At 67.3% G+C, this 92,811-nt stretch carries 83 protein-coding genes, 1 pseudogene and 1 riboswitch (1 of these 85 cut by a window edge); of the genes and pseudogenes, 39 read left to right on the top strand and 45 right to left on the bottom strand.

The annotated features are described in order from the left end of the window. Positions 1–65: 65 nt before the first annotated feature. Both TV39_RS19185 and TV39_RS19180 read right to left on the bottom strand, forming a co-directional pair. Positions 66–518 carry a hypothetical protein gene (locus TV39_RS19185; protein ID WP_043484698.1) on the bottom strand — a complete coding sequence of 151 codons (453 nt, stop codon included), beginning with the start codon at positions 516–518 and terminating at the stop codon, positions 66–68. A 2-nt stretch (positions 519–520) separates the two neighbouring features. Further along, positions 521–1,831 (bottom strand): MFS transporter, encoded by a 1,311-nt coding sequence (locus TV39_RS19180; RefSeq protein WP_082049884.1) that lies wholly within the window; start codon positions 1,829–1,831, stop codon positions 521–523. Between the two features lie 193 nt (positions 1,832–2,024). Here TV39_RS19180 and TV39_RS19175 point away from each other — a divergent pair, with 193 nt between their 5' ends. Together TV39_RS19175 and TV39_RS19170 are read left to right on the top strand one after the other, a co-directional pair. Next, positions 2,025–2,492: a MarR family winged helix-turn-helix transcriptional regulator gene (locus TV39_RS19175; protein ID WP_043484695.1), complete on the top strand. Its 468-nt coding sequence runs from the start codon at positions 2,025–2,027 to the stop codon at positions 2,490–2,492. Positions 2,493–2,577: 85 nt separating this feature from the next. Continuing rightward, entirely contained in the window at positions 2,578–4,041 is a 1,464-nt protein-coding gene (locus TV39_RS19170; RefSeq protein WP_043484692.1) for an MFS transporter, read from the top strand. Positions 4,042–4,108: 67 nt separating this feature from the next. On the opposite strand, the gene TV39_RS19165 is transcribed toward TV39_RS19170, so the two are convergent. From TV39_RS19165 to TV39_RS19155, 3 genes are all read right to left on the bottom strand, one after another. Beyond that, complete coding sequence (locus TV39_RS19165) at positions 4,109–4,450, bottom strand: hypothetical protein (RefSeq protein WP_043484689.1); 342 nt, start codon at positions 4,448–4,450, stop codon at positions 4,109–4,111. Between the two features lie 91 nt (positions 4,451–4,541). Then, positions 4,542–5,834: an MFS transporter gene (locus TV39_RS19160; protein WP_043484686.1), complete on the bottom strand. Its 1,293-nt coding sequence runs from the start codon at positions 5,832–5,834 to the stop codon at positions 4,542–4,544. Positions 5,835–5,861: 27 nt separating this feature from the next. Further along, positions 5,862–7,085 (bottom strand): M20 metallopeptidase family protein, encoded by a 1,224-nt coding sequence (locus TV39_RS19155; protein WP_043484684.1) that lies wholly within the window; start codon positions 7,083–7,085, stop codon positions 5,862–5,864. 156 nt (positions 7,086–7,241) lie between these two features. On the opposite strand from TV39_RS19155, the gene TV39_RS19150 reads away from it, so the two are divergent. Next, a complete protein-coding gene (locus TV39_RS19150; protein WP_200891059.1) occupies positions 7,242–8,273 on the top strand; it encodes an Lrp/AsnC family transcriptional regulator in 1,032 nt (343 codons plus the stop codon). Between the two features lie 33 nt (positions 8,274–8,306). On the opposite strand, the gene TV39_RS19145 is transcribed toward TV39_RS19150, so the two are convergent. Genes TV39_RS19145 through TV39_RS19125 form a run of 5 tightly spaced genes read right to left on the bottom strand, consistent with a single transcriptional unit; the run spans position 8,307 to position 13,327 of the window. Further along, entirely contained in the window at positions 8,307–8,921 is a 615-nt protein-coding gene (locus TV39_RS19145; protein ID WP_043484680.1) for a TetR/AcrR family transcriptional regulator, read from the bottom strand. A gap of 28 nt (positions 8,922–8,949) precedes the next feature. Then, positions 8,950–10,194 carry an NAD(P)/FAD-dependent oxidoreductase gene (locus tag TV39_RS19140; RefSeq protein WP_043484677.1) on the bottom strand — a complete coding sequence of 415 codons (1,245 nt, stop codon included), beginning with the start codon at positions 10,192–10,194 and terminating at the stop codon, positions 8,950–8,952. Beyond that, the gene (locus TV39_RS19135) at positions 10,191–10,385 is read right to left on the bottom strand and encodes a ferredoxin (protein ID WP_043484674.1); all 195 of its coding nucleotides are present in this window, start codon (positions 10,383–10,385) and stop codon (positions 10,191–10,193) included. The genes TV39_RS19140 and TV39_RS19135 overlap by 4 nt, the downstream gene beginning before the upstream one ends. Then, positions 10,382–11,554 (bottom strand): cytochrome P450, encoded by a 1,173-nt coding sequence (locus TV39_RS19130; protein ID WP_043484672.1) that lies wholly within the window; start codon positions 11,552–11,554, stop codon positions 10,382–10,384. Before TV39_RS19130 ends, TV39_RS19135 begins: the two co-directional genes overlap by 4 nt. A 51-nt stretch (positions 11,555–11,605) precedes the next feature. Next, on the bottom strand, positions 11,606–13,327 hold the full coding sequence (locus tag TV39_RS19125; RefSeq protein WP_043484670.1) for an MFS transporter: 1,722 nt from the start codon (positions 13,325–13,327) through the stop codon (positions 11,606–11,608). 255 nt (positions 13,328–13,582) lie between these two features. Here TV39_RS19125 and TV39_RS19120 point away from each other — a divergent pair, with 255 nt between their 5' ends. The 8 genes from TV39_RS19120 (at position 13,583) to TV39_RS19085 (ending at position 23,398) form a co-directional block, all read left to right on the top strand. Then, a complete protein-coding gene (locus tag TV39_RS19120; protein WP_043484668.1) occupies positions 13,583–14,593 on the top strand; it encodes a phosphotriesterase in 1,011 nt (336 codons plus the stop codon). A 50-nt stretch (positions 14,594–14,643) separates the two neighbouring features. Further along, positions 14,644–15,597: a phosphotriesterase family protein gene (locus tag TV39_RS19115; protein ID WP_043484666.1), complete on the top strand. Its 954-nt coding sequence runs from the start codon at positions 14,644–14,646 to the stop codon at positions 15,595–15,597. Positions 15,598–15,644: 47 nt separating this feature from the next. Beyond that, positions 15,645–16,787 carry an FAD-dependent oxidoreductase gene (locus TV39_RS19110; protein ID WP_043484665.1) on the top strand — a complete coding sequence of 381 codons (1,143 nt, stop codon included), beginning with the start codon at positions 15,645–15,647 and terminating at the stop codon, positions 16,785–16,787. Positions 16,788–16,791: 4 nt separating this feature from the next. Beyond that, positions 16,792–17,724: an alpha/beta hydrolase gene (locus TV39_RS19105; protein WP_043484664.1), complete on the top strand. Its 933-nt coding sequence runs from the start codon at positions 16,792–16,794 to the stop codon at positions 17,722–17,724. Beyond that, positions 17,721–18,689, top strand: coding sequence for an MBL fold metallo-hydrolase (locus tag TV39_RS19100; RefSeq protein ID WP_043484663.1), 969 nt, complete (start codon positions 17,721–17,723; stop codon positions 18,687–18,689). The genes TV39_RS19105 and TV39_RS19100 overlap by 4 nt, the downstream gene beginning before the upstream one ends. Beyond that, the gene (locus tag TV39_RS19095) at positions 18,682–20,424 is read left to right on the top strand and encodes a CocE/NonD family hydrolase (protein WP_043484661.1); all 1,743 of its coding nucleotides are present in this window, start codon (positions 18,682–18,684) and stop codon (positions 20,422–20,424) included. The genes TV39_RS19100 and TV39_RS19095 overlap by 8 nt, the downstream gene beginning before the upstream one ends. Next, positions 20,421–21,803 (top strand): MFS transporter, encoded by a 1,383-nt coding sequence (locus TV39_RS19090; protein ID WP_043484659.1) that lies wholly within the window; start codon positions 20,421–20,423, stop codon positions 21,801–21,803. Before TV39_RS19095 ends, TV39_RS19090 begins: the two co-directional genes overlap by 4 nt. Positions 21,804–21,928: 125 nt before the next feature. Further along, a complete protein-coding gene (locus tag TV39_RS19085; RefSeq protein ID WP_043484657.1) occupies positions 21,929–23,398 on the top strand; it encodes an MFS transporter in 1,470 nt (489 codons plus the stop codon). Here the strand turns inward: TV39_RS19085 and TV39_RS19080 are convergent. From TV39_RS19080 to TV39_RS19025, 12 genes are all read right to left on the bottom strand, one after another. Next, on the bottom strand, positions 23,395–24,885 hold the full coding sequence (locus TV39_RS19080) for an amino acid permease (protein WP_043484654.1): 1,491 nt from the start codon (positions 24,883–24,885) through the stop codon (positions 23,395–23,397). The genes TV39_RS19085 and TV39_RS19080 overlap by 4 nt on opposite strands. A 431-nt stretch (positions 24,886–25,316) precedes the next feature. After that, complete coding sequence (locus TV39_RS19075) at positions 25,317–25,661, bottom strand: hypothetical protein (protein WP_043484644.1); 345 nt, start codon at positions 25,659–25,661, stop codon at positions 25,317–25,319. After that, positions 25,658–26,263: a hypothetical protein gene (locus TV39_RS19070; RefSeq protein WP_043484642.1), complete on the bottom strand. Its 606-nt coding sequence runs from the start codon at positions 26,261–26,263 to the stop codon at positions 25,658–25,660. Before TV39_RS19070 ends, TV39_RS19075 begins: the two co-directional genes overlap by 4 nt. Continuing rightward, the gene (locus tag TV39_RS19065; RefSeq protein ID WP_043484640.1) at positions 26,260–26,841 is read right to left on the bottom strand and encodes an RNA polymerase sigma factor; all 582 of its coding nucleotides are present in this window, start codon (positions 26,839–26,841) and stop codon (positions 26,260–26,262) included. Before TV39_RS19065 ends, TV39_RS19070 begins: the two co-directional genes overlap by 4 nt. A gap of 73 nt (positions 26,842–26,914) precedes the next feature. Beyond that, positions 26,915–27,145, bottom strand: a complete 231-nt coding sequence (locus tag TV39_RS19060) for a CsbD family protein (protein ID WP_043484639.1) — start codon at positions 27,143–27,145, stop codon at positions 26,915–26,917. Between the two features lie 80 nt (positions 27,146–27,225). Next, positions 27,226–27,843 carry a hypothetical protein gene (locus TV39_RS19055; protein ID WP_043484637.1) on the bottom strand — a complete coding sequence of 206 codons (618 nt, stop codon included), beginning with the start codon at positions 27,841–27,843 and terminating at the stop codon, positions 27,226–27,228. Further along, entirely contained in the window at positions 27,840–28,421 is a 582-nt protein-coding gene (locus tag TV39_RS19050) for a DUF6286 domain-containing protein (protein WP_043484635.1), read from the bottom strand. The genes TV39_RS19055 and TV39_RS19050 overlap by 4 nt, the downstream gene beginning before the upstream one ends. Further along, the gene (locus TV39_RS19045; RefSeq protein ID WP_052500629.1) at positions 28,418–28,837 is read right to left on the bottom strand and encodes a hypothetical protein; all 420 of its coding nucleotides are present in this window, start codon (positions 28,835–28,837) and stop codon (positions 28,418–28,420) included. Before TV39_RS19045 ends, TV39_RS19050 begins: the two co-directional genes overlap by 4 nt. Then, positions 28,834–29,025 (bottom strand): DUF2273 domain-containing protein, encoded by a 192-nt coding sequence (locus TV39_RS19040; RefSeq protein ID WP_043484633.1) that lies wholly within the window; start codon positions 29,023–29,025, stop codon positions 28,834–28,836. The genes TV39_RS19045 and TV39_RS19040 overlap by 4 nt, the downstream gene beginning before the upstream one ends. Next, positions 29,022–29,486, bottom strand: coding sequence for an Asp23/Gls24 family envelope stress response protein (locus tag TV39_RS19035; RefSeq protein WP_442853511.1), 465 nt, complete (start codon positions 29,484–29,486; stop codon positions 29,022–29,024). Before TV39_RS19035 ends, TV39_RS19040 begins: the two co-directional genes overlap by 4 nt. 158 nt (positions 29,487–29,644) lie before the next feature. Continuing rightward, complete coding sequence (locus TV39_RS19030; protein ID WP_043484628.1) at positions 29,645–30,445, bottom strand: ABC transporter permease subunit; 801 nt, start codon at positions 30,443–30,445, stop codon at positions 29,645–29,647. After that, positions 30,435–31,376: an ABC transporter ATP-binding protein gene (locus TV39_RS19025; RefSeq protein WP_043484801.1), complete on the bottom strand. Its 942-nt coding sequence runs from the start codon at positions 31,374–31,376 to the stop codon at positions 30,435–30,437. The genes TV39_RS19030 and TV39_RS19025 overlap by 11 nt, the downstream gene beginning before the upstream one ends. Before the next feature lie 381 nt (positions 31,377–31,757). Between TV39_RS19025 and TV39_RS19020 the strand changes: the two genes are divergently transcribed. Beyond that, positions 31,758–33,653, top strand: a complete 1,896-nt coding sequence (locus TV39_RS19020; RefSeq protein WP_043484627.1) for a DEAD/DEAH box helicase — start codon at positions 31,758–31,760, stop codon at positions 33,651–33,653. A gap of 149 nt (positions 33,654–33,802) precedes the next feature. Here the strand turns inward: TV39_RS19020 and TV39_RS19015 are convergent, their stop codons facing one another. The 4 genes from TV39_RS19015 to pulA all read right to left on the bottom strand — a co-directional run bounded on the left by TV39_RS19015 (position 33,803) and on the right by pulA (position 39,403). Further along, the gene (locus TV39_RS19015) at positions 33,803–34,453 is read right to left on the bottom strand and encodes an MBL fold metallo-hydrolase (protein ID WP_043484625.1); all 651 of its coding nucleotides are present in this window, start codon (positions 34,451–34,453) and stop codon (positions 33,803–33,805) included. A 21-nt stretch (positions 34,454–34,474) separates the two neighbouring features. Further along, positions 34,475–35,494 (bottom strand): aldo/keto reductase, encoded by a 1,020-nt coding sequence (locus TV39_RS19010; RefSeq protein ID WP_043484623.1) that lies wholly within the window; start codon positions 35,492–35,494, stop codon positions 34,475–34,477. A 92-nt stretch (positions 35,495–35,586) separates the two neighbouring features. After that, positions 35,587–36,267, bottom strand: a complete 681-nt coding sequence (locus TV39_RS19005) for a nucleoside/nucleotide kinase family protein (protein ID WP_144406471.1) — start codon at positions 36,265–36,267, stop codon at positions 35,587–35,589. Positions 36,268–36,325: 58 nt separating this feature from the next. Next, a complete protein-coding gene (gene pulA / locus TV39_RS19000) occupies positions 36,326–39,403 on the bottom strand; it encodes a pullulanase-type alpha-1,6-glucosidase (RefSeq protein ID WP_043484620.1) in 3,078 nt (1,025 codons plus the stop codon). A gap of 195 nt (positions 39,404–39,598) precedes the next feature. On the opposite strand from pulA, the gene TV39_RS18995 reads away from it, so the two are divergent. After that, positions 39,599–40,714 carry a LacI family DNA-binding transcriptional regulator gene (locus TV39_RS18995; protein WP_043484618.1) on the top strand — a complete coding sequence of 372 codons (1,116 nt, stop codon included), beginning with the start codon at positions 39,599–39,601 and terminating at the stop codon, positions 40,712–40,714. Here the strand turns inward: TV39_RS18995 and TV39_RS18990 are convergent. The 3 genes from TV39_RS18990 to TV39_RS18980 all read right to left on the bottom strand — a co-directional run bounded on the left by TV39_RS18990 (position 40,656) and on the right by TV39_RS18980 (position 42,618). Then, on the bottom strand, positions 40,656–40,997 hold the full coding sequence (locus TV39_RS18990) for a DMT family transporter (protein WP_043484615.1): 342 nt from the start codon (positions 40,995–40,997) through the stop codon (positions 40,656–40,658). The two genes, TV39_RS18995 and TV39_RS18990, sit on opposite strands and share 59 nt — an antisense overlap. Beyond that, on the bottom strand, positions 40,997–41,320 hold the full coding sequence (locus TV39_RS18985) for a DMT family transporter (protein ID WP_043484614.1): 324 nt from the start codon (positions 41,318–41,320) through the stop codon (positions 40,997–40,999). The genes TV39_RS18990 and TV39_RS18985 overlap by 1 nt, the downstream gene beginning before the upstream one ends. Positions 41,321–41,329: 9 nt before the next feature. Next, a riboswitch (guanidine-III (ykkC-III) riboswitch) is annotated at positions 41,330–41,395 on the bottom strand. A 50-nt stretch (positions 41,396–41,445) separates the two neighbouring features. Then, positions 41,446–42,618 (bottom strand): LacI family DNA-binding transcriptional regulator, encoded by a 1,173-nt coding sequence (locus TV39_RS18980; protein ID WP_052500628.1) that lies wholly within the window; start codon positions 42,616–42,618, stop codon positions 41,446–41,448. Positions 42,619–42,845: 227 nt separating this feature from the next. On the opposite strand from TV39_RS18980, the gene TV39_RS18975 reads away from it, so the two are divergent. Then, a complete protein-coding gene (locus TV39_RS18975) occupies positions 42,846–44,810 on the top strand; it encodes a glycogen debranching N-terminal domain-containing protein (protein ID WP_043484613.1) in 1,965 nt (654 codons plus the stop codon). A gap of 6 nt (positions 44,811–44,816) precedes the next feature. Here the strand turns inward: TV39_RS18975 and TV39_RS18970 are convergent. Beyond that, positions 44,817–45,448 (bottom strand): annotated as a pseudogene (locus tag TV39_RS18970) (HutD/Ves family protein). A 122-nt stretch (positions 45,449–45,570) separates the two neighbouring features. On the opposite strand from TV39_RS18970, the gene TV39_RS18965 reads away from it, so the two are divergent. From TV39_RS18965 to TV39_RS18955, 3 genes are all read left to right on the top strand, one after another. After that, entirely contained in the window at positions 45,571–46,167 is a 597-nt protein-coding gene (locus tag TV39_RS18965) for a phosphoribosylanthranilate isomerase (protein ID WP_043484612.1), read from the top strand. Between the two features lie 66 nt (positions 46,168–46,233). Then, complete coding sequence (locus TV39_RS18960) at positions 46,234–47,319, top strand: LLM class flavin-dependent oxidoreductase (protein WP_043484610.1); 1,086 nt, start codon at positions 46,234–46,236, stop codon at positions 47,317–47,319. Positions 47,320–47,401: 82 nt separating this feature from the next. Next, complete coding sequence (locus tag TV39_RS18955; protein WP_043484609.1) at positions 47,402–47,947, top strand: YceI family protein; 546 nt, start codon at positions 47,402–47,404, stop codon at positions 47,945–47,947. A 49-nt stretch (positions 47,948–47,996) separates the two neighbouring features. Here TV39_RS18955 and TV39_RS18950 read toward each other — a convergent pair whose 3' ends face one another. Both TV39_RS18950 and TV39_RS18945 read right to left on the bottom strand, forming a co-directional pair. Then, positions 47,997–49,118, bottom strand: coding sequence for a serine hydrolase domain-containing protein (locus TV39_RS18950; protein WP_043484607.1), 1,122 nt, complete (start codon positions 49,116–49,118; stop codon positions 47,997–47,999). Beyond that, entirely contained in the window at positions 49,109–50,125 is a 1,017-nt protein-coding gene (locus tag TV39_RS18945) for a magnesium and cobalt transport protein CorA (protein ID WP_011693580.1), read from the bottom strand. The genes TV39_RS18950 and TV39_RS18945 overlap by 10 nt, the downstream gene beginning before the upstream one ends. 259 nt (positions 50,126–50,384) lie before the next feature. On the opposite strand from TV39_RS18945, the gene TV39_RS18940 reads away from it, so the two are divergent. Together TV39_RS18940 and TV39_RS18935 are read left to right on the top strand one after the other, a co-directional pair. After that, on the top strand, positions 50,385–51,779 hold the full coding sequence (locus tag TV39_RS18940; protein ID WP_043484599.1) for a TrkH family potassium uptake protein: 1,395 nt from the start codon (positions 50,385–50,387) through the stop codon (positions 51,777–51,779). Positions 51,780–51,858: 79 nt separating this feature from the next. Next, positions 51,859–52,260 (top strand): YccF domain-containing protein, encoded by a 402-nt coding sequence (locus tag TV39_RS18935; RefSeq protein WP_043484597.1) that lies wholly within the window; start codon positions 51,859–51,861, stop codon positions 52,258–52,260. Here the strand turns inward: TV39_RS18935 and TV39_RS18930 are convergent. Both TV39_RS18930 and TV39_RS18925 read right to left on the bottom strand, forming a co-directional pair. Then, positions 52,257–53,009 carry a 2-phosphosulfolactate phosphatase gene (locus TV39_RS18930; RefSeq protein ID WP_043484594.1) on the bottom strand — a complete coding sequence of 251 codons (753 nt, stop codon included), beginning with the start codon at positions 53,007–53,009 and terminating at the stop codon, positions 52,257–52,259. The two genes, TV39_RS18935 and TV39_RS18930, sit on opposite strands and share 4 nt — an antisense overlap. Beyond that, complete coding sequence (locus TV39_RS18925) at positions 53,006–53,875, bottom strand: DUF4031 domain-containing protein (RefSeq protein ID WP_043484593.1); 870 nt, start codon at positions 53,873–53,875, stop codon at positions 53,006–53,008. Before TV39_RS18925 ends, TV39_RS18930 begins: the two co-directional genes overlap by 4 nt. 105 nt (positions 53,876–53,980) lie before the next feature. Between TV39_RS18925 and TV39_RS18920 the strand changes: the two genes are divergently transcribed. Next, positions 53,981–55,756 carry an HNH endonuclease signature motif containing protein gene (locus TV39_RS18920; RefSeq protein WP_043484591.1) on the top strand — a complete coding sequence of 592 codons (1,776 nt, stop codon included), beginning with the start codon at positions 53,981–53,983 and terminating at the stop codon, positions 55,754–55,756. Between the two features lie 41 nt (positions 55,757–55,797). Here TV39_RS18920 and TV39_RS18915 read toward each other — a convergent pair whose 3' ends face one another. Next, on the bottom strand, positions 55,798–57,132 hold the full coding sequence (locus TV39_RS18915) for an FAD-binding oxidoreductase (RefSeq protein ID WP_043484588.1): 1,335 nt from the start codon (positions 57,130–57,132) through the stop codon (positions 55,798–55,800). Positions 57,133–57,301: 169 nt separating this feature from the next. On the opposite strand from TV39_RS18915, the gene TV39_RS18910 reads away from it, so the two are divergent. The 7 genes from TV39_RS18910 (at position 57,302) to TV39_RS18880 (ending at position 65,916) form a co-directional block, all read left to right on the top strand. Further along, entirely contained in the window at positions 57,302–57,712 is a 411-nt protein-coding gene (locus TV39_RS18910) for a TOBE domain-containing protein (protein ID WP_043484584.1), read from the top strand. Beyond that, entirely contained in the window at positions 57,709–58,530 is an 822-nt protein-coding gene (gene modA / locus TV39_RS18905; protein ID WP_043484582.1) for a molybdate ABC transporter substrate-binding protein, read from the top strand. Before TV39_RS18910 ends, modA begins: the two co-directional genes overlap by 4 nt. A gap of 2 nt (positions 58,531–58,532) precedes the next feature. Further along, positions 58,533–59,387, top strand: coding sequence for an ABC transporter permease (locus TV39_RS18900; RefSeq protein ID WP_043484580.1), 855 nt, complete (start codon positions 58,533–58,535; stop codon positions 59,385–59,387). Next, on the top strand, positions 59,384–60,460 hold the full coding sequence (locus TV39_RS18895; RefSeq protein WP_043484577.1) for a sulfate/molybdate ABC transporter ATP-binding protein: 1,077 nt from the start codon (positions 59,384–59,386) through the stop codon (positions 60,458–60,460). The genes TV39_RS18900 and TV39_RS18895 overlap by 4 nt, the downstream gene beginning before the upstream one ends. Positions 60,461–60,657: 197 nt before the next feature. Then, entirely contained in the window at positions 60,658–62,841 is a 2,184-nt protein-coding gene (gene betT / locus TV39_RS18890; RefSeq protein WP_043484574.1) for a choline BCCT transporter BetT, read from the top strand. Further along, entirely contained in the window at positions 62,838–64,328 is a 1,491-nt protein-coding gene (locus tag TV39_RS18885) for an aldehyde dehydrogenase family protein (RefSeq protein WP_043484572.1), read from the top strand. Before betT ends, TV39_RS18885 begins: the two co-directional genes overlap by 4 nt. Before the next feature lie 4 nt (positions 64,329–64,332). Then, positions 64,333–65,916 carry a GMC family oxidoreductase gene (locus tag TV39_RS18880; protein WP_043484569.1) on the top strand — a complete coding sequence of 528 codons (1,584 nt, stop codon included), beginning with the start codon at positions 64,333–64,335 and terminating at the stop codon, positions 65,914–65,916. On the opposite strand, the gene TV39_RS18875 is transcribed toward TV39_RS18880, so the two are convergent. Continuing rightward, positions 65,913–66,422, bottom strand: coding sequence for a carboxymuconolactone decarboxylase family protein (locus TV39_RS18875; RefSeq protein WP_043484796.1), 510 nt, complete (start codon positions 66,420–66,422; stop codon positions 65,913–65,915). The two genes, TV39_RS18880 and TV39_RS18875, sit on opposite strands and share 4 nt — an antisense overlap. A gap of 261 nt (positions 66,423–66,683) precedes the next feature. Between TV39_RS18875 and TV39_RS18870 the strand changes: the two genes are divergently transcribed. Continuing rightward, positions 66,684–67,499 (top strand): S1 family peptidase, encoded by an 816-nt coding sequence (locus TV39_RS18870; protein WP_235347447.1) that lies wholly within the window; start codon positions 66,684–66,686, stop codon positions 67,497–67,499. Positions 67,500–67,665: 166 nt separating this feature from the next. Continuing rightward, positions 67,666–70,323, top strand: a complete 2,658-nt coding sequence (gene clpB / locus TV39_RS18865) for an ATP-dependent chaperone ClpB (protein ID WP_043484566.1) — start codon at positions 67,666–67,668, stop codon at positions 70,321–70,323. Between the two features lie 28 nt (positions 70,324–70,351). Here the strand turns inward: clpB and TV39_RS18860 are convergent, their stop codons facing one another. Then, positions 70,352–71,056: a septum formation family protein gene (locus TV39_RS18860; RefSeq protein WP_144406470.1), complete on the bottom strand. Its 705-nt coding sequence runs from the start codon at positions 71,054–71,056 to the stop codon at positions 70,352–70,354. A gap of 269 nt (positions 71,057–71,325) precedes the next feature. Here TV39_RS18860 and TV39_RS18855 point away from each other — a divergent pair, with 269 nt between their 5' ends. Next, positions 71,326–71,559, top strand: a complete 234-nt coding sequence (locus TV39_RS18855) for a DUF3073 domain-containing protein (RefSeq protein ID WP_043484564.1) — start codon at positions 71,326–71,328, stop codon at positions 71,557–71,559. A gap of 215 nt (positions 71,560–71,774) precedes the next feature. Continuing rightward, entirely contained in the window at positions 71,775–72,593 is an 819-nt protein-coding gene (locus tag TV39_RS18850; protein ID WP_043484562.1) for a VOC family protein, read from the top strand. 70 nt (positions 72,594–72,663) lie between these two features. Here the strand turns inward: TV39_RS18850 and purM are convergent, their stop codons facing one another. Genes purM through uraD form a run of 5 tightly spaced genes read right to left on the bottom strand, consistent with a single transcriptional unit; the run spans position 72,664 to position 76,761 of the window. Then, positions 72,664–73,821, bottom strand: coding sequence for a phosphoribosylformylglycinamidine cyclo-ligase (gene purM / locus TV39_RS18845; protein WP_043484560.1), 1,158 nt, complete (start codon positions 73,819–73,821; stop codon positions 72,664–72,666). After that, positions 73,818–75,476, bottom strand: coding sequence for an amidophosphoribosyltransferase (purF, locus tag TV39_RS18840; protein ID WP_043484558.1), 1,659 nt, complete (start codon positions 75,474–75,476; stop codon positions 73,818–73,820). Before purF ends, purM begins: the two co-directional genes overlap by 4 nt. A 47-nt stretch (positions 75,477–75,523) precedes the next feature. Continuing rightward, positions 75,524–75,874, bottom strand: a complete 351-nt coding sequence (locus TV39_RS18835; protein ID WP_043484555.1) for a hypothetical protein — start codon at positions 75,872–75,874, stop codon at positions 75,524–75,526. Positions 75,875–75,925: 51 nt separating this feature from the next. Next, a complete protein-coding gene (gene uraH / locus TV39_RS18830; RefSeq protein ID WP_043484552.1) occupies positions 75,926–76,267 on the bottom strand; it encodes a hydroxyisourate hydrolase in 342 nt (113 codons plus the stop codon). Next, a complete protein-coding gene (gene uraD, locus TV39_RS18825) occupies positions 76,264–76,761 on the bottom strand; it encodes a 2-oxo-4-hydroxy-4-carboxy-5-ureidoimidazoline decarboxylase (protein ID WP_043484549.1) in 498 nt (165 codons plus the stop codon). The genes uraH and uraD overlap by 4 nt, the downstream gene beginning before the upstream one ends. A 282-nt stretch (positions 76,762–77,043) precedes the next feature. On the opposite strand from uraD, the gene TV39_RS18820 reads away from it, so the two are divergent. After that, the gene (locus TV39_RS18820) at positions 77,044–78,279 is read left to right on the top strand and encodes a GAF domain-containing sensor histidine kinase (protein ID WP_043484546.1); all 1,236 of its coding nucleotides are present in this window, start codon (positions 77,044–77,046) and stop codon (positions 78,277–78,279) included. Further along, on the top strand, positions 78,266–80,791 hold the full coding sequence (opgC, locus tag TV39_RS18815; RefSeq protein WP_326942853.1) for an OpgC domain-containing protein: 2,526 nt from the start codon (positions 78,266–78,268) through the stop codon (positions 80,789–80,791). Before TV39_RS18820 ends, opgC begins: the two co-directional genes overlap by 14 nt. A gap of 21 nt (positions 80,792–80,812) precedes the next feature. Here the strand turns inward: opgC and TV39_RS18810 are convergent, their stop codons facing one another. The 3 genes from TV39_RS18810 to TV39_RS18800 all read right to left on the bottom strand — a co-directional run bounded on the left by TV39_RS18810 (position 80,813) and on the right by TV39_RS18800 (position 84,422). Then, the gene (locus TV39_RS18810) at positions 80,813–81,619 is read right to left on the bottom strand and encodes an IclR family transcriptional regulator (protein ID WP_043484791.1); all 807 of its coding nucleotides are present in this window, start codon (positions 81,617–81,619) and stop codon (positions 80,813–80,815) included. Positions 81,620–81,707: 88 nt separating this feature from the next. Continuing rightward, the gene (locus TV39_RS18805; protein WP_043484544.1) at positions 81,708–82,964 is read right to left on the bottom strand and encodes an aminopeptidase P family protein; all 1,257 of its coding nucleotides are present in this window, start codon (positions 82,962–82,964) and stop codon (positions 81,708–81,710) included. Positions 82,965–83,018: 54 nt separating this feature from the next. Next, a complete protein-coding gene (locus tag TV39_RS18800) occupies positions 83,019–84,422 on the bottom strand; it encodes an MFS transporter (protein WP_043484543.1) in 1,404 nt (467 codons plus the stop codon). Positions 84,423–84,830: 408 nt separating this feature from the next. Between TV39_RS18800 and betA the strand changes: the two genes are divergently transcribed. The 6 genes from betA to TV39_RS18770 all read left to right on the top strand — a co-directional run. Then, positions 84,831–86,534: a choline dehydrogenase gene (gene betA / locus TV39_RS18795; protein ID WP_043484542.1), complete on the top strand. Its 1,704-nt coding sequence runs from the start codon at positions 84,831–84,833 to the stop codon at positions 86,532–86,534. A gap of 9 nt (positions 86,535–86,543) precedes the next feature. Beyond that, complete coding sequence (locus tag TV39_RS18790) at positions 86,544–88,043, top strand: aldehyde dehydrogenase family protein (RefSeq protein ID WP_200891053.1); 1,500 nt, start codon at positions 86,544–86,546, stop codon at positions 88,041–88,043. A 118-nt stretch (positions 88,044–88,161) separates the two neighbouring features. Beyond that, the gene (locus TV39_RS18785; protein ID WP_043484540.1) at positions 88,162–89,853 is read left to right on the top strand and encodes an APC family permease; all 1,692 of its coding nucleotides are present in this window, start codon (positions 88,162–88,164) and stop codon (positions 89,851–89,853) included. A 59-nt stretch (positions 89,854–89,912) separates the two neighbouring features. Next, positions 89,913–91,049: an S-(hydroxymethyl)mycothiol dehydrogenase gene (locus tag TV39_RS18780; RefSeq protein ID WP_043484539.1), complete on the top strand. Its 1,137-nt coding sequence runs from the start codon at positions 89,913–89,915 to the stop codon at positions 91,047–91,049. Continuing rightward, on the top strand, positions 91,046–91,666 hold the full coding sequence (locus TV39_RS18775; RefSeq protein WP_043484538.1) for an MBL fold metallo-hydrolase: 621 nt from the start codon (positions 91,046–91,048) through the stop codon (positions 91,664–91,666). The genes TV39_RS18780 and TV39_RS18775 overlap by 4 nt, the downstream gene beginning before the upstream one ends. After that, positions 91,663–92,811, top strand: the 5' portion of a protein-coding gene (locus TV39_RS18770; RefSeq protein WP_043484536.1) for an FdhF/YdeP family oxidoreductase. 1,251 nt of this gene lie beyond the right edge of the window; 1,149 of the gene's 2,400 nt are visible here — the first part of the coding sequence; the start codon lies at positions 91,663–91,665; its stop codon lies off the right edge, out of view. The genes TV39_RS18775 and TV39_RS18770 overlap by 4 nt, the downstream gene beginning before the upstream one ends.

Raw genomic sequence — 92,811 nt, 5'->3', positions numbered from 1 at the left:
GGAACAGCGGCGGCAGTCGGTGCAGGCGTCGACGTCGGGATCTTCCGATCCGCTGCGGCCGCGCGTCACCTTGCGTTCCAGTCCAGCCGGCCGTGCAGGGCCCACGCCATGACCCCCACGGTCAGCAGGCCGACGGCGATCTGGACTGACGGCAGGGCCTCCCTCGCCGAGCTCGCCCACACCGCGCCGAAGAGGCCCAGGACGGGCCAGCGCAGATCGCACAGGGTGGCCGCCGCACCAATCGGTGCGTTCACGTAGCTGCCAACCAGGAAGCCGGCCAGGATCGAACCAGCAGCTACCAGGGCGTAGCCCGCCCAGTCGGTGCCGCCACCGGCAATCATGCCGTTGGCGGACACGAGGAAGACGGCGGCGAGGCCGGCCGCGGCGATGGCCGTGGCGGCGCGCGCTTTGGACCAGCTGCGGAGCACGTGAGCCAGTTGGCGCACGCGGCCGTGGCCGGCGGGCGTCCCTGCGGCGACAGGGAGGATGCCGTGTGTGGGTTTGCTGTTGGTTGTCATGGCTAGTCCAGGTCCTGGAGGGGACGTCGCGGCTGCAGGGCGGTCCAGATGATCACGGTAACGACCAGGGCTATCGAGAGGAAGCCGAGCCCGGAATAGCCGACGGCGGCCAGCACCGGACCGGCCAGCGCACCGCCGGTGGCCCCGGCTGCGTTCATGCTCAGGTCCGAAACGCCCTGGATGGCCGGCCGGTCCTGCACATGCGCCGATTCGGCCACCAGGGCGGACCCGGCCACCACCGACGCGGACCAGCCCAGCCCCAGCAGGATCAGGCTCGCGGTCACGGCTGTGCCTGATTCCGCCGCCAGTCCTGCCAGCACCAGCGACGACAGCAGCATGGCCTGGCCGAGCAGGATGGTGCGCAGCCGGCCGGCCTTGTCCGCCATCCAGCCGAAAACGGGGGACAGCGCGTACATGCCGGCGATGTGCAGGCTGATCGTCAGTCCAACCACAGTGAGGCTGGCCCCGTGGTCGCGCAGGTGGACGGGGGTCATGGACATGAGCGCCACCATGGTGGCGTGGCTAAGGGCGACTGCGGCCACCGCATACCTCGCCCTGGGGTTGCTGCGCAGGATCCGCAGGCCGCTCTTGGGCTGGGGCGCTTCGAGGTCGGGCACGCGCGCGGCCATCGCGGTGAGCAGGGGGTCCGGCCGCAGGGCCGTGCCATAAACTACGGCGGCCGCGAGTTGGGCGGCCACGGAAAAGGCGAAAGCGCCGGTCAGCGGGGGCAGGCCGAGCACGGCACCCACCGCCTCGCCGGGGCCGAACAGATTCGGGCCCAGGACGGCTCCGATTGTCGTGGACCAGACCACAATCGAGAGGTCCCGCCCCCGCGAACCGGGGAGCGCAAGATCGGTGGCCGCGAAGCGTGCCTGCAGATTAACTGCGGAGCCGGAACCGAGCAGCATGAGCCCCAGCAGGAGCAGGGGAAAGATCCCAAGTGCCGTGGAGGCGATGGCAACAACGGCGCCCGTCCCGGCAATGAGGGCGCCGGTGGACAACGAGACCCGGCGCCCGCGGGCCTGGGCCAGCCGGGCCAGGGGCACAGCGGCGAGGGCGGCGCCGAGGGTGCTCATCGTGGCGGCCATTCCGGACCATGCGTTGGATCCGGAGAGCTGGGCTGCCAGCAGGGAGCCCAGGGACAGGGTTGCGCCCATGCCGATGCCGCCGAGGATCTGGCCGCCGACCAGGACTGACACCACGCGGCGTTGAAGCCTGTGGTCTTCCGGACCCGGCTGGACCGGGGTGGCGGCTTTCCCTGGCGCGGCGGCTCCGTCCAGCCTCGTGCCTTCCGGCCGATCCTCTGTGTTCATGATGATCCTTCTGGGCTCCGGCGCGTGGCTCCCCTCTTGCCGGGGATCACTCCAATATACCCCAAGGGGTATTGCTGGTCATGTCGGGTGCGGGTGTCGCGCCTGTCATGTTCCCCTGAGGATACGGCCTGCCCCGGCCCCGGTGTGTTTCTACCGCGGGCTGGAGCACGGCTCCCGCGCCTATGCTGGTGGGATGGAGAATGTTGGTGCAGGGGAAGCGCAGGTCGTTGACCATCTCGCCCTCGCCGTGGCCCTCCTCGACATCTCCGCCGACGTCCGGCGGAAGTCCCATGAGAACACCGGGGTCCGCCCCTTGCCCAACGGTCTCCTCGAGATCCTCCGGGTGATCGAAAGCCATCCCGGTATTACCGTCGCTGAAGTGGCTAACCGCCTGGGCCGGCAATTCAGCAACGTCAGCGTCCAAGTGCGCGAACTCGTCACCGGAAACCTGGTGACCCGCACGCGCGACGCTGCCGATAAGCGGTACGTCACCCTTCACCCCACCGCAGAGTCCCAGCGGATCAAGAACCTCCTGGAAGCCGCCTGGGCGGAGTCGCTGGCGGCGGCCAGCTCCAAGCTCCTCCCTGCGGAACGGGAGCAAATCGCCGCGAGCCTTCCGGTGCTCCAGCGCCTCGCTTCGATCCTCGACGAACCCGCGTAGCCATCATCACACCGCACTGGGAGCCGGCTCATGCAGTTAATTAGTTATACTTGTATAAGTATTACTATTTGGAAGGTGTGAAGGAATGGCATTGGATACGGCGATTGCGCATGTGCGGCAGGAGAAAAAGCCGCAGAAGGCGTGGTGGGCACTGATCTTCCTCGCCCTGGCGCAACTCATGGTGGTCCTGGACGGAACGATTGTGAATCTCGCCCTCCCCCGGCTGCAGGCCGAAATGGGGATCAGCGACTCGACCCGGTCATGGGTGGTGACGGCTTACGCGCTGGCGTTTGGTGCCTTCCTGCTCCTGGGCGGCCGGATTGCTGACTTCTGGGGACGGAAGCGGACGTTCATCGTTGCCGCCGCAGGGTTCGCCGTGGCTTCGTTCATCGGCGGCATCGCGCAGGAACCGTGGGAGCTGATCGGCGCGCGCGCCCTGCAGGGTGTGTTCGCAGCACTTCTGGCACCTGCGGCGCTGGCGCTGCTGACCGTTGCGTTCCCCGGCGGCAAGGACCGCGGAACGGCCTTCGCGATCTTTGGTTCCATCAGCGGAGTCGGTGCAGCCATCGGCGTCCTTTTGGGCGGCTACCTGACGGACTACGCGTCCTGGCGGTGGTGCTTCTTTGTCAACATCCCCATCGCGATCATTGCCTTCACCGGCGTCTGGCTCACGGTGCGCGAAAGCAAGGCCGAAGGGTCCACCAAATACGACTGGCCCGGCGTCGTCCTCGCTGCGCTCGGCCTGGGCTCACTTGTCTATGGCTTCACCAACGCCGAACACGGCTGGGGTGCCCCGGAAGCCTGGGGCTTCATCCTCGCCGGTGCGGTGCTGCTGGTGCTGTTCGTGCTGGTGGAGAAGAAGGTCAGACACCCGTTGCTGCCCCTCCGCGTCGCAACAGAGCGCAACCGCGCGGCAGCGTTCCTCGCCTCGTTCCTCTCCGGCGCCGTCCTCATTGGCGGCATCCTGTTCATCAACTTCTACATCCAGATCGTGCTCGGCTTCGCGCCGTTCCCGGCAGGCATTGCCTCCCTGCCCATGACGGTGGTGCTGATCGTCACTGCAGCTGTGGTGGCGAAGAACCTGCCGAAACTGGGCGCCAAGATTCCCACCGCCGTCGGGCCGGTGTTTATGGCGGCAGCCATGCTGTGGCTGACCCAGGTCACCGCCGAGGGCAGTTACGCCGTGAACATGCTGCCCGCGCTGATCCTGATGGGCCTGGGCCTGGGCGTGGTATTCGTTCCCATGCAGAACCTTGCCCTCTTCGGCGTGGACAAGGACGATGCCGGCGTTGCCAGTGCTCTGGTGAACGCCTCCCAGCAGATCGGCGGCTCGCTGGGCATCGCCCTTTTCAGCACCATCGCTGCAGCGGCCACGGCCGCCGTCGGAAGTGCATCCATGGCGGCGCTGACCGCCGGCTATGCGGCGGTCTTCCTGTGGGCGGCGGCCGTGTCAATCCTGATCATCCCGATTGCGCTCCTGCTGATCACCATCGACCGGAAAACGTTTAGCGGCGCCGACCCCGACGGCGCACCCGTCCATTTGGGTTAAGGCGCCGGGTTATTCTCTGCAGGGGTGAGGGGCGGCCGGAGCATGTCCGGCCGCCCCTGGGCGTTCCTTAGTTGTTGCAGAGCTGCCCGAAAGTGGCGCCGGCCTTCTGGTACCCGGCCTGCAGCTGGGCCACCTTTTCAGAGTCGGGGTTCTCCTTGGCGTTCTCGTCCGCGTAGTCCAGAATTGCCTGCACGGCGGGCTTCATCTCGTCCGAGGCGCCTCCCACCAGGGGGCGGAGCTTGTTGCCCAGGATGACCATGCCGGTCTTGCCGGCGTTGGCGCTGGGATCCGTCACAACGATCTTGAGCCGGTCGCAGGTTTCAGCGGTGGTCAGTTTTGCCGGCGCGGAGCAAGCGGAAGCGGAGATGATGAGCCCGGCGGCGAGCAGGGCCGTGGTGAGTTTCTTCATGGTTCCCTTGATAGATGACTGTCGGTCGATTGTACGCAGATCCCGCTGGGCTTCCGGTGTGCGTACCCGGCCTGTGACGCCGCCGGGACTGCTAGTGCGTCAGGTCCTTGCCCTTGGTCTCCGGGATGGTGAAGACAAACGCGATGCCGACCAGCAGGAGGATCACGGCGTAGACATTGAACAGGCTGGCTTGCCCGACAGTGCCCAGCCAGGTCTGCAGGTAAGGGGCGGTGCCGCCAAAGACGGCGACGCAGATGGAGTAGGGGACGCCGACACCCACCGTGCGGATCTTGGTGGGGAAGAGCTCGGCGTAGACAGCCGGAACGATGGCGGCGCTGGCTGCGATGAAGAACAGCATCACGGACATCGTGACGGCCAGCTGCCAGGGGGAGTCCTTCAGCAGCCAGGTCATGGGGAAGTGCAGCAGCGCTGCTCCGGCAGAGCCCATGATCAGGACCGGCTTGCGGCCGATGCGGTCGGACAGTTTGCCCCAGAACGGCAAGGCGGCGATGAAGACGATGTTGGCGATGACGCCGGCCCAGAGGGCTTCGCCGCGGTCCATCTTCAGCGTCGTTGCAGCGTAGCTCGGCGCCACGATGCCCCAGATGTAGTAGCTCACGGTGAGGCCCACCGTCAGGCCGATCACCTGCAGGGCCTGCTTGCGGTGCCGCCAGATCTGCGGCCACATCGGGTCGTGCTTCTCTGTGGGAGTTTCGGCTTCGAAGGCGGCGGTCTCCTTCATTCGTGCCCGCATCACGAGGGCGTAGACCCCGAGGGCGCCGCCGATCAGGAACGGGATGCGCCAGCCCCAGGAGTTCATGTCGCCCTGGCTGAGGACGTTGGACAGGATGGCTCCGAGCAAGGTCCCGGCCAGGATTCCGGCGGTGCCCGAGGTGTAGATGAGCGTTGCCCAGAAACCGCGCTTTTCCTTCGGGGCCATTTCGGACAGGTACGTCTGCGACGACGGCAGCTCCCCGCCGTGGGCCAGGCCCTGGATCAGGCGGGCCACCAGCAGCATCACGGAGGCGAAGGCTCCCACGGCTTCGAACGTCGGGGCAACGCCGATCAGCAGGCTGCCGAGGGCGGCAAGGCCGACGGCGAACGTCATGGACGTCTTACGGCCGATCCGGTCACCGATCCAGCCGAAGACGAAACCGCCGAACGGGCGGGCCACGAAGCCGACGGCGAAGATCGCCAGGGTGGCGAGGAAGGCCGACGTCGGGTCCGCTTTGCTGAACAGTGCGCTGGCGATGAACGGTGAGAAGGTGGCGTAAATGGCCCAGTCGTACCATTCAACGGCGTTGCCGATGCCCGTCCCGATGAGGGTCCGCAGGTGCGATTTGTGAACCTGGACCTCGGCTGGCATGCCTACGGTGGAAGTCATGTGATGCTCCAAAAAGTGGTGGGAAGGTCAGTTGCCGGCAGCCGCAAGGGCCGCGATGCGGGAAGCAGCGAGCTCCGCGTAGAGCGCTGCGCCGTCGGAGAGGACGCCGTCGTCGAAAGTGGCGTAGGGGGAATGGTTGAAAGGGGTGGACGTATGGTCCGCCCCCGGGGCAACGGCGCTGAGCCCGATGAAGGTTCCGGGCACCTCCGCCATCACCCGGGAGAAGTCCTCCGAGCCGCTGAGCGGGGTGGCCCAGCGGGTGAGGCGCGAATCTCCAAAAAGCTCCTGGATGGTCTTTTCGGCGGTGTTCGTCTCGTCCTCGTCCGTAACACTGAGCGGATACTCGGAGCGGTAGTCCACATCCACCTCCAGGCCGTGGGCGGCGGCGATGCCTTTGAGCAGCACCGGAATGGCCGTCATCATCCGCTCCCGGGAAGCATCCGAGAAGGTGCGGACGGTGGCTTCGAAGCGCGCGGATTCGGGAATGACGTTGCGCTTGGTGCCGGCCTGCAGGAGGCCCACGGTAAGGACCACCGGATCAAACATGTTGAACTGGCGGGTGATCATCACCTGCAGTGCGGTCACCATCTCAGCCACGGCCGTGACGGGGTCCTTCGCGGAGTGGGGTGCGGAGCCGTGGCCGCCGGCACCCAGGACGGTGACGAAAAGTCCGTCCGAGGCACTCAGGATCACGCCGGGCTTGGTGCAGAACTGGGCGTGCGGTTCCAAGGCGGAGAACACGTGCATGGCGTAGGCGGCGTCCACGCGGCGGCCCGCAGCGTCCAGGACGCCTTCGCGGATCATGTGGGAGGCGCCGTCGAAGCCTTCTTCGCCGGGCTGGAACATCAGGACAACGTCGCCGGCCAGCTGATCCCGGCGGTCGGCCAGGAGGCGGGCGGCACCGGCCAGCATGGACGTGTGGAGGTCATGGCCGCAGGCATGCATGGCGCCGTCGATGCGTGACGTGAAGTCCACGCCGGTACGTTCCTGGACGGGCAGGCCGTCCATGTCAGCACGGAGCAGGACCGCGGGCTTCTCGGCCGACGCGTGCGGCGCGCCGCCGCGCAGGACTGCAGTGACCGACGTCGTGCTCTCACCGAGGGTGATTTCGAACGGCAGGCCCTCCAAGGCCTTGAGGACTTTTTCCTGGGTCCGGGGGAGGTCCAGCCCGATCTCCGGTTCCCGATGCAGCTCGTGGCGGAACCGGGCGATATCGCCCTGCAGTTCCCTGGCATCGGAGGTGATCGACATGTGCTTTCCTCTTTCCCGAACGATTGGTAAGTGCCCTGCTCCATTCTGGAGTGAGCTGGTTCACATCGCCGGAAATAGCTCGAAAAAATCAAAAGTACAATTGATTCGACAGGATTCGTGCAACAGAGAGCACACCGGAGAGAGGGTGGCGTTGAGGTGGAGGTCAGTGAGGACGATCTTGAACTGATCAACGCCCTGCAGATCGCGCCACGCGTCAGCTGGTCCGATGCTGCCGGCATCCTGGGGGTGCACGCCACCACGCTGGCGGCGCGCTGGGACCGGCTGCGGGCTGCCGGTGCAGCCTGGACAACGGCCCACCTGATCGGCGATCCCAAGCAGATGTGCCTGGCGCTGGTGGACGTGGACTGCGAAATGCGTCAGCGCGCTGACGTCACCGCGGCGCTCGCAGCCATCCCGGAGGTGGTCACGGTGGAGGAAGCTGCCAGCAACCGCGACCTGATGCTGACCGTCATCACACCCACGCTGGGCCGCTTCAGCGACTCCGTGGTGCCGCAGTTCAAGGAGATCCCGGGCCTGCTCAAATACCGGACCTCCCTGTGCACGCGGCTCCACGTGGGAGGTTACGCCTGGCGGCTCAACGTCCTGAGCAAGGCACAGCAGAACGCGCTCGGCGCGCTCGCGGGACCTGAGGCGGCCGGCTCCGTGCCCGCCGCCGGCCCTGGCGGCCCGCTGCCACAGAGCCACCTTGACCTGATTCCGTTCCTCGCGCAGGACGGAAGGGCCACGGCGGCGGAGATCGCCCGCAGCCTGGGTCGCAGTCCCGCCACGGTCCAGCGGCAGCTGAACCGCGTGCTGTCCAGCCAGTTGCTGTCCTTCCGCTGCGAGATAGCGCAGCAGTACTCCGGCTACCCGGTGACCTGCCAGTGGTTCGCCAACGTGCCGCCCGGCCGGCACGAGGCCGCCGCGGCGGAGCTGCGCGGCCTACGCAACGTCCGGCTCGCTGCTTCCACCACCGGGCGGACCAACTTTGTGATCATCATGTGGCTGCACTCCCTGGCCGAGGTGATGAATGCAGAGCTGGCCCTCCAGCAGCGGATCCCCGGGATCGAACTGGCGGAAAGCGTTGTGGTCCTGAGCGCCGCCAAGCGGGTGGGCTGGATGCTCAACCCCGATTCAACCGCCACCGGAGCGGTTGTGCCGTCCGCCGGCCTGGGGCCGGAGGCCTAGCGGCACGGTGAGCAGTCCGCGGGAGGGCCCGGTTCAGCCTTCGTCGCAGAGCAGGTGGTACCAGTTGTCGGCCAGTACCTCCAGCGCGTGTTCGCGGTTTGGTTCAAACTTGCGCCGTGTCCAGAGCGTGGCCACGTAGTCGAGGGATGTGAAGGCGAGGGTTCCGCGGATGTGGTGTGTTTCCTCCGAGAAGCGGCCGGCCAGCTGCATTCCGCGGACCAGGTCGGAAATGACCTCCTCATGCCATCCCTCGACCATGGCCCGCACCTCGCGGTCGACGGCGGCGGCCTCGTCGAGCACGTCGAGGTAGGGGCGGAAGACCGGCCAGAGCGCCGCCCGCGACTCCAGCCAGGCCAGGATGCCCGCTAGCTTGCCGGCGCGCACCACGTCAACGAGGTCCGGAGCAGTGGAGCCGCTCTCCGGGCCGTCCGCACGGTCCAGTACCTCGTTGACCCGCGCCATGAAGTCCCTCATCAGATCGCTGCGTGAGGGGTAGTAGGCGTAGAAGGTCACGCGGGTGGTGCCGGCCGCTGCGGCGATCTCGTCGATGGTGGTCGCGGCGTAACCCTTCTCGGTGAAGAGCTCAAGCGCGCGTTCCACAATCATGTCGCGGGTGAGTTTCTTGTGGGCTTCTCGCAACGACGACATGGATCAATCCTAACGGTGGTGTGCGGGGTCAGGCCCGGGCCGGCTCCGCCCGGGCGGGCGCCGCCGGCCGCAGCGCGGCCGGGCCCTCGTCGGCCAGCCGGCGCAGTTTGGGGACCGGGATCCGGTAGTTGACCGCTGCGGCGGTTCCGGAACCGACCACGTTGTCCCAGCGCAGGAGCAGCGAATCGTTTCCGGTGCCCGGTTCGCAGAAGTCGGGTTCGCCTGCCACGGGCATAAAACCGACCGCTTTGAGTGACACCCCGAAGCCCTCCGTCCAGAAATAGGGCTGGAAGTTGAATTCGGGTGCGGCGTCGCCCTGCAGCAGGCCGACGGCCGCCACCTTGGCCTGGTCGATGGCGCTCGTCCACAAGGGAACCCGCTGCACGCCGCGGAGGGTGGGGAAGAACGCGACGTCGCCGGCGGCCACGATCTCCGGCCGGACCCGGCCGCGCGAATCGACGCGCAGGGCTCCGTCGGTGAGGAGGTCTGAGCCGGCAAGCCACTCAATGTTCGGCTCGTCCCCGACGGCGGTGACCACCAGATCCGCGTGAAGTTCCGTGCCTTCTGCGAGGACAACCCGTGTCCCCGTACCGTGATCCACAAGGCGGGCCTGCCCGCCGCCAACCACCCGCAGTCCGCGCCGGACGGCGGCGGAGGTGAAGATGTCCGCGAGGTGGCCGCCGAGCTGGCGTGACAGTGGCTTGACGTCGGAGACGAGGGTGACTTCGCAGCCCATGTGCAGGCAGCCGGACGCAACTTCCATGCCCAGCGGGCCGCCGCCGATCACGATGACCGAGGGCCGTGCTGCGACGCGTTCCTTGAGCAGGACCGCATCCTCGATGGTGCGCAGGGTCAGCTCCCGGGGGAAGCCGTCCCGTTGCGGTCCTCCTGCACCTGGTCCGCCTGCTCCCTGGCCGACTCCTCCCTGCCCGGAGGAGAGGCGCCTCGCCCGGGAGCCGGAGGCGATGACGAGGCCGTCATACGGCAGCTCCCCGCCCTCGTCCAGGCGGACCAGCCGGGCGTCGGGGTCCAGGCCCGTGGCACTGACGCCGAGCAGCTCCGTGGCGTCATGGGTCGGCTCGGGCAGCTGGTGCGCCTGGAGGGCATCGTCGCCATGCAGCAGGGCCTTGGACAGGGCGGGGCGGCTGTAGGGATGGTGGGGCTCGGCGCCGACGACCGTGAGTTCGCCGTCGAAGCCCGCCGAGCGCAACGAGTCGCAGGCCGTGAGTCCGGCGATGCCGTTGCCAACCACCACGATCCTGCGCATCGTCATGCCGCGGCCAATCGCAGCGCGGCGACCGGGCAGACCCTGACCGCCGCCTTCGCGGCGTCCAGGTCAGCCCCGTCCACCTCCGGCACATCGATGACCAGTTCGCCGTCGTCATCCAGATGCATCAGCGTGGGTGCGGCTTCTTCGCACAGGCCGTGTCCTTCGCAGCGGGGACGGTCCAGTTCGATCCTCATGCTGCCACCACCTTTTCGACCTGGAGCAACTCGAAGCTCCGCGTAATGTTGCTGGGCTCCCGGACCTCATCCGAGATCGTGAGTGATTTCACCCTGCGGGCAAGCGCCTCGATGATGGCATGCGCTTCCAGCTTCGCCAGGCCCTGGCCGGCGCAGCCGTGCGGTCCGTAGCCGAAGGACAGGTGGTCCACCGGGTTGCGCTTCACGTCGAAGGCGTCCGGATTCCCGTAGTGCCGCGGGTCCCGGTTGCCGGCACCGAAGAGGATGCCCACCTGGGCGCCTGCAGGAATGGTGGCTCCGTCGATTTCCACGTCGCGGGTCGCCTTGCGGCCCCAGATGTGGACCGGCGCCCAGTAGCGCAGCACTTCGGCGAAAGCTGCGGGGACGAGGTCCGGGTTCTCCCGGACCAGCTCGAACTGCTCGGGGTGGTGGCCGAACAGCGCAATGATGTTCCCGATCGAGGCGATGGTCGTGTCGACGCCCGCGCCAAGGTACTGGTGGATGATGTGTCCCGCAGAGCCCTGGGGGATGTCGCCGCGTGTCTCGGCGTCGAAGATTCCGCGGCCGATTGAGCCGGGTGCCAGGTCTTCGGCTGTGACCGATGAGCACCAGCCGTAGAGCTCGCCGGCGATCGGGAAGCTCTCCTGCGCGCGCTGGTTCAGCGGCCCGATGACCTGCATCGCGGCCTGGCCCCAGCGGAGCATGTTGTCCTTGACGTGCCCCTGGAAGCCAATGAGGTCTGCAACGATTTCGATCGGGAAGGCCCGGGCCAGGGAATCGATGGCCTCGAAGCTGCCGCTGGCGGCGAGCTCGGCAACGAGCTTGTCCGCCTTTTGGTCGATGATCACCTTCAGGCCGCGGAGTGCGCGCGGGGTGAGGTTCTGTGACAGCGTGGCGCGTAGCTGCGTGTGGATGGGCGGGTCGGAGGCGAGCGAGGTGCCCTGCAGTGCCTCGTTCACCATGGGGTTGAAGCCGATGCTGGTGGACGAGAAGGTCTCCGGATCACCGAGGGCGTCGCGGATGACGTCGTAGCGGGTCAGGACGTACAGGTCGTTCTTGGGCAGGTGCACCACGGCGGCCTGCTCGCGGAGTGCGGCATAAGTGGGGTACGGGTCGACAAGAATATCGTCATCCCAGATGTCGATGTCTGATTCGAGGGGTGCAGTCACGATGTTCTCCTTGCGGATGGTAGGTGATTGGTCGAGGCGAGGCCGTCAGACTTAGACGACTGCCTCGGCGTTGGCTTCGGTGCTCTCCGCGATGGCATCCGGGGTGGGCGCCGAGGAACGTGCGGAGATGAAGAGGGTGAGGGCAGCCGAGAGGATCGCCGCGATGCCGGCAGCGAGGTAGACAGTCTGGAAGCCCTGTCCGAGGGAGGTCCCTGCCACACCCTGGATCTGGGGCTGCGCGGAGGTGAGGGCATTGACCATCCCGTCCACGGCCTGGGCGGGTGCGCCGCCGGCCGTTGCCTGGCCGGTGAACTGCGCGATCACGCCGTCCCAGCCTGAGAGGTAGCCCAGCGGCGGCACGTTGGACAGTCCGGCCACGGCGTCGGCGGGCAGCCCTGCCCCGCCGAGGATCGAGGCGAGGGGTCCGGCGAAGGCCGTGGCGCCGACGCCGAATGCGATGGCTGAGCCGATCACGGGCCCCAGGGCGAAGCCCAGGTCGCGCAGGAGGTTGGTCGTTGCCGAAGCCATGCCGATCTGCTGCGGCGGGACGGTGTTGATGGCGACGGCGGTGATGGAGCCGACGGTGAGCGCGAACCCGATGCCCAGCAGCAGCAGCGGCGGAATGAAAGCGGTCCAGGGAGTTCCGCCGAAGGTCTCCGGCGTGCCCAGGGCGAAGGTCGAGAGCCAGAATCCGGAGGCGGCCATGAAGGCAAAGCCGGCGGTCAGCACCCAGCGCGGGGCCACGTGGTGGATCAGCCAGCCAACCACCGGGATGAAGACGAAGGCCGGGCCCTGGATGAAGATGAACAGCACACCGACCTTCCACGCTTCGGCGAGGGCGAGCCCGCCGACGGCGACACTTGTGCTGAAGGCGATTGCGAGGAAGGCGAACATGCCGGTGACGGCAACAACGCCTGTGATCGAGTAGGCGCTGTTCTTGAACAGCGCCAGGTGGATCAGCGGCTGCTGGGTGCGTGTTTCGATGATCACGAAGGCGATCAGGAGGACGCCGCCCACGATGTAGCTTGCGATGACCTCGGCACTGCCGAAGCCGGCGTCGACCGCCGTCACTGTGGCAAAGAGAACGGCGATCAGGCCAAGCGCGAGAGTGAACTGGCCGGGCAGGTCCAGCTTGCGGCCCTCGGCGGCAGCGGAGTCCTTCGCGCGGACCGCGACGATAATGACGCCGACGGCGATCGCGGCAGCGATGTAGTAAGCCACCCGCCAGCCACTAAAGGTGTTGGGCGCACCCGCCGCGGGCCCGGCCACGGTGAAAGCCTGGGAGGTCAGGCCTGCCAGCACGGGGGAGATCACCGCACCAAGCGACAGGAACCCGGCCCAGGTGGCGATCACCTTTGCCCGGGCGCGGTGATCGGGGGTGATCGCCGCGATCATGGACAGCGAAATGGGGAAGAGGATGCCCGCCCCGATGCCGCCGACCGCCTGCGCCGCGATCATCATTTCGGTGGTTGTCGCCAGCGCCGCCAGGACGGAGCCGCCGACGCTGACCAGAGCGCCTGCGTACAGCAGCTTCTTGCGGCCGAACAGGTCGCCTAGAAGCCCCCAGCTGAGCTCAAAAACCACGATGCCCATCATGAACATGCCTGCGATCCAGGTCAGGCCTGCGCCCGATGTGTGGAATTCCACTGCAAAGGTGCCGTTGAGCGCGCCGGGCAGTGCATTGGTGATTTGGGCCAGCGTCACCGCGCTGTAGGCGGCGACGAAGGTGGCCCGTACCGAGCCGCGGCTCGCTACCGAGATGGTCTGACTCATCGATGAAACTCCCTTGTTTCGGATTAGATGTGGCGCTCCCCACAGTCTGGGCTAAAGCTTTACATAGTGTCAAGAGCATTTACGCACCGTCGTCTTCATGAACGCATCGAAGCTAAAAACCCGTACGCTCCGATAATTTTCTTGACATGATGTAAAGAAACATGTGATGCTGGCTACACCGCAACGGAGCGACGGCACGTTCGAACTCCCGCGGAGCCCCTGCATTCAGCACCCGATCTCCAAGGGAGAAGCCAAGTGAGTCACACCACACCCGTCGATACCGGTGACGCGTTCCATGCCACGGCCGGGAAAACCGTCAATACGGTCCTGGGTCCCGTACCTGCTTCTGAACTGGGCGTAGTCGCGGTCCATGAGGCCCTGTTGTCGGTGCTCCCGGGAGCCCAGTACGCACCCGATATCTCCATGGACCGGGCGGAGATCTTTGAAGCCCTGGCCGCGAAGCTCAAAGAGTTCCGCGAGCACGGCGGGCAGACGATCGTGGACAGCACCGGCATGTTCCACGGCCGCGACCTCAAGCTCTACGAGGCCCTGTCCCGCTCCACCGGAGTCCACATCGTCGCCTCCACGGGCCTTGGCCCGGAGGAAGAGCTCGGCGGGTACTTCCTGACGCCGCAGACCAACCCGCCCACCCCCTGGCCGGCAGAGAAGTTCAGCGATCTCTTCGGCAAGGAGGTCACGGAGGGGATGGTGGTTCCCCGGGTGGAGCGCCGTGCCGCCGCCGGCATCGTTGCCACCATCGCCGACCGCGCCGGAATGACCCCTACCGAGGAAAGCCTCTTCCGCGGCTCCGCCCGCGCGGCCAAGGACACCGGCGTCCCGGTCTCCGTCCGCTTCGGCGCCGACGCCCTGCACGATCTGGACATCGTCCTGGACGAGCAGATCGGCGCCGACCGGGTGCTCGTCGGCGACCTGGACCGCAGGGACGCTGCCGGCGCCGCCCTCCAGGTGGCTGGCCGCGGAGCCTTCGTGGGCATCGACCATGTTGGCCTGAACGACGACGCGGACTACCTCGCCGACCACGAACGCGCCGAACTGGTGTTCGAGCTCGTCGAGGCCGGCCATGCCGACAAGATCATCCTTTCGGGCAACTCGATCGGCGTGGCAAAGGGCCTGCCGGAGTACAACCTGCCCTACAGCCACGTCCTGACCACGTTCGTGCCCTTCCTGAAGGCCCGCGGCCTGAGCGAAGAAGACGCCCGGCGGATCCTCGTGGACAACCCGCGCAATCTGCTGACCGTGCGCTAAGCACACGTCGGCCCACCCACAAATAAGCTTTCGAACCCTGAGGTGAACGAATGACCAAGGTCAACACCGTGCTGGGAACCATCCCGGCCGAAGAACTGGAAATCGTGGCGGTCCACGAACACATCGGCTACGGCATGCCCGGGTCCGAACTTGACACCAAATGGTGGAAGTCGCCGGAGCAGGCCTACGAGGAAACCGTGCCGAAACTGCGGAAATTCCGCGAGTACGGCGGCGGTACCTTCGTGGACGCCACGGGCATCTGCAACGGGCGCGACGTCGACTACTACAAGTCCCTGTCCCGGAAGACGGGCGTGCACATTGTGGCCTGCACCGGCTTCGTCGGCGGCGACACCGCCCTGCCCCACTTCTCCCGCGCCACCGTGGACTACCTCACGAAGGTGTTCATCCACGAGATCACCGTCGGCATCGGCAACACGGGTGCCAAGGCCGGCGTCATCAAGGTCGGCGTCAGCCGCGGCGGACGCATGACCGACCTGGACAAGCGCATCTACCGGGCCGCTGCCCGCGCCGCCGTCGTCACGGGCGCACCAATCCTGACCCATCTGGCCATCGACCCCGAACCGGCCGTGACCATTTTCAACGAAGAAGGCCTCTCGCTGGACCGTGTGCTCTTCGGCCACGCCGACGACGGCCTCAACGCTCCGATCACCCCGCACGATTGGATCTACGAGCAGGGCGGCCGGATCGGCTTCGACACTTTCGGCTACGACCTCGAACTGCCGGATCCGCCGTTCTGGGGCCGCAAGCGCGCCGAACGCATGGAGCACTTCGTCAAGCTCGTGAACAAGGGCTATGCGGACAAGCTCCTGGTCTCGGCCGATGCAAATTGCAGCCCGCTGGGCTGGCCGGGCGTGAAGGGCCACACCATCAACTACATCTTCGAGGACATGATCCCCGACATGCGGGCGGCCGGCATCGACGATGCCACCCTCAAACTCCTCCTCGAGGACAACCCGGCCGACTTCCTGTCGCTTAGCGCCTGACCTCGGACAACCCCCAAAACTTACACAGTCAAGAAAGAGATGAAACCATGAAGGCTTCGGACATCAAGAACCTCAAGATCGCCATCGTCGGCGCAGGCTACGGCGGCGCTGCCGCGGCCAAGGCCCTGAGCCTGCTGGGTGCAGACGTCACGGTCTACGAACAGGCTCCCCAGATGGGCGAGGTCGGCGCCGGCATCGGCCTGCGTCCCGCCACCATGGCCCGCTTCCGCCAGTGGGGGATCTTCGACGCGGTGGCCAAGGTGAGCTCGGCGAGCGACTACTTCGAAATCCTCACGGCCACCGGCGAGACGATCATGAAGGACACCTGGCCGGAGTTCGGCGACGAGAAGCAGACGTACCTCATCCACCGCCGCGACTTCATCGAGGCCCTCCTGGGCGTGCTCCCCGGGGGCATGGTCCAGCTAGGCCACAAGCTCGACAGGATTGAGGACAAGGGCGGACGCTCCGTCCTGACCTTCGCCAACGGGGAGACGGTTGAGGCCGACCTGGTGGTCGGTGCCGACGGCATCAAGTCCGCGGTGCGTGAGCAGCTGTTCAGCGCCAAGGGCCCCGTGTTCTCCGGCGAGCACGCCTACCGCGTGGTGATCTCCGCCGACGACGCCCACGGGATGGTGAGCGACGACAACCTGCGGATGTACATGGGCCGGGGCACGAAGGTCTACCTGCTGCCGCTGCGCCACCGCAACCAGATGTCCTTCGACATCACCGCCCTGAACCCGGATGGGACCTGGGCCCCCACGATCACGAAGGAAGAACTCCTGAAGACTGTGGAAGGCTTCGACGAGCGGATCGTGGCGATTGCCCGCGGCCTGGACATGGACACGGTGAACATCCGCGCGGTCTACGACATCGACCCCGTGGACACCTGGCACACCGACTCCGTTGTCCTGATGGGCGATGCGGCCCACTCCATGCTGCACCACCAGGGCCAGGGCGCGAACTCCGCCATCGAGGACGCCGGAGCCCTGGCCGACGCGCTGGCCCAGGCCGATTCGGTCAAGGAGGCGCTGGCCCTGTTCCAGGCAACCCGCAAGCCGGTGACGGATGAGCTGCAGCGCATTTCCCGCCAGGGCTGGTCCGAGGAAGAAGTCAACGACGTCTTCCCGGGCCAGAAGCCCGCATCCCAGAAGCCTGCCAGCGTAAGCGCACCGGCGCCGGCGAAGGCCTGACACCATGACCATCCATCCCGAAATCGCCAAAATCCTGGCCACCCTGCCGGCACCCGACGGTTCCCCCCTGAATCCCGAAGCCATGCGCGCCGGCGAGGCAGCCCAGGTGCCCCCTCTCGACCAGCGGCTGCCGCTGCACGCCGTCGAGGATGCCACTGCTGTGACGCCGTCGGGCGAGGTGCCGGTGCGCATCTACACGCCCGCCGAGGCGGACTCCTACGATCTGCTGGTCTACTTCCACGGCGGTGCGTTCTTCCTGGGCAGCCTGGACACCCACGACCACGTGGCACGGTCGCTGGCCAAGGAAACCGGCCACAAGGTCATCTCGGTGGGCTACCGCCTGGCCCCCGAGGCCGTCTTCCCGGCCGGCCTCGACGACTGCTACGGCGTGGTCCGTTGGGTCGCCGAACAGGGGAGCAGCCTAAGTTGGAACGGGAAGAACCTCGCTATCGCGGGTGACAGCTCGGGCGGCAACTTTGTCGCCGCCGTCGCCGCGAAAGCCCACGATGACGGGTTTGACCGCATTACGCACCAGGTCCTCTTCTACCCGTCCCTGGACCTGGACTTCGACGTCGACCGTTACCCGTCGCTGCGGGAGAACGCTGAGGGGTACGGACTGGAGACGGCCGGCCTCAAACCGTTCAACTCCTTCTACCTCGGGAGCGGGGCGGACCCGGCGGACCCCCTCGTCTCGCCCATCAAGCGCGGGGACCTCGCCGGACTGCCTGCAGCCCTGGTGATCACGGCCGAGCACGACCCCCTGCGGGATGAAGGCGAACTCTACGGCCGGCGCCTGAACGAGGCCGGCGTGGACGCAACGGTCAGCCGCTACCAGGGGGCCAACCACGGATTTGTCCAGAATTTCGCCTGGATCCCGGAGTTCTACCGGGCGTTCGAGGAGACGGGTGAATTCCTGAACGCGAGGGCCGGGCAATGACGGAACAAGTCGCCGTCCATCCCATCGTCTCCCCGTGGGGGCGGTTCGGTCTCTACAGCTTCTTCATCGACGCCCCGGAGCCCGCCATCGTGGACACCGGGATCGCATCCTCGCCCGCAGAGGGCATGGTGCCGGCCTTGGAGGCGATCGGCCGCCGGATCGAGGACGTCCGCTGGATCTTCCTGACCCACGGCCACATCGACCACATCGGTGGCGCGTACGCCCTGTGGGAGCTCACAGGACGGCGTGCGCAGGTGGTGATCCACGAGGCCGACGCGCCGATGCTCCGCTCGCGCCGGGCCCACGTGGACGAATACCTTTCCGGACGGGCGCAGTACCTGCACGACCCCGAGGGTGAGGCGAAGCTGACGGCGGCCACGAACGCCGTCATCTCGGGCGAAATGGAGCCGACCATGTTGGTCAGGGGCGGTGAGACCATCTCCCTCGGGGGTGACGTCACCGTCTCTGTCCACTCGATTCCGGGGCACACCCGCGGGTCCGTCGCCTATGTCATTGACGGCCAAAACGACGTGTTCGTGGGCGACGCCGTCCAGGTCCACGGTGCGGCCAACGGCTTCCCGGGATTTGTGGACCCGGCCGGCTACCGCTCCAGCCTGCAGTACCTCAATGATGAGATCCGTCCGCGGCACCTTTACCTGGGGCACCCGTACCGCCGCGCGGACGGCACGCCCTACGGCGTGGAGCTCGACGCCGGGCAGGCCCGGGAAGCGCTCCAAGGGAGCCTGGAGGTCGAGGCCCGCGTTAAGGATGCGGCCTGCGGCTGCCTGGCTGCCGGACTGCAGGACACGGACTCGCCGTACTCGCCGTTCGCCCGCGTTGCCGAGGCGCTTAATTACGACGCCGACCCCACCCTGGAGCCGTCCCCGTTCTTCACGACGCTCCACGGCTACCGCACGACGTTGGACCACTTGACCGAAGATGAGGAGATCAGCACTCATGGATGACTTCCAGTTACTGAATGCCGGCGGGGAAAAGATCGCTGTCCGCAAGGACCTGCGGGTCCCGATGCGCGACGGCGTCGAGCTCGCCGCCGACGCCTACCAGGGCGCCGAAGACAAGCCGCGCCCGGCGCTGGTTGCCCTGAGCCCTTACGGCAAGGAACTGCAAGCCCTGGCCCTGACCACCCCGCCGCAGCGGCGGCCCAGCCCCATGTGGGACGGCTGCATCGAGGCCGGCGATATTGCCCGGATCGTCAAGGAGGACTACGTCCACGTCATTGGCGACCTGCGCGGCTCCGGCCACTCCGGCGGTGAGCACATCGGCAACTACAACGCCGGCGGCGTCTCGCTGGGCCAGGACGCGTACGACTTCATCGAGTGGGTCGCCGAGCAGCCGTGGTGCGACGGCAACGTCGGCATGGTGGGCATCTCCTACTTCGGCTCCATGCAGGTGCTGGCCGCAGCCGAGCGCCCGCCGCACCTGAAGGCGATCTTCGTCTCGGGCGGCCACTACGACTTCTACGAGACCACCTACCACGGCGGCGTCATGTGGTTCATGCCCCGTGCCGCCCGCGAAGGCCGCGGCGGCGACTCCGGCTGGGCGTTCACGGATAACGTGAAGTCCCGCATGATCGAGAAGTACCCGCCCGGCGAGCTGAAGAAGCTCGTTGAGAAGCGGCTGCAGGACCCTGACGTGGCCGCCTGGCCGAACCTGGTCCACGTCCTGAACTACCCGAAGAACCATGAAGCCTGGTTCGACATCGTCATGAACGAGCTGGACGGGGAGTGGTACGAGGAGCGCAACCCGATCACGCTGGCACCGAACATCGACATCCCGGTGTGGCTGCAGCTCGACCAGGGCCGCGGCTGGACCCTGGACGGCACCATCGAGCTGTTCAACGCGCTCAAGGGCCCCAAGAAACTGGACATCGGCCCTTACCCGCCGATGCAGTCGCGCCCCTTCATCGAGGAGCACGACAAGATGTTCCGGTGGTACGACTACTGGATCAAGGGCATCGACAACGGCGTCATGGACGAACCCGCTGTGAGCGTTTTCGTGGAAGGCTCCCGCGAGGTGGTCACGGCGGACCAGTGGCCGCCGAAGGACGTGGAGTACATGTCCCTCTACCTGCGCCCGCGCCACGCGCTGTCCACCGAGCCCGAGCCGATGGGTGTGGAATATGCCGCCCCGGACGGCTTCTACCAGGCGCCGCTGACCGTGACCGACAAAGTGGAGATCGTCAGCTGGTCAACTCCGCCCTTCGAGGAGGCAACGGAGATGATCGGCGCCGGTGCCGCCCACATCTTCGCGGAGATTGACCAGCCGGACACCAACTTCATCCTGCGGCTCTGGGACTACGCGCCCAACGGCAAGCGCCAGCTCATCACCAGCGGCTACCTCAAGGCCTCGCACCGCGAGCTTGACGACCGCACCACCGAGGGCAACCCGTACCACCCGCACACCCGTTCCGTGCCGGTGGAGCCGGGGACGGTAGAGGAATACGTACTGCGCCTCTATCCGTTCGCGAACACGTTCATGCCGGGCCACAAGCTGACGGTGGAGCTGTCCAACGCCGAGCCGCTGGCCGATGAGCACAATGCGCTGCTGCCGCCGGACGCCTTCCACCTGCCGGTGGGCCGGCCCGTCACGCACAAGATCTATCGCGACGCCGCCCACCACTCCCGGCTGGTCCTGCCGTTCACCGCAAAGAGCACAACACCGGAAAGCGACTTGCCATGACAACGGTCAACATCAGGGAATTCATCGGCGGAGCGCGGTTCAACCGCTTCCACGCCGGAATGTTGTTCTGGGCCTGCTTCATCATCACCTTCGACATGTACGACCTGGTGGTCTACGGATCGGTGCTGCCGGTCCTGATGAAACAGTGGTCCCTGGGGCCCGTCGAGGCGGGAGCCATTGGCAGCTACGGCCCCGTCGGAATGATGGTCGGCGCCATCCTGTTCGGGATCCTGGCGGACCGGTTCGGCCGGAAGAAGGTCCTCACGGCCAGCATCATTCTCTTCAGCGCCGCAACAGCGCTGAGCGGATTCGCCCCGGGACCGGTCGAATTCTCGGTCCTGCGCATCCTGGGCGGCCTCGGAATTGGCGGCATCCTGCCCTGTGTCATCGCGATGCTCACCGACTACGCGCCGAAGAACCGCGCCAACACCCTGGTGGCGATCGTGATGTGCTTCTTCTCGGTCGGCGGCATCCTGGCGGCCTTCGTTGCGATGCTCCTGCTTCCGGCGTTCGGCTGGCAGAGCGTGTACTGGGTTGCCGTACTTCCCCTGCTCTGCCTGCCGTTCATGATGAAGTATTTCCTCGACTCCCCCGCGGTACTGCTGGAAAAGAAGCAGTTCGCGGCCCTGAGCTCCGCTCTGTCCAAGGTCAACCCCGCGGCGGCGCCGGGACCGTCGGCGGAGTTCACCGGAGTCCAGGAGAAGGAACCGGGCAGCCCGGTGGGTGCACTGTTCAAGAACCGCCGCGCGCTCGGGACGCTCATGATCTGGGTTGCCTTCTTCATGTGCCTTCTCATGGTGAACGGCCTGACCATCTGGCTCCCCAAGCTGATGGTGGAGGCAGGGTATGCCCTGGGTTCCAGCCTGACGTTCATGATCGTCCTTAACGTGGGGGCCATCGTCGGCACCCTGCTGCTCGGAAAGCTCGCGGACACCTGGGGTGTGAAGCGGGTGCTCGTCCCCATGTTCGTGATCTCCGCCGTCTCGCTGACCCTCCTCGGGTTCGCCGACAACATGGTGGTCCTGCTGCTGCTCGTGGCCCTCACCGGCGCCTGCACGATGGGAGCACAGAACATCTCGTATTCCTTCGTGTCCCAGTACTATCCGTCCTTCATGCGCTCGACGGCGATCGGGCTGGCATCTGGCGTCGGCCGGATGGGGGCCATCGTCGGGCCGACGTTTGGAGGCATTCTCCTGACCCTCAAACTTCCGGTGGAGATGAACTTCCTGTTCTTCGCGATCCCGGGCATCATCGCCGCCCTGGCCTTCCTGTTCGTTCCACTTGCCGCGAGGTCAAGTGGCCGGCCGTCTGTGCAAAAGGATCAGGACTACGGAAACGCGGAACCTGTCTCCGGGGACACTGTGGCAGCAGCCCCCTAAAGACGGGGCGACAAAAGGTAACGCACAAGATCGTCGGGCCGGATTGCCGGCACGCACCCCCGGGCGTGTTGTTCAGGATGACCCCGAACAACGCGGCCCGGGGTGTTTAATGGCAGGCACCATCCATGACGACTGATCAGGCTCCCGCCGTGCAACGAAGCGCCCCTGCCGCCGCCCCCGAGACGGCCGGCATCCTCCACCGCCACTACCTGCTGGTAACGGCCGGCGCGTGCGCCCTGGTGTTCCTGGCTGCCTTCGAGTCCCTGGCCGTGACCACCATCATGCCGCTGGTCAGCCGCGAGCTGGACGGCGCCGCCTTGTACGCCCTGGCCTTCGCCGGGCCCCTCGCCGCCGGTGTGATCGGCATGGTGGCGGCCGGTAACTGGTCCGACCGCCGTGGACCGGTGGGTCCGCTGTACGCCTCGGTGGCCCTGTTCGTGCTGGGGCTGCTGATCGCCGGAACGGCAGGAAGGATGCCTGCCCTGGTGGGCGGACGGCTGGTGCAGGGCCTGGGCGGCGGAGCCATGACCGTGGCCCTGTACGTTGTGGTGGCGCGGGTATACCCGCCGGCGCTGCACCCGAAGATTTTCGCCGCCTTCTCCGCGGCCTGGGTGGTTCCGTCCCTGGTGGGCCCCTTCGCGGCCGGAATCGTGGCCCAGGCGGCAAGCTGGCACTGGGTGTTCCTTGGCGTGGTGGGACTGGTGGTGCCGGCGCTCCTGATGATTGTTCCCGCGCTGCGCAGGCTGCACCATGACCCTGCGCATGCCACCCCTGCCGAAGCCGGCACACCGGAGGGAGCCAGAGGCCCGCAGCGGTGGCCCTACAGCCGGCTCGCGTGGGCCGCCCTGGCGGCGTTGGCCGTTTTGGGCCTGAACCTGTCGGCGCAGGTCCCGGGGGCCGGAGCTTTCCTGGCGGCGGCGGCCGCCGTCGTGATTGCACTGGTGGCGGTACGCCCGCTGGTGCCCCGCGGCACCCTGCTTGCCCGGCGGGGGCTGCCGAGCGTCATCCTGGCCCGCGGCCTCGTCTCGGCCGCGTTCTTCGGAGCGGAGGTCTACCTTCCGTACCTGCTGGTGGAACAGTATTCCTTTTCCCCGACGTTCGCCGGCCTGACCCTCACCGGCGGCGCACTGGCGTGGGCCGGCGCCTCTGCCGTCCAAGGCCGGATGGGCGGCAGGCTCAGCAACGTCCGCGCTATGAAGATCGGGTCAGCGATGGTGCTCGGCGCCGTCGTCCTTGCCCTGGTGACCACGCTCCTGGGCTGGCCGGCCGCCGTCGCGATTGCCGGCTGGATTTCCGCCGGCGGCGGCATGGGACTGATGTATCCGCGCCTGAGCGTCATGACCCTGGCCATGTCCACGCCGGACACTGAGGGGTTCAACAGCTCGGCCATGTCCATTGCTGACTCCCTCGGCGGAGCTTTGGCCCTGGCCGCCACCGGGATCGTGTTCGGTGCGTTGTCGGCAGCGAACACGGCAACGACGACGGCGGGCGGGGTGTCGGGCGCCTCCTTCGCAGGAGTCTTCGCCCTCACGGCCGCCATCGCCGTCGTCGCTGTGGTTGTTTCGCCGCGGGTTGCGGCGCGTAAGGCGTCTTAGCTCAGGGCGTTGACTTTTGCCTTGTCCGAATCCGACTCGGCCTGCCACTCCACGATCCGGGCCTGCTGGAGCGGCGTCTTGCGGTTGAAGTACCAGGCGGCGCCCAGGATCAGGAACCACAGGGGAGCCACCACCAGGGCAAGCCGGGTGTCCTCAGCCTGGGCAAGGGCCACGAGCATGAACACAAAGAACGCCAGCACCACGTACGGCATGAAGGCGCCGCCGGGCATCTTGAAGGCGGAGGCGGCGTGGAGTTCGGGCCGGCGGCGGCGGAACATGATGTAGCTGACCAGGATCATGGACCAGACGAACATGGTCAGCACGGAGGCAACCGAGGTGACCACCGTGAACGCACCGATGACGGAGTCACCCGAGTAGAGCAGCACCAGGCCGGCGAGCAGGAAGATGCAGGAGAACAGCAGGGCGTTCTGCGGAACCTTGCGGATGCTCAGCTTGCCGAAGGCCTTCGGGGCGTTGCCGTCCTGGGCCAGGCCGTAGACCATGCGCGAGGTGGAGTAGATGCCGGAGTTGGCACTGGAAGCCGCCGAGGTGAGGACCACCAGGTTGATGACCACGGCCGCGATGCCCAGGCCGGCCAGGGTGAACATGCCGATGAACGGGCTGCTGGCGGCGTCGATGGTCCGCCACGGGTTGACCGCCATGATGACCACCAGGGCGCCCACGTAGAAGAGCAGGACACGGATGGGGATGGAGTTGATGGCCCGCGGAAGGTTCTTCTCCGGGTCCTTGGTTTCAGCTGCCGCCGTGCCCACCAGTTCAATGCCGGCGAAGGCGAAGATGGCGATCTGGAAGCCGAGGATGAAACCGAACATGCCGTGCGGGAACATGCCGCCGTCGTTCCAGATGTTGGCGAGGCTTGCCACAGCGCCGTTGGGGGAGGTGAAGTTCGTGGCGATCATCACGATGCCCGTGCCGATCAGCGCCAGGATGGCAACCACCTTGATGATCGCGAACCAGAATTCGGCTTCACCGAAGGCCTTGACCGTGGGAAGGTTCAGCAGGATCAGCACCACCGGGGTGATGAGCGCGGGGATCCACAACGGCGTGCCGGGTGCCAGCTTGTCCACATAGCCGGCAATTGCCACGATGTCCGCCACTCCGGTGACAACCCAGAAGAACCAGTAGGACCAGCCGGTGAAGAACCCGGCCCACGGGCCCAGCAGGTCTCCGGCGAAGTCGCTGAAGGACTTGTAATTCAGGTTGGAGAGCAGGATTTCGCCCATGGCGCGCATCACGAAGAACAGCATGGAGCCGATGATCATGTAGACGAAGATGACGGACGGGCCGGCCAGGGAGATGGTTTTGCCGGAGCCCATGAACAGTCCGGTGCCGATGGCGCCGCCAATGGCCAGGAGCTGGATGTGGCGGTTGCCCAATGCCCGGGCGAGGTGCGGTTCCTTGCTGTGGCCTCCGCTGGCGGGTTCTGTTGCAGTGTTCCTGGCAACCGTGGTGGTGCGTTCAGACATCAGTGCTTCTTTCCTTGTCTCAGATGGACTGCGTCGCAGGCGGACTGCCCTGGGGCAGGGTGCTGTGCCGCCGTCCGCACGGAGCCGCCACAGGTGTGACGTAGGTAACAGTTGGGGTGCGAATTAAGACTAGGGCCGGCTGGAAGGCCCTCCGGCGCATGGGTGCGGCCGGCGCTGCGGGGCGGGAGCCCGGGCTTTCGGGGCGGGAAGCTCCGGCCGGCCGACGGCCCACGCGGTGGGAAAGGGCGTGCCCCGGCGCGGTGGCGGGCTGTCCGGCAACGGCGGGGCCTCCCTGTCGTCGTCTCCCGGGGACGCGGAAAGGCCGCAGTCCGTGGCGCTTGAGGCTCGACAAACGTCGAGTCTCAAGGCATCAACTGTAGTCCGTTGTTGGGCGTAACACTGATGGGGAGGCGTCGGCTGCGGGGGAACGGCTACCGGGGCAGCGGCAGGGGACCGGAGATTGCGGCGACCTGCACGTTCACGGTGACGGTCAGCGGATCGAGGTGCCGGCGGACGGCTGCCGCCACGTCCCGGCAGACGTCCGGAGCCCGGTGCGCGGAGCTGACGCCGATCCGGGTCCTGACCTCCGCCGTCGTGCCGGGCGCCTCCGCGCCTGGCAGGACCAGGACGGGCGGGAGCTGGACGCCGGTAACTGCGCTCAGCGCTGCACCGGCGATGTTCTGCCACGCCGGGCGGGCAGGATACACGGCGGTGACGCCGTCCACGGAACGGATGACCTCATAGAGTTCGTCGGCCGCGGGCAGGGGCTGGTTCATGGCTGGGGCTCCTCCGGGGTGGGCGGCGTGGCCGGACGCGGCTGCAGGACGTCAGAAACCGCCAGGTCGATCGCCGCGACGTTCAGTTCCGTGTGGCGGGCGAGTGCGGCGGCGAGGTGTTCACGCAGTTCGTCGGCCCGTCCGAGCATGGGGTGGCCGTAGAGCACAGCCAGCTGGACCTCCACTGTCACCGGAGCGCCGGGAACTGTGACATCCCCGCGGAGCCGGCACTTGCCCACGGCAATCCCTGGGATCGAGTCTCCCACTGCGCGGACCAGCGCCGTAATGGCGCCCTCTGTTTCGGACAGGGTGTCCCCGGGGTGCTCCGGCCGCAGCGGAATGGTGCGGCCGGGACGCACCTCAAGGCGCAGGTTGTCCAGGATCGCCTGCATCCAGTCGTCCGTCCCCTTGCCCGCAGCCGCGATTTCCTCGCCGAGGAATTCGGTGCCCAGGACTTTGAGGTTGCGAAGGGAGGCGAGTGCCGCCTGGCAGTCCGGGCATTCCGCCAGGTGGTGGGGATCGGGGATGTCACCGGTGTCCAGGTAGGTGCTGAGCTCTTCGAGGCTGTGCCCGCATTCGAGGTTCCTGTCCGGGATGCTCATCGCCACTCCTCCATTTCGCGGGCCAGCGTGACCCGCGCCCGCGCCAGCCGGCCACGGACGCTGTCTGAACTGATGTTCAAGGCCGACGCAATCTCCTCATAGCTCTGGTCGCCGAACTCCTTCAGGACCCAGCAGCGGCGCTGCTCTTCCGGGAGCCGGGCCAGTGCTGCCTTCAGGGCGGCCACCCGTGATCCGTTGACTGCCGCCGATTCGGGATTGTTGTGGTTGCGTGCGCCATCGGCCGCGGCTTCATGTTCCGCGTCCAGCTCCGGGTGGACCTTCCGCCTCCGCAGATGGTCGATGCTGCGGCTGCCCGTGATCCGCAGCAGCCAGCCTTTCACCGCTCCGTTGTCCCGCAGCGTGTCCAGCTGCTTCCACGCCTGCATCAGCGACTCCTGGACCACGTCATCGGCGTCCGCGTATGACCCGGTGATCCGGCGGGCGCATGCCCGCATCTGGGGCCCGTACCGGCGGGCCAGGGCTTCAAAAGCGGCGGTGTCCCCGTCAGATGCGCGTCCGGCAAGGATGGCGTCCGGAACGAGTTCCAGGCCATGCGGCACGGATGTTGGACCGTCCAATTGATTCTGCTTTCCTCTCCGGCGCGGCGGGTTTTGGGCGGGGTGGCTCTCACCAGGGGTTTGGCCGTTTCGCTCAGCCTTTGCCGAGGCCGTCCTTGAGCTGCTGTGCCGCTGCCTTGATGCTCCCGCCGATGTCGGCTGCTGCGTCCTTGGCGGCTTCGGCGGCCTCGCCGAGCTTCGCCCGGGCCTGGTCCGCCTGGCCTTCGCGCCGCAGCTCCTCGTTGCCGGTCAGCCGGCCGGCCTGCTCCTTGGCACCGCCGAGGTGGTTGATGACGGTGTTGCGGCCTTTGTCTTCGAATCCCATGGGATGTCCTTTCGTGATGGTTCCGGTGTGTTCCCGGTTCCGGGTGATCTTCGGTTCAAGTGGTGGTACGGGTGTGGCTGTCAGCGGGCGCGGTCGGGCCGGGCCAGGCGCGTCCTGGTCCCGGCGGTGATTCGAACCAGGACGGGAAATGGATGGCCCAGCAGCCGGTCCAGCCCGGCGACGAGCTGTTCGACGGTGTCCGCGAGCTCCCGCGGACAGGCGCCCTGGCGGGCCTGGATGCTGATTCGTACCGCGGGTTGCTTCCTGGCGGCGCCCCGCACCCGCCACGCGGTGACGGACGCGGCCAGCACCAGGCGGTTGCCCGCCAAGGCTTCGGCGACCAGCCTGGATACCAGGCCTGTTTCCACGGTGGTGGTTCCCTGGCCGGCGTCGGGCGTTTCCCCTACAACATTCGTGCGGCCGCCGCCTTGGGAGGCGAGCCAGCCGAACATCAGTGCCGCCCCCAGCAGCAGGACGCCGACGGCGGCAACCGTCCACCAGCTGGCGGTGCCGTCCGGCAGCGGGGCGGCCGCCAGGAGATCGCGGGTCCGGCCCCAGGCGTCCCGCCCGGTCGCAGCCCAGTGCGCGGCAACTCCGGGAAGTGTCCCGGCGGCGACGGCGAGGGCACCGGCCGCGAGCAGCATCAGTCCGGTCAGCGCGAGGAGGAAGCGGTTCAGGCCGCGGTGGGTTCCGCTCATTGGCCGACCACCCCCTTGGTGGAGACTCGGATGCTGCTCCGCATCCGGCGGGGCAGCGCGTACGTGCCGAGTTCGACGTCGACCGCCGCTTTGACGGCGTCAGCGTCGACCGGAATGCCCGACGTCGGGTGGACGGTGACGTTCACGGTCCGGGTGCCGACGGTGGTGGAGACCTGGCCCGGTGCGACGCCCGCTTGCCGGCGCGCGGCCCGGGATATCGCCGCGGCGATGACTTCGTGGTCCGCGACGATGGCTGCCCGGGCGCTGCCAAGCGCGTGACGCGGCCGCCGTCCGGGTGCGACGGCAAGCACCAGGAACAGCAGTCCGGCAAGGCCGAGTCCGGCGCCGGCGGCAGTCAGCAGGGACGGGGCCGCGGAGTCCGCGGTGCCAGCGAGCCATCTTCCCGCATCCAGCGGCCGTACGATGAGGGGCTGCTGCCCCGCCGCGGACAGTGCGGTTTCGAGTGCCAGCCACAGCAGGAGCCCGGCGGCAGCGGTTGCCGTGGCTGCGGAAGCGGCTGCGCGCGAGGAATGTAGTTCCCGCCGGACCGTCCGGCTGATGTGGAGTTTTCCGCTCATGGCAGCGCCTTTCCGCCGGACCGGTGGCAATCCGTCAGCCGGATGTCCACGCGGCTGACTGTGGTTCCGGTGACCGCACTGGTGTGCTTGATGATGGCTGCCCTGGCCATGTCCGACTGTTCAAACACGGTGGGCATGACAGGCTCAGCACGTCCCTCCGCGGCAGGGTCCGCCGCCGCCAGGTCCAGGAGGGGAGGCGCAGCCAGCGGCACCGCCACCGTGATGGCGAGCAGCCCGCCGTCGTCCCGCAGCTTTGCCTTGACAGTGCCTGCCGGAAGTCCGAACGCCTGCGCGGCGACAGCCTCAACGGCCTGCGTAAGCGCCCTGGACGTGATCCTGGTGTGGCCCGTCCGCGAATCCCGGGGGTGGGTTCCCTGGGATTGCCTTTTCTGGACGTGCGTCGGTCCGGCACTCACAACGATGAGCGCTTGCCGCGCAGGGCGTCCACGACTCCGTGCAGGTCCAGCCTGCCTTCCGCGGCACGCCCCGCGGCCGCGCCCGCACTCATGAGGAGGGCTGTGAGAAGGAAGCCCCAGAAGCCGAAGGCCAGGGCCACCACCGCGAGGACGGCTCCGATGGAGGCTCCGGCGACTGCCCGGCTCAAGCTACCCGCGATTCGCGGCGGTCGGCGGGGCCAGCCTGGTCGTCGTCGTCGTCGGACGGGACGTGGATGTCCGTGATGGTGACGTTGACCTCCGTGACCTCCATGCCCACGAGGTCCTCGATGGCGGTGTAGACGGCGTCGCGGGCATCATCTGCCACCTTCTGCAAAGCGTGCGGGTACTCCACCACCAGGGTGACGTCCACGGCAACCTGCGTCTGGCCCACTTCCACGTTGACGCCCTGGGTGAGGTCCTTCTGGCCCACTCGCTCGCGCAGGGATCCGATGGCACGGGCCGCGCCGCCGCCGAGGGCATAGACGCCGTCGATCTCCTGGATGGCGATGCCCGCGATCTTGGCCACTACGCCGTCGGCAACCGTGGTGGCGCCGCGGCCGTCCTTGCCGGCGTTCTTGAGCTGCGTGGCGGGAGCTGCCGGTGCGGCGAGGGCCTGGGGCTTGGTCAGCTCGGCGGGGTTCTTGGGCTGGGTCTGGGTGGTCACAACAATCACTCCTGGTCATCTGATGCAGGCACCGCGGTGGTGCCGACACCAGTAAGACGCAACCCGCGCGGCAATCCTCACGCTGGACTTGGCGTGAGCTGCATCACAGTTGAGGCGGGCTGTCAGGCCGCGACGTCCCGGCGCCGGAATGCCAGGATGGCGAGCAGTACCAATACAGCGATGGTGCCGGCGGAGACCATGACGCTGTCCCAGGCGACGCCGGACCGCAACGGATCGTGCGCAATGTACTGGTAGAACGGCGAAGCTTTCTGGATCCTGTCAAAGGACTCCACCAGGGGCGCCAGCGCGTTGACGATGTACGCGACTACTGCCAGCCCCGCGGGCAGCCCCCGGCTCAGCCCGGTCCGGCCGGTTGCCGCTGAAAGCGCCAGTGCCAGCGACCCGAAGACGACGCCGAGAAGGGCAAGGTGGAGCATGGTTGCGGCCACTTCGCCCGGTGGCAGGTCGAGGTCAACGAGCCGGCCCTCGAGGACCAGTGATAGTCCCATTACGGCCGCAAGCAGGAAAGTCACCAGGGCCATGGCCAAAAACTTGTCGGCCACCACCCGGCCGCGGCTCACCGGATTGGAGAGCAGCAGGTCCATGGTGTGCCGGTCCTCTTCGCCGCCAATCGCGCCGGCGCCCGCGCCGATGGCATACATCAATACCGCGATGGGTCCCATGAAGGACAGCAGTTCGATTTGGATGTAACCGGTAGGGGTGGACATGTCCGCTCCTGACGTGGCGAACATGGACCGGAAAGCCTCAGGCATCTGGTCGATGAAGTCACCCATGGACGGCTGGTCGCGTACTGATGGCCACACGGCGGCGTACATGGCCACGATCAGCACCAGCGCAGCCGACCAGGCCAGTATGCTCTTACCCTGGTCGCGCAGGGTCTTGGCGAGGACGCTAGTCAGCATGCCGGCCCGCTGCGGTGTTTTCGGTGCTGCCGTTCCGGTCCATGCCGTAGTAGCTGAGGAAGGTGTCTTCCAGCGGGGCCTCGGCGCATTCGAAGTCTTCCACCCGGCGGGCGCTGACCCGCTTCAGCAGGGAGTCGAGGGCGGATTGCGGGGCGCTGCAGCTGAGGTTTCGTCCATCAACCACCAGGTCCCGCAGTCCGGGGACGCCGGCAAAATCCTCCGCGGGCACGTCCTCAGCGAACCGGGCCCGCACCTGGTGCAGCGACCGTGCCGCGAGGTCCTGCAGGCGCTCGACGGCGACGAGCCTGCCCTTGCGGACCACGCCGATCCGGTCGGCGACGCGTTCCACTTCGCCCAGGACATGGGAGGAAAACAGGGCGGAGCCGCCTTCGGCGGTGTGCTCGCGCAGGATGGCGTGGAACACCTGCTGAACCAGGGGATCGATGCCGCTCGTCGGTTCATCCAGCACCAGCAGCCGCGGCCGGGACATTACGGCCAGGATGACGGCGAGCTTTTGCCGATTCCCCCGCGAGAGCGTCCGGGCCGGGCGCTCCAGGTCCAGTCCCAGCCGGTCCGCAAGTTCGAGCGACCGTTTACGGTCGTCGCGGCGGCGCAGGTGCGCGCAGTAGGCGACGTGCTGGTGCCCGGTGAGCCGGTCATAGAGTGCCGGCTCGCCCGGGACGTAGCCCACCAGCCTGTGCACCTCCACGGGCTGCCGCCAGGAGTCCAGCCCGAGCACTTCGGACGTTCCTGAGGTGGGCCGCAGCATGCCCAGCAGAATCCTGATGGTGGTGGTTTTGCCGGCCCCGTTGGGCCCCAGGTAACCGAAGACCTCGCCTGGCTCAATGGTGAGACTGATGCCGTCGAGCCCGATGTTCTTGCCGAAGCGCTTCCTAAGATCGGTCAGCCTGACCATGGTCTCCGTGGGCATACGCCCAGTCTGTGGTGGTGCGTGCCGGGCGGTAAGAGTCCAAAGGCCCGAGCACCGGGCCGCCCGGAAGCGGGGACCGCGGCGTGCGGATGCTAGACTGGTGGAACTTGATGTGCAGTGATGCCCACTTCGGTCTTGATTGACCAGTTCCGGTTCATCAACCGGATCCCCCGAAGGATTCGTCCGGCAGGGAGTGGGTTTTTTTCATGTGAGAGGCACATCCTGCGTCGATGAACGCGTTCTATTTGGTCCCGGCCGCCGCTACCGCAAGGTTCGCAGTAGCCCGGTTGATCACCTGACTTTTCTTCGGCGAACCCCTGGGCCAACCGGCACCGGGGGCCGATATCCGCACGGATACCGCCTGAAAGACCTTTGAAACACATGACTACTTTTGCTGCCCTCGGCACGCCCAAAGAACTTGCCGACACCCTCACCGCCCAGGGAATCACCGAGCCGTTCCCCATCCAGGTCAAGACCCTCCCGGACACCCTGGCCGGACGCGACGTCCTGGGCCGCGGCCGCACAGGCTCCGGCAAGACCATCGCCTTCGCCATCCCGCTTGTAGCACGACTCGCTGAGCGGGAAGCCAAGCACTTCCGCAAGCCCGGCCGCCCCATGGGCCTGGTCCTTGCGCCGACCCGCGAGCTGGCCACCCAGATCAACGCCACCATCGAGCCGATGGCCAAGGCCATGGGCTTGAACACCACCGTGATCTACGGCGGCATCTCCCAGGCCCGCCAGGAGAAGGCGCTGCGCGCCGGCGTCGACATCGTCATCGCCTGCCCGGGCCGCCTGGAGGACCTGATCCGCCAGCGCATCCTGACCCTCGAAGCCGTCGAGGTCACCGTGCTCGATGAGGCCGACCACATGGCCGACCTCGGCTTCCTGCCGGTGGTCAAGAAGCTTATGGACATGACCCCCAGCCAGGGCCAGCGCCTGCTCTTCTCCGCAACCCTGGACAACGGCGTGGACAAGATCGTCCAGCGCTACCTGTCCAACCCGCTGACCCACTCCGTGGACGATCCGCAGGCCGCGGTGACCACCATGGAACACCACGTGCTCGTCGTCAACGACCAGACCGTCAAGAAGCAGCTGATCGTTGAGCTCGCCTCGGGTGCCGGCCGCCGCGTGCTCTTCATGCGCACCAAGCACCACGCCCGCAAGCTTGCCAAGACCCTGACCGACGCCGGCATCCCCGCCGTCGACCTGCACGGCAACCTCTCGCAGAACGCCCGTGACCGCAACCTCGCCGAGTTCTCCTCCGGCGACGTCCGCGTCCTGGTGGCCACCGACGTCGCCGCCCGCGGTGTCCACGTCGACGACGTCGAACTGGTGATCCACGTCGACCCGCCCACGGAGCACAAGGCGTACCTGCACCGCTCAGGCCGTACGGCCCGCGCAGGTTCCGACGGCACCGTGGTCACGCTGACCCTTCCGGAGCAGCAGTCCGACGTCAAGAAGCTCATGAAGGCTGCCGGCGTAGAGGTCAACTTCGAGCGCGTTACCGCCAACTCACCGCTGGTCGCCGAACTGGTGGGCGAAATGGCCGACAAGATCGACCCGCGCACCCGCGCCGCACTGCTCGCCGCCAAGGCCGCGCAGCACGGCGGCGGCACGTCCACCGGTGCCAACGCCGAGCGCAAGCGCGCCCGCCGCCAGGCTGCACCCACTTCGGGTGGCCGCGGCGGACGTGGCGGACGCGGACGGGTTTCGGCCGAGGCTCCCCGCACGGATCTTCCGCGTTCCGAGCGCCGTGCCGTGGCCTATGAAGGCCAGGCCGCTGCCCGCAACGCCGCTGAGCGCGTGGCGGAGAAGAACCAGGACCGCGCCGATGCCGAGCGCGCCGAGCGCCGCAACGCCCGGGGCCGCGGCCGCGCCACAGCCTACTCGCACCACAACGATGTTCCCGCGGCAGGTGGCCGTGCATCGGCCGGCCGCGGATCTGACGCACGTACGTCGGACAGCCGTGGCGATGCCCGCGGCGGCGCAACCCGCACCAGTGCACCGCGCAGCGGGGCACCCCGCAGCGGTGGTGCGCCCCGCACCGGCGGCGCAACCGGCGGCCAGCGGAGCGGACGTCCGGCAACGGGCCAGCGCGCCGCTGCCGGCAGCAAGTCCGGCGGCAACGCTGCAGTCTGGTCCTCCAACACGGGCGGAACCTCGGGCGGATCCTACTCCGGCGGCGGCAACGGCCGCTCCGGCGAAGGCCGTCCGGCACGCAGCGGCGGACCCCGCCGCGCGTCGGCTCCGGCGTCGAACGAACGCCGCAGCCGCTAAAAAGCCCGCTTAACCACCATCGAGTGCTCCCCACCGGCACCCTAGCCTCGCAAGCTCGGCCAGGGAACCCTGCCGGCGTGGGCCCCCGCAACCGCCGTTTAGAAGGTTCATAACGGCGGTTCTGGAGCACTCGATGAGGTTTTTTGGTCCTACCAGCCGCGGGCGCGCCACTCTTCCAGGTGCGGGCGCTCCGCGCCGAGGGTGGTGGGCTTCCCGTGGCCCGGGTGCACCACGGTGTCATCCGGATACACGTCGAACAGCCGCTCGCTCACATCTGTGATGAGCTGGTTGAAGCGTTCGGGATCGTTCTGGGTGTTGCCCACGCCTCCCGGGAACAGCGAGTCGCCGGAGAAGATGTGCGCAGGCCCTTCGGGGTCCTGGTACACCAGCGCCACCGACCCCGGCGTGTGCCCCCGAAGGTGCACCGCCGTTACGTCGAAACCGTCGAAGTTGCCCACGTCCCCGTGGTCCAGCAGCACATCCACCGGCACCGGCAGTTCCGGGGCGTCATCCGTCCCGGCCGCCGTCTTCACTCCGGTGGCCGCCACCAGGCCCGGCAGCGCACGGACATGGTCCCAGTGCTGGTGGGTGGTGGCAATCAGTGCCAGCTTCGGCGCCGCGGAGGTATCCGTGGCGGCATCGGCAAGCAGCCCCTGGATGGCGGCCAGATCATCGGCCGCATCGATCAGGAGCTGCGCGCCGGAAGCCTTGGCCGTGAGCAGATAAACGTTGTTGTCCATCTCGCTGACCGAAATCCGGCGGATGGTGATGTCACGTAGGTCGTGAATGAGGGAATCCATGGGCTTCAGTCTACGGAAACGCTATTCGCGGCCCTGGGACACCCACGTGGGGTCAGCAGAGCGGGAGCCGACGACGGCGTCCGCGGCGGCGTCGAGCTTCTCCAGTTGCGCACTGGTGAAGTTGAGCGATAGGGCACCCAGGTTCTCGTCGATCCGTTCCGCCTTGCGCGTGCCCGGGATGGGAACCACGGGCAGGCCAAGCTTTTTGCCCTGGGCAAACAGCCAGGCCAGAGCTACCTGGGCAGGAGTCGCCGGCTCGCCGGCGACGGTGAGCTCGGCTGCGACCGCCTGAATCGCGGCCACCACTCCCTGGTTGGCATCCGCCGCATCCGCGGCGAAGCGGGGGATGTTGCGGCGGAAGTCGCCACTCCCGAGCTTCGAAGCGTCCACTGTGCCGGTGAGGAATCCCCGGCCCAGCGGCGAATAAGGCACAAACCCCACCCCGAGCGCGGCCGCCGCAGGAACAACGTTGCGTTCCACATCGCGGCTCCAGATGGACCATTCACTCTGGACCGCAGCGATCGGGTGGACGCTGCTGGCTTCCCGCAGCTCCTCGGCCGTCACTTCCGACAGGCCGAGGTGCCGCACCTTGCCTTGCTGCACCAGCGCCGCCATGGCCTCCACGGTTTCCACAATCGGAACGCGGAGGTCGCGGCGGTGCATGTAGTACAGGTCAATGGTGTCGGTGCCCAGCCGGCGGAGGCTGGCTTCCACCGCCTGCCGGATGTAGGGGCCGTCGCCCCGGATGTCGGTGTAGCCCTTGGTGGGCGTGCCCACCAGTCCGAACTTGGTGGCCAGTTGTACGTCGTCCCGGCGCTCCTTGAGCAGCTGGGAAATCAGTTCCTCGTTGCTGCCGCCGCCGTAGATGTCCGCCGTGTCGATGAAGCTGACGCCCGCATCCACCGCATGGTGCAGGGTCCGCAGGGCCTCGCCCTGGTCCACTTCGCCATAGACCGGGGTGAGGGCCATGCCGCCGAACCCCAGGGGGCTGACGTTCAGGCCGTCGCCGAGGTGGACTGATGCTGCGGATGCCGTTGCCATGGGAGTCTCCATTTCGCTGCTTTGTGTATTCCGGGAAGTGCCGTCCTAGCCATGAACTCCGGCGGGAAGGCCGGTATTCCTGGGCCCATTTCCTAGGACCAGGGGATGATCCGGTCTGCGGCCGGGCGGGTGGCTTCGATCAGCCGCGCGTTGGCTTCGTCGGAGCCGGCGGCCCATTGCTCCGCGGCCGGCCGGTCCATGCCGAAGTGCACATGCCGGTCCACCAGCCGTTCGAGGCGAAGGCCCGGGGGAGTATCCATGAACCAGACCTCGTCCAGCTGGGCGCGGACCTGCCGCCACACCGGGTGGTCCGCCAGCAGGTAGTTCCCTTCGGTGATCACCAGCGGCACATCGGCCTGAACAGCGATGGAGGCCGCCACCGGCTCGTCGATTTCCCGGCGGAAATCCGGTGCGTAGACCACCGGCTCATCCCGCCGCGCGAGCCGCTGCAGCAGCGAAAGGTAACCGCCGGCGTCGAACGTGTCGATTGCCCCCTTGCGCTGCCGCAGCGGCGTGCCGTCGATGATCGCGTTGCCCAGGTGGAAGCCGTCCATCGGCACCACCACGGCCAGTTCCGGGCCGAAGAGCGTGTGCAGGGCGGCCGCAAAGGTCGATTTACCGGACCCCGGCGCGCCCGTGATGCCGAGCAGCGTCCGGTTCCCGGACACCAGGCGGCCGCGCAGGTCCGCCACGGCCGCCGCCACCTCGGGATGCCGGAGCGCGGCGGCGTCCGGCTGCGGGGCAGGGCTCGGGTCCACCGGTGAAGTTGCCATGGCCACCAGCCTAATCCGCTGCTGGTCCTCACCCGTTTCGCGTCGCCCTGCCCGTTGCTTACTTGGCCTGGAATACCGCCACGGTGCGGGCGGGGACGGTGAAGGTCCCCGACTGCGCGTCATAGGCGGCGGCCTTGACCACGGAATCGACGCCGCCTGCCTGCACCGGGTGCAGGGCATAGGCGGAGCCTGCCGTGCCGGACACGGTCTGGTTGGTGGCCTCATCCGAGGCGTTGAACACCACCACGAGTTCGCGCAGGTTCTTGTCCACATCCGTGCCGACGGAGTCGTCAATGCGCATCACCACAACGCCCGGCGTCTGTGCCGGGCCGCCTGCCGGGAAAGACACCTTCTGCTGGACCAGCCCGGCGTCGCCCAGGTGGAACAACGGCGTGCTCTTGCGGATCTGCAGCAGCTCCTCGGCCCGTTGACGGGCTTCTGCCATGTCCGTGGAAGCCGGCTTCTGGGCCGGATCTGCCAGCAGCGGGCGCATGTAGCCGTACTTGTCCTCATTGTCAGGCTTTGGCGGCAGGCCGCGGCCGAAGCCGTTGGTGGCATCCGTATGGTCCAGGACGTTGAACCAGTCGCCGGAATCGTAGCTGTTCCGGTCCAGGGACTTGCTGCGCAGCGATTCGCCGCCCGCGTGCCAGAAGGAGATCCCCTGGCCGAAGGCCGTGGTGCTGAGCGCGAGGGTCTGCATCCGTGTGCGGTCGGCCATGACGGTGTCCTGCGGCAACTTCAGGGCGAGGGCGTCGAACAGCGTCTCATTGTCGTGGGCCTCCACATAGGTGACGGCCTCCTGCGGATCGCTGGTGTACCCGGCCGGGGCGCCGTTGTACGGCACGTCCAAACCCTTGACGGTGGCGCCGGTGCGGTCAACGAAGGAGTAGTCCTTCAGGTTGCCGGTCAGGCCCACCTTCACCAGGTCCTGGGCGAGGAGAAGGGCGGCTTTCTGCTGTTCGGGGGTGCCGTTGGCCGGGGAATCGTTGGGATCCGTGAACAGGCCGGAGGCAAACCCCTGGACCCGCGGGTCGGGGTCGAACGGGCCTCCGCCGCGGACGGCGTCGCGCAGGCGGTCGTTGAACGTGCCGATGCCGGTCCCGGCCATGTTCGCCTGGGTGGCCTGGACGAACCGGGCGTTGTTGGCCACCTCGCCGAAGTTCCAGCCCTCGCCGTACAGGGTGATGTTCTCGCCGTCCACGCCGTCCTTGGGCAGCGTCAGCTTGTCGAGGGCTGCCCTCACGTCCAGCATGTTCTGCTTTGAGTGGTGCCCCATGAGGTCGAAACGGAAGCCGTCCAGCTTGTAGGTTTTGGCCAGCGTCACCAGCGAGTCCACCATAAGCTTGCCCATCATGGTGTTCTCGGTGGCGGTGTTGGCGCAGCACGTGGATGTCTCCAGGGATCCCGTGACGGCGTTCAGCCGGTGGTAGTAGCCCGGGACGATCCGGTCGAGGTTGTTGCTCCCGGACTGGCCGGCGCTGGACGTGTGGTTGTAGACAACGTCCTGGATCACCCGCGCGCCGGTGGTGTTCAGGGCGGCCACCATCCCGCGGAATTCCGTGATCCTGGCGGGTCCGTCCGGGTTGGTGGAGTAGGAGCCTTCCGGGGTTGTGTAGTGCAGGGGATCGTAACCCCAGTTGAAGCCGTCCCTGGCTGCAGTCCCGGCCACGCAGGCCTGCTGTTCTTCCGAGTCGGCGGGAAGGGCGGCGAGGTCACAGAGCGGTTCGCGCTGCTCGCTGCGGCGCTCCTCGATGGTGCCGATGTCGTTGACGGGCAGCAGGTGGACCGCGTTCATCCCGGCGTCCGCCAGTTCCTTGATGCGCTTCATGCCGTTGCTGCCGGTGTCCGTGAACGCTTTGTAGGTGCCGCGGTGCTCGGCCGGAACGGAGTCGTCGGTGATGGAAAAGTCGCGCACGTGCAGTTCGTAGAGGGAGAGGTCCTCCGGTTTGCTGAGCGCGGGCTTCTGAAGTTTGGCCCAGCCGGCCGGCGCCAGGGACTTGTCATCCAGATCCACGAAGAGGCTGCGTTCGGAGTTGGCGGAGAGGCCAACGCTGTAGGGGTCCGTGACCAGGTTCCGCTCAACCTTGCCGGTTTCCGGGACGAACACCTCCACTTCGTACAGGTAGTAGGCACCGTTCCAGTCCTTGTCCCCGGCGACGGACCACACACCGTCCCTGGCGGGCTTCATGGGCGTGCTGGCCACGGCTTGGCCGCCGCTACCTGAGGCGTAGGTGTGGACGGTGACGCTGCGGGCCGTGGGTGCCCACAGCGAAAGCTCGGGCCGCTTGCCCTTCCAGGTCAGGCCGAGTTCCTGCTTCGCGGCTCCGGGGTAGAGCGAGTCCAGGACACCGGGGACCTGTACCCCGGTGGTGGCTGTGACCTTGCCGTCCGGGCCAATCGCGGCCACCAGCAGCTGGCCTTTGAGCAGTTCCCTGGCCTGGCGTGCGCCGGCTTCCGTCAACCGCAGGGAGGCAAGGCCCGCCAGGTGCGGATACTTGGCCGCGAGGCCGGCATCCAACCCCGTGGCCTCGAGTTCGAGGGGAAGGGCGGAACCGCCGGTGACCTGTCCGTCCGCAAACGCCAGGCCGCCGTCGGAGGCGCTGTAGAGCCGGTAGCTCGTACCCTCGGCTACGGGGGCTTTCCAGGCGAAGGTGTCCGCTGTCAGCCAGTGCGCCCCGGCCTCCGCGCCCGGCGCGTCCGGGACGTCGTCAGAGAGGGCGTGGGTGGCGTGATCGTAGGTGAACGTCACCGGTCCTCCCGGCGCGTTGAGGACGATGTCGCCGCCACCGGCCACTCCTCCTGCGCCGTAGTTCTCGTCCCACGAATTGTTGAGGGCGACCTTCATGGCGTAGGTGCCGGCGGGGACGTCAAAGGTGGCCCGGAAGAGGGTTGCCGACCCTTCCACCGGCAGCAGCCTGCTGGCGGTGCACCCCGGCTGCCAGTCGCCCGGGCAGCCGATTTCGGACTGCAGCGATCCGACGAGCGCCACCGCCCCCGGAGTGGCGGTGTGGTCCGCAAACGCGGGGAGGGCGAGGCCGCCCAGGGTGAGGGGGGTGACGCAGGCTGCGGCCAGCGCCGCCAGGAGTTTCCTGTTGAGGGCGGGCGGGGACCCGGGCGGGCGGGAGTGGCGAATCATGGGAGACCTTCCTTGCCAATGCCCCAGAACGGCATCGGCGGTGAGCGGGGATACCGATGAGCCTAGGGACCGCTTGTGATGCACGTCAACCATTTACGGAAAATTTTGCGTCCTGTTTTCATGAAACGTGACGTGCTATTTACGTAGACTGGGAGCACCATGACGTCCGGACGGCTGTTCCGGTGAAGGAGCCATATGAGCACGACAGCGGGCCGCGCGGAACCTGCCTCCCCGGAACCTGCCTCCGCGGAACCTGCCTCCCCGGAGCGGCCGAAGCTGGAGGACCTCGCCCGGAAGGTTGGCGTCAGCATTGCCACCGTGTCCCGCGTGGTCAACGGCCGGAAAGGCGTGTCGCGCGAGGTGCGGCAGGCGGTTCTTGCCGCGATGGACGACCTTGGGTACGAGCGGCCGGACCGTGCCCGGAGCACCACCAGGGGCCAGGTGGGGATCATCGTCCCGGACCTGACCAATCCGATCTTTCCGGCAATCGCGCAGACTATGGTTTCGCTGCTGTCCCAGGAGGACTTCATCCCGGTGTTGTGCGCCTTGCCGGGCGGGGGACGCTCCGAGGACGAATACATCGAAATGCTCGTGGCGCAGGAGGCGTCCGGGATCATTTTCATCTGCAGCTCGCACGCTGACGGACAGGCCAGCCTGGAGCGTTACCACCGGCTGCGCGGCCGGGGCATCCCGTTCGTCCTGGTCAACGGCGCCCGCCCGGAACTGGCCGCCGCCTCCGTGTCCAATGACGACGCCGCGGCAATCAGCACCGCGGTGCAGCACCTCGCCAGCCTGGGCCACCGGAAGGTGGGGCTGGCGATCGGCCCGCACCGCTTCATCCCCAGCAGGCAGAAGCTGGCCGGGTTCCGCTCCGCGCTTGCCGAGTACCTGGGCGCCGAGGACCCGGAACCGCACACGGCCACCAGCATGTTCACCGTGGAAGGCGGCCAGAGCGCGGCGAATGAGCTTTTGGACTCCGGGCACACGGCCATTGTGTGTGCTTCCGACGTGATGGCCCTCGGCGCCATTCGCGCGGTCCAGGCCAGGGGGCTGCGCGTCCCGGAGGACGTATCCGTCGTCGGCTTCGATGACTCCCCGCTCATGGCCCTCACCAATCCGCCGCTGACCACGCTCCGCCAGCCTGCGGCGGCTATCGCGCATGCCGCCGTCCATGCCCTGGCGGCCGAAATTGCCGGCGAACATTCCTCACGCTCGCCGGTGGTCCTGGCGTCCGACCTGGTGGTGCGCGGCTCTACCGGTCCTGCGGCAGCAGCTTCAGCCCCGCCGCGCAGCCCACGATCCCGGCAATGAACAGCAGCTTCAGCGGGCTGGCGGGCTCAACGCCGGTGGCCATGGCCCAGCCTACGGTCAGGGCGGCGCCGATGCCCACCCACACGGCGTAGGCGGTCCCGAGCGGGATTGACTTCACGGCCACTCCCAGTCCCGCCATGCTCAGTGTTGCGGTAACGGCGAAGACGGCAGTAGGCAGCGCCCGTGAGAAGCCGTCGGACAGTCCCAGGGCAGTGGCCCAGACGGCCTCCAGTACGGCGGAAGCGAGGAGGATCAGCCAGGCAGTCGCGTTCTTTGTCGGCATTACGCCACCACCTTCAGGCCCACCACGCCTGCGGCGATGCCGGCGAGCAGCAGCAGCCGCGCCGCCGTCGCGCGTTCCACTTTGGTGACCATCGCGTAGGCGGAGGTCAGTACGACGCCGACACCCACCCACACCGCGTAGGCGGTACCTGTCGGGATGGATTGCATCGCGACGGCGAGGCCGCCGGTGCTGGCGAGGACTGATACGAGGAAGACCGCCGCGGGCACCACGCGCCGGCGGCCCGTGGCCTGCGACGTCCGGTGCAGCGCTGCGGCCCACACGGCCTCGAGCGCCCCGGAAAGGATGAGGATTAACCACGACATGACAGATCCTTTGGCCAGTCTTGTCGCGTGCCGGGTACTGAACCGTCGTCCGGAGGTTTCGGAGGGAAACCTTGCTCCCAGCGTAGCAACGCCCGACGGCGGGGGACCACCGTTGGTGGCCAAGCTCACCGGGGCTGCATGGATGGCGCCGCCGTGGGGCCTTGGCTGCTGCCGGTTGCCGCCAGCGGCAGCGGAATCCGTTCCACCACGTGCGGCGCAAGGAGGAGCTGCCTTTCCGGCGGGGCGGGGGCTGCAGGGGCGGCTCCGGCGTCAACTCCGACGGCGTCCGTCGCGGCAAGGGAGCCGCCTCCCGCCAGCTCGTAGGCCAGCACGCGGATGATGTGGCGCGCGGCTTCCTCCGCGGGCTGGGCGACGCTGGAGAGTCCCAGCGCGGCAGCCACGGGAGTGTTGTCAAAGCCCACGACGGCGGAGAGGCCGCCTGGGCCATTCAGCCCGGCAGCCTGCCCGGAAACGGAACTGCCAGCCCGTAATTCCCGGAGCTTCTCCATGGCGCCCAGGGCCAGTGAGTCGCTGGAACAGACCATGGCCGTGGCTCCCCGTGAGACGAGCAGTGCTGCGCCGGACGCGCCGCCGGCAACGGTGTCCTGCGCTTCCACCCCGAGGCCGCGCACATCCTCGCCGTAGCCTGCCGTAGCCATGGCGCGCTCCCAGCCGCGGCGGCGGTCCGCGCCCACGGGATCACCCGTGAACCAGCCCAGGAATCCGATCCTCGAGTGGCCCTGGGCCAGCAGCATCTCTACGGCCGCCGTCGTCCCGGCAGCCCCGTCCACATCCACCCACGGGTGGGCTGCCGCGGCCGGGTGCCCGGCGGCGTCCCAGGGCCGGCCGAAAACGGCGAAGGGCGTGCCGCGTTCCTGCAGCCACAGCGTCCGTGCGTCGTCTGGGGTGCTGGAGGTGAGGATGAATCCGTCCAGCCCGGCGACGTCCAGAAGTTCCTCGTACTGGCGGATTTCGTCGCCGTCCGAGTCGGCGCAGAACAGAGTGAGCCGGTAGCCGGCCGACTGGGCTGCTTCCGTGAGCGCGTGCAGGAAACGGTCCAGGACGGCGCCGTTGATGCCGTCCGTGGCGGGAAGGAGCCGCATGCCGAGGTTCATGGAGCGCTGGGTGCGCAGTTGGCGGGCGGCCGCACTGGGCCGGTAGCCGGCCGCAGCGATGGCCGCCTGGACGCGCGCCCGGGTGGCGGGCTTGACCTTGTGCGGCGCATTCAGCACGTTGGAGATGGTCTGCCGCGACACGACAAGTTCGCTGGCCAGGCTGGCGAGGGTGGGCCGGGACAAGCGGGAACTCCTTAGGGCGAGGGTATTGGGCGGTTGGCATGCAGGCAGTGGCCGGCGGCGTCCCGGCAAGGCCGCAGCATGGCGGACTTTTCCCTCACAGACTAACGTGTGAGACGATATTAACCGCACAAATTTGATCGATCAAATTTTCCGCGCCCAGGTTCACGCCCGGTACTGCGGACACCAGCCTCCGCACCCGCATCCAGCAGCACAGGAGTTGTTTCACCGTGGCCTCTGAACAGCCATACCTGCACAATCTCTCCGGCGTTTTCAGCGCCCCCATCCAGGCATGGTCCGACGCCCATGGCCAGATCCGTCACGCCGGCGCGCAGGGGATCTACTGTGGCGATGACCGCGTGCTCAAAACTGCAGTCCTCACGGTGGACGGGCGGGAACCGGAGTGGGTGTCCACGCAGCTGCGTTCCTCCAAGGAAACCGACTACATCTACTTTGTGCGTGCCGACGCCGAAGTAGCGGACCCCCTGCTCTCCCTGGTGCGCACGCGCACAGCAGATTCCGGCCGCATCCGTCCCGGCGAGGACACCGAAACCCTCACCGGTTGCTCCGGCCGGGTGGCTGAGACGTTGCGCCTTGAATCGGCCATGCGGGAGCCGGTGTCGCTGACGGTCCGGCTGACCCTTGGCGCGGACAACACCACGATGGAGACCATCAAGCAGGGTATGCGTGGCGACGCCCCGGTGGAGCCGCAGGGGACCACCTGGTCCTGGCGGGACAAGGACACCACCCTGGCTCTCACGGCGGACAACGGAACCGTCAGCATCCATGGCAGCACGGTGACCATCGACTGGGCCGTGGAGGTGCTTCCCGGAGTGCCCGTGGAGCTGGCCTGGGCGGTGGACGTGACGGACGAGGATTCCCCGATGCTCGCCGCGGACGGGGAACCCATCGTTGCTCCGGCCTCAAACGATCCCCGGCTCAACCGGCTCCTGGAACGGTCCGTCAGCGACCTCAACAGCCTGCGCCTGGCCCACCACTCACATCCGCATGACACGTTCCTGGCGGCCGGCGCCCCGTGGTTCTTCACCATGTTCGGCCGGGATTCCATCATCGCGGCGCGCATGCTGCTGCCCATCAACACGGACATTGCCGGCGGAACGCTCCGCGCGCTCGCCGGCAGGCAGGGCACGGAGACAGACCACACCACGGCCGTCCAGCCGGGCAAGATCCTGCACGAGGTCCGCCGGACCGTCCTGACCATGGCCGAGAGCGGGCAGGCACTGCGCCTGCCGCCGGTGTACTACGGCACCATCGACGCCACCCCCCTCTGGATCTGCCTCCTGCATGATGCCTGGAAAGCCGGCATGCCGGATGCCGAGGTGGAGGAACTCCTGCCCAACCTCCAGGACGCCCTCGAATGGCTCAGGGACCACGGCGACCTCGACGGCGACGGCTTCCTGGAATACCTTGACGCCTCCGGCCAGGGCCTGGTGAACCAGGGCTGGAAGGACTCCGGCGACGCCATCCGCTGGCACGACGGTTCGCTGGCGAAGGGGCCGATCGCGCTGGCCGAGGTCCAGGCTTACGCCTACGAGGCCGCTGTGGTGGGCGCCGAGATCCTGGACGCCTTCGGACGTCCGGGGGCACAGGAATGGCGTGACTACGCGGCCGGCATGGCCGAGCGCTTCCGGGCGCAGTTCTGGTGCGAAGACGAGCTGGGTCCCTACCCCGCGCTCGCCCTGGATGCCGACAAGCGCCCGGTGGACGGCGTGACCTCCAACATGGGGCACCTGCTCGGCACCGGAATCCTCAACAAAGAGGAACAGCGGATTGTGGTGCGCAGGGTCATGGACCCCACCATGTTCTCCGGCTACGGCGTCCGGACCCTGTCCACCACCAACGGGGGCTACTGGCCCACCCGGTACCACGCCGGCGCGGTCTGGAGCCACGACACGGCCCTGATCATCAACGGAATGCTGGCGGACGGCTTCCCGGCTGAAGCCGCGCAGCTCGCCGCCGGACTGCTGCACGTGGCCGAAGCCAACGACTGGCGGCTGCCGGAGCTCTTCGGCGGACACGGCTCGGACACCATGCGCACCCCCGTGCCGTTCCCCGCGAGCTGCCGTCCGCAGGCGTGGGCCTCGGCCAGTTCGGTGGTGATCGCCGCTGCGCTCGCCCCGAACGGACAGCCGGCGCAGCGCGAGGACCTGCAGGCGTCGGCCGCCAGCCTGTAACCCGGTCTAGCCGGTCACCCGGTCGATCGACACGACGGCCAGGAAGCCGCGGCCCAGGATTTCCGGCGTACCGGAGTCGGAACCGACGACGGCGTCATAGCGGCCCAGCGTTTCCGGCTCGCCGGAAGCTTCAGCTGCTTCCGGTGCTTCGCCGTCGTCGGGCGCGTCCCTGCCGCCGGCGGTGCCGGGGGTGACCGTGGCCTGGCCCTGCAGCAGGATGCCCAGCTGGCCTTTGAAGACGGGGTGGGCGCGCTTCTTGGAGAGTTCGATGATGGACGTGTACCCCTTGAAGGCACCGTTCCGGGTAATCACGTTGAGGTCGCGGATGTCGCCCGTGGGCAGTGCGCTGGCCGTGTCGGCGTCGCCGGAAAACCGGAACGGCCGGTACTTCTCCAGCGGGTGTTCGGCGCCGTCAACCGTCAGCAGGAGGAGTTCGCCTTCGATCACGGTGAGCACGCGGTCCATGCCGGGAAAAACGGAGAACGCGCCGGCCTTGGACCCTCGGCGATGCTCACCCGCCAGTCCCACGCGCCGTCCTGGGCGGAGGCAGCCTTGGGATGGCTGGCCAGTTCGCGGGTGACCCCGCCCTTGTTGCGCCACGGTTCGGCCCTGAGTTCTGCATAGCGGATGATCTCCATCCGCCCAGCCTAGCGGCCTGGCGCCGGGCGGCGTCGGCAGGGACGCCGGTGAAGGGGTTTCGGTAGGGGCTTCGCGGACTTGCTAACGTCAGGTGGAGGAAATGCGGCAGGAGGAGCCAAGGATGTTCGTCAAGGTGTGTGGGCTGAGTACGCCGGAGTCGGTCCGGGAAGCGGCCGGCGCCGGTGCGGACGCCGTCGGCTTTGTCCTGACCAGGAGTCCGCGCGAGGTCACGCCCGCCCGCGCCCGGGAGCTTCTGATCGACGTTCCGGCCGGCACCCCGGCTGTGGGCGTGTTCCGCCACGAGCCGGTGGCAGACGCTATCGCGGTGGCCCGCGACGCCGGCCTGGACTGGATCCAGCTCCACGGGGACCGCACCCCGCAGGACGTCACAGCAGCGCACGACGCCGGCATGAAGGTGATCAGGGCGGTCACCATGGGTGCCTCCCCGGAAGCGTTCGGCAGCTGGGGCGAGGAACTGCTGTTGATCGACGCAGCTGTTCCGGGCTCCGGGGAGGCCTGGGACTACGCCTCGGTGCAGGCCAAGGGGCTGGCCGGCCGGAACTGGCTGCTGGCAGGGGGCCTCGACCCCGCTAACGTCGCCCGGGCCGCTAAGGAAGCCGGTGCGTGGGGAGTGGATGTCTCCTCCGGCGTCGAAAGCTCCCGCGGAGTCAAGGACCTGGCGAAGATCCGGGCGTTCGTGCTGGCGGCGAAGGCTTAGCATCCTTCCCCTGGGGTACACGGCGTCAGCCGGAATGGATGGCGCCCGGTTCTTGTTGCCGCAGTCATGAAGCGCATCGGATTTCTATCCTTCGGCCACTGGGGCAACGTTGAGGGGTCCCGTACCCGCACGGCCCGGGATGCGCTGCTGCAGGGCATCGACCTGGCCGTGGCAGCTGAGGAACTGGGGATCGACGGCGCCTTCTTCCGGGTGCACCACTTTGCCCGGCAACAGGCCTCCCCGTTCCCCCTGCTGGCCGCCATCGCCGCCCGCACCAGCAGGATCGAAATGGGCACGGGCGTGATCGACATGCGGTACGAGAACCCGCTGTACATGGCGGAGGAAGCATCCGCCACGGACCTGATCAGCGGCGGGAGGCTGCAGCTCGGCGTCAGCCGCGGTTCACCCGAACCGGCCCGGGACGGCGCGGCAGCGTTCGGCCATGTTCCGGCCGACGGCGAGAGCCCGGCGGACATGGCACGCCGGCACACTGCGGTGTTCCGCCATGCCATCACCGGTGCCGGGGTGGTCGACGGGGATCCACGCTACGGTGGCGGAAGCGGCAAGCTGCCGGTCCAGCCGAACTCGGCCGATCTTGCCCGCCGGATCTGGTGGGGTGCAGGGTCCCGCGCCACCGCGGTGTGGACTGCGGAGCAGGGTATGAACCTGATGAGTTCCACGCTGCTGACTGAAGACACAGGTGTGCCGTTCGACGAGCTGCAGGCGGAGCAGATCAGCATGTTCCGTGATGCCTGGGCCGGCGCAGGCCACCAGCACGCGCCGCGGGTTTCGGTCAGCCGCAGCGTCCTGCCCATCGTCGACGACGAGGACCGCCGGTATTTCGGGCTCAGCGCCCTGCGGGAGAAGCGGGACCAGGTGGGAATCATCGACGGGCTGGTGGCACGGTTCGGGAAGAGCTACGTGGGCGAGCCGGAGGCGATCGCCGAGGAACTGGCGGCAGACGCCGCGGTGCAGGCTGCCGATACCCTGCTCCTCACCGTCCCGAACCAGCTGGGCGTGGACTTCAACGCCAAACTCCTGGGTAACATTGCCCGCCACATCGCCCCGGCCATCGGCTGGCAGCCGAAGTGGGCTGCGTCTTTGGCTACATCTCCGGCTGAGGTGCCGGGTGCGGAGGCTAGCCGTGGCTGAGGGTGTTCGCTAGCATTCAGCTGGGGACCACCCCGAAGAACCGGCGGGCCAGGCCCGCCAACCGAGTCAAAGGAGACCCGTTGTGACTCTGCCCCAAGGTATTACCCCCGGCATCTGGACACTCGACATGTCCCACAGCGAGATCGGCTTCACTGTCCGCCATGCCGGCATCAGCAAAGTCCGCGGCCGCTTCACCGACGCCTCGGCGGAGGCGCACGTGGGCACGTCCCTGGCGGCCTCCAGCCTGCACGCCACCGTGAAGACGGCGAGCTTCGACTCAGGCGACGCGAACCGTGATGCCCACGTACGCGGAGCGGACTTCTTCGACGTCGAGCAGTATCCCGAGATGACTTTCCGGGCCACGGGGATCGAAGGCGACGGCGAGGACTACACGGTCACCGGCGACCTGACCATCCGCGGCATCACCAAGCCTGTGGAACTCGAAGTGGAATTCACCGGCGTGGCGGTTGATCCGTTTGGCGCCACCAGGGCGGGATTCAGCGCCGAGGCCGAGATCAGCCGCAAGGAGTTCGGACTGACGTGGAACGCGGCCCTCGAAGCCGGCGGCCTGCTGGTCAGCGACAAGGTCAAGATCAACGTGGAGGCGGCCCTGGTCAAGCAGAGATAGGCACGGGAGCGCGCACGGGGCCGCCGCGCCCGCTCGGGTCCGCGCCCGCTCAGGTCCAGGGCATGCGCAGGATGAGGGAAAACAGGGTGGCGTAGTCGTAGCTCGTGGAACTGTTGGACATGAGCACGATTGCCCTGCCCCGTTCCGGGTAGAGGCGCATGATGTTCCAAAACCCCAGCCCGGTGCCGAAGTGCTCAACGTAGGAACCGTGGGGCCCTCTTGTGTGCTTTCGGAACCAGCCTGCAGAGTGGTCAAACTGCTTTCCTTTGACCTGGATGTCGCGCATCGCGCGCGCCGTGGCTTCCTGCAGGATGCGGTTCCCTGCGGGGCCGGCGGCAGTCCCGGGGGCTGTGGTTCCGGGAGCCGCGGCCAGCCCGTCATTGAGGTGCAGCCGGGCAAACTCGGCCGCGTCCAGTACGGTTCCCACCAGGCCGCCGTAGCCCGCGCCGTCAACCAGGAACGGGGTGAGTGACGAGTAGTCGCCGTGCCGTGGCCCCAGCGTCCCTGGCGGGAGGATCCGTGCCAGCACAGGCGCGAGCCCGCGGCGGATGCGGACGTAGCCGGTGGCCGCGGGACGCCCCGGCGGATAGGAAAAGCCGGTCGAATCCATCCCCAGCGGCCCGAGGATCTCGCGCTGGACGTAGCTTGTGAACGGTTCGCCGGACACCTGGCTGACGACCTGCGCAGCCACAAGGTAGCCGACGTTCGAGTAGTGCCCGGCGCCTCCCACCCGGTAGCGGAACGCGCGGCGCCTGTCCATCAGTTTCCGCAGCAGCTGTTCCTGGTCCGGCCCCGTTGTGCCCGCGGGGTGAATCCATCTCACGGGCAGCGGATTGCCCAGCCCCGCCGAATGGCTGAGCAGCTGCCACACGGTGGGCTGGGCCGGGCCGGGCGCGCGCAGCCAGGGCAGGTATTCGTGCACGGGTGCGTGCAGGTCCAGGAGCCCCTGGTCGGATAGCCGCAGGGCGGCAGTGGCTGTCACCGGTTTGGTCATCGAAAACCAAGGATAGACAGTTTCCGCAGCTGCGGGGGAAAGGGCATGGAGGTCCGCATAGCCGGTCCCGCCCGAATAGAGAACGCGTTCCCGTGACACGACGGCCACGGACATTCCCGGCACGCGGGCCTTGGCTGCAGTGTCGGTGAGGGCCCACCGGAACGCGGTCAGATCCATTTGTTGTGCCTGAAGGCCGCGTACAGGATCACGCCCATGACCGCCATCAGACCCAGCGCCATGGGGTAGCCAAAGACCCAGTCGAGCTCGGGCATGGTGCGGAAATTCATCCCGTAGATAGTGCCTACCAGGGTTGGGGCGAAGAGGATGGCGGCCCATGAGGAGATGCGTTTGACCTGCTCGCTCTGCGCGAAGCTGGATTCCGTCAGGCGCCGCATCTCATCGTTCTGCCGCTGGGCCACCAGTGCGGCGTTGACGGTTAGCGCGTTCTGCAGCAGGGCCCTGAAGGAGGCGGTCCGCTCACCTAGCCGCAGGACGTGGTCCAGGACGTCGCGCAGGTGGTCCTGCAGTTCGGGGCCGGGCCGGTGCTCGGGTGTGCCGGTGAGCAGGGCCTGCAGGATCCCGGCAAGGGGACTGGTTCCGCGCTGGAACATGATGACCTGGCGGGAGAGCTCATAGATCCGGCGTGACACGTCCGGATCGCCGCCGAAGAGGTCATCCTCGATTTCGTCGATGTCGTTTTCCAGCCCGGCGGCCACCGGCTCGTATTCATCCACCACCTGGTCAAGGATGGCGTACAGCACTGCGTCCGGTCCCAGCGCCAGGAACTCGGGCTGGGATTCCATCCTGCGGCGGACGCGGGCAAGGTCGGGGGACTCGGCATGGCGGACGGTGACCACAAAGTCCGTGCCTACGAACACGTGGATTTCGCCGAACTCGACCTTTTCGACGTCGTCGAGATAGCGCGCCGGGCGCAACACCAGGAACAGGGTCTCGCCGTAGTGCTCAAGTTTTGCCCGCTGGTGCCCGGTCAGGGCGTCCTCCACGGCTAAATGGCTGAGTTCGAACTCGTCTGCCACGGAACGCAGTTCCTGCGAGTCCGGCCGGTACAGCCCGATCCAGGCCATCCCCTCACGCTGCCGCAGCAGGAAGTACGTCTCTTCAAGCCCTTCCGGGTCGGTGGTCCGGCGGCCATTCACATAGACGGCATTGTCAACAATCGTCACGCTGCGCCTCCTTCTGCGGACCGCCCCCTTGCTGTGACGTTAGCCCTTCGCCGGGACGCTGCCAACAGTATGCTCCCCGGCTGCCGTGAAGCCGTGAAAGTGCAGCGTAAGGATTTCGTAAAGACCGGGTCCCGCCGGAAACGCGCGGTGCTACGCTCCGTGATGCGTCGGACTGCGGGCACGGTCAGGGCACGGTGCCGGGGACGCTATGCGTGCCCGCCGATGAGACGCCGATGAGAGGCCGATGAGAGGATTTCCAATGGCGGCACCGCCGAGCGGGCCGGTAAGAGTGGGTACGGACATCCGGCCCCGGGACAGCCGCATCAGGCGCCTGCTCCTGCACCCGGTCAGGTCGGTGCCGGTCGCATTCCTTGCCGTGATCATGCTGGGAGCCGGACTGCTCCTGCTTCCCGCCTCGCATTACCCCACGGACTCAGACGTAGCAATGCCCGCCCTGTTCACCTCGGTCTCCGCCGTGTGCGTGACCGGGCTGATCACCGTGGACACCGCCACGTTCTGGACGCCCTTCGGCCAGGCAGTCATCCTCGGGCTGATCCAGGTGGGCGGCTTCGGCATCATGACGCTGGCAACCCTGCTCGCGCTGCTGGTCCGCAAGAACCTCGGCCTCCGCGGGCAGCTTGTGGCCCAGTCCGAAACCCACACCTTGAACTTCGGTGATGTCCGGACCGTCCTGGTGCGGGTCGCCAGGATCATGGCGACCGTCGAGGGCAGCACGGCCGTGGTCCTGACGCTCCGGTTCTGGATCGGGTACGACGCCAACCCGGCCACGGCACTCTGGCACGGGATATTCCACGCAGTATCCGCCTTCAACAACGCCGGCTTTTCGCTGTACAGCGACAATCTTGTCGGTGTGGCCGAGGACCCCTGGATCATTATTCCCATCTGCGCTGCGGTGGTGACCGGCGGCCTTGGCTTCCCCGTGCTCATCGCCCTGATGCGGGACGGCTTCCGGATCAAGGCCTGGACAGTGCACGTCCGCCTGACCGTTTTCGGCACGCTCATCCTTCTGGCAGCCGGTTTCGTGCTCTTCGCAGCCTTCGAATGGAACCGTCCTGAAACCTTGGGGTCGTTCAGCACCGGGGGGAAGTTCCTCGGGGCGCTGGCCGGCGGGGTGTTTCCCCGGACCGCGGGCTTCAACAGCATCGACTACGGTGCCGCCACGCCGGAGACCCTGATGGTCACCAACATCCTGATGTTCATTGGCGGCGGCAGTGCCGGGACCGCGGGTGGCATCAAAATCACCACGTTCCTGATCCTGGGATTCGCCATCTGGAACGAAGTCCGCGGCCGCGAGCAGGTCACCATCGCCCACCGGTCCATCAGCTCATCGGCGCAGCGCCAGGCGCTCTCCGTTGCCTTGCTGGGCGTCGCCGCAGTCATCGCGGGCACTCTCCTGCTCCTCATATTCACCGATTACAGCCTCGAAAAAGTGCTCTTCGAATCCATCTCCGCTTTCGCCACAGTGGGGGTCAGCACCGGCATCACCTATCACCTGCCGGCCAGCGCGGAGTGGGTCCTGATGGCCCTCATGTTCATCGGCCGGATCGGGACCATCACTGTGGCCTCAGCACTGGCTTTGTCCGCCCATCCGCGGCTTTACCAATTGCCTGAAGAGCGGCCGATCATCGGCTGACGCCGCCGGCCCGGAATTCAGGGCCGGGTCAGGGCAATCCCCGACGCCTGATCACTCCTGCGCGGGGGACAATGGCCGTATGAAGACATTGCTCAACATCATTTGGCTGGTATGCGGGGGACTCTGGCTGGCGCTCGGGTACTTCTTCGCGGGGATCATCTGCTGCCTGCTCATCGTGACCATTCCCTGGGGCATCGCCTCCTTCCGGATTGCGTCCTACACGCTGTGGCCCTTCGGCCGCATGGTAGTGGACAAGCCGGGCGGCAACGGCGTGTTCTCGCTGCTGGGCAACGTGATCTGGCTGGTGGTCGCAGGCATCTGGATCGCGGTCGGCCACGTGGTGACCGCGTTCGCCATGGCCATCACCATCGTCGGGATCCCGCTGGCCATCGCCAACCTGAAACTCATCCCGGTTTCGCTGATGCCGCTCGGCAAGCAGATTGTGCCCACCGACCGGCCGTTCGTCACCAGCTACCGCTAAACCCGGCGGAACGCGCCGCCGTCGAGAAGTGCGACGGCGGCACTCCCGTTGAGTTCCGCGGCGATCTCCACGTCCTCCTGGTAGCCGCCGAAGACGAGCTCCCGGCCGCTGGAGCATTCCAGCAGCGTCTCACCAAGCCGCGGCTCCGCGGCAGTGAAGGCGTCCATGGCCCACCGGGCCTCGGGGGAAAAGCCGGTCCGGCGGTGCCCAGGGAGCGCGGCCAGGAAGGCTCCCGCGCCCAACTGGTCCTCCAGCGCGGGCCGGAGCCCGCCGTCGGGCCATTTTTCGCCGGCCGCGATAACGGCGATCACCGCTGCAGGCGGAAGGTTCCGGGCCGCCCACTCGGCGGTGGCGCGGGCGTTCCGAAGGCACACCGCCGCGACGCGCGGCACCGTTCCCGCCAGGGAGTGGGCCAGCGTAGAGCCGTTGGGGGACGGAAGCACCACCCTGTCGAGAGTCGGCGCGGAGCGCAGGCTGGCGGGGGAGAGGCTCACCCCGGTGCCGCCGCGCCGGCCGGCCAGCACCGTCTCCTCTTCCGCGGCAAAATCAGCGGCAGTGCCGTCGTTCCAGCGGTAGGGAAACACGTCGGCGCCGCGGTCCACCGCGACGCTCACACAGGTGGTGAAGCACAGGACGTCCACCACCACGGCCAGTTCGGCCCCGGGCATAACGGCCATGGCGCCGTCGTACCCCCATTCAAAGCGCACCGTGAACGGCAGCTGCCGGTGAGCCGCCTGAACATCACTCACGCGAGCTCGCCCGCCAGGTTTCCCCGGGCGGAGTCAAGCCAGAGCTCACGGCCGCGTGCCGTGTTGAACAGGGGGTCCAGCTCCAGCAGGTGACGCACGACGGCGGCGCGTCCCGCCGCGAAGTCGGCGTCGCCGATGTGCGCGAAGTCTTCCCGGACGGCGCTGAGGTAGCGGCCGTAGGCCTTGGGTTCGCCGCCGAGAACCGAAAGGTCCGCGTCGCACAGGAGGGCGCCGTCGTCGTCCCCCGGCTCCGGGCGGTGGTCGGCAGTGAGCCGCACCAGCCGCCCCACCTCGTAGGCCTCATCCTCGGACAGGCCCGCGTGCAGGAGCCTGTCCTCGGCCAGCCGCGCCGATTCCTCCTCGTCCTGACCGGCGATCCCGCGGTAGACGGCGTCGTGGAACCAGGCGGCGAGAACCACGGTGCGTGGCGGATCGGCCGGCTCGGTGAGCAGGTCAAGGGCCTCGAGGACGGACAGCAGATGGGTTCGGCCGTGGTACTTGCGGTGCTCCTCGCCCCACCGGTCCAGCAGGTCCAGGAAGAGGGCGTCGTGGCCGGGCAGCACGGCGTTCCAGCGGTTCAGCAGCGGCACCTTGAGGGCCTTGCCGCGCTGGCGGGCAGGGATGCGGAGCCCGCAGGCAATCAGCTTGCGGACCAGGATCCTTGCCTCTACGGGGATGGCACCGGCCTCCACGAGGGAGGCGTACCTGGCCTCGGAGACGTCGTAATGGTCGCCGTCGAACGCCCGTTCCGGAATGCCGGCTGCCTCCGCGAAGCGGTGCAGCTCGTCGAGGGAGGTGTCCGAGATCAGGTGTGAAAAGTGGGTTCCGTGGGCTGGCCAGAGCGGCGGATCCAGGTAGATGGCCATGGGGGAAATTCTAATGCCGGGCGTGCCCGGGGTTGCCAGAGCCTCGGCAACTGGCCTTAAATGCCGTGGGCCTTAAATGTCGGTGCCCTTTGGCAGAGTTATCCCATGGAAGTTATGGGGGAACTTGCAGCAGGAGGGGCGTTGCGGTGGGCCAAGCTGCCCGCCGCTGCTTCGCCCGCGTCAGCTGCTTCGCCCGGGTCGGTTCGCGGTTTGCGGAGTGTGCCCGCGGGGCCGCAGCCGCCTGGGGCTCTAGCGTCCGACGGCGGGGGTTCCGGTGATCTGGCCGGGTGCCGTGCGCTGCTGGTGTCTTTGAGTTCGACGGCGGTGGCGGACGCGGCGGTGATGCGCTTCCGTGAGGCTGCTGACTTCGCGGCCGAAGTCGAGGAGATTTCCCGGGCCGCTGAATATTTGCAGGTGGTTGCTGCCGGGGCTGTGGACCGGGCGCGGCGGGAGGCTTCTGCTGCTGCGCGGGCTGGCTCGGGCTCTGCTGCCGGCTGGACGACCGGGTGGGGCGACGAGACGGCTGTGCATGGGCCGATTGGCTGGGCAGCCGGCACTCCCGATCAAGAGGATAGCGGCATGGGCGAGAGTGATCGGGCCGATGGCGGCCCGGGCGGCAGCGATCGAGGCATAGAGGCCCCCGCGGGTCCCGGAACGAGCCCCGGGGTGCTCAACGCCGGGGAACCCGATCCGGCGGATGACGGGTGCCGGAACACCACCGAGTTCCTGCGGGCCAGGCTGCGGATCGGTGCCGCGGAAGCCCGCCGCCGCCTCACGCTGGCCGAGGCAGTGCTGCCACGGACCGGGATCACCGGCCACCCCGAACCCCCGGAGCGGCCTGTGCTGGCCGCGGCGGTGGCGTCCGGGTCGGTGGGTTCCCGTTCCGCGACCCTCATCACCGTCGCCCTGGACCGGGTCCGGCACCACGCCCCCGAAGAGACCATGGCCCGGGTGGAACGCACCCTGACCCGCACCGCTGCGGAGAACGACACCGATTTCGTAGCCAGGATTGCCCGGCAACTGGTTGACGCGATCGACCAGGACGGCAGCGAACCCTCCGAGGAGGAACTGCGGCACCGGCAGGGCGCCTTCATCCGGAAGCCCCGGCGGGGTTTGTACCACGTGGAAATCTTCGCCACCCAGGACCAGTACGAGCCCCTCCTGACCGTGATGAACATCGCCACCAACCCCCGCACCCGCCCCGGAACGGCTGAAGGCAACGACGGATCCGCCAATGGCGGTGATCTGGACCTGCGCACCCGGCCCCAGCAACTCCTGGACGGCCTGGTCGGCGCCGCCAAAACCGCCGTCGCCACCGGAAACCTCCCCGCGGCGGGCGGTCTCCGCCCTCAGGTCATGGTCACCATCGACTACCGCGACCTCCTCGAACGCCTCGACCGCTCGACTGATGCACCAGACGGCACCCCCGGCACAGGCACCTTAGGCACCCCCGGCATCCCGGGCACGGGCTCATTCACCTTCACGGGCCCCGTCACTGCGTCCACCGTCCGGAAGATCGCGTGCGACGCTGACATCATCCCCGTCCTGCTCGGCAGCGAGGGCCGCATCCTGGACATCGGCCGCACCACACGGATCTTCCCGCCCCACATCCGCAAAGCCATCACCGCCCGCGACCAGGGCTGCGCGTTCCCGAACTGCACCATCCCCGCACCCTGGTGCGAAGCCCACCACATCACCTACTGGTCACACGGCGGAACCACCAGCACAGAGAACGGCACCCTGCTCTGCTCCCATCACCACCACCTGATCCACAAAGAGCAGTGGACCATCCAGGTCAAAACCGGGATCCCCTGGTTCATCCCGCCACCCCACATCGACCCACGCCAACAACCCCAACGAAACAACTACTTCAAAACCTGAATACCGGGGCGGAAATGTCACGTTCGCCTGTGACAACACGCCTAGACAGGGGCGGGCGGAATGTTCTGGTTGCCGCGGAACACGTTGTCCGGGTCGAAGTCGCGCTTCACCCGGGACAACCGGTCGAAGTTCTCGTTTCCGAAGGCCGCGCGGACGCGGGCCTGGCCTTCGTCGCCGATGAAGTTCAGCCACACCCCGCCCGTGGCGTAGGGCGCAATGTCGTGGCGGAAATGCTTCACCCACGCCCTGGCTTCCTCGCCCTCCTCCGGTGTTTCGCCCAACCCGAACGGGTGGCTGACCCAGGTCGCGTTGCGGTTCAGCAGCGGAGTGGCCGCCGCAGCCGGTCCGCCCACCGCACCTCCCCAGTGTGCAATCAGCTGCTGGGAGTGCTGGCCAGGCAACCTGCGCGCAGAATCGATGATGACGTCCAGGGCGTCGTCGGACAGTTCATTGTGGTAGTCGGCGCTCCAGTAGTTGTACATGCCCGGAGGATCGTCCAGCGAGCACTGGAAGTCGGCGTAATTGGTGTCTCCCAGCAGGTCCACGGCAGGGCCGAGCGCGCGGTACGGCTTGGCCCGATCCGCGCCTTCGCCGGCGTCCCCGGCATAGATGTACACCACGGCAACAGCCATCTTGCCCACCATCTCAGGGGGAACAAACGGCTCAGGCGGGGCCGTCAGGTAGATGAGGGTTGCACATTCCTCGTTGGGTGCGGCCAGGGCAAGTTCGCGGAAGCCGCGGCTGATGTCGGTGGCTGCGTCGCCTGGCCAGAGCATAAAGCCGGCATGGACCTTCGGGCCCAGTTCGTGGAGCCCGAACGTGAAGGAGGTAGCCACGCCGAAGTTGCCGCCCCCGCCGTGCAGGGCCCAGAACAGTTCGGGATTTTCCTTTGCGCTGGCCGTCACCAGGTCCCCGCCGGCAGTGACCAGGTCCACGGAGATCAGGTCGTCGCAGGCAAAGCCGAACGCCCGCTCCAGCCAGCCGGAGCCGCCGCCCAGCGTGAAGCCGGCCAGACCGGTAGTGGAGACGCGGCCGCCCGTCAGCGCCAGTCCGTGTTCCTGCGTCGCACGGTCAAACTCTCCGCACGTGAGGCCGGCTCCGGCGGTGACTGTGCGGCTTCCCGGGTCCAGACTGACCGATTTCATCGGACGCACGTCCACCACCAGGCCGCCGTCGTTCATGGACATCCCGGCCACCGAATGGCCACCGGCCCGGACGGCCACGGGCAGTTCGTTATCGCGGGCATGCTGCAGGGCCTGGACAACATCGGCGGGGGTGCTGCATTGGGCAATGACGGCCGGGCGCCGGTCGATCATTGCGTTGAAAAGCTTCCGGGATTCGTCGTAATCCGGACTGTCAGGCCTGATCCATTTCATGGCAACGCTCCTCGGCGCCGGCGGCTTCGCCCCCACAAAAAATCGTACTGCCGCGGTGGCCGGCGGGCTACGGCCTGCCGGTGTAGGGACGGGCGTCAACCAGCAAAACAACCTGATCTGCGGATGAATCATCCTTTCAAAACCGCATATGAGGCAATAGGCTGGATAAATGCCCACCATTCGCATCGCCGAAGCAGCCCGGTTCCTCGGCGTCAGCGACGATACCGTCCGCCGCTGGACCGAGAACGGAAGCCTCACCCCGGTGAAGGACGAGTCCGGCCGGCTGGCCGTGGATGGGTTCGAGCTGGCCACCCTGGCCCGCGAGCAGGCGCAGCTTCCGGAGGACCCCACCCGGGTGGGCAGTTCGGCCCGCAACCGGTTCGTCGGCCTGGTCACGGGAATCACTGCGGACAGGGTCATGGCCCAGGTTGAACTGCAGTGCGGGCCGTTCCGCGTGGTGTCACTGATGAGCAGCGAAGCCGTGCGGGATCTCGGCCTGGAGCTGGGTTCCGTGGCCACTGCCGTGGTTAAGGCCACCACCGTGATCATTGAAACCCCGCAGGGAAAGAGCATCGTGTGAACACCGGGAAGCCGCGCCTCGCAGCACTGCTGACAGCGGCCGCGCTCACCGCCGGACTGACCGCCTGCGCACCATCGGCGACTTCGACCGGCCCCTCGACCGGCCCCTCGGGCGGTGCATCGTCGGACACCGCCGGCCAGCTCTCCGGGACGGTCACGGTCTTTGCGGCGGCATCCCTCAAAGCCACGTTCACCACGCTCGCGGACGAGTTTGAAAAGAAGAACCCGGGCGCCAAGGTGACACTCAGTTTCGCCGGTTCCTCGGACCTGGCCACGCAGATCAGCCAGGGAGCGCCCGCCGACGTGTTTGCCTCGGCGGACACCGGGAACATGGCCAAGCTCGCCGACGCCGGACTCCTCGACGGCACAGCCACGAACTTCGCCACCAACGTCCTGCAGATCGCCGTCCCGCCGTCCAACCCGGCGTCCATAGGTTCCTTCGCGGACCTCGCCAGGCCCGGCGTCAAAGTGGTGGTCTGTGCCAGCCAGGTACCCTGCGGGGCCGCGGCGCACACCGTGGAAAATGCCGCCGGCGTCACACTTGCCCCGGTCAGCGAGGAATCATCCGTGACCGACGTATTGGGCAAAGTCACCTCGGGTGAGGCCGACGCCGGCCTGGTGTACGTCACCGACGTCAAGGCCGCCGGCAACAAGGCGAAGGGCATCCCGTTCGCCGAATCCGGCAAGGCCGTCAACACCTATCCCATCGCCATCGTAGGCGCCAGCAGGAACAAGGAGCTGGCCGCAGCGTTCATCGCCATGGTGGCCGGCGCCGACGGCAGGAAAGCCCTCGCCGACGCCGGTTTCGGGACCCCCTAAGGATGGACCAGGCCAACGTGGGCGGGTACCACGGCATCCCGCGCTGGATTTACGCGATCGCCGCTGCCGGTGGACTGTTCGTCCTGCTGCCGCTGGCCGCGATGGCGGCGAGGGTCAACTGGCCGCAGTTCATCCCGCTGGTTACGTCCGAATCCTCCCTGACGGCCCTGGGGCTCAGCCTGCGGACCTCGGCCGCAAGCACCGCCTTGTGCATCGTCTTCGGCGTGCCCCTGGCCCTGGTGCTGGCCCGCTCGAACTTCCGTGGCCAGCGTCTGCTCCGCGCTTTCGTGCTGCTGCCGCTGGTGCTGCCGCCGGTGGTGGGCGGCATCGCCCTCCTGTACACCTTCGGCCGCCAGGGCCTGCTGGGCCGCAGCCTGGAGGCTGCAGGCCTCCAGATTGCGTTTTCGACGACGGCGGTGGTGCTCGCGCAGACCTTCGTGGCACTGCCGTTCCTGGTGGTGAGCCTGGAAGGCGCGCTGCGCACAGCCGGCGGACGCTACGAGGCCGTGGCGGCCACCCTCGGTGCCCGGCCCACCACGGTGCTGCGGCGTGTCACCGTGCCGCTGGTGCTGCCCGGCCTGGCCTCCGGTGCCGTACTCTCCTTCGCTAGGAGCCTGGGCGAATTCGGTGCGACCCTCACCTTCGCGGGGAGCCTGCAGGGGGTGACCCGGACGCTGCCGCTGGAAATCTACCTGCAGCGGGAAACGGACGCCGATGCCGCCGTCGCGCTTTCACTTGTTCTAGTGGCCGTGGCGGTGACGGTGGTGGGACTCACGTACCGGCGCCCGACGCACCCCGGCCAGCGCAGTGCCCGGACGGGCAGCGCGGACGGCGGCTGGAACGAGGTGGCCCGGTGACCTTCCACATGCAGGCAACCGTGGGTGCCCGCGGGTTCGACGTCGGCCTGAACCTCGCGCCCGGAGAAACCGTTGCGGTGCTCGGCCCCAACGGGGCCGGGAAATCGACCCTCCTCAACGTGATCGCCGGGCTGCTGCGGCCGGATACCGGCCGGGCCGAAATCGACGGAAAAGTGCTGTTCGACCTCGACGGCGGCGCCACCACGTGGACTGCCCCGCACCGCCGCGGCACAGCCCTGCTCGCGCAGGAACCCCTGCTGTTCCCGCACCTCAGCGCCCTGGAAAACGTGGCCTTCGGGCCCCGCAGCACCGGGACGGCAAGGAAGGCGGCCCGCGAGTCGGCCCGGACGTGGCTGGCCGCGGTGGATGCAGCGGACCTCGAAGCCCGGCGCCCTGCGGAACTCTCGGGCGGCCAGGCCCAGCGCGTGGCCGTCGCACGGGCGCTCGCTGCCAACCCCGAAATGCTGCTGCTGGACGAGCCCATGGCAGCCCTGGACATCCACGCCGCACCGCTGCTCCGCAGGCTCCTGAAGAAGGTCCTGGCCGGGCGCCGCGCCATCATCATCACCCACGACGTCCTGGACGCCCTGATGCTGGCCGACCGGGTGATCGTCCTCGAGGAGGGCAGGATCGCCGAGGAAGGGCCCACCCGGCAGGTGCTGCAGCGGCCCCGGAGCCGGTTCGCTGCCGGGCTGGCCGGGCTCAACCTCATTTCCGGAATCCTCACCGCCACCGGGATCCGGACTGCAGAGGGCAGCGAGGTGGCCGGGCACCAGGACGAGCAAGCCCTCCCGGACGGTACCGGGCCCGCCGGCACGGCCGGGCAGCCCGGCGTAGCAGCCTTCCCGCCGTCGGCCGTTTCCGTGTTCCTGACGGACGCGCACGGCAGTCCGCGGAACTCGTTCGCCGTCACCGTCACGGACCTGGAGCAGCATGGAGACCAGATCAGGGTCCGGGCCGGCGGGATGTCCGCCGATATCACTCCCGCCGCCTCCGCGGATCTGGGACTGGCGCCGGGAATGACTGTCTACTTCGTGATCAAGGCGGCCGCGGTGGCCGTTTACCCTGCCTAGCAAACTCCCACAAAGCGCCGCAAACGGCACCAAACGCGTGAGTAGTCTCATAAAACTTGGGGGTGCGCCGGACCGCGTTGGTAGCGTCGAAAGCCAAGCCAGACTCAACACGACGCCTGGCTCCCGCTTCCGCGCGCAACAGCGCGGCCGGGAGACCCGGCGTCTGGACCGCAGCCTCAAAAACTGAAATGGGACCAATGAGCCACAACTCCACAGCGCGCCCGGACGCAGCCGGGGCAGCAGTCGCATCGCCCGCCGCGGGCACCGGCTCACCACCAGGCGCATCCCCGGCGCCGGACGCCGCACCGGAACGCACCACGCGGGTCAACAAAACCGTCTTTTTCGGCTCGGCGACGGGCGTGGTGGGAATCGCACTCTGGTCCATCCTCGCCAAGGACAACGCCGAGGCCGTCATCGGTTCCATGGTGGGCTGGGTGTCCACCAACATGGGCTGGTACTACTTCCTGATCGTCACAGCCGTGGTGGTGTTCGTCCTTGTGGCCGCGCTATCGCGGGTGGGCAAGACCAAGCTGGGCCCGGACCATTCCAAGCCCCAGTTCGGCATGTTCACCTGGGCTGCCATGCTGTTCGCCGCCGGCATCGGCATCGACCTGATGTTCTTCTCCGTGTCCGAACCGGTCAGCCAGTACCTTGCCCCGCCGCAGGGCGAAGGCGGCACCGCGGAGGCCGCGCGGCAGGCGCTGGTCTGGACCCTGTTCCACTACGGCCTCACCGGCTGGGCCCTCTACGCGCTGATGGGGCTGGCCCTGGGCTACTTCGCCTACCGCCACAACCTGCCGCTGAGCATCCGCTCTGCGCTCTACCCGATCTTCGGCAAGAAGATCGAGGGCCCGCTGGGGCATGCCGTGGACATCGCCGCCCTGCTCGGCACCATCTTCGGCATCGCCACCTCGCTGGGCATTGGCGTGGTCCAGCTCAACTACGGCCTGAACTTCATGTTCGGCATCCCGGAGAACCTCGCCGTGCAGATCGGCCTGATCGCGCTGTCCGTGGTGATGGCCACCGTCTCGGTGGTGTCCGGCGTCGAGAAGGGCATCCGGCGTCTGTCCGAACTCAACGTGATCTTGGCCGTGGCCCTGATGCTGTTCGTGCTGGTGACCGGCAAGACCAGCTTCCTGCTGGACGGCATTGTGCAGAACGTCGGCGACGTCATGAGCCGCTTCCCGGCCATGACCCTGGACACCTTCGCCTACGACCGGCCCACCGACTGGCTGAATGCCTGGACCCTGTTCTTCTGGGCCTGGTGGATCGCCTGGGCGCCGTTCGTGGGCCTGTTCCTGGCGCGCATCTCCCGCGGCCGGACCATCCGCCAGTTCGTGCTCGGCACCATGACCGTGCCGTTCCTCTTCATCCTGCTGTGGATCTCCGTGTTCGGGAACTCCAGCATCGACCTGATCATGAACGGCAACGCCGCTTTTGGCGAGGCCGCCATGAGCTACCCCGAACGCGGCTTCTACAGCCTGCTCGCCGAGTACCCCGGCGTACCGGTGACGGCCGCCGTCGCCACCTTCACAGGGCTGCTGTTCTACGTGACCTCCGCGGATTCGGGGGCACTGGTGATGGCCAACTTCACCTCCCACCTGAAGGACGCCGACGCCGACGGTCCCGAATGGATGCGCGTGTTCTGGGCGGTTGCCACCGGCCTGCTGACCCTCGCCATGCTGATGGTGGGCGGGGTGGCCACCCTGCAGAATGCCACGATTGTGATGGGCCTGCCGTTGTCCCTGCTCCTGGTGTTCATCATGCTGGGGCTGTACAAGGCGCTGCGGGTGGAAAACTCGCTCAACGACAGCTACCGCGCCAGCCTGCCGGGCATCATCACCGGCCGTGCGGGCGATCCGCGCGGCGGCCGCAGCTGGCGCCAGCGCCTCACGCGGGCCATGAGCTATCCCGGCCGCCGGCAGACCACGCGGTTCGTCGAAGCCGTTGCCGTGCCGGCGCTGCGGGAGGTCAGCGAGGAACTGAAGGCCCAGGGGGCCGAGACCGTGCTTTCGGTGTCCACCGTGGAGTCCTGCGGGATCGACAGCGTGGACCTGCAGCTTGCCATGGGGGAGGAGCGGCCCTTCAAGTACCAGATCTACCCGGTGCAGTACGAGACGCCGTCCTACGCCACCAGGCGGGCCGACCCGGACGACCACTACTACCGGATGGAAGTGTTTTCCCTGGAGGGCAGCCACGGTTACGACCTCATGGGGTACACCAAGGAACAGGTCATCACGGATGTCTTGGACCACTACGAACAGCACCTGGAATTCCTGCACCTGAACCGTGCAGCGCCGGGCAACACCGTCCTGGTCGAGGACCAGGTGGCCAAAGACAATTGGGAATCAGACTTCGAAACGCAGGAGGCAGCGAAATGACCACCGCAACGCTATTCATCGGCGGCACCTGGAGTGCAGCGTCCGACGGCGGCACCCGGGAGATCCGTTGCCCGGCCGACGGCGAGCTGGCCGGCGTCGTGTCCGAGGCCAATGCCTATGACGCGGTCCGCGCCGTGGCAGCAGCGCGGGCGGCGTTCGACGGCGGCGAATGGGCCGGCGTTCCGCCCCTGGAACGCGGGTCCTTCCTGCTGCGCGTCGCCGCAAGGCTTCGGGAGCGCAAGGACGAGTTCGCCCGCGCCGAAACGCTGGACACCGGCAAGCGCCTGGTGGAGAGCGAAATCGACATGGACGACATCGCCAACTGCTTCGAGTACTTCGGCAAGATCGCCGGCCAGGACTCCGGACGGCTGGTGGATGCGGGCAGCAGCACCGTGGTCAGCCGGATCGAATACGAGCCCGTGGGCGTCTGCGCGCTGATCGCCCCCTGGAACTACCCGCTGCTGCAGGCCGCCTGGAAGATCGCCCCGGCGCTCGCGGCAGGCTGCAGCTTCGTGCTCAAGCCCAGCGAACTGACGCCCCACACCGCCATCCTGATGATGCAGGTCCTGGAAGAGCTGGGACTGCCCGCCGGCGTCGCCAACCTCGTCCTGGGCGACGGCAAGACCGTGGGTTCCGTGCTCTCCGGCAACCCGGACGTTGACCTGGTCTCCTTCACCGGCGGACTGGAAACCGGCAAGACCATCGCCGCTTCGGCGGCCGCCACAGTCAAGAAGGTGGCGCTGGAGCTGGGCGGCAAGAACCCCAACATCATCTTCGCTGACGCCGACTTCGACGCCGCCCTGGACAACGCCCTCAACGCCGCCTTCGTGCACTCCGGCCAGGTCTGCTCCGCAGGCTCGCGCCTCATCATCGAGGAATCCATTGCCGGACGGTTCGTGGACGAGCTGGTCCGCCGTGCGGAGCAGATCCGCCTGGGCGGCCCCTTCGATCCCGACGCCGAGACGGGACCGCTGATCTCCGCGGCCCACCGCGACAAGGTGACCGCCTACGTGGACAAGGGCATCGCCGAGGGCGCACGCCTGCGCTGCGGCGGAAAGTGGGGCGACGGCGAGCTCAAGAAGGGCTACTACTACCTGCCCACCGTCCTGGACCAGGTCACCAGCGGCATGTCCGTGCTCAAGGACGAAGCCTTCGGTCCGGTGGTCACCGTGGAAACCTTCAGCACCGAAGAAGAAGCCGTACGGCTGGGCAATGACACCCACTACGGCCTGGCCGGCGCCGTCTGGTCCCAGGATGCCGGCAAGAGCCAGCGGGTGGCCCGCAAGCTGCGCCACGGCACCATCTGGATCAACGATTTCCACCCCTACCTGCCGCAGGCGGAGTGGGGCGGCTTCGGCCAGTCCGGCGTCGGACGCGAACTGGGCCCCACTGGCCTGGCCGAATACCAGGAAGCCAAGCACGTCTATCACAACATCGATCCGCAGGTGACGGGCTGGTTCGCGGACCGCACCTCAGAAGGGAACTGAGCGCATGACAGCACTGGGCAAGACTGATTTCGACTACATCGTCATCGGCGGCGGGTCCGCGGGTGCTGCCGTGGCCTCCCGGTTGAGCGAGGACCCTTCGGTGGAAGTGGCCCTCGTGGAGGCGGGACCGGACGACCGCGGCGTGGATGCCATCCTGCAGCTGGACCGGTGGATGGAACTGCTGGAATCCGGCTACGACTGGGACTACCCCGTCGAGGAGCAGGAAAACGGCAACTCCTTCATGCGCCACGCCCGCGCCAAGGTGATGGGCGGCTGCTCCAGCCACAACTCGTGCATCGCCTTCTGGGCGCCACGCGAGGACATCGACGAGTGGGAGCAGAAGTTCGGCGCCACCGGCTGGAACGCCAAGACCGCCTACCGCCTGTACAAGCACCTGGAGACCAACGAGGACGCCGGCCCCGACGCGCCGCACCACGGCGACAGCGGCCCCGTCCACCTGATGAACGTCCCGGCGGAGGACCCCTGCGGCCGCGCCCTGCTGGACGCCTGCGAGGAAACCGGGATTCCCCGCGTGCGCTTCAACTCCGGCGAAACCGTGATCAACGGCGCCAACTTCTTCCAGATCAACCGCCGCGCAGACGGCACCCGATCGTCGTCGTCCGTGTCCTACATCCACCCCGTGGTGGACCGGCCGAACTTCACCCTGCTGACCGGGCTCCGGGCCCGCGAGCTGAAGTTCACGGCGGACAACCGGTGCACCGGCGTGGACGTTGTGGACAATTCCTTCGGGAAGACCCACACCCTCAATGCGCGGTCCGAGGTGATCCTGTCCGCCGGCGCCATTGATTCGCCCAAGCTGCTGATGCTTTCCGGGATCGGCCCGGCCGCTCAGCTGGAAGAGTTCGGCATCCCGGTCCGCTCCGATTCCCCTGGAGTGGGCGAACACTTGCAGGACCACCCCGAAGGCGTCATCCAGTGGGAAGCCAGGAAGCCCATGCCGGAGACGTCCACCCAGTGGTGGGAAATCGGGATCTTCACCACCACCGAAGAAGGCCTGGACCGGCCGGACCTGATGTTCCACTACGGTTCAGTGCCCTTCGACATGCACACCCTGCGCCAGGGCTTCCCGACGACGGACAACGGCTTCTGCCTGACGCCGAACGTCACGCACGCCAGGTCACGCGGGACGGTCCGGCTCCGCAGCCGAGACTACCGGGACAAGCCCAAGGTGGATCCGCGGTACTTCACCGACCCGCACGACATGCGCGTGATGATTGCCGGCATCCGCAAGGCCCGGGAAATCGTGGCCCAGCCGGCCATGGCCGAATGGGCGGGCAAGGAGCTCTATCCCGGTGAGGCCATCCAGAGCGATGCGGAAATCACGGACTACATCCGCAAGACCCACAACACGGTCTACCACCCGGCGGGAACCGTCAGGATGGGCGCGACGGACGATGCGATGTCCCCGCTGGATCCTGAACTGCGGGTCAAGGGAGTGACCGGACTGCGCGTTGCGGATGCCTCGGTGATGCCGGAGCTGACCACGGTGAACCCGAACATCACCACCATGATGATCGGGGAGCGCTGCGCGGAGCTGGTGAAAGCCGCGCGGGCACAGGCTTCCTAACGCGTCCCGGATTCATCCTTGGCGTCGCGCCGCACGGGGTGCTGGCTGGTGATGGACACGCGGTTGAAAGCGTTCATGGTGATCACCAGCCAGCTCACCGCCGAGTATTCGGCCGCGCTCAGGTGCTGCCGCGCGTAGGCGTCCTCCCGTTCACGCGTGTGGGCGTCAGGAAGGGTGGTGATGGACTCGGCCAAGGCCAGCGCCGCCCGTTCCTTGTCCGTGAATAACGCGGTGTCCCGCCAGGCGGCGAGCACGGCGAGGCGCTGGGTGGTTTCGCCCTTCTTGAGGGCATCCGCAACGTGCATGTTCAGGCAGTAGGCGCAGCCGTTGATCTGCGAGATGCGGACGTTGAGCAGCTCGGTCAGCGCCCTGCCGATACCGGCTTCGTCGGCGGCTTCCCTCGCCTTCAGGCCGAGTCCGTTGAGCGCGCGCCAGACGGCGGGGCTTTCCTTGTCGATGAAGATGTGCTGGGTGGTGGGGTTGCCCGCTTCATGAGTCTGGTCCATGGCTCCCAGAATACCCATGGCGGTATGACCGATCTTGTCATGTTCGTGACATGTGCGTGAAATCTCTGTAGTGTCTTCACCGGACCGCCTGTCCGCCCCGCGCGGGCGGCGGTCCACCAAGAAAGTTCCTGCGTGTCGGGCCGTGCGCATGCTGTGCGCCGGGTCCCATGCCAGCCGGAGGGCGGTTCCTTGGGGGAGCCGCCCTCCTGCATGCCCCCTGCGGGGCTAACGTTTCCCGGGCCGCAGTCCTACCATGTGAAAATGCGTTGTCGCCTGAAGTTCCAGGGTCGCCGCGCTCCACGGGTGATCTTCGCCGTCGCGCTTCTCCTGGGGCTGCCCTCGGCGCCGGCATTCGGTTCGCCAGTGCCCGGTCCGCCGGCCTCCACTTTTCCGGCTTCCGGTCCGCAGGACCCGGGTCCGGCGGCCACGGACATTGCCGGCGGCGAGGCTGTGGCCATATCTGACGCCCCTTTCGCCGTCCAGATCGCCTACGACGCCGCCGGCGCCAGGGTTGGTTGCGCCGGCAGCCAGATTTCAGCGGAGTGGGTGATTGCTGCCAGGCACTGCGACTCTGCCAGGCTTCAGTCCGTCCGCCTCGGCACCCCCTACCTGGGGGTCGGGGGCACGGTGCGGACAGTTGCTGCCCGGTATCCCTCGCCGGCGGGCGACGTGCTGCTGCTCAAGCTCTCCGCCCCGCACGCCGGACAATACGCCAGCCTCTCCCGGAACTTCCCCGCGCGCGGCTCGGCCGGGCGGGTGTTTGGCTGGGGCGACCAGGCCGAGGGGTCGGGGGCCATGTCCTTCCAGATCAAGGCTGCCGGTGTGACCGTATCGGGTCAGGGCTCGGACGCTGTTGGCGGCTTGTCGGTCAGGACGCAGTCCCGGACGGGGCACCCGCTATCAGGGGACTCCGGGGGGCCCCTCGTTGTCGCCGGGAAGCTGGTCGGCGTGCTGTCGACGTCGAGCGTCCTGCCGGGCGGCAACCCGTCCGGGTTCGCCGGCCTCTACAACGACCATGCCGCCCTCTCGCGCCATCTGGGCTGGATCGCAGTCATCACGGGCGTCGCCCCGTCCTGATCGCCAAGCGTCCTGAATCGGCCCCCGTGCTGCGCGCCGCACGGGGGCCGATTGCCCCTAGACAGCCATTTCGCCGTCGGCAAACATGGACCGTAGGGCCCGTCTGCAAAGTTGAGTCATGTACACTCAACTTTAAGAGTTGATCTATCCCCGAAAGGAGCTCTCTTTGGACGCCAAGTTCACCACCAAGAGCCAGGAGGCTCTTTCGGCAGCAGCCATGAACGCTTCCACGGCAGGAAACCCCCAGGTTGAGCCTGCCCATCTGCTCAAGGCGCTGATGGACCAGCGCGAAGGCGTGGCCGTCGCGCTCCTCCGCGCCACCGGCGCCGATCCGGACGCCGTCAGCGTCCAGGCGAGCACCGCCATCAAGTCCCTGCCGGCCTCCTCCGGTACGTCCGTTCAGCAGGCCCAGCTGTCCCGCGCTGCCCTGCAGGTGATCAAGAATGCCCAGAACGAGGCGGACAAGCTGGGGGATACCTACGTCTCCACCGAGCACCTGCTGCTGGGCCTCTCCGCCGGCAGTGACGCCGTTGGCAAGCTGATGCGCGACGCCGGCGCCTCCCACGAGGCCCTGCTCGCCGCCCTGCCGGGTGTCCGCGGGGACCGCAAGGTCACCAATGCCGACCCCGAGAACACCTTCCAGGCGCTGGAAAAGTTCGGCACGGACCTCACCGCGATCGCCCGGTCCGGCAAGCTGGACCCGGTGATCGGCCGCGACGCCGAGATCCGCCGCATCATCCAGGTGCTGAGCCGCCGCACCAAGAACAACCCGGTGATCATCGGCGAGCCCGGCGTCGGCAAGACCGCCGTCGTCGAAGGCCTTGCCCAGCGGATCGTCGCCAATGACGTCCCGGAGAGCCTGCGCGGCAAGACCCTCATCGCCCTGGACCTCGCCTCGATGGTGGCCGGTGCCAAGTACCGCGGCGAGTTCGAGGAGCGGCTCAAGGCCGTCCTGGAGGAGATCAAGAGCTCCGAGGGGCAGATCGTGACCTTCATCGACGAGCTCCACACCGTGGTGGGCGCGGGCGCCTCCGGGGACAGCTCCATGGACGCCGGCAACATGCTCAAGCCCATGCTGGCCCGCGGCGAGCTGCGCCTGATCGGCGCCACCACGCTGGACGAATACCGCGAGAACATCGAGAAGGATCCCGCCCTGGAACGACGCTTCCAGCAGGTGTTCGTGGGCGAGCCCAGCGTGGACGACACCATCGGCATCCTCCGCGGGCTGAAGGAACGCTACGAAGCCCATCACAAGGTCTCCATCGCCGACTCCGCCCTCGTTGCTGCAGCAACCCTTTCCAACCGCTACATTTCCGGGCGGCAGCTGCCGGACAAGGCGATCGACCTTGTGGATGAGGCGGCGTCCCGGCTGCGCATGGAAATTGATTCCGCGCCGGAGGAGATCGACCAGCTTCGGCGCCAGGTGGACCGGCTGACCATGGAAGAGCTGGCCCTCGCCAACGAGAAGGACGCCGCTTCCGTGGAACGCCTGGCCGCGCTGCGGGCGGACATGGCGGACAAGAAGGAAGCACTGTCGGCACTCAACGCCCGCTGGGAAGCTGAGAAGGCCGGCCTGAACCACGTCGGTGACCTCAAAGTCAAGATTGATGAGTTGCGTTCCGCCGCGGATAAAGCTAAGCGAGAGCTTGACTGGGAAACGGCCTCAAGAATTGAGTACGGCGAGATCCCAGCCCTTGAACGCGAGCTAAACGCTGCGGCCGAAGCTGAAGCGGCCGCCACCGACAAGCCCGCCCTCATGGTGGCCGACGAAGTCACGGCGGGGGACATCGCCGAGGTGATCTCCGCCTGGACCGGCATCCCGGCCGGGCGCATGCTGCAGGGCGAAAGCCAGAAGCTGCTGCACATGGAAGAGGAACTGGGCAAGCGGTTGATCGGCCAGAAGAAGGCTGTGGCGGCCGTGTCCGACGCCGTCCGCCGGGCCCGCGCGGGAATCAGCGATCCGCACCGGCCCACCGGCTCGTTCCTGTTCCTGGGACCCACCGGCGTCGGCAAGACCGAGCTTGCCAAGGCCCTGGCGGAGTTCCTGTTCGACGACGAGCGCGCCATGGTGCGGATCGACATGTCCGAGTACGGCGAGAAGCACTCCGTCGCCCGCTTGGTCGGTGCGCCTCCGGGCTACGTGGGATACGAGGAAGGCGGCCAGCTGACTGAAGCAGTCCGCCGTCGTCCGTACTCCGTGGTGCTGCTGGACGAGGTGGAGAAAGCCCACCCCGAGGTGTTCGACATCCTGCTGCAGGTGCTCGACGACGGCCGCCTGACCGACGGCCAGGGCCGCACCGTGGACTTCCGCAACGTGATCCTGGTGCTGACTTCCAACCTGGGCAGCCAGTTCCTGGTGGACCAGACCCTGGATACCGAAGCCAAGCGCAGCGCCGTCATGGCCACGGTGCACGCATCGTTCAAGCCCGAATTCCTGAACCGGCTGGACGAAGTGGTGCTGTTCGATGCCCTGGACGTCGAAGAGCTGGCCCGGATCGTGGAACTCCAGGTCGCTGAACTCGGCAGGAGGCTGCGCGACCGCCGGCTTGACCTGGAAGTGACCGAAGGCGCCCGCGCCTGGCTGGCCATGACGGGCTTCGATCCCGCCTACGGCGCCCGGCCGCTGCGCCGGCTGGTGCAGCGCGAGATCGGCGACCGGCTGGCCAAGGCCATCCTCGCCGGCGACATCGCCGACGGTGACACCGTGCTGGTGGACACCGCGGCCGACGTCGACGAACTCACCGTGGCCAGCCTGGCGGGACAGGAAGGGCCCGACGGCGGCGCGCTCGCCGGCAGCGGCCTGTCCGTACGGCGGAAGGGCTAGGCGGAGGAAAGGCTACGCGGCGGAAGGGCTACGGGATCAGCGATTCCATAATGATGTTGCCCTTGTCCGCTGTGACGTAGCAGTCCACCCGCCGGTCGCCCTTCTCCCAGCTGGTGTCGCTCGGGTAGGCGTTGCGCTGCATGAGGACGTAGTTTGCCACGGCGTCGGTGAGGCCGGCGTCCTGGCAGATCTCGCGGCCCTTCTGCCGCAGTGCTGCGATGCCCGGGTAGGAGTCCGATTCCGGATACCGGTACAGGGCAACAAGTTGTGCCGAGTGGCCGCTGGTGCAGGCCACCACCCGTGATTCCGTAGCTTCGGGATCGAAGTTCTCGAAGCAGTCGCCCAACTGGTAGTCCAGGGCGCTCACGCCGTCCTGGGGAAGCTGGCTCCTGGTTGGCTGCGGGGACTGCGACGTCTCCGTGGCAACCGGGGCCGGGGGCTGGTTGGCGGCCTGCTCGTTGACGCCCGCAATAAGGGAGGCCAGCCACCAGATGAGCAGCCCCAGGACCACAAGTCCGCCCACCACGAAACCAACCTTGGACAGGGTCTGATTCGGCTCGGCCGCGTCCTGGGCGGGTTTGTGTGTCGCGGCAGGCGGCTGGATGGGAAGGCTGCTGGTGGGGGGCCGGGCAGGCGGAGGCGGAACCACCGGCGGCGTTGAGCCGTCCGCGGATGTCGTGCGGTTCATGGCGCTGGTGCCCGTTGCGTTCTCGTCGTTCACGTGAAGATTCACCCTTCCCGGCGTCCTTTTTCCCCGCAGGAGCCCGTGGCTGCGGCCGCTGGCGTGGAGTCGCTCAAACGACTCTACCGAAGAAAAACCAGGGACCGGAGAAGGCCGGGACCTGCGCAAACGTGGCTGCCGTCCTTCGGAGGCCGGACCCGGGGCGCAGTTACCGCTGAAAGCATGTAATCTAGGTGTACGACAAATTGACCAAACATTCCGGGGCCTCACTAACGCCAATGGTGACCACCTCCGGTCCGAGTACAAAAGGGGGTCACGCCATGGGGCGCGGCCGTCAAAAGGCAAAAGCTACCAAGCAGGCTCGGGATATTAAGTACTATTCCCCGAACACTGACTACACCGCCCTCCAGCGCGAGCTGAAGAGCGCTGAGGGTCGTGCACCGAGCCGTTTCTCGAGTGAGCCGGTTGAACCGGATTATTCGGCTTATGTGGATAAGTACGCGGACGATTTGGAAGAAGACGACGACGAGGTTGACACCCGTCGAATCGGTTAGTTGTCGACCACTGGACCTGCCGTAGGGCACTCAGTGGCCTGCCGCCGTCGTACTATTCACCACAGTGATCCGTACGATCCTTCGGCTCTTCTTTTCCAGCACCCCGGGTGCTGAACCCAGATATCAGGCCCGTCAGGGCGCGCCGGCTTCCGGTGTGCCCTGACGGGCCTTTCTGCTGTGTGCCTACACTGTTCGGGTCGAAGGGAAAGAATTTTATGACCGAGCGCAGCACTTTCAATGCGGGCGAGATCTGTTGGACGGACCTCCAGGCCAAGGATGTGGAAGCAGCGAAGTCGTTCTATGCAAACGTGTTCGGGTGGCGCTACGAGGACCTCCCCACCCCGGACGGGCGGAGCTATTCGAAGGCTTACCTAGGGGATGACCTCATCACGGTCATTGCGCCGCAGAATCCCCTCCAGGAAGCTTCCGGAACCGCCGCGCAGTGGAACATCTACTTCGCTGCCGGTGATGCCGGAGCCGTAGCCGAGGAGACGCCGCACGCGGGCGGTACGCTGGAGTTCGGTCCCGAGGACGTGGCGGATACCGGCGTGATGGTGTTTGTTGCGCCGCCCGGCGGCGGAACTACCGGCGTGTGGCAGCCGGGGACGCACACCGGCACCGCCAGGTACAACGAGCCCGGGGCGCTTGCCTGGGCCGAGCTCCTGACCCCCGAACCGCAGGCCGCCGTCGCCTTCTTCCAGCAGCTGTTCGGGCACGAGGTCACCGAATACCCGCAGGACGACGGCGGAACGTACACCACGCTGATGGTGCACGGCGCGGAGGTGGCCGGAATCGCACCGCTGCCGCAGGACGACGACGCCGGCGACCGGGAAGAACCGGAGGATCAGGCGCAGGCCGGCTGGCAGGTCTATTTCGGTGTTTCAAGCATCCCGGAGGCGGTGGCCGCAGCAGTGGCCGCGGGCGCCGTCGTGCTCGTTGAACCGGAGGATGACGGCAGCGGTGATGAGGACGCCGGAAGCGTCGCCACGCTGAGGGACCCGCAGGGCGGGATCTTCAGCCTGCTGGAGGTTTAAACAGATCGAGTGCTCCGTAACGGCCCTTTTCAACGCTCTAAAGGGCCGCCACGGAGCACTCGATGAGAGTTTAGGCGTAGGCGTTCACCAGGCGGACTGCGCCGCCGTCAACACCCTTGGCACCCTGGACGTAGTCCGGGCCGGCCTTCACGATCGAGTCCGAGTTCTCCTCGACGGTGCCCATGATCCAGGACGGCAGGCCGCGGTCGTTGAGGCGGTTCACTGCGGCGTCGGCGGCTTCGGGGGAGACGATGGCCACCATGCCCACGCCGAGGTTCAGGGTGCGCTCGAGGTCGGCCAGCGGGACGTTGCCCAGTTCCGATACCAGCTTGAAGATGGCCGGAAGTTCCCACGTGGCGCGGTCCACCGTGGCGATGAGGCCCTGCGGGAGGACGCGGGCCAGGTTGGCCGCAAGGCCGCCGCCGGTGACGTGGCTGAAGCCGTGCACGGATGCGTCTGCCGTCAGCGGGAAAGCGCGGGCCAGGTCCAGGCAGTCGGCGGCGTAGACGCGGGTGGGCTCGAGCAGTTCCTCGCCCAGCGTGCGTCCGAGTTCGGAGACCTGACGGTCCAGGGCCCAGCCGGCGTGGTTGATGACGCGGCGGACCAGGGAGTAGCCGTTGGAGTGCAGGCCGGAGGACGCCATGCCTATCACGACGTCGCCGGCGCGGACGCGGTCCGGACCCAGCAGGGCGTCGGCCTCGACAACACCGGTGGCGGCACCGGCGACGTCGTACTCGTTTTCACCCAGCAGGCCCGGGTGCTCTGCGGTTTCGCCGCCCACCAGGGCGGTGCCGGCCACGGAACAGGCTGCTGCGATGCCGCGGACGATGTCCGCGATGCGCTCGGGCACAACCTTGCCGCAGGCGATGTAGTCGGTCATGTAGAGCGGCTCGGCTCCCACCACGACGATGTCGTCCACCACCATGCCCACCAGGTCGAAGCCGATGGTGTCGTGGATGTCCATGGCCTGCGCAATGGCCACCTTGGTGCCCACGCCGTCCGTGGAGGTTGCGAGCAGCGGCCGCTTGAAGGTGAGGAGCTTCGAGACGTCGTACAGCCCGGCGAAGCCGCCGACGCCGCCGATCACCGAGGAGTTGTGGGTCGCCTTGACGGCGTCCTTCATCAGTTCGACGGCGCGGTCTCCCGCTTCGACGTCAACCCCGGCAGAGGCGTACGTGATCCCGGCGGCGTTCTGTGAGTTACGGGCGGACGAGGATGCGGAAGTCATACGGACTCTTTCTTGTCAGCGGTCAGACGGTCGGCGTCGGTCAGCAGGTTCTCGAACTCGGCGTCCGGTCCCGGATCGCAGCCCGTGGCGCCGGGCTTCCCGGCCGGGTCCTCGGCGGAGTCAACAGCCACGGAGGCTTCGGCAGCGGGGCCGGCCGAAGCGGCGGACCCTGCTGCGGGCAGGCCGCCGAGGTCCGTGCGCTCCAGCAGGTTCTTCCCCAGCTTGTCCGAACCCGGAAGTTCGATGGGGTACTTGCCGGTGAAGCAGGCCGTGCAGAGGCGTTCGCGCGGCTGCTGGGTGGCGCCGATCATGCCGTCTTCCGAGATGTACGCCAGCGAATCGGCGCCGATGGCCTGGGAGATTTCCTCAATGGTGGCGCCGTTGGCGATCAATTCCGCGCGGGACGCGAAGTCGATGCCGTAGAAGCACGGCCACTGCACCGGCGGGGAGGAGATCTTCACGTGCACCGCAGCGGCCCCGGCTTCGCGGAGCATCCGGACGATGGCGCGCTGGGTGTTGCCGCGGACGATCGAGTCGTCCACCACCACAACGCGCTTGCCGCGGATCACGGACTCGAGGGCGTTGAGCTTGAGCCGGATGCCCAGCTGGCGCAGGGTCTGCGAGGGCTGGATGAACGTGCGGCCCACGTAGGAGTTCTTGACGAAGCCGTGGGCGAACGGGATGCCGGATTCCTCGGCGTAGCCCACGGCAGCGGGGGTTCCGGACTCGGGAACCGGGATGACGATGTCCGCTTCCTGGGTGTTTTCGCGGGCCAGCTGGCGGCCCATCTCCACGCGGGACTCGTACACGGAGCGTCCCGCAATGGCGGCGTCCGGACGCGCAAGGTAGACGTACTCGAAAACGCAGCCCGCCGGCGTCGGCTCTGCAAAGCGCTGGGACCGCACGCCTTCTTCGTCGATGGCGATGAATTCGCCGGGTTCGATTTCGCGGATGAAGCTGGCGCCCACGGTGGCCAGGGCCGACTGCTCGGAGGCCACCACCCAGCCGCGCTCCAGCCGGCCGAGGACCAGCGGGCGGATGCCGTAGGTGTCACGGGCCGCGTAGAGGGTGCCCTCGTCCATAAAGACGAAGCAGAAGCCGCCCTTGATCTTGGGCAGCAGCTCGATGGCGGTCTGTTCGAGGGACTTGCCCTCTTCGCCCTCGAGCAGTGCCGTGACCAGGGCGGTGTCCGAGGTGTTGCCCTGCTTCATTTCGCCGCTGAGCTGGCCGCCGTTGCGCTCAATGATCATGGCATTGAGCTCGGCGGTGTTGGTGAGGTTGCCGTTGTGGGCGAGGGCCACGGTGCCCGTGGCGGTGGCGCCAAGCGTGGGCTGGGCGTTGGCCCAGTGGCTGGCGCCGGTAGTGGAATAGCGGCAGTGGCCGACGGCCAGGTGCCCGGTCAAGGTGTTCAGCGTGGTCTCGTCGAAGACCTGGGATACGAGCCCCATGTCCTTATAGACGTTGATCCGCTTGCCGTCGCTGGTTGCTATGCCAGCCGACTCCTGACCGCGGTGCTGCAATGCATACAGCCCGTAATAGGTGAGTTTTGCTACTTCTTCACCTGGTGCCCAGACCCCGAAGACGCCGCAAGCGTCCTGGGGGCCTTTTTCGCCAGGGAGAAGATCATGAGAAAGTTTTCCATCGCCGCGTGCCACTGGTCGATTATCTCACGTGATGGGGTAGGACTTTTCCGGCCGCCCGTTTATGACTGACGGCCGGCCGCGGCGCCGCCGGCATCGCCGTCGTCCGTTTCGTTGCCCGGGGCCTCTTCCGGGACGGCCTCGACGACGGCGTGCTCGGCGCGGCGGACGCTGAGCCGGTCCAGCAGGAGCGCCACAATGGCGCCCAAAATCACGCCGCCGGCGCCGAACAGGACCAGGAAGAAGCCGAAGACGGAGCTGGGTTCGTAGCTCGGGTCTCCGGGCAACGCAAACGCGATGACCGCCGCCACGATGATGCCCACGAGTCCGCCAAGTATGAGGAACGGCACGTATTTGGGTGCTCGGCGCACGGTGATTTCGCGCCTCTCGGCGGGGGTGTCTTCAGAAGCCATGCCTTCTAGCCTACTGCCCGGGATTGAATGGGTTGGCCGCCCCGCCAGTGCCTAGCTGCCGCGGTACGTCGAGTAGGCGAACGGGCTCAGGAGCAGCGGCACATGGTAGTGCTCGCCGGCGTCGGACACGGTGAACACCAGGTCCACTTCCGGGAAGAACGTGGCGGTGCCCAGGCCCTCGTAGTAGGCGCCCGTGGAGAAGTTCAGCCGGTACGTCCCGGCGGGGAGAAGCTCCGGGCCGAGGTCCTTCGCCCGGCCGTCAGCATCGGTGGTGCCCGACGCGACGAGGTTCCAGGCGCCGCCGTCGCGCGCGTAAAGCCCGACGGCGACGCCGGCAGCCGGGCGCCCGGCGCCGGTGTCCAGGATGTGGGTGGTCACCTGTGAAACGGTCATTCGCTGATCACTCCTTCGAGCCGGAGCAGCGCTATTTCGCGCAACTGCTGGGCCACTATGGCGTCTTCTTCTTGGCGGGTGTGGTTAAGGCGCTCGTGCAGCGCGGCCAGGATTTCCGGCGCAGTGCGTCCGGCGGCCCGGATCAGGAAGACCCGGCCGAACTTTTCCTCGTAGGCACGGTTACCCTCGGCCAGTGCCTTGGTGATGTCCTGGTCCGCGGGATCCACTCCGGCCTGTTCCGAGCGGGACATGGACGCCTCGGTGGTGGAAGCCGTGGGCCGTTCCCCGATCCGCGGATGGTGGGCCATGGCAGACTCCACCTCGTCCGGAGTGAACGGGGCCGCGGCGTCGCGGGCGAAGTCCAGCAGGGCCTTGCTGCTGGCAAAGGGTCGTGCATCCGCGATCTGGTCCACCCAGCGCTGGACGTCGATGCAGGGGCGAAGTGCCGCGGTGACTTCCGCGCGGTCCGCCCCGTTGAATACGGCAAGCTGCATGCTTGTTCATCCCTCGTGCAAATGCTGGCATCCATGGCGTCGGCTATGCGGAAAAGGGAGTGCCCCGGTGCAGTGGATGCCGCAGGCCAATTCATGGCTGCTACGTCTCGCTACATTCCGCATCATGGAACTGTTATTTCAGCATGCGTAATAGTCAACCTGAAATTTGCGGCTGGTGTCAAGAGACTACCCCACCCCGGCCGGCGGCGATCAGCTCCGCTAGACTCCTGCTGGGGGGACTGCGGCGCTTGGCCGGCTGTCCTGGATGTGGGAGGGACGCACGTGGCTCAAGCAGATGGGCGCAGCCTTGTGAGCGCTGCCCTGGACCGGCGCTCCGTGTTGGGGGAATACGGCCTTCTAGGGGAAAGCCCGGATGCCAGCACAGCGCGTGCCCTGAACTTCCTGGTGGACCTTGCCGCGAAGCTGTGCGGCGTCCCCTTCAGCGTCGTCAACATCATCACTCCCGGCCAGCAGGTCCAGCTTGCGGCCGCGGGCCTGAAACCCGGACTGTGCGCACGGGAGGACTCGATGTGCGCCAAGGTCTTCCAGCAGGGCGGTACCACCGTGGTGCCTGACGCTTCCGTGGACCCGAGATTTGCGGACCACCCGTTTGTGACCGGAGAGATCGCCAGCGTCCGGTTCTACGCGTCGTCGCCGCTGCGGACCAGCTCCGGCTTCGCGCTGGGCTCCCTCTGCGTCTTTTCCGATGCTCCGGCCACCCTCTCCGCCGAAGAGACGGCCATGCTGGATGTCCTGGCGGCGCAGGTGGTGGAAGTACTGGAGTTGCAGCATCGCACCCTGCAGCTCCAGCATGCACTGGAAGAACTGGGGCGCAGCAACCGCAAGCTCGCCGAATTCGCCGGACGGGTCAGCCATGACCTGCGCATCCCGCTCACCACGATCCTTGGCTATGTAGAGCTGAGCGAGGACGACGATGACATCCGTCCGGACAGTCCGGCGGCTGGCTACCTGCAGCGCATCGGCGGCAGCGGGCGCCGGATGCTCTCCATGCTCGACGACGTCCTCAGCTACTCCCGGGTGGGCGGCGCGCTGCGTCCCCGGCCGGTGTCCCTGAAAGGCGCGGTCGCAGCGGCGGTCAGCGACCTGGGCGACGGATTCGGCGGCAACACCGAACTGGACTGCGAGGACGCGGAACTGATGGCAGACCCTGCACAGCTGCGGACCCTGCTGCAGAACCTCCTCGGCAATGCATCCAACTACCGCCGCGCCGGCCAGGACCTCAAGGTCAGCGTCTCTGCGTTGGCCGACGAGCGCGGCGTCACCCTCCGCGTGTCGGACAACGGCAAGGGCATCGGCGCCGCGGACCGCGAACGGGTCCTTGAACCACTGGTGCGGCTGCATCGTCCCGGTGACGCCCCCGGGTCGGGGCTGGGGCTGGCCACGTGCGTGCGGATCGTGCAGTCGCACGGCGGAGAACTCTCCCTCACCGAAACACCGGGCGGCGGAACAACTGTTTCTGCCCTCTTCCCGAAAGGCGGCCCGCGTGAATCCGCATAAAACCACCCTGAGGGTGGCGGTGCTCCTGCTCGCGCTGGTGCTCTTCCTGCCGGCCGGAACCGTGCAGGCCGCCGTGGCAGCGCCAGCCGGCGTGGCAGCGCAGGCCGCCGTCCCGGCGTCGAACCTTAACAGCGGTGAGGACCTCGGTGCATCATCCGGAAAGCCGCTCCTGGGCGGCGTGCTGGAATGGGGCGAGGACGACGCCGCAGGGTTCGCCGCGCGGCTGCAGGCCACTCCGGCTGTCCTCGGCCACGACGTCTCCTTTCCTCTCAAAGACGGCGAAAAAGGCTACTTGCGGGAGTTCCTGGCCCAGAGCGCCGCCTCCGGGGCCCACGCGCTGCTCTCCGTGAATCCCACAATCCCGCTCGCGGAGGTGACCGCGGCCGGCGCTGCCGATTTTGCCGGACAGTTCGAGGAACTCGCGAAGGGCTTCCCCGGTAAGCTGCTGATCCGCTTCGCGCCGGACATGAACTCAAGCTGGGTGCCCTGGGGCCAGCAACCCGGGGACTACGTGCCGGCGTACCGGGCCGTGGCCCAGGCGTTCGCATCGGAATCAAACGCGGTGATGGTGTGGCAGCCGTTCCAGGCACGGGATTACCCGTTCACCAGGAACCGCGATGCCCCGGCGCCCGGCACCCCCGGTTTCGCCGCACTGGACACGAATTCCGACGGCGCCTGGAACGGCGCGGACGCCCCGTATGCCCCGTACTACCCGGGAGACGACGCCGTTGACTGGGCAGGCCTGACGGCACTGCACGACGACACCGGCGGGGGAGCCGCCGTGAACACGCTGCCCAAGGACGGGGAGCTGGCCTCGCTGCTGACCGGGACTGCCCGGGGGGCCGCCTCCGTTGAGGCCGGCCAGTCCGACGGCGGTGAATCCAACTTCTACGAGTCCTACGCAGTTAGGCGGGACAAACCGCTGCTGCTCCAGACGGCGGCTTACTTCAGCCCGTCGGCGGGCGGCCCGTCGGAAGCCGACATCAAGCCCGGCTGGTGGAGGCAGGTCCTGGGGGAGGCCGCCCCGGGCAAGCTGGAGCGGATCGCCGCCATCGTCTGGGACGAGAAGACAGAAGTGGGGGACGCCGGCAACACCATCATTGACTGGCGCCTCACCCGGAACGCGGACGTGGCAGAGGCCGCCGCCGCGGCCGCCAAGGAGTCCACGCTGGTCACCGGGCCGGTCACCGACACCGTGCAGGGGCTGGGCGGGGTGCCCGGCAATACGCTGTCCGGTGTTCCGGCGGCGATCGTGGCGGCGGCGGTGCTGGCGGGCGCGCTCCTGCTGTGGTTCCTGCCGGTGCGATTGCGCCCGGCAAAGGGCTGGATGTATTCGGACAAGTCCTCGCGCGATTCCCGGGTGGACCTGATGCGCGGGGTGGCCATCCTGTTCGTGGTGGTGAACCACGTGGGCATGACGTCCCTCTTCCAGCTGCTCACCCAGGAAACCGTCGGCTTTGTGTCCGGCGCCGAGCTGTTCGTGCTGCTGTCCGGGCTGGTGCTGGGGATGGTCTACGGACCCAAGGCCCAAGGCAACATCGGCGAGGTCGCGCAGAAAACCGGCAGGCGGGCAGGCAAGCTGTACGTCACGGCGCTGGCAGTTGTTGCCCTCGTGTTCCTCCTCAGCCTCGTTCCGCTCTTCAACTCGGATGTGCTGACCACGTTCACGGACCAGGGCACCGGCGGCGCCGGCAGGTCGGGAGCGGGCAGGACCTACGACCTCTACAGCGGCATGCAGGGCCTGTTGCAGTTCCCGGTGTCCGGGGCCGTCATCCCTGCGGTGCTGCTCCTGCAGTTCGGGCCATGGCAGTTCAACGTGATGGGGCTCTACGTGATCATGCTCCTGGTCAGCCCGCTGATCCTGCTGGCGCTGGCCCGGGGCAAGGTGCTGTGGGTCCTGGTGGCCACCACGGCGCTGTACATCGCCGGCACCGTGTTCCGGTTCCGTATCCTGCCGTCGCAGTTCGAGGATTCCTTCCCGCTGATGGTGTGGCAGGTCCTGTTCGTGCTGGGCCTGGTGGGCGGCTACTACCGGCGGACCGTCGTGGCCTGGCTGTCCGCGCACCGGTGGGTGGTGGGCGTCTGTGCGGCTATCACCGTGGCCTTTGCACTGATGTCCTGGGCAAACCCGTACCTGGCCAACCAATACGACGTGCGCCTCGCCCTGACCTCCGACGCGAATTACCGCGCCGTCTACGACCAGCTCTTCGGGCGGACCTACTTGGAACCGGGGCGGCTCCTGAATGTGCTCACCCTCCTGGTGACGGCCTACGCGCTCCTCACCGCCTACTGGAAGCCGATTGAACGTGCGGTGGGCTGGCTGCTGATCCCGCTGGGGCAGGCCACGCTGTACGTCTTCATCATGCACGTGGTCCTGATCGCCGTGGTGGCCAACATCCCGGCACTGCAGCAGGGAAACATCTGGCTGAACACTGCGGCCTACGCCCTGATCGTGGCGCTGCTGTGGGCGATGGTCCGGACCAAGTTCCTGTTCCGCATCATCCCCACCTGACGCTCTCTCGTTAAACCGGGGTCAGCGCGCGGGGGACACGCCGCCCAGGCGGGCTGTGACGCGGTCCGCGGCTGCCTTGCAGGATTCCCCGAGGCGTTGCAGCGTGTCGGGGGAGACCCGGAAGCGGGGTGCCGGGATGAGGACCGCCGCCACGATGTCGCCGCGGTGGTCGAACACGGGGGCGGCCAGGCCTACTTCGTCCAGTGACGACTCGCCGTAGTTGGTGGCCCAGCCGCGACGGGCGACGTCGCCGAGCCGGATCAGGTAGGCCTCGAGGCTGGTGTCGTCCAGGCCCGGATAGGCAATTTCGCCGCTGCGGAGCAACATCCGTACCCGCTCGGCAGGCTCGGCGGCGAGGAAGACCTGCACGGAAGCGCTGAGGGCGTCCTTGTACCGGGCGCCCAGCGGCGTGGTGTGCTTGATCTGGTGATGGCTGGCGATCTGCTCCACGCACATCGACTCGGAGCCGTTCCACACCATGAGGGCGCTGGTTTCGCCCGTTTGCTCCGTCAGTTCGCGCAGCACGGGGTAGGCCACGCGGCGCTCTTCGAGTTCTGCCAGCAGCGGCCCGGCGACGGCAATGAGGCCCAGGCCCAGTCGGAACCTGCGGGTCTCCGGATCCCGTTCCACCAGGTGTTCCTGCTCGAACGTGGCCAGGATGCGGGAGACAGTGCTCTTGTGCAGGCCCACGCGGTTGGCGATCTCGGTGACGCCGAGCAGGGGCTCGTCCGCGGTAAAACTTCGAAGCACCGCGATGGCGTTGACGATGACGGACGTGCCCTTGGTGTCGCCGTTACTGCTGGTTTCGGGAGCTTCTGCAGAGGTCATAATGCCCACCATCATTCCGTATGTAAGCCTGAAAGCGGCGCCACGAAGGACGTGGCGCCGCTTTCAGGGTGTGGCAACTGCGGTGCTCTTAGGCCCCGATGATGTTGTATTCCGGACCGAACGGGAACTTGGTGATGTTCTCCGCGCCGTCCTCGCCGACCACCAGGATGTCGTGTTCGCGGTAGCCGCCGGCGCCGGGTTGTCCGTCGAGGACCGTGATCATGGGTTCCATGGAGACGACCATGCCGGGTTCGAGGACCGTGTCGATGTCTTCGCGGAGTTCGAGTCCGGCTTCGCGGCCGTAGTAGTGGCTCAGGACACCGAAGGAGTGGCCGTAGCCGAAGGTGCGGTTGGCGAGCAGTCCGTAGCCGACGTAGATCTCGTTGAGCTCGGCGGCGATGTCCTTGCAGACGGCGCCGGGCTTGATGAGTTCGAGGCCGCGTTTGTGGACCTCGACGTTGATGTTCCACAGTTCCAGCGAGCGGGCGTCCGGTTCGCCGTAGAACAGGGTGCGCTCCAGGGCTGTGTAGTAGCCGGAGGTCATGGGGAAGCAGTTCAGCGACAGGATGTCGTGTTCCTGGATTTTGCGGGTGGTGGCCCAGTTGTGTGCGCCGTCGGTGTTGATGCCGGACTGGAACCAGACCCAGGTGTCGCGGATCTCGGAATCCGGGAAGGTCCGGGCGATTTCGTGGACCATGGCTTCGGTGCCGATCAGGGCGACTTCGTATTCGGTGATGCCTGCGGTGATGGCGTTGCGGATGGCTTCGCCGCCGAGGTCGCCGATGCGCGCCCCGTGCTTGATGACCTCGATCTCCTCGGCGGACTTGATCATCCGCTGGCGCATGGCGGCCTGGGCCACGTCCACGAGGGTTGCGGAGGGGAAAGCGGCCTGGATCTTGTTGCGGTTATCCAGCGGCAGCGAGTCGTCCTCGACGCCGAGGCGGCGCGGGTTGATGCCGCGGGTGCGCAGGACTTCCTGGATGGCGAAGATGTAGTTGTCCCGGCGCCAGTCGGTGTAGACGATGTTGTCGCCGTAGCTGCGGCGCCAGGGCATTCCGGCGTCGATGTTGGCGGTGACGGTGACGGTGTCATCCTTGGTGACCACCATGGCGTAGGAACGGCCGAAGGTGGTGAAAAGGAAGTCGGAGTAGTACTTGATGGAGTGGTAGCTGGTCAGGACGACGGCGTCCAGGTCCTTCTCTGCCATGATGCGGCGCAGGCCGGCGAGGCGGCGCTCGAACTCGGTGTCGGAGAAGGTGAGCTTCACCTTGTCCCCGTTTTTCAGGACCTTGGTGCGCTCCAGTTCGGCGACGGACGTTGCGTTCTCGGATGTTGTGGTGGTCATGGTGGTGATGCCTTTCTGTGGTGCAGTTATGTGAGGTGAGTGGAAGAAGTTTGGCTATTCGTGGCGCAGCGGTTCTTTGCAGGTTTCCCTGGACAGCGAAACGGCGATCAGGGAGATCACTGCCGCGGCGACGAGGTACCAGGCCGGCGCCAGATCGCTTGCGGTGGCAGCGATCAGGAGTGTTGCCATGAACGGGGCGGTGCCGCCGAAAAGGGCATTGGAGAGGTTGAAGCTGACCGCGAAGCCGCTATAGCGGACACGCGTGGGGAACATTTCGGCCAGGAAGCTGGGGAGCGTGCCGTCGTTGAGGGTGAGCATCGCACCCAGCAGGATCTGGACCAGGACGATGATCAGGAAGTTCCCGGTTCCCAGGAGGGCGAACGCCGGCACCGTCAGCACGATGAAGGCGACGGATGCACTGATGAGCACCTTCTTGCGGCCGTAACGGTCCGAGAGCATCCCGGTGAGGAAGATGAACCCGATGTACGTGACCAGCGCGATGGTGGTGGCCAGGAAGGACTCGGTTGCGCCCAGGCCCAGCTCTGAGGACAGATAGGTGGGCATGTAGCTGAGGATCACATAGAAGCCGACGGCGTTGAGCAGTACAGCCCCGACGGCCTGCAGCAGCTGCCGCCAGTGGTTCCGGAACAGGCTGGAAACAGGTGCCTTGACAGCCTCGTCCTCCGCGGCCATTTCGCGGAACACCGGGGTGTCTTCCAGCTTGGTGCGGATGTAGCGTCCGATCAGTCCCATCGGGGCAGCCAGCAGGAACGGCAGGCGCCAACCCCAGCTCTGCATCGAGTCGGAACTGAGCAGGACTGTCAGCAGGCCCGCCAACAGGGAACCAAGGAGCAAGCCTGCTGCGGTGCTCGCAGGAACCACCGCGGCGTAGACGCCCCGCTTGTTAGCGGGGGCGTATTCGACCAGGAACGCCGATGCTCCGGCGTATTCCCCTGAGGCTGAGAAGCCCTGCACGACCCTGATGATCAGCAGCAGGATCGGAGCCCAGATGCCGATGGTGTCGTAGCCGGGAATGAGAGCAATGCAGAAAGTCGCTCCGGACATGATCAGGATTGACAGCGAGAGAGCGGTCCGCCGGCCCACCCTGTCACCGATATGGCCCCAGACGAACCCGCCGAGCGGGCGCACCAGGAATGAAATCGCGAACAGGGCGAAAGTCAGCAGAAGCCCGGTCTGGGGATCTGATTCAGGGAAGAAAACCGTCGCGATCGTAACGGCCAGGTAGCCGTAAACGGCGTAGTCGAACCATTCAACGAAGTTGCCGATAAAGCTGGCCGCGATGACTCTGCGGCGCGTTTCCTTGCTGACACCGTTGTCAGCAGGTTGGAAATTCTGGCCGCTCAACGTGCTGCGGCCGGCGCGGCGGCCTTCATGCACGCCATCCTGCTCCGCGCCCAGTCCTCCCGCAAGAGCGGGAGAGGAAGTTTCGTTACTCATGTATCCACCAAGGTGTTTGGGGTTGCATTCAGCGCAACGCTGTTGCACCAGACTAGGCGTGACATGTAACACAGTCAATACCTTCTTGTTTCCAATATATGAACTCTGATCGGCTATTTGCTGCCTCTCAGCCCTGCGGCTGCGCAAAGCCCGACTGATCCGTTGCGTCAAAAGAAACCGAGTTGCGCTCTCCGACAACTCATTTTTCGGCCTGCCCAGGGCTGCCGCGTAGTACTCCGGCGATCTATTGACACCCCTTGTGACGGCTGTCATATTTTCCAGTACGCGCTATGTGCATCGTGTTGTGTAATACGCAATACGGCCGGATCCGAATCCGCGATGCGCAGGATTGCTTCTCGATGGAACGGCGACGCCGGGTCCTCACGACGTACAAGGAGACTTTGCAGAATGACAGAGACCAGCTACGACTACGTCATCGTCGGTGGGGGAAGTGCCGGTTCCGTGCTGGCCAACCGCCTGAGTGCAGGTGGCACGCGCAGTGTCCTGGTCCTGGAGGCGGGACGAAGCGACTACCCCTGGGATCTGTTCATTCAGATGCCGGCCGCCCTGACCTTCCCCAGCGGGAACCCGTTCTACGACTGGCGCTACGAGTCGGATCCGGAGCCGCACATGGGCGGACGCCGGGTGGCCCATGCCCGCGGCAAGGTCCTGGGCGGCTCCAGCTCCATCAACGGCATGATCTTCCAGCGCGGCAACCCGCTGGACTACGAACGCTGGGGAGCCGACGACGGGATGGAATCGTGGGATTTCGCGCACTGCCTGCCGTACTTCAACCGGATGGAAAACGCCCTCGCGGCCGATCCGGACGATGAGCTCCGCGGCCACTCGGGACCCCTGGTCCTGGAGCGCGGGCCCGCCACCAACCCGCTGTTCCAGGCCTTCTTCAAGGCGGCACAGGAAGCGGGCTTCCCGCTGACCGATGACGTGAACGGCTACCGCCAGGAGGGCTTCGCGGCCTTTGACCGGAACGTGCACAAGGGCCAGCGGCTCTCCGCGTCCCGTGCCTACCTCCGTCCCGGTGCCAAACGGCCCAACCTGACGGTCCTCACCCGGGCCCTGGTCACGAAGGTGAACTTCAAGGGCAACGTTGCCACCGGCGTCACCTACCGCCGCAACGGCAAGACGCACGTGGTGAACGCCGGCGAGGTGATCCTGTCCGGCGGAGCCATCAATACCCCCCAGCTGCTGCAGCTTTCGGGCATCGGGGACGCCGCGCACCTGAAGTCCCTCGGCATCAAACCCGTGGTCCACCTCCCCGGCGTGGGGGAGAACCTGCAGGACCACCTTGAGGTCTACATCCAGCACGCCTGCACCCAGCCGGTGTCCATGCAGCCGAACCTTGACCTGTGGCGCTACCCGCTCATCGGCCTCCAGTGGCTGCTGGGCCGCAAGGGTCCCGCGGCCACCAACCACTTCGAAGGCGGCGGGTTCGTCCGCTCCAACGACGAGGTGGCGTACCCCAACCTGATGTTCCACTTCCTGCCCGTCGCCGTGCGGTACGACGGCCAGAAGGCCGACGCGAAGCACGGCTACCAGGTGCACATCGGCCCCATGTACTCCGACGCCCGCGGCAGCCTCAAGATCAAATCCACTGACCCCACCGTGCACCCCTCCATGGTTTTCAACTACCTCTCCACCGACCAGGACCGCCGCGAATGGGTGGAAGCCATCCACATCGCCCGCGACATCCTCGGCCAGTCCGCCATGGGTCCCTTCAACGGCGGGGAACTTTCCCCCGGCCGGGGTGTCCAGACCGACGCCGAAATCCTCGACTGGGTGGCACGCGACGCCGAAACAGCCCTGCATCCGTCCTGCACCGCGAAGATGGGGCCTGAATCGGACCCGATGGCCGTGGTCAACCCGCTCGACATGGGTGTGCACGGCGTCCAGGGCCTCCGTGTGGTGGATGCCTCGGCCATGCCCTATGTGACCAACGGCAACATCTACGCCCCGGTGATGATGCTCGCCGAAAAGGCGGCCGACCTGATTGCCGGCACGGCCCCGCTGGCCCCGCAGCATGCCGAGTTCTACCGCCACGGGCACAGCCCGCTGGTGCGGAACCAGGCCGCTGCCGCAGCGGCGAAGGGCTAGGGAGGCAACGTGACGACCGAAACCCAAGTGGAGCTCGCCCGGGGCGTCTACGTCGACGGCGGATGGGCGCCGTCGTCGGGAGACCGGACCCGGACCATCAGCTGCCCGGCCGACGGAACCGCCGTCGCCGTGGTCGCCGAGGGCACCGCGGCTGACGCCGAAGCGGCGGTGGCCAGCGCCCGCAAGGCGTTCGACGACGGCGCGTGGCCCCGTACGCCGGAACGCGAGCGGGGGAGGGTCCTGCAGCGGGTCGCTGAGCTGCTGGAACGCGACAAGGCCGAGTACGCCAGGGCCGAGGCGCTGGACACCGGGAAGAGGTACGTCGAGGCCGAATACGACATCGATGACGTCACCGCCTGCTTCCGCTACTACGCCGGCATCGCGGGCACCGACGCGGGCCGGGTGATCGACACCGGCAACCCTGATGCGATCAGCAGGGTGGTGCACATGCCGGTGGGCGTCTGCGGGCTGATAACCCCCTGGAACTACCCCCTGCTGCAGGTGTCCTGGAAAGTGGCGCCGGCTCTTCTGGCGGGCAACACGTTCGTCCTCAAGCCCAGCGAGCTGACGCCGTCCACGGCCGTGCTGCTCATGGAGACGCTCCGGGAGGCGGGGGTGCCCGCAGGCGTCGCCAACCTGGTCACCGGCACCGGCCCGGAGGTCGGCGCCGTCCTCAGCACCGATCCGCGGGTGGACCTCGTGTCCTTCACCGGCGGCCTGGCCACCGGCAAGCGCATCATGGCGGCGGCGGCCGACACGGTAAAACGGGTGGCCCTGGAGCTCGGCGGGAAGAACCCCAACATTGTGTTCGCCGACGCCGACCGGGAGGCCGCCGTCGACTTCGCCCTGACCGCTGTCTTCCTGCACTCGGGGCAGGTCTGCTCCGCGGGCGCGCGGCTGATCGTCGAGGAGTCCATCCACGAGGAATTCGTGGCGGAGGTGGCCCGCCGGGCCCGCAAGATCCGCCTGGGCGGTCCGTTCGACGAACTGGCCGAGACCGGTCCGCTGATCTCGTTCGCCCACCGGGACAAGGTGCACGCCTATGTCCGGGCCGGCGTCGCCGAAGGCGCCAGGCTGGTGTGCGGCGGGACCATCCCCGGCCAGCCGGAGCTGGCCGGGGGAAGCTATTACCCGCCCACCATCCTGGACGGCTGCAACAGCAGCATGCGCGTGGTGCAGGAGGAATCCTTCGGGCCCGTGCTCACCGTGGAAACCTTCCGGACCGAGGCCGAGGCCATCCGGCTGGCCAACGACACCGTCTACGGCCTGGCCGGCGCGGTGTGGACCGGTGACGGATCCCGTGCCCAGCGCGTGGCACAGGAGTTGCGGCACGGCACGGTGTGGATCAACGACTACCATCCCTATGTGCCGCAGGCCGAATGGGGCGGCTTCGGGCAGTCCGGCAACGGACGGGAACTCGGGGTGCTGGGCCTGGCTGAGTACCGGGAAACCAAGCACGTCTGGCAGAACACCCGGCCGGGTCCCAGCCGCTGGTTCGGCCACCTCTAACCACGCACCACCTATGGGGAAACCGGTTTGGCGCAGTTTGTCCGCGCCGGCCGTCGATTACGCCTGCGCCTTCAGGCAGCGGGCCTGCAGCATCGTGCTATTCGACTTAGGAGCTCAGATGTCAGAACCCACCACGTTAGAACCCTCCAAAAGCGTTGACTCAAGCGGCATGGACGAATTCGGCTACGCCCAGACCCTGGACCGCAGCATCGGCAAGTTCGCCAGCTTCGCCGCCGGAGTCAGCTACATCTCCATCCTCACCGGCGTTTTCCAACTGTTCTACTTCGGCTTCTCCATGGCCGGCCCCGCCTACGCCTGGTCCTGGCCCCTCGTCTTCGCCGGCCAGCTGATGGTGGCGTTGTGCTTCGCCGAACTGGCGGGCCGCTACCCGGTGGCCGGCTCGGTCTACAACTGGGCCAAGCGGCTGTCCTCCGGAACCTGGGCCTGGCTGGCCGGCTGGCTGCTCCTGCTCTCCTCCATCATGGCGCTCGGTGCGGTGGCCCTGGCGTTGCAGCTCACGCTGCCGCAAATCTGGTCCGGCTTCCAGTTCATCGGGGACGGGACAGGTCCCTATGACTTTGCCGTCAACGGCGTGATCCTGGCCAGCATCATGATCGGCATCTCCACCCTCATCAACGCCTTCGGCGTCAAGCTGATGACCCGGATCAACAGCATCGGCGTGTTCGTGGAACTGGCCGCGGCCGTGCTGCTCATCCTGGCCCTCGGCTGGCATGTGGTGCGCGGTCCCGAAGTCCTCTTCGAGACTGCCGGTTATGGCGACGAGCACCCCCTGGGATTCTTCGGGGTGTTCCTCATCGGCGCCATGGCCTCCGGCTACGTCATGTACGGCTTCGACACTGCGAGTTCCCTGGGCGAGGAGACCAAGGATCCGAAGCGCACGGCCCCCAAGGCGATCCTGCGCGCCGTCACCGCGTCCTTCGTGCTCGGCGGCCTGATCCTCCTCGGCGGGCTGCTGGCTGCGCCGGACCTGAACGACCCGAAGGTGGGCGCTGCGGACGGTGGACTGCAGTACGTGGTCCTGTCCGTGCTGGGCGGCCCGTTCGGCAAGGCATTCCTGGTCTGCATCGTGGTGGCCGTCGTGGTCTGCACCCTGGCCGTCCACGCCGCCGCCATCCGGATGATGTTCGCCATGGCGCGGGACAACAACCTGCCCTTTAGCCGCCAGCTGGGCAAAGTGGACCCCGTCCGCAAGACCCCCACGGTGGCCGCCATCGTCATCGGCATCCTGGCCGTCGTCCCGCTGATCGTCAACATCACGCAGCCGGCAATCTTCACCATCATGTCCAGCATCAGCATCGTGCTGATCTACCTGTCCTACCTGCTGGTCACGGTGCCGATGCTGCGGCAGCGGCTGCTGAAGAAATGGCCGCTTACGGACGCAGGAGGTACTAACAGCATTTCGGAACCCGGCTTCAGCCTGGGCAAATGGGGGATGCCGGTTAATATCCTCGCCGTGTTGTGGGGCGGCGCCATGACGCTCAACCTGATCTGGCCGCGCCCGGAGATCTACAATTCCGTGCCGCCGTTCGAGTGGTACCTCCAGTGGGGCGGCGTCATCTTCGTCGGCGCAGTCGCGATTGGCGGGGCGTTGCTCTACCGTCTGAGGATCAGGCACCGCACGGGCGTCCTGGCGGAGCACGCTGCAGTGCCCGCCGCAGCCCAGGCAGCACCGCAGGCCGCTGTCCCGGCTCCGGCCCCGGATCGGGTCCGGGTTTCGGCCCCGGGCCGGGGCGCCGATCAGGGCCTTGAGCCGCTGGAAGAAGATTTGGAACCGCAACGAGTCAGCTAGATTGGCAGTGGGTGCCGTTGCGAGCGAGCCCCCGGGCTCAGGAAAGGAACACAAGAATCATGGTTCACAAAGTCAAAGCCGTCGTCGTTAAGGAAAAGAATGCTCCGGTCTCGGTGGAGACCATCCTGGTACCGGATCCGGGACCGGGCGAGGCATTGGTGGATATCCTCACCTGCGGCGTCTGCCACACGGACCTGCACTACAAGCAGGGCGGAATCACGGACGATTTCCCCATCCTGCTGGGCCATGAGGCCACCGGCGTGGTCAGCGCCGTCGGGCCGGACGTCACCCAGGTGGCCCCCGGCGACCGCGTGATCCTGAACTGGCGGGCTGTGTGCGGCGAATGCCGCGCCTGCGCCAAGGGCCAGCCGCAGTACTGCTTCAACACGCATAACGCGACGCAGAAGATGACCCTCGAAGACGGCACGGAACTCTCGCCCGCGCTGGGCATCGGCGCGTTCGCGGAGAAGACGCTCGTCGCCGCCGGGCAGTGCACCAAAGTTGACGACGACGCCGATCCGGCCGCCGTCGGGCTCCTCGGCTGCGGCGTCATGGCAGGTATTGGCGCCGCCATCAACACCGGTGAGGTCAAGCGCGGCGAATCCGTCGCCGTGATCGGCTGCGGCGGCGTGGGCATCGCCGCCATTGCGGGCGCAAAGCTCGCCGGCGCCACCACGATCATCGCGGTGGATATCGACGCCAACAAGGTGGAAATGGCCAAGGCCCTCGGCGCCACCCACGGCGTGGATTCCAGCAAGGAAGATCCCGTCGAGGCCATCCGGGCACTGACGGGCGGCAACGGTGCGGACGTCGTGATTGAAGCGGTGGGCCGCCCCGAAACGTACAAGCAGGCGTTCTACGCACGCGACCTCGCCGGCCGCGTGGTGCTGGTGGGCGTCCCGACGCCGGACATGAAGCTCGAGCTGCCATTGCTGGATGTTTTTGGCCGGGGTGGATCCCTGAAGTCGTCCTGGTACGGCGACTGCCTGCCCTCCCGCGACTTCCCGATGCTGGTGCAGCAGTACAAGCTGGGCAACCTGGACCTGGACGCCTTTGTTAGCGAACGCATCACCATCGACCAGGTGGACGAGGCTTTCGACAAGATGCATGAAGGCAAAGTGCTGCGTTCCGTGGTGGAGATCCGCCCGGCCGCTGAAACCGCAGGCGCCACCGCCACGGAAGCGGCCGCTGTATGAGCGTCACCATCGAGAACCTGGTCACCTCAGGGACGTTTTCGCTCGACGGCGGCACCTGGGATGTGGACAACAACGTCTGGATCGTGGGGAACGAGGACGAATGCGTGATCATCGACTCCCCGCATGACGCGGAAGCGATCATCCGCCAGGTCCGCGGCCGGAAGGTCCTGGCCATCCTGCTCACGCACGCCCACAACGACCACATCGGGGCGGCGCGTGCCGTGGCCGAGGCCGTGGACGCGCCGATCTACCTGCACCCTGACGACCTGGTGCTGTGGGAGCAGGTCTATCCGGACGTTAAGCCGGACCGCTTCCTCGCAGACGGAGACGTGTTCCAGGTGGGCGGGGCCACCCTGCGTGCCCTCCACACCCCGGGCCACTCGCCGGGATCCACCTGCTTCCAGCTCGAGGAGCAGGGGACGGTGTTCACCGGAGACACGCTGTTCAACGGCGGTCCGGGCGCCACGGGCAGGTCCTACAGTGACTACCCCACCATCCTCGCCTCCATCCGCGACCGGCTGCTGACGCTGCCCGCCGCTACGGTGGTCCGGACCGGCCACGGCGACAACACCACCATCGGGGCCGAACGCGAGACTCTGGCCAAGGTAGACCAGTGAAAACTCCCAGGTTCGGCAGGCAGCCGGCCCCGGTTGCGGATATCAACGAGGACCAGCTCGAAGTCCACCCGCCGAAGAGGGAAGCGGCCGGCGTCAAAGCGGTGATGGTGGCGCTGGAGCGCGCCGTGGCGCAGGCCGGGGTGTCCCGGACGGCCCATTCGCTGCTCCGGCTGAACCAGCGCGGCGGCTTCGACTGCCCCGGGTGCGCCTGGCCGGAATCGGACAAGAAGCGCAAGACGGCGGAGTTCTGCGAGAACGGCGCCAAAGCCGTGGCAGAGGAGAGCACCCTCAGGACGGTCGGCGCCGAGTTCTGGGCCCGTCATTCCATCGCGGAGCTGAGGGGTAAGACCGAGTACTGGCTGGGAAACCAGGGCAGGCTCAGCGAACCGATGGTGATCCGCGAAGGGGAGACCCACTACTCGCCGATCTCCTGGGCGGACGCCTTCGAGCTGATCGGCGAACACATCCGGGCCAGCACGCCGGACCGCTGCGTTTTCTACACCTCGGGGCGCACCGCCAACGAGACGGCGTTCATGTACCAGCTGTTCGCGCGGGCCCTGGGCACCAACAACCTGCCGGACTGCTCGAACATGTGCCACGAATCCTCCGGGTCAGCGCTGAACCCGACCATCGGCATCGGCAAGGGCACCGTCTCGCTGGATGACATCCACGATTCCGAGCTCATCTTCGTCGTCGGACAGAATCCCGGCACCAACCATCCCCGGATGCTGTCTGCCCTGAAGGAGTGCAAGGACAAGGGCGGCAAGGTGGTGGCGGTGAACCCGCTGCCGGAGGCCGGCCTGTTCAACTTCAAGGACCCGCAGACCGTCTCCGGGGTGGTGGGACACGGCACCCCGCTGGCCGACGAATACCTGCAGATCAAGGTGGGCGGGGACCTGGCACTGTTCCAGGCCCTGGGCCACCTGCTCCTGGCGGAGGAAGAGCGGAACCCGGGCACCGTCGTCGACCGTTCCTTCGTCGACGCGCAGACGGACGGCTTCGACGCCTACCGTGACGCCCGCCGGGAACTGGACTGGGACGAGACCGAGAAGGCCACCGGCCTGGCCCGGACGCAGATCGAGGACGTGGCCGGCATGCTGATCCGGTCCAAGGCCACCATCTTCTGCTGGGCACTCGGCGTCACG

The organism is Arthrobacter sp. SPG23 (assembly GCF_000876655.1).
Taxonomy (GTDB): domain Bacteria; phylum Actinomycetota; class Actinomycetes; order Actinomycetales; family Micrococcaceae; genus Arthrobacter.
This window is presented reverse-complemented; position numbering and strand designations above follow the sequence as displayed.

Coding starts and splice junctions, on each gene's coding strand:
- TV39_RS19050 (WP_043484635.1), bottom strand. CDS start 28,421: ATGAGCGGAAAACTCCACATCAGCCGGACGGTCCGGCGGGAACTACAT.
- TV39_RS18925 (WP_043484593.1), bottom strand. CDS start 53,875: ATGGCCATCTACCTGGATCCGCCGCTCTGGCCAGCCCACGGAACCCAC.
- TV39_RS18900 (WP_043484580.1), top strand. CDS start 58,533: ATGGACCAGGCCAACGTGGGCGGGTACCACGGCATCCCGCGCTGGATT.
- TV39_RS19010 (WP_043484623.1), bottom strand. CDS start 35,494: ATGGCAACGGCATCCGCAGCATCAGTCCACCTCGGCGACGGCCTGAAC.
- TV39_RS19070 (WP_043484642.1), bottom strand. CDS start 26,263: ATGAGCATCCCGGACAGGAACCTCGAATGCGGGCACAGCCTCGAAGAG.
- TV39_RS19135 (WP_043484674.1), bottom strand. CDS start 10,385: ATGAGGATCGAACTGGACCGTCCCCGCTGCGAAGGACACGGCCTGTGC.
- TV39_RS19125 (WP_043484670.1), bottom strand. CDS start 13,327: ATGAGTCAGACCATCTCGGTAGCGAGCCGCGGCTCGGTACGGGCCACC.
- TV39_RS19095 (WP_043484661.1), top strand. CDS start 18,682: ATGGATGACTTCCAGTTACTGAATGCCGGCGGGGAAAAGATCGCTGTC.
- purM (WP_043484560.1), bottom strand. CDS start 73,821: ATGACTTCCGCATCCTCGTCCGCCCGTAACTCACAGAACGCCGCCGGG.
- TV39_RS19085 (WP_043484657.1), top strand. CDS start 21,929: ATGACGACTGATCAGGCTCCCGCCGTGCAACGAAGCGCCCCTGCCGCC.
- TV39_RS19075 (WP_043484644.1), bottom strand. CDS start 25,661: ATGAACCAGCCCCTGCCCGCGGCCGACGAACTCTATGAGGTCATCCGT.
- TV39_RS18810 (WP_043484791.1), bottom strand. CDS start 81,619: ATGACCTCTGCAGAAGCTCCCGAAACCAGCAGTAACGGCGACACCAAG.
- TV39_RS18940 (WP_043484599.1), top strand. CDS start 50,385: ATGGCGGCACCGCCGAGCGGGCCGGTAAGAGTGGGTACGGACATCCGG.
- TV39_RS19060 (WP_043484639.1), bottom strand. CDS start 27,145: ATGGGATTCGAAGACAAAGGCCGCAACACCGTCATCAACCACCTCGGC.
- TV39_RS19030 (WP_043484628.1), bottom strand. CDS start 30,445: ATGCTGACTAGCGTCCTCGCCAAGACCCTGCGCGACCAGGGTAAGAGC.
- TV39_RS19180 (WP_082049884.1), bottom strand. CDS start 1,831: ATGAACACAGAGGATCGGCCGGAAGGCACGAGGCTGGACGGAGCCGCC.
- TV39_RS18990 (WP_043484615.1), bottom strand. CDS start 40,997: ATGCCGACAAAGAACGCGACTGCCTGGCTGATCCTCCTCGCTTCCGCC.
- TV39_RS18850 (WP_043484562.1), top strand. CDS start 71,775: ATGACCGAGCGCAGCACTTTCAATGCGGGCGAGATCTGTTGGACGGAC.
- TV39_RS18995 (WP_043484618.1), top strand. CDS start 39,599: ATGAGCACGACAGCGGGCCGCGCGGAACCTGCCTCCCCGGAACCTGCC.
- TV39_RS18885 (WP_043484572.1), top strand. CDS start 62,838: ATGACCACCGCAACGCTATTCATCGGCGGCACCTGGAGTGCAGCGTCC.
- pulA (WP_043484620.1), bottom strand. CDS start 39,403: ATGATTCGCCACTCCCGCCCGCCCGGGTCCCCGCCCGCCCTCAACAGG.
- TV39_RS19015 (WP_043484625.1), bottom strand. CDS start 34,453: ATGGATTCCCTCATTCACGACCTACGTGACATCACCATCCGCCGGATT.
- TV39_RS19020 (WP_043484627.1), top strand. CDS start 31,758: ATGACTACTTTTGCTGCCCTCGGCACGCCCAAAGAACTTGCCGACACC.
- TV39_RS19110 (WP_043484665.1), top strand. CDS start 15,645: ATGAAGGCTTCGGACATCAAGAACCTCAAGATCGCCATCGTCGGCGCA.
- TV39_RS18960 (WP_043484610.1), top strand. CDS start 46,234: ATGAAGCGCATCGGATTTCTATCCTTCGGCCACTGGGGCAACGTTGAG.
- TV39_RS18935 (WP_043484597.1), top strand. CDS start 51,859: ATGAAGACATTGCTCAACATCATTTGGCTGGTATGCGGGGGACTCTGG.
- TV39_RS18950 (WP_043484607.1), bottom strand. CDS start 49,118: ATGGATCTGACCGCGTTCCGGTGGGCCCTCACCGACACTGCAGCCAAG.
- TV39_RS18880 (WP_043484569.1), top strand. CDS start 64,333: ATGACAGCACTGGGCAAGACTGATTTCGACTACATCGTCATCGGCGGC.
- TV39_RS19155 (WP_043484684.1), bottom strand. CDS start 7,085: ATGTCGATCACCTCCGATGCCAGGGAACTGCAGGGCGATATCGCCCGG.
- TV39_RS19090 (WP_043484659.1), top strand. CDS start 20,421: ATGACAACGGTCAACATCAGGGAATTCATCGGCGGAGCGCGGTTCAAC.
- TV39_RS18800 (WP_043484543.1), bottom strand. CDS start 84,422: ATGAGTAACGAAACTTCCTCTCCCGCTCTTGCGGGAGGACTGGGCGCG.
- TV39_RS19080 (WP_043484654.1), bottom strand. CDS start 24,885: ATGTCTGAACGCACCACCACGGTTGCCAGGAACACTGCAACAGAACCC.
- TV39_RS19140 (WP_043484677.1), bottom strand. CDS start 10,194: ATGACGATGCGCAGGATCGTGGTGGTTGGCAACGGCATCGCCGGACTC.
- betA (WP_043484542.1), top strand. CDS start 84,831: ATGACAGAGACCAGCTACGACTACGTCATCGTCGGTGGGGGAAGTGCC.
- TV39_RS19185 (WP_043484698.1), bottom strand. CDS start 518: ATGACAACCAACAGCAAACCCACACACGGCATCCTCCCTGTCGCCGCA.
- TV39_RS19105 (WP_043484664.1), top strand. CDS start 16,792: ATGACCATCCATCCCGAAATCGCCAAAATCCTGGCCACCCTGCCGGCA.
- TV39_RS18910 (WP_043484584.1), top strand. CDS start 57,302: ATGCCCACCATTCGCATCGCCGAAGCAGCCCGGTTCCTCGGCGTCAGC.
- TV39_RS19160 (WP_043484686.1), bottom strand. CDS start 5,834: ATGACTTCCACCGTAGGCATGCCAGCCGAGGTCCAGGTTCACAAATCG.
- uraD (WP_043484549.1), bottom strand. CDS start 76,761: ATGCAGCTTGCCGTATTCAACGGGGCGGACCGCGCGGAAGTCACCGCG.
- betT (WP_043484574.1), top strand. CDS start 60,658: ATGAGCCACAACTCCACAGCGCGCCCGGACGCAGCCGGGGCAGCAGTC.
- TV39_RS18780 (WP_043484539.1), top strand. CDS start 89,913: ATGGTTCACAAAGTCAAAGCCGTCGTCGTTAAGGAAAAGAATGCTCCG.
- TV39_RS19165 (WP_043484689.1), bottom strand. CDS start 4,450: ATGAAGAAACTCACCACGGCCCTGCTCGCCGCCGGGCTCATCATCTCC.
- TV39_RS19115 (WP_043484666.1), top strand. CDS start 14,644: ATGACCAAGGTCAACACCGTGCTGGGAACCATCCCGGCCGAAGAACTG.
- TV39_RS18835 (WP_043484555.1), bottom strand. CDS start 75,874: ATGGCTTCTGAAGACACCCCCGCCGAGAGGCGCGAAATCACCGTGCGC.
- uraH (WP_043484552.1), bottom strand. CDS start 76,267: ATGACCGTTTCACAGGTGACCACCCACATCCTGGACACCGGCGCCGGG.
- TV39_RS19175 (WP_043484695.1), top strand. CDS start 2,025: ATGGAGAATGTTGGTGCAGGGGAAGCGCAGGTCGTTGACCATCTCGCC.
- TV39_RS18920 (WP_043484591.1), top strand. CDS start 53,981: ATGGAAGTTATGGGGGAACTTGCAGCAGGAGGGGCGTTGCGGTGGGCC.
- TV39_RS18785 (WP_043484540.1), top strand. CDS start 88,162: ATGTCAGAACCCACCACGTTAGAACCCTCCAAAAGCGTTGACTCAAGC.
- TV39_RS18965 (WP_043484612.1), top strand. CDS start 45,571: ATGTTCGTCAAGGTGTGTGGGCTGAGTACGCCGGAGTCGGTCCGGGAA.
- TV39_RS19100 (WP_043484663.1), top strand. CDS start 17,721: ATGACGGAACAAGTCGCCGTCCATCCCATCGTCTCCCCGTGGGGGCGG.
- TV39_RS18875 (WP_043484796.1), bottom strand. CDS start 66,422: ATGGACCAGACTCATGAAGCGGGCAACCCCACCACCCAGCACATCTTC.
- TV39_RS19145 (WP_043484680.1), bottom strand. CDS start 8,921: ATGTCGTCGTTGCGAGAAGCCCACAAGAAACTCACCCGCGACATGATT.
- TV39_RS18985 (WP_043484614.1), bottom strand. CDS start 41,320: ATGTCGTGGTTAATCCTCATCCTTTCCGGGGCGCTCGAGGCCGTGTGG.
- TV39_RS18915 (WP_043484588.1), bottom strand. CDS start 57,132: ATGAAATGGATCAGGCCTGACAGTCCGGATTACGACGAATCCCGGAAG.
- TV39_RS18775 (WP_043484538.1), top strand. CDS start 91,046: ATGAGCGTCACCATCGAGAACCTGGTCACCTCAGGGACGTTTTCGCTC.
- TV39_RS18855 (WP_043484564.1), top strand. CDS start 71,326: ATGGGGCGCGGCCGTCAAAAGGCAAAAGCTACCAAGCAGGCTCGGGAT.
- TV39_RS18870 (WP_235347447.1), top strand. CDS start 66,684: ATGCGTTGTCGCCTGAAGTTCCAGGGTCGCCGCGCTCCACGGGTGATC.
- TV39_RS19170 (WP_043484692.1), top strand. CDS start 2,578: ATGGCATTGGATACGGCGATTGCGCATGTGCGGCAGGAGAAAAAGCCG.
- TV39_RS19005 (WP_144406471.1), bottom strand. CDS start 36,267: ATGGCAACTTCACCGGTGGACCCGAGCCCTGCCCCGCAGCCGGACGCC.
- TV39_RS18805 (WP_043484544.1), bottom strand. CDS start 82,964: ATGACCACCACAACATCCGAGAACGCAACGTCCGTCGCCGAACTGGAG.
- TV39_RS19055 (WP_043484637.1), bottom strand. CDS start 27,843: ATGAGCGGAACCCACCGCGGCCTGAACCGCTTCCTCCTCGCGCTGACC.
- TV39_RS19025 (WP_043484801.1), bottom strand. CDS start 31,376: ATGCCCACGGAGACCATGGTCAGGCTGACCGATCTTAGGAAGCGCTTC.